Here is a 115,343-nt window from a genome sequence, read left to right as displayed (position 1 = left end):
ACGTCCACCATGGCATCACGCATTTTGATCCAGTCTTCTTCTGTGCCATTAAAGTTGATTTTACCTGTGGGTGCATTAATCACTTCATGGACTTTGGCACCACGGGTTGAGCGTAATACATGTGGTGTAACATGTGCGCCATGATTGGCTGTAATCGCGGTAGCTAAGGCCAATTGTAAAGGTGTTGCAATAAAGGCGCCCTGTCCAATACTGACTGAAATAGTTTCACCTCTGAGCCATTTACTCTTACGGGTTCGCATTTTCCATTCGGGGTTTGGATATAAACCTTCACTTTCACTTGGTAAGTCGACGCCAGTTTTAGCACCAAAACCGAATTGGCGCATCCAATCATTCATGCGCTCGATGCCCATTTGGTAGGCCAAAATATAAAAGTAGGTATCACATGAAATCGTAATTGATTTATGCATGTTGACACTGCCATGTCCGCTTTTTTTCCAGTCACGGAATTTATGTGAATCACCTGGTAAATGAAAATAACCTGGGTCGGAGATGGTGGTTCCCCAATCGACAGTTCCATAATGAATACCGCCTAAAGCTTCCATTGGTTTAATGGTAGAGCCTGGTGGGTAGGAACCTTGTAAGGCACGGTTATATAAGGGCTGATCGAGGTTGTCACGCAGTGCACTATAGTCGTCATGCCCAATGCCAGTTACAAACAAATTGGGGTTGAAGCTTGGACTTGAAACCAAAGCCAAAATTTCACCTGTACGCGGGTCTAAGGCCACAATCGCACCACGTCGTCCGGCAAGTTGTTCAGCGGCAACAGTTTGTAGACCGTAATCGAGTGATAAAAATAAATCATTACCACGTACGGATTCTTTGCGACCTAAATGACGTAAGACATTGCCGTGTGCATCGGCTTCAATCGATTCATAGCCAGGTGTGCCATGCAATAAATCTTCATAGGATTTTTCGACCCCAATTTTACCAATCAGGTTGGTTCCTGCATAAGCATCTTTGTCGATACTTTTTAATTCTTTATCATTAATACGGCCGACGTAGCCAATGACGTGTGCAAATAATTCACCATGCGGATAGAAACGCGTCATTTGCGTTTCAATATAAACACCTGGAAATTGATATTTGATTTCACTAAATTTAGCGATATCGGTTTCAGTTAAATTTAGTTTTAAGGTGACTCGCTCTGTTTTTTTGACGGTTTTCACACGGCTATTAAAACGTTCAACATCTTCAGGACTAAGATCTAAAACGGGGATCAAGCGCTTTAAAGTATCATCAATATCAGTAACATCTGCTTTACTAAGGGTTGCGGTAAAGACAGGGTAATTATCTGCTAATAAAATACCATTACGGTCATAAATATAACCACGTGCTGGTGGAATCGGTTGTAAGCGAATACGGTTTTTATCGGAAGCATTGCTAAACTCTTCATGATGCACGATTTGCAAATAGGCATACCGCGCAATCAAAATTGCTAAACAGAAAAAAACGAACGCGATTGCGAAAAATACTCGTCCACGAAAGATGCGCTTTTCTTGTTGAACGTTTTTAAGAGGAAACTGCTGCTTCATATTGGGCGACTTGATCGGCACGTGGTGAGAGTAAGTTGAAGCAAAAGATTTTACCTTAGAATTGCTTAAAGAACTAAAAAATTAATAGCAAGGCGGGTTTTTATCGGAACGTTTTGACATTTTAGACAGGAAAATTGTGTCCTGCTGTATATGAGTCAATTCGTATTTCTGTTAAAGTCCAGTGAAAAGGAATCATAAGCTTGATTAAAAAATAATAAGGGACTGCAGATTTAAAATGCAAAAATTTTTCCCTTAGTGTTATTTATATTGTTATAAATCAATCAAATGTTTAACTTGAGTGTGCTTAATTGAGACAGAATTTAAGGTTGGGAATATTTTAACTTTTAATGAGATCCACAATTGCTCGCCAAGAAAATTACTTTAAATGTAGATTGGATCGGTTCTTTAATTTTTGTGTATGATAAATTGAGTGGTTATTATAGTACTCAATATTATTTGAGTCGTTGGGGTTGTACAGCGTGCGCTCATAACAAGTGGTGTAGGAATTGCACAGTGCAATGCAGTTACGCTGCGGATTGCAACAGCAAGGACAGTAAAACCACGTACAATTCATCTATACTGTGCGTGTAGGTTTTTAAAAACTGTCATGTTAAATAATTCATACGACCGCCAATAGAAATAAATACGAGAGTCATGCATGTTTGAATACCTGAGTGGTTTGTGGCAAATCTTTTTGAGTCTACCCAGTTATCTTGGTGATTTGTGGCAAGTTTTTTTAAGACGACCTGACCACCTTGCAGTGCTAAGTATTATACCGGTTACGGCTTTTGTGACCTGGGCACATGTTTGGATGGCACTTAAAATGGTGTTTTACCCAATTAAATTTTGGGGATTTCATATTGGTCCACTGCCTATTGGTTGGCAAGGCATTGTTCCGCGTAAAGCAGGCCGAATTTCTGGGGTTATTACAGACAATACCTTGTCAAAATTAGGCTCATTACATGAATTCTTGGAAGCAATGGATCCAGATGACATGGCACGAATCATTGGTGAACAGGTTGGTTTTGAACTTGAACATCTGATTGATGAAGTGATGATGGAGCGCAATGCGGTTTTGTGGGAAAATCTACCTTATTCGATTAAACGCCGAATTTATGCACAAGCCCATAAGCAATTACCGGAAACCTTAAGAGAATTAGTGACCGAGCTGGTCATTAATGTTGAGTCTTTGGTCAACATGCGCGACATGGTGGTAAACCAAATGGAAGGCGACCGTCGTTTGATGGTACGTATGTTTTTGAAAGTTGGTCAAAAAGAGATTAATTTCATTTGGCATATCAGTGCACTGATCGGTATGATTTTCGGTATCTTCCAAATGATCGTTTGGTTTTTGGTGCCTTGGCATTGGACTGTTCCTTTTTGGGCGGCAATCTGGGGATTTCTCACCAACTGGATTGCGATTTGGATGGTCTTTAACCCGTTAGAACCGCACTATGTACGTTATTTCCAATTTTTTGAATTGACAAAAAATCATACTTTCCCTTGGGTTAAGCCTGTTATTCCGCGTATAGGTCGTTATAATATCCAAGGTGCGTTTATGAAGCGCCAAGAAGAAGTTTCTGATGTTTTTGCTAAAGTGGTCACTGAAGATTTGATCACCCTGAAATCAATTATGACTGAAATGATGTATGGTCCGAAAAAGGACAAAACACGTCGCATCATCAAACGTCATATTAATGAGATCATGGAAACACCTTTAGTACGGACCACATTACAATTGTCTTTGGGCTTAAAAGAATACGCAAAACTGAAGACGGACTTGATTGATCGGTCAATTGAAATTACGATGGTTCCTGTATGCGACCCGGCATTTAATGCGAGCCGTGCACAGAAAATCTTTCAAATGTTTAAAGATCGGATTCGCGAGTTGACGCCAGCTGAATTCCAAAATTTGCTCAGACCTGCTTTTCGGGAAGATGAATGGATTTTAATTTTGCTGGGCGGGGTCACTGGTTTTGTCGCGGGCTTAATACATTTATTTGTGGCTTTCTTATAACTGGATGCTTAAACAAGGTTGAATCTTGATTTGATCTTGAAGCGGTATCATACACATTGATTTAAATGAGGATGTTTTTTTATGCGCATTATTTTACTCGGACCACCTGGGGCAGGCAAAGGTACTCAGGCTCAGTTGATCTGTAAGCGCTACGATATCCCCCAAATTTCAACAGGTGATATGCTTCGTGCTGCAATTCGTGAAGGTAGTGAATTGGGTTTGAAAGCAAAAGCTGTGATGGAATCAGGTGGTTTAGTTTCTGATGAATTGATTATTGGTTTGGTCAAAGAACGCATAACTCAACCTGATTGTGTGAATGGCTGTATCTTTGATGGTTTCCCACGCACCATTCCTCAAGCGGAAGCTTTAGAAAATGTTGGGATTAATATCGACCATGTAATTGAAATTGCAGTGGCAGATGAAGAGATTGTGCAACGCCTTTCAGGTCGTCGTCAACATCCAGCATCTGGTCGTATTTATCATACGATCTATAATCCACCAAAAGTGGAAGGCAAAGATGATGAAACTGGTGAAGATTTGGTTCAACGCCCAGACGATCTTGAAGAAACGATTCGTAAACGTTTAGTTTCTTATCATACTGAAACTGAGCAATTGGTTGGTTTTTATCAAGGTCGTGCAGCAACCTCTGCTGACGCACCAAAATATAATAAACTTGATGGTTTACGCCCAATTGAAGACGTTCAAAAAGAACTTTTTTCAATACTTGGCTAAGTCCGAAGCTGTTATGATATAAAGCAGTTCGCTTTAATAAAAAAGAGTTCTAATATTGATTAGAGCTCTTTTTTTTCAACTTGATCAGTGAGATTATCTTTTGTCAAAAATCGCCATAATTGCTGTATTACTGTGTAGTTTAGTTGTGCTGTGCTATTTGATTTTTATCAGTTTCCGCTTGCTGCGTCGTGCTCAACAACAGGCTTTGCAAGAGAAAATTCAGCAGCAGCAATTGCGCCAGCAGCTAGCCAAAGAAAGTAAGGTGAATAATCAAGCACACCGTAAAGCTAAGCATAAATAAGCCAGCCCTTGCTCCCCAGATGCTGTACGCAAGACTTTGATCGCAATACCTACGTGGTAGCTTTCACAATTTTCATTGGGCGTGCAGCACCAAACTCAAAACGATCAGGCCACTGACAAACGTCAGACACCACACATTCATTGCATTTGGGTTTTCTTGCGATACAACAGTAGCGACCATGTAAGATCAGCCAGTGATGTGAGTCCAGCAGAAACTCCTTGGGAATGACCTTCATTAAACGATGTTCAACTTCAAGTACATTTTTACCAATGGCAAGGCCTGTACGATTACCCAAGCGGAAAATATGGGTGTCAACGGCCATAGCAGGTTGCCCAAAGGCGGTATTCAACACGACATTTGCAGTCTTACGACCAACGCCGGGCAGTGCTTCTAGATCTGCACGATTATCAGGTACTTGGCTGTGATGCTTATCGATTAAAATTTTACAGGTTTTAATGACATTTTCAGCTTTGGTATTATACAGCCCAATGGTTCTGATATAGCTTTTTAAGCCATCAACACCGAGTGCATAAATGGCTTCAGGGGTATTGGCGATTGGAAATAGCTTATCTGTCGCTTTATTGACACTCAAGTCCGTGGCTTGGGCCGATAGCGTAACGGCAACCAACAACTCAAATGGATTAGAAAAATTCAGTTCAGTTGTCGGATGTGGACGTTGCTCGCGCAGTCGTTCAAAAAAAGTCTGCACTTGTTTTTTGGTCATATTTTTAATTGCCATGACTCAAACTCCTTGTATTTCGGTGAGTTGTTTTTGTAAGTCGAGCAGCAATTGCAGTTTATTGGGGTCTGGGCGAACAGAGAGTTGTTTTTCTAGTTTTTTGATTTGAGTACGGAGCTTGGCTAAGGCAATGGTGGTCTGTGCATCTTGCGGTGCTGCGACGGGAACAACTGCTAGAGGTATATTTAGTGCTGGGGCTTCTGGGGTATTTTCACCAAATTGTGCGAACAGTGAAGCATCGATGGCAGCACGAACGACTGGACCTTTGCGGGTGGCGTTAAGTTTTTCTTCACGCTGGATATGGGCAAAGTAGCGTTCACGGAGATCTTCTTGCTCAAGCAATTGCATCGCTTCCGTTGGAAGAGCTTTGGCTTCTGGAACTAAATCAATGCAATCGACTGGACAAGGGGGAATGCATAATTCACAGCCCGTGCACAGATCCGTTAAAATACTGTGCATTAACTTACCACTGCCAATAATCGCATCGACCGGGCAGGCACTGATACATTTGGTGCAGCCAATACATTCATCTTCACGAATGATGGCTTTCATGCGCTGTGGTCGTCCATCGCTTTGGATCGGCCAAACACTCGGCTCTGCCATCAAGATCGGGCGCTTTAATAATGCAGCAAGCGCATCGGCAACCGGTTGACCACCTGGGACACATTTATTGGCAGTCTCACCGTCGACCATTGCTTTTGCATAAGGCAGGCATCCGTCACGATGACCGCACAAACCGCATTGGGTTTGAGGCAATAGCGCATCGACTTGCTGGATAAGTGTAATGTTTAAATTCATGGTTCAGAAAGCTATTGAGACAGTAAGCAGGAAAAAAAATTAAAGCAGCGCGCCATTTTAGCATAAAGTGCCTAGTGCTGTTGAGATTAGATTTCTAGATGTTGAACACTGAAATATGTCTAATACAATGCATAATATTGCGCTAAATTAATTGATTTATGCACTGTTTTGATTTGTCAGAACTGACCAAATAGACCATTTTTATGCTAATTTAAGATCTTGATTATACGAGTTATTTGAAAAAACATATTAAAATGTGTTGTAGATTGTTTACAAAAGATATTTAATACTTTTCGCCAAAACAAATCATTTTTTATGTTACATGACCGATTTTGTGTCACCTTCTGCTGAGGATAGTGCGTTGAAATATACTAGCTTAAATGACTTTTTAAATTACGTAAAAGCAAGAGACCCGAATCAACCTGAGTTTTTACAAGCGGTTGAAGAGGTAATGACCAGTATCTGGCCGTTTATTGAAAAGAATCCAGAGTATGCTGACCATGGATTGCTTGAACGTCTCGTTGAGCCTGAACGCGCTTTTCAATTTAGAGTGTCATGGGTCGATGACCAAGGGCAAACGCATGTGAATCGTGCTTTCCGTATCCAGTACAATTCTGCAATCGGACCTTATAAGGGTGGAATGCGTTTCCATCCTTCGGTTAATTTATCAATTTTGAAATTTTTGGGTTTTGAACAAACCTTCAAAAATGCCTTAACCACATTGCCTATGGGTGGCGGTAAAGGTGGATCAGATTTTAATCCTAAAGGTAAATCTGAAGGCGAAATTATGCGTTTCTGCCAATCCTTAATGCTTGAGCTTTATCGTCATTTAGGTTCAAACACCGATATTCCTGCGGGCGATATTGGTGTCGGTGGCCGTGAAGTTGGTTATATGGCTGGGATGATGAAAAAACTCAGCAACGATACTTCATGTGTATTCACAGGCAAAGGGATGTCTTTTGGTGGATCGCTTGCGCGCCCTGAAGCAACTGGCTTTGGTACTGTATATTTTGCTGAAGAAATGCTAAAAACCCGTAGTGAAAGCTTTAATGGCAAAGTTGTTGCGATCTCTGGTTCGGGTAATGTGGCACAGTTCGCTGCTGAAAAAGCAATTTTCTTAGGTGCTAAAGTAGTTTCACTTTCAGATTCAAACGGAACTGTGTATGTGAAAGATGGCTTTACTGATGAATTATTGCTTGAAGTAATGGACTTGAAAAATGTTCAACGTGGCCGTATTTCAGAATTTGCATCTAAACATGGATTCGAATACCTAGAAGGGCAACGTCCTTGGAGTATTCCATGTGATATCGCATTACCATGTGCAACACAAAATGAGTTGAATGGCGATGATGCTGCGCAATTGATTGCAAACGGTGTGCTCTGTGTTGCTGAAGGTGCCAATATGCCTTCAACCCTAGATGCTGTTGAAAATTTTGTAGAAGCTAAAATTTTGTATGCACCAGGTAAAGCATCAAATGCCGGTGGTGTTGCGACTTCTGGCTTGGAAATGTCACAAAATGCGATTCGTCTCGGTTGGACATTTGAAGAAGTTGATGAGCGTTTGCATGCGATCATGAAAGAAATTCACCGTAACTGTGTGAAATTTGGTACACAAGCAGACGGCACAATTAATTATGTTGATGGTGCAAATATTGCTGGTTTCGTGAAAGTTGCGGATGCGATGATTGCGCAAGGCGTTTACTAAGTTTTTTCGTAAAACTAAACGCACTAAAAAACCGATGCATTTGCATCGGTTTTTTATTAATCTTTATTTGAACATGCTTATTTTACAATTTCACTTTCAACAATCATATCTTGTACATAGGCATATTTAGATTGATCTGCTGCTGGGTTTTTAATTTCATAGCGTTTCACTCGAACAATTTGACGCTGTTTTGGCACATGGTTATAACCTTCAATGCCTGAGTAGAAATAAGTCCAGTCTTTATCAACCTGAGTTTTTAGACCCTTTTCATCATATTTAACTTCACGAACCTGTAAACAGGTTTGTGGTGCAACACCTGTACATGGTTTTGTTTCTGGTGCAATTTCTAAGAAAATGATTTCAGCTTGTGTTTGGTATTGTGCTTCAGGTGTCATTTTACCTTGAAATACAAATTTTTCACCTTTGGCATTCGATACCGTTAAAGTCGGATTTTCTGCTTCGGTGGTATTGAGGCTAAACGCGATATTACGTTTTTCGAAAATTGAGCTTGAAAGTTTTTCTTGGTTCATCAACTCTGGGCTACAAGCCTTCATAGTTGACATCAAGTTTCCAGTCACAAGTTGACCTTTATCGAGGTTCCAGGTGGTGCCTTGAGTGTTACAACCCGTTGCAATGCTTAATCGTTGATCTTGCTTAGCAAAGGTCAAGACGATTGGGGTTTGAGTCTCTGCAGGCTGATAAGACCATTGGTAGTCTGTCAACACTTGATCTGCATTTTGCTGTTGGATTACATTAACCACGGTATCCTTCACCATTTGAACATCGCTTGATTGACATGCTGCTAAAGCAAAAGGAAGAAGTGCAATTGCTAAGAATTTCATTTTCATTTCAAATATATACCCCATTTAAACTAAATCTATCTTAGTCGATTGTCTGCTTGAGAATATGTCGAAACTGAATTACTTTAGTGTTTAAATGTATTTGAATTGAAAAAATATTGTACATTTACAGCATTTTAGGTTAGTCAAAGCGATAAATATCCATACCCAATGATCCCATTGAAAAACTACTGTGCACAATACTAAAGCGCGGGCCTGTTCCCATTGCAAAAAATAAGGGCGCAAGATGCTCTAAACTTGGATGATTTTTATTGAGATAGGGCAATGTATTGAAATCGAGAACATCATCAAATTGACTGTTATTTAATTTGCTTACCACTGTATTTCTAAAAGTAGATGCCCAGATGGGTACGACTGCTTGATCTGCATTCCAGCTCAATTCACTTAAGTTATGGGTAATACTACCTGAGCCAATGATTAATATTTGTTGCTGGCGTAATGTTGCGAGGCATTGGCCAATGGCATACAGGGATTGTGCTGTACTGTGACGTGGAATGGAAATTTCAATTACGGGTATTTCAGCCGTTGGGTACATATGTACCAAAGGGGTCCAAACTCCGTGGTCACGCGGGCGAGTGCTGTTTGCATGTGCGCTAAGTTGAGCATCAGCAAACATACGCAAGATTTGTTCGGCAAGTTCTGGCTGTCCAGGGGCAGGGTAACGAATTTCATAGAGTTCTTGTGGGAAACCTCTGAAATCGTGCCAAGTTTCTGGACGCGCAGCTGTACTGACTTCAAGTGCATCACTTTCCCAGTGTGCTGACATCACCACAATCGCTTTAGGTTGTGGCAAGTTCAAGCTAAGACGTTCCAAAGCTGGACCCACTTGTTCTGGGTTAATCGCCAACATTGGGGAGCCATGGGAAATGAATAATCCCGGAAGTGTTTGTAATTGCATGTCTTATCTCTAAATAAAGCCGTTACAGTCATTCTGCAAGTAAAGTGGGGGTGAATAAAGCCAGTCAGCATCAACGTACTGTTTTAAAATTGCAACGCCTCGGCAAATGGTTTTAACCTGCGCGATGATAGGGATGATTATGATTAATGGTCATTGCTCTATAGAGTTGTTCAATCAACATGACGCGTACCAAGGGATGTGGCAGGGTCAGTTTAGAGAGCGACCAATGCCATGCAGCCGCTTGGCGAACTGCTTGACTGTGCCCATCAGGGCCACCAATTGCCAAGACAATATCACGACCCTCAAGCATCCAATCTTTCATCGTATCAGCTAGTTTTTCTGTGCTGAATTCGCGACCACCTACCTCTAGGGCAATCAGAATTTCATTCGGCTTGACTGCGCTTAAAATGGTTTCACCTTCGATTTGGCAATACTTTAAGATATCAGCTTCTGAATCATTTTTTCCGCGTTTTGCCATTGGAAGTTCGATGATTTGAGTTTGTACAAAAGGTTGAATACGTTTTAAATAATCTTCAACACCAGTGATAACCCAGTTTGGCATTTTTTGCCCAATGGTTAAAATACGAATTTTCATAATAAAATCGAATCAATAATTTTTGGCTATTATAGCTTTGATTAAGTTATAAGATGCGTTGATTTTTCCGTTTCACAGGATTGTAGAGAATATAAAATGCAAGCATTGTGCTTTGTTTTGGATTTGAAGAAATTCGAACAGTACTGGATGAAAATAGTCGGTATGGATGTTTGGCTTAGCGCATAAAAAAACGCAGTCTTAAAGTTGAATTAAGACTGCGAACAAGTGAAGATCAGTCTGGAGAATCTGGACTTCACTTTGAAAACTTTAAAAATAAAAAATCACTTACTATAAACATGGGGATTATTTTAAATTTTACAAGTCCTCAAAAAAATAAAGAGAGCCGAAGCTCTCTTTGATTAGATGATTCAGGTTTTAACGCTTAATGACGTGCCGCTTTGGTTGCGCCAACTGCTTTTACAATTGGAGCTTTCACCAATGGTTTGGGTTGTTCGATTAAAGCAACCTTCAAGATATCATCGATACTCTTGACGGCTTTAATTTCTAAGCCTTCTTTGACATTGTCTGGAATCTCAGCAAGGTCACGGACGTTTTCTTGTGGAATAAAGACCAACTTAATCCCACCACGATGTGCAGCAAGTAGTTTCTCTTTTAGTCCACCGATACGCATTGCACGGCCACTGAGATTGGTTTCACCTGTCATCGCAATATCTGGACGAATTGGAATCCCTGTAAACGCAGAAACCAAAGCCAACGTTAATGCCAAACCAGCTGAAGGACCATCTTTCGGTGTTGCACCTTCTGGTAAATGCACGTGTACATCTGTTGCAGCAAAACGTTCAGACTCAATACCCAGCTCATCTGCACGGGTACGAACCACGGTCATTGCAGCTTTGATGGATTCTTGCATGACATCACCTAAAGAACCGGTGGTAATGAAGGTGCCTTTACCTTTCATGGTTGCTGCTTCAATCGTGAGTAGTTCACCACCGACAGATGTCCAAGCCAAACCATTCACCCGGCCAACTTGCGCTTCATCTTCAGCCATACCGAAGTCAAATTTATGCACACCAAGATATTCAGGAAGATTCTCTGAAGTCACATCAACTTGCAAGTTTTTGGCTTTTTTGCTGACCGCTTCTTTTACCACTTTACGTGCAATTTTAGACAGTTCGCGTTCTAAACTACGTACACCGGCTTCACGGGTATAACGACGCACGATGTCACGAATTGCTTCTTCATGCACAGTCAGTTCTTTTGCTTTTAAACCATTATTTTTAATGGATTTAGGCACAAGGTAACGATCTGCAATATTGACTTTTTCATCTTCGGTATAACCCGGTAGACGAATCACTTCCATACGGTCAAGCAGTGCTTCAGGAATATTCATGCTATTTGCAGTACAAATAAACATGACTTCTGATAAGTCCAAATCAAGATCCAAGTAATGATCGTTGAACTTATTGTTTTGTGAAGGATCAAGTACTTCAAGCAAAGCTGAAGCTGGATCGCCACGATAATCCTGTGCCATCTTGTCAATTTCATCGAGCAAGAACAGCGGATTCTTAACACCGACTTTAGTCAGTGATTGCACAATTTTACCTGGCATCGCACCAATATAGGTACGGCGGTGACCACGAATCTCTGCTTCATCACGCACACCGCCTAAGGCCATGCGTACAAACTCGCGTCCAGTCGCTTTTGCAATAGACTCCCCAAGTGAGGTTTTACCCACCCCAGGAGGACCAACCAAACATAGAATCGGTCCACGTAGCTTTTTCACACGTGATTGCACTGCAAGGTATTCAACAATACGTTGTTTAACTTCGTCTAGACCATAATGATCTGCATCTAAAATCTCTTGCGCTTTTGGCAAGTTGATGCTGACTTTACTGGCGGTATTCCATGGCGTATCTAAAATAGCTTCTATATAGTTACGCACCACAGCAGCTTCACTTGAAGCCGGTTGCATTGCTTTAAGTTTACGGAATTCAGCTTCTGCTTTTTTTCGAACATGCTCAGGCAAATCAGCTTCTTGCAGACGTTTTTCAATTTCTGCAACGTCATCTTCTGCACCACCATTCATGTCAGAAAGTTCACGTTGAATCACTTTCATTTTTTCATTGAGAAAGTATTCGCGTTGATTTTTTTCCATTTGGCGTTTAACAGAATCATGCAAGGTTTGTTCAATTTGCTGTTCTTCTGACTGTTGCAATAAATACGTCATTAGCTCTTGTAAATGGGCTTCAAACGCATTGTGCTCTAAGAACTTTTGTTTAATATCAATGTTCAAAGGCACACGAGTCGCCACAAAAAACAGCAGTTGCAGCACATCTTCAATTTTATTGGCTGCAGCAATTAATTCACGTGCATTACGTAATTTCGCTTCAGCATATTGTGCAAATAAAGCACGTAATTCTTGGATGCGGGTATTCTGAGTTTCTTGATCAATCGTGACAACCATTGGGCTTAATTCATGCTCAGCCGTTAGGTAATCATTTTCATCAATGATTTTTTCCAACTTGGCGCGATATAAACCTTCAATTAAGACTTTAATGCAATTTTCGTCATTTTCATGATTTACAACTTGCACAATCTTGGCAATGGTTCCGTATTGATAAAGGTTGTCGTGGTCAATCTCTTCAGTTAAAGAATCTTTTTGAGCAACGACAAAGACGAGGTTATCGCTGTTCCGCGCTACATCAACCGCTTTAATCGATTTTTCACGACCAACAAAAAGCGCAATTTGCATATGCGGATAAACAACAACATCTCTTAACGCTAAGAGTGGGAGTACGCTTGGAACCTGTGGCTCTAAGGCTTTTTCATTCATAATTATTTCAGACATGGACACTCCTAATGAGTAACAGCTGTGTTGCTATATTTTTAATAGTGATGTGTATTTATAAAATTACAAGGGTTTTAGTCAACTTTATTATAAAAATAGCATATCAAGCTATGCTTGATTACGCTAAAGACATTGGGTAGAGCGTAAGTGGCGTTTAAATGAACGTATTTTGGAGGGACAGAGTAGTGCATCTAATGCTTGATCCCAACGCTGTGCCTGAAAGACTTCGGGAAAAAATTGAAAGTCATGGGCCAGCCCTAAACGGAATGGTTTTTGGGGAGCCGTTGCCAGAGTACGGTCATAAAAACCACCGCCCATGCCAAGACGCATTCCCACTGAATCACAAGCCAATAACGGCATAATCAGTAGATCAAGTTTCGAAACAGCAATTCCCCGATGCTGCATTGGTTCTAGCATGCCGAGCTTATGTCGTGAAAAGCGTTGAGCTTGATATTGATGCAAGCTGATGGGATGCCAAAGTAAGCGTTGGTTCATTGAGCAAATTTTAGGTAAATAGATTTTTTTCTTATGTTTTAAACAGTAGCTGATGATTTGCTGAGTTCGAATCTCACCAAAAGCATCTAAGTACAGTCCAATATGTTGCGCTTGCTGAAATGCTCGGAAGCGAATCAGTTGGCTAAGGCAGGCGCGTTCAGCTTGTTTTTGTTGAAAAACCGTTAGCTTTCGACGTTGCTGTCGAAGTTGCTTACGCTGTGAAGCGAGCGAAATAGGGTGGTCTGACATATTGAAATAAATCGCTCCAAAGGGATGTGGCAGATGATTTCTGCACTGAATACAAGATGTGTTTTCGCTAAAAATAATAGCATTTAATGGTCAATTCTGCTGCAAAGACGCTTAATAGTGGATGTGAATTTAATAATTAATCGCTTGTTCAATGTATTGCAACAATAGTTTGAGTGGTAATTTTAAGCAATTGTCTAACTTGTATTGCAAGTCGGGTTTTAATAGACAGTGAAGTCTGCATTAACAGTGGATTAAGCAATTTTTAGCGTTTTGATTGCCTATTAATTTGTAAATAAAAATATTTTAGACTGCGGACTTGTTTTATAAAAGTCATCCTATATTTCGCCTGAGCACATAATATCGCTGTGGCCATTTATAGGGCCGAGCCAGTGAAAGCAATAACAATCAAATGATTTGACAATAATCAATAAAAGCAATCCATTACATATGAGTCATCCCGTTAGTGATTATAAAGTTTAATTCATTATTTTTTCTTATTAATCGATGATTATTTTCAAATAATACCCTCGATAAATTGAAGTATAGTTCCGTCAATATATTAGAAGTGAATGCGCTGTTTCATAAAGTGTGCAAGGTGATTGTTATGCACATTGATATAAGCCAATTCAGTGGGGTTCATATTGAATTGAACTTAGTAACATTAGTCGATTGGAAATGTTCCTGAAATATAAAAGTTAGATGGGAATATATTCTTTAAGGATGGAGTCAAAATATGTGGGAATTGGGTGTAATTTTACTCTCTCTTGGGCTGTTGATGTATACCGCCTACAAAGGGTTTTCTGTAATACTCATGGCACCAATTTGTGCTTTGTTAGCTGTATTTCTAATTAATCCAGAAAATGTTTTGCCCTTTTATTCAGGCGTATTTATGCCGAAGATGGTGGGGTTTATTAAAGATTACTTCTTGGTGTTTTTGCTGGGTGCAATCTTTGGTAAAGTCGTTGAAATGTCAGGGATTGCTGAATCGATTGCAAAAACGATTGTCAATTTGATCGGTTCAAAAAATGCCATGTTAACCGTTGTGCTTTTGGGCGCAATTTTAACTTACAGCGGTGTGAGTTTATTTGTGGTGGTGTTTGCTGTTTATCCATTTGCAAACCAATTGTTTAGACAAGCCAATATTCCAAAGCGCTTGATTCCTGGAACAATCGCTCTAGGTGCATTTACTTTCACTATGGATGCCTTACCAGGTACACCGCAGATCCAAAATGTCATCCCAACGACATTTTTTGGAACCAATATTTATGCAGCACCAATGTTGGGGATTATTGGTGCAATATTCATTTTGGTTGCAGGTTTAAGCTATTTGGAATGGCGTCGTCGTGTTGCGGCTCGAAATGGTGATGGCTATGCATCTGGGGTGACGTTGACTGCGGCAGAGTTGCAACAATTGGATGCAGAAACTGACCCAACATCGAATGGTTCATTTGCACGCCAATTCTTGGCTTTTGTTCCGCTGATCTTGGTTGCCGTGACCAATAAATATTTATCGACAGCCATTAAAGAGTGGTACCCAAATGGCTTTGATTTTAATGCGATTGGGCTGGCTGCTTATAGTGTAGATGTCGCAAAAACCTCCGCGATTTGGGCTGTCGGTTTGGCTTTAATGGTCGGAATTTTAACGGCAATACTTTACGATTTTCGCCGTGTATATAACAACTTTAAAGAAGGCGTGAATGCCAGTATCAGTGGTTCTTTATTGGCTGTAATGAATACTGCGTCTGAATATGGTTTTGGGGCAATCATTGCAGCATTACCCGGCTTTGTGATTATTAGTCAGGCATTGGGACATACTTTTACGAATCCATTGGTGAATGGTGCGGTGACAACAACCGTCTTGGCAGGTGTAACCGGTTCTGCTTCAGGTGGGATGAGTATTGCCTTAAGTGCAATGGCTGAACAATATAATGCTGCGATTTTGACCATGGGGATTCCACCGGAAGTAATGCATCGTGTTGTATCTATGGCTTCAGGCGGGATGGATACCTTACCGCATAATGGTGCTGTGATTACTTTGCTTGCAGTTACAGGATTAACTCACAAGCAGTCTTATAAAGATATTTTCGCAATTACCCTGATAAAAACGATGGCTGTATTTATTGTGATTGCCGCATTTACTTGGTTTGGTATTGTTTAAAAAAGTCATTCTAAAATAGAAATATGGAGTAGATCATGAGTCAGATGCTGAAAAATAAAGTTGCATTTATTACCGGATCAGCCAGTGGGATTGGGCTTGAAATCGCCCGTAAATTTGCGCAGGAAGGTGCAAAAGTTGTTATTTCAGATATGAATAGCGACAAATGTGCAGAAACGGTAGCGCTATTCAAGCAGGAAGGCTTTGAAGCCTTGTCTGCGCCATGTGATGTGACGGATGAACAAGCCTATAAAGCGGCGATTGAATTGACACAGCAGACATTTGGGCGCCTAGATATTCTAATTAATAATGCAGGATTTCAGCATGTTGCGGCTATTGAGGATTTTCCAACAGAGATTTATCAAAAGTTATTGAATGTGATGTTGGTGGGTTCTTTTGTTGGTATCAAACATGTATTCCCAATCATGAAAGCGCAGCAGTTTGGCCGTGTGATTAATATGGCTTCAATTAACGGCTTGATTGGCTTTGCGGGTAAGGCAGGTTATAACAGTGCCAAGCATGGCGTAATTGGTTTAACCAAAGTGGCTGCTTTAGAGTGTGCGCGGGATGGTATTACCGTTAATGCTTTATGTCCAGGTTATGTTGATACGCCATTGGTACGTGGGCAAATTGCCGATTTAGCAAAAACTAGAAATGTTAGTGAAGCCAGTGCATTAGAAGATGTGATTTTAGCAATGGTGCCCCAGAAGCGTTTACTGAGCGTTGAAGAAATTGCGGACTACGCTATTTTCTTGGCAAGTGATAAGGCTGGTGGCGTAACTGGTCAAGCCGTGGTTATGGATGGCGGTTATACCGTTCAATAAGCTGCACTGAAATTGTATTGGCGATCAGTTGATACGATTAAAATCACATTATATCGAGTGAATTTCATATAAATAGGTGGCGTATGCCGCCTATTTATTTATCTAGATGAGGTAAGAAAATCAATCTATTTCACTGTGTCATAGGATTTATGTCATGAAACAAATTAAAAAAGTTGCCATTGTTGGCACAGGTGTGATTGGTGCCAGTTGGGCAGCATTCTACTTAAATAAAGGCTTTCAAGTGAATGCATTTGACCCTGCACCGGATGCAGAAGTCAATTTACGCAATAGAGTGCAAACTTATTTATTAGACTTAATTGAACTGGATCAAGCATGCGATAAAGATACAGTCGATCATGTTGCCGACACTTTAAAAAAATTGGTCTTTTTTAATAATTTAATTGATGCCGTTAAAGATGCTGACTTTATTCAAGAGAATGGTCCAGAACGAATTGATCTTAAGCAAGATTTATATGCACAAATCACACAAAATTGTCCAGAAGATACGATTGTTGCTTCAAGCTCATCTGGTTTGAAAATATCAGATATTCAAAATAATTGTCTGCACCCAGAGCGAATTGTACTCGGACATCCTTTTAATCCACCACATTTATTGCCACTGGTTGAAATTATTGGCGGTGAAAAAACCGATCAGCGCTATATCAAAGATGCTTTTGATTTTTATCAAAAATTAGGTAAAAAACCGATTTTGATCCATAAAGAAGTGAAAGGGCATGTGGCAAATCGGCTGCAATCTGCGATTTGGCGAGAAGCCTTTTATCTGGTTTCTGAAGGGGTCTGTAGTGCTGAAGATATTGATATTGCAATTAGCAATGGACCCGGTTTACGTTGGGCGATTTTTGGTCCCTATCTGAATATGCAATTGGCCAATCAACAGGGCTTTAAAGCTGCGATGCATCATTTAGGTGGACCAATGAGTGAATGGTGGGCGGATATGCATGCCTATACTTTATCTGAAGAAAAAATTGAGCTACTGAGTGAGGAAACTGAGAAATTTATAAGCAAGTTGGGCGATAAAGATCTGCAGTCACTACGTGATACAGCTTTGCTGGATATATTAAAAATGCGTAAAAAAATGGATCTTCCCTAAGATTATGTCGGTGTTGAATAAGTGGATCATTGCGCTAATGATCCACTCGAATAGACTAGAAATTATAAAACAGCAGAAGATTTAACATTTTATTGTTTTGATTATCATCACCAGTCGTGAGAGAGTTAGCTGAGCCGTTGATAAATGGATCATTTTTACCAATAATATATTCTGCTGCAACTGAAAACTGTTTCACATCCAATTGTGCACCGATGACATTTCGCGTCGAGTCTTTGTATGCTGCAACATTCTTTTTATAGAGCGAATAGGTGAGGTAAGGTGTTAAGCTATATCGACTATTTGGATCTTGATAGACATAGTTCAAGTCGACAGTATAAAAATCTGCGTTATTTGCAACATTATATGTGCTATCAAAAGAGCCAACGACTGAATAATCAGGATGTCGTGGATCTTTATTACTGACCTTATTTTTACCGCCAGTCAGACTCAGATTAAAGTCTTTATATTTTGCACGTGAAAAAAATGCCCAACTCTTACGATTCCCTGTCTCCGCATCGGTTTTATTATCGAGTTGCGAATGCCAATAGGACCCGCCTAAGCTTAATTTGAAATCTTCAATATTAAGTGGAATTTGTTGGTCAATACGTGCAATAAACATGTTCTTCTCTACCAACGAAGTATCAGCAGGATTGTTGGACTTCACAAAATTTGCGGTATATCTTGAAGAATCCTTACTATTACCAATATAGTTACCCGCATCACGTATAAAGTAAGCAAGATCAATTTTGGTGCTATCGGTAAGATTAGATTGAAAATTAAACCCTAGATTATGAACATCCTCGAGACCAGCATTGACTAAAATACCACCATACCAATTGGTTGACCAACCGCGACCAGGACCAAAAGGGATATCCTGAACACCAACCGTTAATTTATGATCTGAATTAAATTTATAGCCAATATTGGCATTCACTAATGTTGAAAAGTCACATAGGGTATCGAATTGATAGCATCGATACTCAAAATTGCCAAAGAAACGGTTAGCATCATATTTAATTGCGATTTTTGCAGCATCAAACTTGAGTTTATGATCATCATCTGAATAATCTTTATCTTGAATATTTGCCCTTAACCAACCAGAAAATGCCAGTTTTCCTAGATCAGAGTCTGCATTACCAATCGAAAGCTCTTTAGCAAATACAGGTGATGCTATAAATGTGGCAAGACATGCTCCTAAAAAAAATGTATTGCGTTTTATTTGATACATATTCATTGTCCTTAATACTTTGATTTGAGTAATAATCCTGATTACTTTTTTGCTCGCTTGGGTTTAGCCAGATAAATTGACAAATAGTTTTGAAAATTATTTGCTCTATACGCTTATTTTTAAGAGTAAATTTAAAAAGCATGCGTTCATATTCAACTAATTTTTTGAATAAAGCACGAGCAAGTTAATGATTTAACTAAGAAAATAAGTTGTAGTGGCATTCCCTTTTTTCTTTGAGTTTTCCAGCCTTCAAATAGAAAAACATCCTGTGTGATGAAAACTTGAATGCAATGAGTATGACTAGAGCAAAAGACGTAATACTCAATTGGCTTAGGCTTTGCCTGATCAAATAAAAGTGATCTAAGGTTCCGATATTTTTTATTGAATTGAAAAAGCATGCTGAGACCGAGAGTTCACGGTTCGAAAGAATGACATGGAGGCATAAAAGTAAAGGAGGTCATTACAGTAGGTATATTTAAATCAATTTCAAAGGTAATCGTTATTGGCACTTTACACTCATGCAATAAGGAGCAGGAGTTACTCCTTATGTGTTATTTATCAATATTTAACGGCAACTAAAGTTCTCAGCTTTTTCGCTATCACCTTGACCGTTGTAGCGTGCAATGCGTGGATAAGGGCACAGTGGACGAGTACGATCAACTGCCCAATCTGTAGGAAGTTCCGTATTTATTGCTCCACTTAAATTACCCACTCCACGTGCTGAGGCAATGGTCCACTGACTTTAAATCGTTAAAATCCGCAGAGTTTGAGTCTGCCATGTAATCCTCTATACTGCAGCACGCTTTTTAAATAATCTTTTCGATTTCCTCTCATTTATGTCTGAACTCACACAGTATTTTGCTCAGAATCAATTTTGTGTATTGGTTGAATACCTCACCTCGATTAAAGGACGGTTTCCAGTAAAAACTGAATTTGCAGGCTTTCCTGCCTGTATGACCTTGGCGGATCGGGTGCATACGGATGAGGATATTGCGCCCTTACACGCTTTAGCCTCCTATCCAGCACAGCCAGAGAAAGTGCTACATTTCTCTGGTAAAGGCCGAGATATTAAAGATTTTGAACGGTTTCTCGACCAGGCAGAACTTGCAGGGCAGTACAACTTATTATTAGTTACTGGTGATAAGCTTAAACAACATCAGTATGGTGATGCAGTCAACCCTCGCAGTCGTTACTTAGAATCTGTGAATGCGGTGATGGCAGCCAAGCAACGGCATAGCTTTGCAGTTGGCGTTGCATTAAATCCGTTTAAATATACGGAAGCAGAAAAAGACGCGCAGTATTTTAAGTTAGAGAAGAAGATTAAAGCGGGTGCTGATTTTATCATTACTCAGTTAGGTTTTGATTTATCAGCATTAAAACAGGCAAAAGCATTTTTGGCAGAACATCAATATCCACAGAAAATTTTGGCCTGTGTCATGCCACTAACCTTGCCGCGTGCCCAGTTTATGCTAAAGCAGCAAGTGGCAGGTATTGTGATCACAGCGCATATGTTGTCCATATTGACGCAAGAGCACAGTAATAATAAACATAATCAACGAGATAATTCATATCGGCGTTGTGCATTGCAGATTTTAATGTGCAAGCATCTTGGTTTTGCAGGTGTGCATCTGTCGGCATGTCATAAGCCTGAAGAACAAGCAAAATTGGCACAGTATATTGAACAATACCAGTCTATGGATTTGGGTGCCTGTGAAGCCTTATGGAATGAACTTTGGCAACTCAAATCAGAAACTGCATTTTATCCAGAAATTATTGATGCTGCTACCAGCGCATCGCAGTACCAAGTCATCAAACATCAACATTTGCAGCTGATGCACAAGCTTTTGTTTAATGCCAAATTGGCGCGTGGTGTGGGTGCCTTTGTATTCCGTGCACCGATTTGGAGTCAGAGCTTCACCAATAAGCTTTTGCTTAAACTTGAATATATCAGTAAGCATGCAATCGTTGGCTGTGAAACCTGTGGTCAATGTCGTTTGGCTGAAACTTTATATGTCTGTCCAGAAACTTGCCCGAAAGGGTTGGCCAATGGTCCTTGTGGAGGGACGACGCTAGATCGCTGTGAATTTGGTGATCGAGAATGCATTCATTCTGTCAAAGCACGCTTGGCCAAAGCGGTCAAACAAACGGATATTTTACAAACAGTATTGATACCCACTGTACCCATTGAAATACGTGGAAGTAGTTCATGGAAAAACTGGTATTTGGCGACACAGACGGATTAATTTTGAATAAGCTTTGATGCGAAAACTGAATAGTTTATTTATTAAATAATTTGGCAAGAAATTAATTGAAGCTGAATGAGCTTTTATCTTTTGTAATGATTCAGAATAAGATCACTCCAATGATGCCGCTGCATGTCATTACCCTTGAACCCTAAAGTTCAAGGTGGACGCGACGCATACTTGCTAGGTTTCCCACACAAGGCAGGCATACGCTCAAAATATGCAGAACGCAATCCTAAGATATAAATATCGGCTCAGGGGAATTTGACCCGCTGGCGAACATCCTAGAGTGATCTTAAGTATAACCAAACTCTGGTATTTGGCAAATGATATACGCTTTATTTAAATTAAAAGCACTGCATTATTGGTGTTATTTGCACAAAGAAAAAGCGGTTTAAACCACTTTTTCAACATCTTCCAATATGTCGCTTAATAAGCGTTCGCAGTGTGAATACTCTTGTAATGATTTGTTCATGGTCAGAACTTCTTGCATAAGTTCCAGTGCCACCATGAGAATCAACTTATTATGTTCAATATTGGGGGCTTTACGGCGAAAGTCGTGAAACTTCTCATTGAGTAGTTCTGCTGCGCGCTCTAAATCCGCTTTTTTACTTGAGGTGGTAGAAAGGCGAAAAGGCTGTTCGTTAATGCGTAATTCAACAATCACTTGCTCAGACATGATTAAGCTTCCTCATGATTTTCAGATGGGTGCGCAAGCTGTTGAATTTCTTGTGCATGATGATCTTGTTCAGTCCCTAGTACAGCCAATCGTTGGATAATGGCTTCTACTTTGGCTTTGGCATGATCATTTTTCTGAATTAAACGCTCTCGTTCTTTTTGTAAGTTTTGAATTTCTTGCTGCGCATGACGTTGTTCGCTTAACATCTTCTCTTTAAATAGGCGTAGTTCGTTACGCTCAGATAAAATTTCCTGAAAGCGATTCTTTAAATCAGTACAACTTTTCTCCAAACGGCTATAACGTTCTGCGAGTGCTGTTGCATCGACATTTAAGGTTTGGAATTGATTTTGAACATGACCAAGTTGTTCATTTAAGTTATCAACTTGATCTTGTGTCTGCGTTATCACACTGTTTTTCTGTGTGATTTGAGCATGCATTTGCTCATCACTGTCTACTTTTTCTTTCAACAGTAATTTATTTTCATCTTGGAAATGTTTTAACTGATTTTTTAAAACACCAAAATGCGTCTGTAAACGCTGTAGTTGTTCTAGCATAAGATGGTCGCACAGAGTAGCAATCAAAGGTAATATAACAAGAAGTATAGAGATTGGATAAACGAATGCAAGACGATATTTCAGGTTGGTTAGATTGGAACCAGAATTTCAGCGGTATTGATGAAATTTCAAGCCCTAGTGAGTTACATGGCCTGCTAACAGGTATAGTTTGTGTTACTGATGCGCCGACCCGCGATGAGTGGCTGCAAATTTTCTCCACGCTAAATGTGCCACCGATGCAAGAAGAAGCATTGGCGATGCTGACTGCAGAAGCAGAAGATGTATCACATGCGCTTGCAGAAGATGAATTAGATTATCTTCCAATGCTTCCAGATGATGAACATTTACTGGTTAAGCGCGTTGATGCTTTGGCCGATTGGTGTGCAGGTGTGGTGCTTGGGTTTGGTTTGGCATCAGGACATATTCGCAGTAATGAGCAAGAGTTAATCGAGCATTTACAAGATGTTGCTGCGGTTGAATTCGAAGAATCAGATGATGATGAAGAAGGTGAGATCAGCTATCAAGAACTGTATGAATTCGTACGTTTGATTCCGATTTCTTTGTCTTTGGGGCGAAAAAAAGTTCCTGTAAGTGAAAGCTCGTTGTTACATCATTTTCAGCAGAAAACACAGCGCAGCGAAGCCAAAAGTGATCAGATTGTAGAAATGTTTACCCCAGATCGACCAAGTTAAAGCGATTAAAATGGTGGTTTGGCGAGAGCGCTGAGCCACCATAGATTTAATTTTATCGGCATTTTTATCGAACTATTGGAATTAAAGCAGAATTATCATGAAATTAGCTCAAGTTGAGTTTCAGCAACGGCGTGACCGTTTAGCCAAAAGTATGGGGCCAAACAGTATTGCCATTATTTCGACTAGCCCAGTAGTGATGCGAAATCGTGACGCTGACTATAAATTCAGGGCAGACAGCAGCTTCTTTTATTTAACGGGTTTTGCAGAGCCCGAAGCCGTTGCAGTGATCGAAACTTTTGAGAGCGTTGCTGAATATAGCTACAGTTTATTCTGTCGCGAGCGAAATCGTGAAATGGAAATTTGGAATGGTTATCGTGCTGGAATTGATGGTGCGATTGATCAATATGAAGCTGATGAAGCTTATGCAATTGATTTACTTGATGAAGAAATCGTCGATAAGATACGGAATAAAAATAAATTATTTTACCGTGTGGGCGAAAGCGCCGATTTCGATGCACGTATTAGTGGGTGGTACACACAGGCTAAACAAAGCCGTGGGCAAAATGCACCTGCAATATTAATGCAGCTCGATCAAATTTTAGATGAAATGCGCCTATATAAATCCGAAGCTGAAATCGCATTGATGCAAATCGCTGCTGATATTAGTGCAGAGGCACATACCCGTGCAATGCAACAGGTACGTCCAGGTATGATGGAATATGCTTTGGAAGCAGAATTAAATTATGTCTTTGGAAAACAAGGTTGTGTGCCTGCTTATAACAGTATTGTTGGTGGTGGTGCCAATGCGTGTATTTTACATTACGTTGAAAATAATCAAGTATTAAAAGATGGTGATTTGGTCCTCATTGATGCTGCATGTGAATATCAATGTTATGCATCGGATATCACACGGACATTCCCTGTAAATGGCCGTTTTAATCCTGAACAAAAAGCACTGTATCAATTGATCTTAAATGCACAACTTGCGGCAATTGAGGCTGTGCAATTGGGACAACCTTTTAAACAGCCACATCATGTTGCTGTACGCATTTTGGTCGAAGGCTTATTGGCGCTCGGCATTATGCAAGGGGATCTCGAACAGATTCTTGCGACGGAAAGTTATACACAATTTTATATGCATGGAACTGGGCATTGGTTAGGTATGGATGTGCATGACGTTGGCGCGTACCAGACAGCCACAGGACAACGTTGTTATGAAGCTGGAATGGTTGTGACAATTGAACCAGGACTTTATATTGCGCCCGATGATGAAACGGTGGATGAAAAATGGCGTGGTATTGGTATTCGCATTGAAGATGATGTGCTTGTAACCACAACTGGACCACGGGTCTTAACTGCAAATGTTGTGAAGTCGATTGAGCAGATTGAGCAACTTATGGCAGAAGCACTGTAAAAATAGTCGATTTGTCGCAGAAATTTGCATAAATTCAGTAGTGGAGTGTTCTTTCAGTGGTTTTTGAGTTTCTCCTTTGATGAGAGAAACGTATTTTAAAATCAATACTGAAAGCGCTCAAGTGAAGTGAAACAACATTTTAAGTCTTTAAACGATGTAATCTTAATTGGGTGGCGGAGTAGAGAATATGCAGGAACATGTAATTATTGTTGGCGGTGGTATGGTCGGCCTGAGTCTTGCACTGATGTTGGCGAAAGTGAACATTGCGGTGAAGTTGATTGAGGCGATCAAATATCCAGATTATCGTTCAACCGAGCTTGCTCCTTACCACTCTAGTTTTGATGCGCGTAATACCGCTTTATCACGTCGAAGTGTGCAAATTTACCAAAGTTTAGGCTTATGGGATGCTTTACAACAACATGCGACCCCAATTTTAGAAGTTCATATTACTGAACAGGGCAGTTTTGGTAAGGCGCGTTTACTTGCAGATCAAGAAAAAGTCGAAAGTTTTGGGCAGGTGATTGAAAATGCATGGTTGGGTCGGGTACTGCTGACGGAAGTTCTCAAGCAGCCTTTGATTGAACTGATTGATGCTGCAAAGGTCACTTCACTGACACAAGATGAGCAACAGGTTTATCTGAACTTTGATAACCAGGCAGGAGAGACCCAGTCGCTACAAGCGAAGCTATTGATTGCTGCAGATGGTCGTGATTCATTCTGCCGCCAAGCTTTGGGGGTGGGGGTGGATGTGCATGATTATAATCAAGTTGCGATTGTGACTGCGGTTGAAACTTCTAAACCGCATCGTCAAGTGGGCTTTGAGCGTTTTAGTGCCTTAGGACCTTTGGCCTTGTTGCCATTGCCTGGTGATTATCGCCGTTCCGTGGTTTGGCCGGTAAAAACGGGGACAGAACACGAATGGTTGGGTGAAGAAAACGATCAACATTTCTTAGATGCCTTACAGGAAACTTATGGGGATCGTGCTGGTAAATTTATTAAAACGGGCCGACGTTTTAGTTTTCCATTGTCACAAGTTCTTGCTGATCGCCAAGCCGTAGGGCGTGTCGTGATTATGGGTAATGCCGCGCATACCATTCACCCCGTTGCTGGACAAGGTTTTAATCTGTGCTTACGTGATGCCGATGTGCTCTTGCGATTTATTGACGAACAACAGCAACAGCACAAAGACCTTGGTGATCCCAATATTCTAAAAGCCTATGAGCAAGCGCGCCTGAGTGATCAACGCCGTGTCATTAAATTCTGTGATGCAGTGGTACGCGGCTTTAGCCATACAAATCCTGCACTTAAACTTTTGCGAAATACTGGTTTGGTCGCATTTGATTTAATTCCTGGGGTAAAACCATTGATAGCAAGTTATGCCATGGGGCTAAAAGCATGAGTCAAATTTTAGATGTGGTGATTGTTGGCGGTGGTCTAGTCGGTGGGTTAACGGCTTTGTTGCTGCAACAAGGCGGTGTACAAGCCACTGTTTTAGATGCTGCACCGATTTTAGATCGTGAAAAAGTCCTTGCAACTGCCAACCCTCGTGTGCTCGCACTTAGCCAAGCCAGCATTCATTTGCTTAAAAGTAGTGGTGCTTGGGATTTAATGGCACGTCTCATGCCTTATAGCGGTATGCAAGTGTGGAATGTAAATGGTTATGGTGAAATCAACTTTGGCCAAGCCAGTGAAAATTGTCCCAGTGAAGCACAACGTTTAGGGGTAATGGCTGAGCCCAGCATTATCAATTTGGCAATCCAAGAAAAGATGTTGCAGGTTATTGATGATTATCGGACTTCAGTCAAAGTCGTGGCGATTGAACAACAGGTCAATACTTGGATGATCCGTTTGGCGGATGGCACTGAACTGCACACCAAGCTACTTATCGGTGCTGACGGTGCAAACTCTTTTGTGCGTGAACAGGCGATGATTGATCTTGATGTGTTGGATTATCAACAGGCTGGATTGACTTGTGCGATTCGAACGGCTGAACCTCATTTACATGTGGCGCGTCAAATATTCCATCCGACGGGGCCGTTGGCCTTTTTACCGATGGCCAGTTTAAATGATGAACAACAAGGCCATTGGTTGTCGATTGTGTGGACGTTACCGCAAGACTACGCAGATGAATATGCAGCTTTAGATGATGCGGATTTTTGTCAGTTACTGAGCCGAGAAAGCCACCTGATGCTTGGCACCGTACTTGAAGCAACACCACGTGCGGTATTCCCATTAAAAGCCCGTGCCGCTCAACACTATGTACGTCAAGGCTTAGCGTTAATTGGTGATGCAGCACATGTGATCCATCCATTGGCTGGTCAAGGTGTTAATATTGGTTGTCTGGATGCGGCATTATTATGTGATGCGTTATTGCATGATTTAAAACGTGGTGTTTGGGCCCATGAGCAGACCCTTATGCGCTATGAACATCGTCGTAAAGGTCAAAATGATGCCATGATGCATAGCATGTCTGCGATTGGTTGGCTGGAAACGCAGCAACTTTTCCCACTGGTTTGGGCGCGAAATTTCGGCTTAAAGCAGGTCGAACAGCAACCCATTTTAAAAGATGTCTTTATGTCTCGCGCCAACGGTTTATACGCTTTGGAAAACACGCGTTATGCAGCAGTATAAATGTGATGATGAAATTTGAACAAATTTTTAAACATTGTTACTTTTTTGGTTAAAATAAATACGATTTTGTTAAAATAGACTCTAGTCGAAAGCACAAGAGCTTGGTACATTTCTCGTTAAAACATGACCTGTATTTTGGTCAAAAGATGTCGTTGATGGGGAGTTTAAAATGACTGATGCAAATGATTACGATGAAAATGATGACGACGCTGTCGACGAGGATGAAGCACAAGCTGCAGAGAAGGGTGCGGCTGTAAGTGATGCAACTGTTACGGATACAGATCAAGCAGCCGCAGAAACGCTCACGGTGACCGCCAAAAATAAACAGCGCCAATCACTTGAAGATGAGCTTGCTCAATTCTTGGCAAGTGGTGGCAGAATCACAGAAGTTCCACCAGACGAATCTGCGTACGATTAAGAAAAAAGCATCACCTCGGTGATGCTTTTTTATGGCATATCTATTGCCATGATTTTGATTGAATTTGGACTTGGCTTTAGATTAATTTAAGTCTCTGTCTAGTTTGTCTTGCTCTTTTTCCGCAGTAAGCTCTAAAGCACGCTGATAAGCGATTTTCTTTTTCACCCCAGAAAGATCTGCGGCCAATTGTGAGGCTGCTTTAACAGAGAGATCTTCCAATAAGCGAGTTAACAGTTGGTCTAATTTTAACTGATCTAGATCGACCTCTTTGGCTGCACCACCAATCACTAAAACAATTTCACCTTTTTGCTGATTGTGATCGCGCTCAATCAAGCTGACCAGTTCTGCCAAAGTCATTTTTTTAATGGTTTCAAATGTCTTGGTAATTTCTCGTGCAAAACCTACAGGTCGGTCTGCACCAAAGACTTGTGCCATATCTTTAACACTCGCCAAAATACGATGCGGGGCTTCATAAAAAATCAGTGTCTGGGTTTCATCCTTGAGTTTTTCCAATTGGAGAAGGCGCTGTGATGACTTTGAGGGCAGAAAGCCTTCGAAACTAAAGCGATCACTGGGGAGGCCGACACTACTTAATGCGGCAATCGCAGCACATGCACCAGGCACAGGTGTGACACGAATTCCATGTTCCTGCGCAGCTCGAACCAGTTTAAAACCTGGATCACTAATCAGTGGGGTACCAGCATCACTGACCAATGCAATGTTTTCACCATTTTTAAGCCGACCAATCAATTGATCGATTACCATATTTTCATTGTGATCATGACATGCAGTTAATGGTGTTATAATGTTGAAATGTCTTAATAATTGTATTGATTGGCGTGTGTCTTCCGCCGCAATTACCGCCACAGATTTCAACACTTCTACTGCGCGGAAAGTCATATCATCCAAGTGGCCAATTGGGGTCGCGACGACAAATAACTGAGCACTCATAGGGATTCTCCATGCAAAAAAATAAGGTGTTGAATATATATCGGAAGGGACTGATATGTTTTGGGCTTTTAATCGGGGTTTCGACAGTGCAAGCCGAAGTGTTGGTTATTCTACCTGAAACTGGCGACTTGGCGAGAGCGGGTTTAAGTATTCGGCAAGGCATGCAGAGTGCAAATCAAATGGCTGGCGATAAAACCAGCTTAAAATTTATCAATGCCAATGACAATAACCTGGCAGCTTTATTAAAAAAGCATGTCAATAAAAAAACTGAAATGGTGATTGGGCCATTAGCACGACAAGATGTAGAACGATTGATTGAATATAATCCTAAGCTTCCTGTTTTGGCACTGAATGAAGTCGCACGAACCCATAAAAATGTATGGCAGTTTAGTTTATCCAAAGATGCGGATACCGAGGCACTGCTCAGGGAAATCGAAAAAGATAATTTGTCTACCCTCTATGTTTATCAGCAATCGGGTACTGAACAGACCTTTAATATGTTTGTAACCTCATTACAGCAGAAGTTTAAAGGTCAGATTGAACGCGTTGATCAGCTGCCTAAGAAAACAAGCAAAAAAAGTGGGATTTTATTATTAGGCGATAATTCGTGGATAAATACACTGAAAAAATTGCCAACAAAACATATTTATGCATCCGCTAAGGCGATTGCAGATAATCAGCCGATACCAGTTGGTCTAAAATTTTGTGACGTTCCTGCAATTTATGTTGCAAAATGGCCAGATGTTATGCAAGCCTATCAGCAAGATCCAACCTCAATGCCTTATCAACGCTTAATTGCATTTGGTGGAGATGCATGGGCCATGAGTCAGGTCATATTGTCAGAGCCTAAACTGAAGCATTTTAGTTTTTCTGGGCGAACTGGAGAAATTACAATGACAGATCAGCAAATTCAACGTACCCCGGCGTGTTTTATCAATACGAAAAAGGGTTTAGTGGTGTTGTAGATGGGGAAAATGGCAGAAACATCGTTAGGTGGTTGGGCTGAATGTACTGCACGGCAGTTACTCGAAGCGCACGATTTTCAGATTCTGTCACAAAATTTTCATAGCCGTTATGGGGAAATTGATCTGATTGCGGTACGTGATCATGATGTGGTTTTTGCAGAAGTCAAAGCCCGAGCAGCCACACAATTTGGTCATGCTTATGATGTGATTACACGTGCGAAACAACTGAAGATTATCAAAACAGCTTGGGTGTTTTTAGCGGAGAATCCGCAGTTACACTCATATTTCTTTCGTTTTGACGTCTTTTGTTTTGATTTTTATCGTAAATTTGCAAAAAACGTACAGTATGACTTTGCTAAATTTCCGTATGATCTGCAGTGGATAGAAAACGCATTTACTTTGGATACAGACTTGATTCGTCTGTGATTTATCTAAATGTATTGGTTTGAAAAAAATATAGATTTTTATAAATTATTTGAGGAGTAATCCTGAGTGTTAAAGCCGATTGTCATTACCATGCTATGTATTGCAAGTTTGTCTGGTTGTAGTTTTATCTCGGGTGGAACCGGAACAACACCAGTTGGGACCGATAGTGGCGTGCGCTCTTTAGGGCAAGTCTTTATCGATTCATCAATTGAACGGACTGCAAAAGTTAACCTCTATAAATTAGATTCACGTTTTAAACAATCTCGAGTCAATATTAATAGTTTTCACAGCAATGTTTTGTTAACTGGACAAGTGCCTGACGCACATTTAAAGCAGTTGGCAGAAGACAATTTACGCGCAATGAGTGATGTGAAAACTGTGCACAACTACATTACGATTGGCAATCAGATTGGTTATAGCACCATCATGCAAGATGGCACAGTGACCGCAAACACACGTGGTTTAGTCATGAAAGCGCCTGTTATTTCAGACAGTAAGGTTTCTCTGCATACTGAAGATGGTGTGTTGTATGTGATGGGGCGTTTAAATAACCCAGAAATTGTAGATTTAAATGATGTGCTGAAAAAAGTGGGGAATGTCACTAAAATTGTGACGTTAATCGACAATACTCAGCAGCAAAGTGCGGCAAACCAAAGTAATGTTTCTGCTCAGCCCTATAACAATGCTGGGGTGCAAACACCTGTTGCGGTTGATCCAAATGCATCAGGTTCAAATAATGTTCAACCCTAAACGTCAACAGTTACAGCGCTATCTCGGTCATACAGCCAAAAATCTGCAACAGCAACTTAAAGATTTTCGACTGTATGATCTCGGCAGTTATGCTTTAAACCGTTTTAGTTCACGTCAAGGTTATCACTTGACTGAGAATGTCGCGTATGGAACAGCAAACAAGCAGCAACTGGATCTGTATGTTTCAAAGTCAAAACGTTATCAACAGCGACCATTGGTGGTGTTTGTCTATGGCGGTGCTTGGTCACATGGTGATAAAAATACCTATCGTTTTGTTGGAGAAGCATTGACTCGATTTGGTTACGATGTTGCTGTGATTAATTATCATCATGCGCCACAACATAAGTTTCCAAGTTATGTCGATGATTTGGCTTTGGCGCTCGATTTTTTGGGCAGGCATCAGCAACAATATGCAGTGTCCACTGAAAATATTGCATTAATGGGGCATTCTGCCGGTGCCTTTAATGTGGCCTCGTTGCTGTACCATCCACGTGCAGTCGCATGTATGCAATTGCCATTTATTCGTGCAATTATTGGGATCGCGGGGCCATATCACTTTGATTATTTGGGTGATCAACTCGCACAAGATGCCTTTGATCAAAGTGTTCCTTATCAACAAGTGATGCCTTATTATTTTGTGAAAGAGAATTCGATCAAACATTATTTTTTTTTGGCTGAAAAAGATCAGATCGTCCAAGATAAAAATACTTTTGATTTACATGCAGAGTTACTCAGTGTGGGCAATCATAGTCATGTTGAGGTGATTCGCCGTACTGGGCATATTTCGATTATGGGAAGTTTTGCGAGTATTTTTAGTCGCTTTTTCCAGACCAGAACGCGGGTGATTCATGCCCTAGATGAAACCTTCAAAGATCAGCGCATGCATTAATCCGTGTAGTGATTAATGCATGGCCAAGCTGAAAAAGGGATTGCGACGGTACAGGCTGTAGATTTTAATCTGACATAGAGTGTTGATGAATAACATGTTGAATCATACGATGCGCAATACTGCCACTAAATGGAATTTCAGGCAGTTGATCAAATTTAAAGAATTGAGCATCACTGATTTCTTCTTCCTGTAATACAATATCACCCGATTCATATTCAGCTCTAAAGGCCAACATCAGATTGCTTGGAAAAGGCCACGGTTGGCTTGAAAGATATTGAATGTTTTTAACCTGTAGGCCAACTTCCTCAAGTGTCTCACGTTGTACAGCTTCTTCTAGCGTTTCTGCAACATCAACAAAACCTGCAATCAGACCATACATATTGGTATTGGTCTTTGCGTTTTTAGCCAACAGAATTTCATCTTTACCGCGGGTAATAATGGTAATTACGCAGGGCTGCACACGTGGATATTGATGGTAAGCACAGTCTGGGCAGACCATGGCATATTCGGTAGCGTGAATTTGTGTGGCATGACCACAATGACTACAGAACTTATGGTTACGACGCCATTCAAGTAGCTGTACAGCACGACTGGCTTGCTCAAATTGATTGGTAGACCATTGGCTAATCAGTTGTCGAATTGGCATAAGCTGATAGCCACTGGGAATTGCTTCTAAATCTCTTAAATCACGTGCAATAATTTGATCACCAACTTGCAGGGGAAGATCATCAACCAGCTTTTCAACTTGGGGTAATTGAAGATTAGAGTCCACTAAAAGTTGATTGTGATGGAAGATATAGGCAAGTGAGAGTTCAGACATGTTGGCGTTCGCTATTTGATGTTGGCTGTAGGGAGATGGTGCTACAACTGAATGTAATACAGCGCGATGCATTTGTAAAACCTTAGTCGAAACAGAGAGATCGACTGATGAAAACAAGCAGTTGCGCTGTATAAGTGGATTGCATTCAGGCCTTTGTATCGTCGAAGCCTATGTACGGTTTATTTGGCAAAGAGGCTTGGCTCACCATTTTTGTCTTGATAGTGCTGCATCCATTGCTGGTGTGCGGCCAACTCTTCTGCTGAAGGGAAAATGACCGGCAGTTGAGCTTCAAGATTATGTTGCTTGTCGAGCGTTTGCTGTTGATCCGTTTGTTCAGTCAGCGCATCAATGTCCAAAGAAACCTGACCACCAGTCATGGCCAAATACACATCTGCTAAGATTTCAGCATCGAGTAAGGCACCATGGAAAGTACGATCACGTTGCGGTACTTCATAGCGTCGCACTAAAGCATCCAGTGAGTTTTTTTGACCGGGATGTTTGCTTTTGGCCATCGCCAAGGTGTCAGTGACGCTACAGACTTCAGACAGGGCTGGATAGCCACAACGCTTGAACTCCATATTTAAGAAGTTCATATCGAAGCTGGCGTTATGCGCAATAATTTCACCGCCCTTTAAATATTCAAATAAGGTCGCGGCAATTTCGGCAAACTTGGGTTTATCGGCAAGAAACTCATCACTGATGCCGTGAATACGAAAAGAGTCACCGACCGGTGTTTCGCCATTGATATAAATATGGATGGAACTGCCGGTCAGTTTGCGATTCACCATTTCAATCGCGCCAACTTCGACAATACGGTCGGTATTTTGAAAATAGAAACCAGTGGTCTCTGTATCCAAAATAAACTGTCGTGGACCTTCGAGGTGTTTATTGGCAGGGGTAATAACAATCTGCGGATGTACTTCTGTTGGTGCCGTGGTGGTTAGGGCTACAGCAGTTGGCTGTTCAGCAGAAGTTATGAGCTTGTTGGAGCTGTTCTGTGCAGACTTGAGCAAGGGTGCATCTGCTTCTGGCACCTCTTCCATTTCCCCATCATCAGTGTCAGCAAAGTCGAGACCAAAAGGGTCGTTTAAGAGCCAGTCTGGTTCAGCTTTTTTTTTTGCTGTGCTATCGGTGATAGAGTCTGTATTGGTTTCAGTGGCTGTTGCTGGTTGAGCTGCGACAACCATATTATCGATGCTGGCTTGTATGGGTTCGCCGGCTTTTATTTGGGTGAGGGTTTGGTCTGCACCGCGGTTGGCCAATTGATCGGCCTTTTCATTGCCGGCATGTCCTGCGTGGCCTTTCACCCAGTTCCATTCGATGTCACGGTTTTGACAGACTAAATCCAATTCTTTCCAGAGGTCTGGGTTTTTAACATCTTTCCAGTTTTTCTTTTTCCAACCTTCAATCCATTCGGTAATACCACGTTTCACATAGGTCGAGTCTGTCCACAAAATCAGCTTGTCGGTCGGTGCACAAAACCGAATACCTTCAATGGCAGCGCGCAACTCCATGCGATTATTGGTGGTGTTCGCTTCACCACCACACAACTCATGCTTTTGATCTGGCGTGATCACGTAGGCGCCCCAACCCCCTAAACCAGGGTTACCACGGCAAGCACCATCGACATAAAGTGTGATTGTTTGAGACATAATTTGAACCAGTGAAATTAAATTTAGAGTTGAACATCAGGGTTGAAGAAATTATTGTATATGCAAATAGGGGATTTCAGCGATAATTCTCAATTATTTTTAATTTCTTGTAACATTTGTATGCGATTCGCATTCAATAGTAGACTTGCGTCAATGTGCCGCTTCTCTACAATGGCATATATAAAATAAATTTACGATTTGTGTTCCGGAACCTTGTATGTATAAACCAAGTACAGCTGTGTGGAAGCCTTCTGCATCTATAATATTTAAACTTTCAATAATTACATCAGCATTGGCAGCGCTCGGTCTTACTACAGGTTGTTCTACTACACCAACAGCTGGCGGTATGGCATCTGGACAGCAATCTGGCATGTTAGATGCCAATAGCTTGAATTCACTTGAAGATTTATTGTCAGCAACCGATATGCGTGCGGTTGAAGGCGATCGACTACAAATTTTAAAACACGGTGATGTGTGGAAGCGCATGACGGTTGGTTTTAAAATGGATGAAAGCAATCCCGATCCACGTATTGCAGCGCAGCGTGGTTGGTTTATTTCTAGACAGCCATATTTAGATCGACTCAGTGCACGTGCTTCACGTTATCTTTACCATACGGTAAAAGAGGCGGAGCGTCGTGGCTTACCAACAGAATTGGCTTTACTGCCTATTATTGAAAGCTCCTATGATCCAGCTGCGACCAGTAGTGCAGCAGCAGCAGGCATGTGGCAGTTTATTCCGAGTACTGGCCGTATTTATGGCCTAAGACAAAACAATCTTTATGATGGGCGTCGTGATGTTGTTGAATCAACACGTGCTGCTTATGAATTCTTAGGCAGTCTCTACAATCAGTTTGGTTCATGGGAATTGGCTTTGGCCGCCTATAATGCAGGGCCTGGCCGAATTCAACAGGCGATTAATCGTAACCAAGCGGCTGGACTACCTACAGATTATTGGTCATTAAAACTGCCTCAAGAAACCATGAGTTATGTACCACGGTTCTTGGCTGTGGCACAGATTATTAAAAGTCCGCAAAACTATGGGGTGAGTTTACCGCCTATTGCCAATCGGCCACATTTTAGAGAAGTCGCGGTTCCTGCTGGTGCACAACTCAACCAAATTGCCAGTATTACGGGCATGAGCCGAGCAGAATTATATGCATTAAACCCCGGCCATCGTGGTGAAGTGATTGATGCATTAAGTCCGCAACGGATTTTAATTCCAGCATATTTAAACCCTAATATTGATGCGCGTTTACGTGTGATTTCAGGTTCGGGTGAATTTTTGGCACTGAACACCGGCAATACCGCGAGTACAGTGACCACGACACCACAACCGGTGGCCAGTACCAGTGTGAGCAAAGTGATTACGCCTGTCGCTACCACGCCAACCTATACTGCCAGTAGTTCGGTAAAAGTACCGACACCCGTGACTCAAACAACGCTTAAAAACACCCCGCAAGGTTCAAATGCACTGGCGAGTTTTGCATCCAATGCAGACGTGCCCAGTGCGCCACGTATTCCTGTCGCAATTAATCAAGCTGCAAATATTAAACCTGTAAGTATTGAGCCACCCATTTCAGGCAAAGAGCGTGAGCAAATCCTTGCGGCTGTAAAAGCTGAAAATGGCAAAGAAACCGTACAGCAAATCTTGCAACCGCAAGCCACAGCTGCAGAAAAAGACGAAGTGGTCAAAGAAATTACTGCACTTGCACCGCAAGGGACGCAAGTGGTTGATCCATTGGATGGCAAAATCAAATTGACTGCGATTCAAACCAGTCAATCCGTTGCAGAACAGCAAGGTAAAGAAGTTACGGTTGGTTTCTCCTACCCGAAAGGCGTTGCTGAAAATACACCTGCAAACTCGGCTGAAGCGCGTTTAAACCAAGGAAAAAGCTTTGAAAGAACAGCGACAGATGACGTCATTGTGGTTCCGCCAAAGGGGAAGCGTAGCACCTATACAGTGGTTGCAGGCGATACTTTAGCGATTATTGCCACGAAAAATGGGGTGAATTGGCGCGATGTTGCCAATTGGAATCAGGTCAATCCAACCGGTACTTTATTTGTTGGCACGACTTTATATCTTTATGATGCGAAACCTGTAACAACCGATGCGCCTAGTCAGACCTCAAACTCTCAGAAAGTAGAAAAAACCACCAGTTATGTGGTGAAACCAAATGACAGCTTAACGGCTGTGGCTGAACAGTTTGGTTTATCCTTACAACAATTGGCGAATTATAATAATTTAAGTGTGAGTAGTAACTTACTGGTGGGGCAAAAACTGAGTTTGGTGGACAATCCCAATCGCAAACCGGTCATCGAAAATAGCAGTAAAGAACAAAAAACCACACAACGCACTGAAGTTAAACTGAAGACCAAGGTCTATACCGTCAAGCGTGGTGAGTTTTTAAATTTGATTGCCAATCGTTATGCCATGTCGAATCAGGAACTTGCTGATTTAACAGCGGGGTTATCCGCTGACAGCAGTTTATTGGTGGGACAAAAAATTAATGTGCCACTCAATGAAGTCAACACACAAAGTACAACTGCTAAGGCAGAAAAAGTCGAAATTGCTAAGCCAGAAATTACTTATAAGACAGAGAACTATAAAGTTCAACGCGGTGAAACCCTGTCGAGCATTGCTGCACAATCAAAAATAAGCCTGAATGCCTTGGCTGAACTCAATAAGTTTTCGCCAAACAAAGGTTTGTTGGTGGGACAAAGCATTAAAGTGCCAGCAGGGAGTATTACCCCTGAAAACTATACGGTACAGTCTGGAGATAGTTTAACGGTAATCGCGAATAAATATGATTTATCCGTGAGCAAACTGGCTGACCTCAATGGACTTAGCAGCAGTTCGGGCATACAAGTGGGACAGAAGTTAAAACTGACTGGTGAGGTGGTTGCACCTGCTGCCAAAACAGTAAAAACCAGTGCTAGTAAGACATCAAGCAAAAGCACTGAAAAATATGTGGTAAAAGCAGGAGAGTCTTTGACCTCACTTGCTGCTCGTTCTGGTGTGTCTGTGCAAGAGCTTGCAGAGATCAATGACTTGACTGCAAAAACCAGCTTACGCCGTGGACAGACCATTCAGCTACCCAAAACCACAGTGCAATATACGGTAAGAAGTGGTGATTCATTGATCCGCTTAGCCAGTAAATATGGTTTAGATACACAAGCTTTGGCTGAAATGAATGACATGAAGCCCAATGCAAGTCTTCGCATTGGTGAAGTGATTAAAGTACCAAACTTATAATCTCAAACGGTTTGGGTCACTGAAAAAGGAAACTTCATGCGTTTAGACCGATCTATTGTAAAAACGCTTGCTGGTGTGGCGGGCCTTATGGCCTGCACTATGGCGTGGTCTGTTATGCAGACTACGCCCTATATTGCGATGTATACCACACCACAATATACGCATTTAAACAGTATGCCCTATGCCAATCCCAATGCGCCTAAAGGTGGAATATTAACCCGCTCTGCTCGGGGAACTTTTGACAATTTAAATAGCATGAATGGTAAGGGCAGTTTTGCTGAGGGGGCTGACCTCTTATTTGATTCACTGATGAGCCGCTCATTGGATGAATCTGGAGTGATGTATCCGTTATTGGCTTCGAGCGTGGTGGTTGATCCTGCGCATGCCAATTTTATAATTTTCAATTTAAATCCCAAAGCACGATTTAGCGATGGCGCACCTGTCACTGCAGAAGATGTTAAATTTACCTTTGACACCTATAAAACCAAGTCTAATTATGGCTTGCAGGCTTATATTGCCGATTTAGATAAAACTGAAGTCTTGTCTAAATATCAGGTGAAAATGAGTTTTAAATCGAAAAGCAATACAGAGCTACCCAGCATTTTGGCGGAGTTGCCGATTTATTCAAAAGCGGATTGGAACAATAAAGATTTTAGCCGAATAACCATGCAGCCGATTTTGGGTTCAGGGCCATATTTAATTGATCGAATTGATGCTGGGCGCAGTATTACCTATAAACGTAATCCCAACTATTGGGCCAAAGATTTAGTAATCAATCGCGGGCGTTATAATTTTGATCAAATTAAATATGTATATTACCGCAGCATAGATACGGCATTTGAAGGCTTTAAGTCGGGGCAATATACGCTACATCAAGAAAACTCCACCCGGACTTGGGTGAATGGCTATAATTTTCCTGCCTTTAAAGCGGGCATGCTGCAAAAATATAAAATCCGACTGGAAAATCCGACTGCAACGCAGAGTTTTGTATTTAATCAACGCCGTGCACCGTTTAACGATATTCATTTTCGCCAAGCCTTGAGTTATGCCTACGATTTTGAATGGCTGAATAAAACCATGTTTTATGGTGAGTTAGCGCGTTTAGACAGTTACTTTCAAAATAGTGAATTGGCAGCAACGGGCAAACCCAGTGTTGAAGAATTAAAAATATTACAGCCTTATTTAAAGCGTTTAGATCCGTTGCAACGTCAAGGGGTATTGGCTGATTGGAAGTATCCCGTTTCGGATGGCAGTGGTTTTAATCGTGATGGTTTATTGAAAGCAAGACAGATATTACTCGATGCTGGCTATCACTATAAAAATGGGGAGTTGCTTGATCGGCAAGGCAAGCCGATACATATTGAATTTTTGATTCAACAAGAAAATTTGCAACGCACGATTATGCCGTTTGTACGCAATGCGAAAAAGCTCGGGATTAATATCAGCGTACGCTTGGTGGATATTCCGCAGTATTTAGAACGCACGCGACGTTATGATTTTGACATGACCAGTTTAGCGATGCCGCAGAGCCTAAGTCCGGGCAATGAACAAGCGCAAATGTGGGGTTCTAAGGCAGCAGATGAGATCGGCAATTATAATTATGCCGGGATTAAAAACCCAGTCATTGATGAAGTGGTTGAAAAAGTTATCCAAGCACCAAATCGTGAGCAGTTGGTGTTATATACGCGGGTTTTGGATCGCTTATTGCGTGCCGGTTATTATCAGCTGCTGACTTATAATAAAACCGATGTTTGGCTTGCCTATTGGAATATGTATCAACAGCCTTTGATTAAACCAAAGTTGAGTACAGGAATTGATTATTGGTGGATTGATTCTCAGAAATCACAAAAAGTTTCCCAGTATCTCGGTAAAAAATAAAACACGTAGAATGCGAATGCGCTCACAAGGAATATCGCTATGGGCACGTATATATTAAAAAGACTGTTGCTAATCATTCCGACATTATTTTTGATTTTATTGATTAATTTTGTGGTGGTGCAATTGGCACCTGGTGGACCGGTTGAGCAAACCATTCAACAAGCCGAAAGCTTTCAGGGCTTGCATGCGGAGGGTGGTGGAGAAACTGAATATCGGGGTGCGCGGGGACTCAGTCCTGAAATGGTCGAAAAAATTAAACAACAATACGGCTTTGATCGACCTGCCCCAGAACGCTTCTGGCTCATGCTAAAAGGTTATTTTCAATTAGATTTTGGCACCAGTTTTTTTAAAGATAAACCTGTCACGCAACTGCTGTGGGAAAAAATGCCAGTCACGATTTCTTTGGGGCTGTGGAGTACTTTGCTGATTTATTTGGTGGCGATTCCTTTAGGGATTCAAAAAGCCCGTCGCCATGGTCAAGTCTTTGATAAGGCAACTTCGCTGCTATTGGCTGTGGGGTATGCGGTACCAGCCTTTGTATTTGCGATTGTATTGATTGTTTTTTTTGCGGGTGGCTCTTATTGGCAATGGTTTCCACTGCAAGGCTTGGTCTCTGAAAATTTCCAAGATTTTAGTTTGTGGGGAAAAATCAAAGATTATTTTTGGCACATGACCTTGCCTTTATTGACCATTGTACTTGGTGGTTTTGCTGGGCTGAGTTATTTGACCAAATACTCATTTATGGAAGAGCTGAATAAACAATATGTGATTGCAGCACGTGCCAAAGGGCTGACCGAGAATAAAGTACTGTATGGCCATATTTTCCGAAATGCGATGTTAATCGTGATTGCTGGATTACCTGAGGCGCTGGTGGGTATTTTCTTTGTGGGTAATTTGTTTATTGAAATTATTTTCAACCTAGATGGAATTGGTTTATTGGGGTTTGAAGCAATTCAGCAGCGTGATTATCCTGTGATATTCGGTACATTATTTTTATTTACCTTATTGGGTTTGCTGCTGCGTTTAATCAGTGATGTGTTGTATCAGGTGATTGATCCACGAATTAACTTTGATGCGCGAGGAGTCGAATAATGTCTCCAATTATGCAAGCACGTTTGCAGCGCTTTAAACAAAACCGTTTGGGCTTTTATTGCCTGATTATTTTTGTCGTGATCTTCTGCCTTTCTTTAGTGGCTGAACTGGTCGCCAATGATCGTCCCATCTTGCTTAAATATAATCAGTCTTATTATTTCCCTATCTTTAAAGATTATCCAGAAACTGAATTTGGTGGGGTGTTTGAAACCACCGCCGATTATAAAGATCCCGTGGTACAACAACTGATTGATGATAAAGGTTGGGCCGTTTGGCCGATGATTCCATTTTCCTATGACACTCCAAACTATGCCTTAGATGTGCCGATGCCGTCACCACCGTCGAAGCAGAACTGGTTGGGGACGGATGATCAAGGCCGCGATGTATTGGCGCGAATTCTATATGGCTTACGCGTTTCGCTGATCTTTGGTTTAGCGCTGACATTTTTTGCCGCGGTTGTTGGGGTAATTGTTGGAGCGCTGCAAGGCTATTATGGCGGATGGGTCGATCTGCTCGGGCAGCGGGTTCTAGAGGTTTGGGGCGGTTTGCCAACGCTGTTTATGGTAATGATTTTGGTCAGCATGTTTAGCCCCAGCGTCTATTGGCTGTTTGTGATTATGCTGATCTTTGGTTGGCCTGCCTTGGTCGGCTTGGTACGTGCTGAGTTTTTACGTGCCCGTAATCTGGACTATGTTCGTGCCGCGCGTTGTCTGGGAGTTAAAGACAGCACTTTGATGTTTCGCCATATTTTGCCGAATGCCATGAGTTCGAGCTTATCACAACTCCCATTTATGCTGACAGCGAACATTACCGCACTAACTGCTTTGGATTATTTGGGGTATGGGCTGCCACCAGGTTCAGCTTCTTTAGGCGAGCTGTTGTTACAGGGTAAAAATAACTTGGATGCCCCGTGGCTCGCTCTTTCTGGCTTTTTTAGCTTGGCTTTGGTTTTATCCTTGCTAATTTATATTGGGGAGGCAACCCGTGATGCATTCGATCCAAGACATTAATCCGGTGCTCTATCTTGCGGTAAAACAGTTGAATATTGGCTTGCCGCAGCAAACGTTGCTTGAAGCACTGAGTTTTGATTTACATGCTGGCGAAACTATCGCGATTGTTGGGGAAAGTGGTTCAGGCAAGTCGATTAGTAGTTTGGCTTTACTTGGTTTATTGCCCAAAGAACTTAAAGTACAAGGACAGGCACATTTCAAGGGTCAAGACCTTTTGCGCTGCAATGAAGCGGAGTTAAGGCAAATTCGGGGTCGAAAAATTGCAATTATTTTTCAAGAACCGATGACCGCTTTAAATGCCTTACATCGGGTGGAAAAGATTTTAGCTGAATCTTTGCACTTAAATGGCTGTGCGCCCAAAGATATTAGGCAACGTAGCATTGAATTGCTCGAAGATGTTGGTCTACCACAGCCTGCTGACAAGCTCCGTCGTTATCCGCATGAGTTGTCGGGTGGGCAACGCCAACGGGTAATGATCGCAGCGGCCTTGGCATTGGAGCCAGATATTCTGATTGCTGATGAACCGACTACTGCACTCGATGTCACCTTACAAGCGCAAATTTTGGAACTGCTCAAGCAGTTACAACAGCAACGCAATATGGCGATGATTTTGATTAGCCATGATTTAAATTTGGTTGGACGTTATGCGGATCAAGTTGTGGTGATGAATCAAGGTCGAGTTGAAGAGCAGGGGGATGTCAAAGCGATTTTTACACAGCCGAAAACAGCCTATACCCGACATTTACTCAACCATGATTTTGGTCAGGCAGAAGCAGCTGTTGCCGATGCACCGGAAGTGCTGTCTTTGCAGCAATTGGCCGTTAAGTTCCCAATTAAGCAGGGCTTACTCAATCGGGTCATAGATTATGTCACTGCAATAGAACCACTGGATCTTCGCTTGCGGCAAGCGGAATCGATTGGAATTGTGGGGGAGAGTGGTTCGGGTAAAACTTCATTGGCGTTGGCGGTCGCGCGCTTGATTGCGAGTGATGGTCAGATTGTCTTGTTGGGACAAGATTTAAACCAATTGAATGAAAAGAAATTACGCCCATTGCGTCGTGAATTTCAAATGGTCTTTCAAGATCCCTTTGGCAGCTTAAATCCACGCATGAGTATTGCGCAGATTGTGGCTGAGGGCTTGGCATTGCAGTCGCTGAATCAGGAACAAATACAGTCACATATTGATCAAGCCTTATTACAGGTAGAGTTACCCGTTGAGTTTAAACAGCGCTATCCACATCAGTTGTCTGGTGGGCAACGCCAACGGGTTGCTTTGGCACGTGCTTTGATTTTACAACCGAAGTTATTGATTTTAGATGAACCTACCTCGGCCTTGGATCGAACCACACAACGGGCGATTGTCCAACTATTAAGACAACTCCAAGTCCAACATCAAATGAGTTATTTATTTATTAGTCATGACTTACAGGTGGTACGGGCGTTGTGCCATAAGGTGTTGGTGCTTCGGCATGCCCAAGTGATTGAGTTTCAAAACACGGAAGACTTATTTAAGCAGCCAATACAGGATTATACCCAGCAATTAATTCAAGCAAGCAAGTATGCGCAAATGCCTGAGTGATTGATTTAAGGTGATATTCAGGATCACTGTCTCGGTTTAAATACAGATGAGGCGATTTGACAAAGGTTATTGTCAAATCTACACTCAAATGAATTTGCACTCCGTTTTACACGATATCTGATTTCACACCAATGAGAGAAACTGGCCATGCTGCATCTTGCTCAAGCACGACAAATAAAAAACATCACATTTAAAAATCGTATTATTAAAGGGGCAATGAGTGAGGCCTTGGCCAATCGAGAAGGTCAGCCCAATGAATTGCATTTTGGTTTGTATGATGCGTGGGCCAAAGGCGGTTTAGGTTGTGCTATCAGCGGTAATGTGATGGTCGATTTTCGTGCCAAAAATGAACCTGGGGTGGTGGTGGTTGAAACTGAACGTGATTTAGCGCAACTCACACAGTGGGCCAATCTTGGTAAGGCACAGGGCATGGTGCAGTTGATTCAATTGTCACATCCAGGTCGCCAATGCCCGAAAGGCTTAAATAAAGAAACCGTTGCGCCTTCTGCTGTGCCATTTAGTCCAATGCTTGCCACTACCTTTGGTACACCGCGGGAACTGACTGAAGCTGAAATTTTAGATATTATTCAACGTTTTGCCGAATCTGCACGAATCTGTGAAAAGGCGGGTTTTGAGGGCGTACAGTTACATGGTGCGCATGGTTATTTGATCAGTCAGTTTTTATCCCCTTTGACCAATAAACGCCAAGATCAATGGGGCGGATCGATTGAAAATCGGATGCGTTTCTTACTTGAAATTTACCGTGCAGTCCGTGCGAAAACCACTGAAAACTTTATTGTTGCAGTGAAGTTGAACTCTGCCGATTTCCAACGTGGCGGCATAACTGAAGATGAAGTGGTCAGCGTCTTTCAGGCGATTGATGCTGAAGGCATTGATCTCATTGAAATCTCAGGTGGAACCTATGAAGCTCCTGCAATGGCTGGTGTAAAAGCGGATAAACGTAAACCAAGTAGCATTGCGCGTGAAGCCTATTTTCTTGATTTTGCCGATAATATTCGTAAACAAGTTGGTTGTCACTTAATGGTGACGGGTGGGTTTCGTACCGTTCAAGGCATGAATGCAGCACTCGACAGTGGTGCTTGTGATTTTATTGGATTGGCACGACCACTGGCGGTTGAAGTTGATTTAACTGATCGCTTGATTGCCGGGCAAGATGTCCGTTACGCAGTGAAGCCCATTAAAACCGGTATTCCTTTTGTCGATAAAATGGCGATCATGGAAATTATTTGGTATGCCGCGCAGTTCAAAGCGATTGCACAAGGCAAGCAACCGAACCCGAAGTTGTCACCGCTTAAAATATTCTTGGGCTATGCCAAGAGTAATGTTAAAGCCATGTTGCAAGGCCGCTTGAACTCACGTAAACAGGCTTAGACGAGCAATTAAATAACTTAAGTATTAAAATTTCGACCAGTCCCTCTTTGGAAAAGATGCGCCATATATGGCGCAAGGGGGGATTAAGGGCTTTGGGTAGGGCTATCAGTCTACGCGCTGAGATTTAAAGATGTGTTAGGCGCTAAATCGTCGAAAGAAATGACAGGCATAAAAAAACCTGAGACATATTGCTCAGGTTTTTTTGTGAGATAAGCTATCTCGAATTTGGCGACCCTACGGGGAGTCGAACCCCGGTTACCGCCGTGAAAGGGCGATGTCCTAGGCCTCTAGACGATAGGGTCGTATAGATGAGGCTAGTACCAACTGAAACAATAAATGGCGACCCTACGGGGAGTCGAACCCCGGTTACCGCCGTGAAAGGGCGATGTCCTAGGCCTCTAGACGATAGGGTCGTTTCAGAGGTGGTCGTATATTAGGGCGAATCTAAAAAACTGTCAAACGCTTTTAGCCAATTAAATTAAAAATATGAATTGAATGGTTGAAATTAAAACAATATCGAGCATGGGTGGTGAGGATTGATAAAAAATTATGCTTTTTTAACGATTTTCACAATATTTTTTATTACATTCGGATGTTGTAAATATCCCGTAATTTGATGTGGTTGATGGCTAAAGGTTTGAATCGCTTGATTGAGAATGGGGGGACTAAAATCGAAAGGTGGATTTGTGAGCGGAAATGCGGTCAAAAAATCTTCGGTTGAAAAAAAGTTTATCCAATCACCTTTGAGATTATTGGGTGCTGAAATTGGTTGGTAGATTTTTTCTTGTATGACGCGAAAGGCCAGTGGTGATCCAAGGCTGATGAAGCCATCGACATGGTATTGCGGATATTGATGTAAAAAGTTATAGGCAATCACTGAACCGAGTGAGTGCGCAACAATCAGATGGGTTTGGTTTGGGTCAAAACAGGCTTGGATACGCTGATGGACAGCTTGCATAAATTCGTTATCCGACAAATACAAATAAGTTTCCAACAGGAATTCATGAATTAAATGAGCGTGAATATTGGGGAAATGATCAAGGAGACTGGCTAAATCTTTAAACAGGTGATCTTTTAACAGCGCTGCATAGGCTGACAGGCGTGTGGGGAAATCGGGATGTGCTTGCTTTAAAAACTGTGGGAGCAGCGGTATGGCTGTTTGTGCTTTTGAATCAGTTTGATCGTTCAAAAGCCATTGCATCGGTGCATATAAATACAATTCAGCAGGATCGGGCGGAACTTGGGGTGCATGAGCCGAGAGTATTGCTGAGCGGGCTGGGCTGACTAGCTTCGGGCTTTGATAGCTCAGCAGCAAATCCGCATAATAAGCCATTTCAATGTCGAAATCCGTCGCAGACATCGGGATTTGAGCATAGTGTAGGCCTTGATTAAAAATATCGATCCAATGCTGTTTGAGGGCTGCTGCATTATAGTTTTGCTGGTTCATGCCATGTATAAATATAATTTTCATGGTTTTATAGGCTAATTTTATTTGTTTGAGTATAACCAAAAAAGAGCGACCTAAGTCGCTCTAAGTAAATCGCGCTGTATTTTGCTGCGCAACTAGGTCAACAAGCTGATGAATTTTTAAGATTTATTGCGATATAAAACATAGTGGCTGATATAGCAAGCTGCAATAAAGATCAAACAGCTAATAAAGCCTGGCAACATTTCAGGTTCGACTGCCATGCTTATACCGGTGATTCCACAAAAGATAAAGCCAAGAATCGGTACGATTGGGAACAGCGGAGCAACAAATTTGAGTTCTTCTTTACGATGACCAGCTTTGTACCATTGACGACGGAAATTGTACTGCGCTAAACAGATACTCATCCACACCACGACCATGGTAAATGCAGCGACCCCCAACAGATTTTTAAAGATAAATTCAGCGCCGAACTTCTCAGACAAGAGCCCAGGTAAACTTCCAATCATGGTCACCATGAGGGCAATAATTGGCGTGCCTGATTTACTCAACTTGGAGAAAACCTGTGGCAATTGTTTTTTGACTGAAAGTGAATACATCATGCGTGATGCGGCATATAAACCGGAGTTCGCTGCTGAAAGCAGTGCAGTAATAATTACAAAGCGGATAATGTCTTCAGCGTAAGGAATACCGATGTAAGAGAATACAGTCACAAAAGGACTATTACTGACTTCATCACTGTGCAAACCCGTTGCTTGATAAGGCAATAGAGCGCTGATCACAATAATGGTACCAACAAAGAAGATCAGTAAGCGCCAGATGGCCGCATTAATCGCTTTAGGCACGTTCTTGGCTGGATCTTGAGTCTCACCTGCGGCAACACCAATCAGTTCAGTACCTGAGAAGGCAAAGTTCACAATTAACATGGTGGCAAAAATAGGAAAGATGCCCTGAGGGAACCAGCCTTGTGCGGTTAGATTGCTAAACAGCGGTGCGGTTTCAGCGCCATTAAAAGACAGGAGACCGAAAATCGCCAATAGACCGAGTACGATAAAACTGATTACAGTAATTACTTTAACCAGCGATAACCAAAACTCAGATTCAGCAAATAAACGGGTTGAACTGACGTTTAAGGTAAAGACAATGCCCGCAAAGATAATGGTCCAAAGCCAAACGGAGACTTGTGGGAACCATTCCTGCATCAGCATTGCAGCGGCTGTAAATTCGGTGCCGAGGGTTGCTGTCCAAGTGAGCCAATACAGCCAAGTGATCATATAACCTGTGCCTGGTCCGATAAATCGGTTGGCATAACTTCCGAAAGAACCTGAATCAGGAAAATGTACTGCAAGTTCACCTAGGCAGAGCATGACCATGTAGGCAATTAAGCCACCTAGGATATAGGCGAGAATGGCACCGACTGGGCCAGTTTGATTGATTACTTCGCCTGAACCTAAAAATAGACCAGTACCAATTGCACCGCCCAACGAAATCATCACCAAATGACGACTGGTCATGGTGCGTTTTAAATGAGGAGTCTGTTCGGGAGGGGTGTGTGTAGGAGATTGCATGTCCGGTCTTAGTCCATTAAGGCGAAGCCGTTTATTTTAGTTAGAACATTAAATTCTGCAATGAACGAATGTTACTTAACGTAAAGTACAAAAGAAAATGGCGACCCTACGGGGAGTCGAACCCCGGTTACCGCCGTGAAAGGGCGATGTCCTAGGCCTCTAGACGATAGGGTCGTTTAGAAGTGACGCCATACTAGGTATTTTCAGCTTAAAAGTCAAAGGTAATTTATAGAAAAGCTTAATTTTTAAAACAGTTGTTTAATTTATGAGTCTAATTGTTAAAAGTATTCGAAAATTGTGATGTTTGGGGCTTGAAGTGATTGCGCTGGGTGGAAATGATCATGCAGTATTTCACATGTGATTTCATTGCTAAATCTGACCACGTTTTTATCCATTGGATCAAAAAAATTGACTGCACTTTCACCTAGATTGATGAGGTCGGCAGCCTAATCTTTGTGAGTGACACTTTTTTCAATGAACAGGATTGTTGTAATAAACTGACAGAAGATTGCGTAATTCAGCTTATGCTGCAAAATCGCAACACAAGCTTGGTCATTCTACTGTGTTAAAGCCTTAGTTTTTATGCTTACTGGCAGGGTGGTAAAGTTGATAGTAGCTAAGATAACAAGCCAACATGAAGACTAAGCAGCCGATAAAGCCGATTAACATTTCCGGATCAAATGCCATACTAATTGCGGTTATGCCGCAACAAACAAAACCTAAGATGGGTAGCACTGGATACCATGGGGTTTTAAATTTCAGTTCCGAAAGCAAATGGCCTTCTTTTTTCCATTGTCGTCTAAAGTTGAACTGACTTAAGCAGATACTCATCCAGACAATCACCATGGTAAAGGCGGCAACCCCCAGCAAGTTTTTAAAGATCACATCGGCACCAAACTGCTCAGACAATAAGCCGGGTAATCCACCAATCATGGTGACCAAGATTGCAATTACGGGAGTGCCCGATGCCGTTAGTTTGGAAAAGATCCGTGGCAATTGTTTTTGAATAGAGAGCGCCCACATCATGCGTGATGCTGCATATAAACCAGAGTTTGCCGTTGAAAGCAGTGCGGTAATAATCACAAAACGCATCAGGTCTTCAGCGTAGGGAATTCCAATAAAATTAAAGACGGTCACAAAGGGGCTGCTGCTTAAGCCATCGCCATGTCCTCCAACCATTCCAGCATCTTGATAAGGCAATAATGCACTGATCACAATAATGGTACCGACAAAGAAGATCATGAGGCGCCATACCGCAGCATGAATCGCTTTGGGGACATTCTTTTCGGGATTTTCAGTTTCTCCAGCAGCAATCCCAATCATTTCCGTGCCATTAAAGGCAAAATTGACGATCAACATGGTGGTGAAGAGTGGCAATAAGCCATTCGGTAGCCAAGATTGTGCGGTTAAATTGCTAAATAGCGGGGCGGAGTCATAGCCTTGAAAGGAGATTAAGCCAAAGATGGCGGCCAATCCCAGCGCAATAAAGATAATCACCGTGACGACTTTAATCATGGAGAGCCAAAACTCAGATTCCGCAAAAACACGGGTTGAGCTGAGGTTTGAAATCAACACAGCACTGGCAAAAATAAGGGTCCATATCCAAACCGATATTGTTGGAAACCATTCTTGCATTAAAAGTGCAGCGGCAGTGAATTCGGTACCCAATGTTGCAGACCAACCGAGCCAATACATCCATGACACCATATAGCCTGTGCCCGGTCCGATGTTTTTAGTCGCAAATGCCCCAAAAGAACCAGTAACCGGCTGGTTAACGGCAAGCTCACCCAAACAAAGCATCACCATATAGGCGATCAGTCCACCGACAATATAGGCCAACACCGCACCAAAGGGACCCGCCTGTGCAATGACTTGTCCGGAACCTAAGAATAGCCCAGTCCCGATCGCGCCACCAAGTGACAACATAATTAAATGTCGTTTGGTCATCGAGCGTTTAAGCGTAGTAGGTGCTTGATTAAGTTGATTTGATGTTGGGGAATCTGAATTTGAAGACATAACGAATGGTCAAAAACATTGAAAGCGCAGCAGTGTAATTGAAAGTGAGAAATTTCACAAAATTGCAAGACAGGAATGCGTTAAATAATAACTGTGGATGTTTGTTTTTTATGCGGTTAATCGAGGTTAAGCTGGAATTATGAGAAAAAACTGATGTGTTGGCTAAATTAAAATATGCAAATAAATAGATTAAATTTAAGTTCTAAAGTTGAATGGATATCGCGAAGCGATAGATCAAGGAGGAGAGGGTAAAGATAATCTAAAACGTGGTTTAGATTGTTTTTTCAAAGAGATACTCTTGAAAAAGAGATGGCGACCCTACGGGGAGTCGAACCCCGGTTACCGCCGTGAAAGGGCGATGTCCTAGGCCTCTAGACGATAGGGTCGTTAAGAGATGGCGGTATCTTAGGGATCCACCATCAATGTGTCAAGTACATGAGGCGTGAGTTTGTTCAAAATATGACAGAACAGTTCAGCCGTCTTTTGAGTATCGTACAAAGCGGAGTGTGCTTCTTTGCCGTTAAACTCGATGCCAGCTTGAATACAAGACTTGGCTAAAACCGTTTGCCCAAACATCACAGCACTTAAAGTGACTGTATCAAACACCGAAAAGCTATGAAATGGGTTTTGATTTTTAGTCGCTGTTCTGAGTACTGCAGCTCTTAAAAAGCCGAGGTCGAAATGCGCATTGTGACCCACCAAGATTGCATGGGTACATTGTTGTTGCTTACGCACTTCATTGATGGCTTTAAAAATGCGTTTCAGTGCAGTTTTTTCGTCTTCAGCCATGGCAACGCGCATCGGATTAAATGGATCAACCCCAATAAAATCAAGCGATCTACGGTCTAAATTTGCCCCTGGAAAAGGGTTAATATGCGCATGATGTGCTTGACCGGGCACAAAAGTACCGTGTTCATCGTAGACGATTGGAATGCATGCAATTTCTAATAAGGCATCAGTGTCTGCATTAAAACCTGCTGTTTCGACATCGACAACAACAGGTAAAAAACCGCGAAAACGTTGACCTATAACCGGTTGAACTTCTGTTGTCACACTTTTCTCCATGCAATCGTTTGGCCAGCATATAGTGGAATAATTTGCTGATCTTCCAAATAATCTAAGCGTTCTGGAATAACTTGCGCTTCTTTCACTAAGGTAATGGTATTGGTATTTCGTGCTAAGCCATAAAAGTCTGCACCAAAATGACTGGCAAAACCTTCGAGTCGCTCAATTTTTCCGACTTGATCAAAGGCTTGGGCATACAGCTCAATTGCAGTAGGAGCACTATAGCAACCAGCGCAACCGCAGGCATTCTCTTTGGCATTTTGCGCATGTGGCGCACTGTCTGTGCCTAGGAAAAATTTAGGATTTCCACTGGTAGCGACTTCAAGCAACGTTTGTTGGTGGCTTTGTCGTTTTAAGATAGGCAGACAATAAAAATGCGGTTTAATACCACCCACCAATAAGTCATTGCGATTAAACAATAAATGCTGCGGTGTAATGGTGGCAGCAACATTGCGATCATGCTCAAGCACAAAATGCGCAGCTTCACTGGTGGTGATATGTTCTAACACCAACTTTAATTTTGGAAATTGTTTAAGCAATGGCGACAATACATCATCTAAGAAACGTTTTTCACGATCAAAAATATCAATATGATTGCTGGTTACTTCACCGTGCAACAACAATGGAACTTGGTGTTCTTCCAGTTGTTCAATCACTGCATATACTTTACGGATATCGCTAACACCATTGTCTGAATTGGTGGTTGCACCAGCCGGGTAAAGTTTGATGGCATCGACAAATGCAGACGCTTTGATTTTACGGACTTCAGCAGGGGAAGTTTGATCGGTAAAATAAAGCACCATTCTTGGGTCAAAGCTGAGGTTTTCAGGGACATGAGCCAAGATGCGTTGTCGATAAGCCAGTGCATCTTCAACCGTTTTAACGGGTGGTAGCAGATTTGGCATGCAAATCGCACGCGCAAATTGTTGGGCTAAATCAGGCACTGTGCGTTGCAATGCAAGGCCGTCACGTAAATGAGCATGCCAATCATCTGGCTGAAGTAGCGTAATAGTATCCAAGGCGATTCAAACTAAAAATAAAATAGATAGTAAACGATTAAGCCCGAAAATGGTAACGAGGAAGATCGATTAAGAAAAAAATTAGTGAATAAAACGAGTTATTCAGATGTAAAACACGTTTTTAAGTCTAAAACTCAGTAAAAGTCAGCTCTTTTGCTAAATACCCATCTAAGGCTTTATGGGTAAGAAGCGCGTCACCAAGCTGCTTAGTCAAAGTCTGGCCTTGATCGAACAACTTGGGTTTGGCGGGGAGCGTTTTTCATTAAAACAGCGCTTTATTTAAATTTATTGACTGAGGTTATCGTTTGAGATCAGTCGCGCGACTGCGGCTCGTCGTATGTGGAATAAGCTCGATCAAATTGGTTCTAGGCCTTTAATAATATCGGTGAAGGCAGAGCCATTTAACCAAAAAGATTTTTTTAAGAATAATGTGGTCATAATACTTTCGGCATCATCGCTTTGTGGATTGCAAATCAAACCATAGCTATTGCCTAAGTTGGTATTGTTTTCGATCAGTTGAATAAAATAAGCATGTTGTTTGTCTGCGTAGCCAAGAATTGCATCACGTTGAGTGTTCATCTTTTATATCTCCATTTCAAAAAATATTTAAAATGCTAAACTTTAGAATGGTTAAATTTCATTAAGTACGATGATCAATATATTTGCGATGTTGCTGTGACTTTAAAGCCATTTAAGCTACTGATATAACAAATAATATATTGTATTTGTGATGCGAGCTTAGTTGGTGGTTAAATCAATATTTGACCGATAGGCTTATTGTTGATCAAAAAAAAACATTCGTCAACTTGAATTTGTAACTAATTCAAGTTAGATTAAATCAACGCTTTTAAATCATCTAGGTGGGCGAGCAATGTCAAAAAAAACTGAGTTTGAACATGGTGGTGTGAGAGCCAATGCAGGACGTAAATCAAAATTTAATGAAGAAACCAAGGTGATTCGGGTTCCTGCTTCACAGGTTTCTTTTATCAAAAATTGGTTACTGAATAATGTCAAAACAGGAAGTCAGTCAGATTTAAACAGTACAATTAAAGCCCAAATGGTACAAGCAAATAATGACAAGACCTACCAAATTCCATTGGCGACTGAACGTGTTGCAGCTGGCGCAGCTGCAACTGTGCAGGATCATATCGATCAAGCATTAGATTTAAATGAATATCTTATTCGAAATGAAAATTCGACCTTTATTGTCAAAGCCAACTCCTTGTCAATGCTTGATGCCGGTATTGATATTGATGATCCGCTGTTGGTTGATAAAAGCATCACTGCAAAGTCGGGAGATATCGTCATTGCCTTGATTGACAATGAATTTACGGTAAAACGTTTGATGATCGACAAACAAAGCAGTCCGCATAAGGTTTGGCTAAAAGCAGAAAATCCGGATTTTGAGAATATTTATATTCATGAAGGTCAAGAATTTGTGATTTGGGGCGTGGTGACATATAACTTGAAACCGATGCGCTGAACGCTATATTTCGTTTAAAGCATGATGCATTATATGAGCAGTGATGTGGTTAAACGGGTTAGCTGTGTCTTTGCTAACCCGACGCTTTCACTCGAGTCTTACTGCGTTGTGATTGCAGAACTTTGTCACCAAATAAATGCACTAACAAACTAAACATCACGATCAATGATCCGATCCATTGCCAATGGTTCAAATGTTCATTTAAGAAAATAAATGCAAAAATCAGGCTGACCACAGGCACCCAAAGCGACAGTGGACTAATTTTAGCGACGGGATATTTTGCCAATAAATAAACCCATAAGCTATAGCCGACAATAGTTGCAAAATAGCCAAGAAAAGCCGCGGCAACAACGCCGTGCCATGAAATTGTATTGAGATCAGCTTGGATGCCTTGCCAGCCTTGTTGTTGAAAGGCCAGTAATAGAAACCAAAATGGGGTAAGAATATTTCCCCAAATGATCAAGCCGATTGGACTGACTTGGCCGATTTTCTTCACGATAATATTACCGCAAGCCCAGGCCATTGCAGCACAGATAACCAAGATCAGACCCAACAGTGGAATTGCAGAATGCTGTTGCCCTAATGCAATAATTGACAGGCCAATGGCCGCAACAGCAATGGCTAACCACTGATTCCACTTCACCTGTTCTTTTAACAACAGACTGGCAATCAATACGGTAAAGAACGCTTGTGATTGGATCACCAATGCCACCAAAGAGGTTGGCATATTTGTGCTGATAGCACTAAACACAAAAGCAAATTGACCAAAATTACCGATTAGACCGTAGAGGAATAACCATTTCCATGCCACTTTGGGGATTTTAATCAAAAAAATTGCTGGGAAGAGCACCAATAGAAATCGGAAAAATCCAAGCATCATCGGGCTCATTTCACTGACCCCAACTTTCATGAAAAAGAAATTGATACCCCAAATAAAAATCACGGCAAAGGCTGCGAGCTTATCTTTAAATAGCATGAACACGTCCTGATGTATCGCACTTATAGTCTAAGCTAACTAACCGAAAAGTATAGGAATAGATTGGGTTTTTGAGGGTGAAGGACGCTTGAAATTGATGCTGCAAAGATCGCTTAGGGAGATTATCCAAAGGGATGTTTTTAAACGGTTAGATGACGATAAGATAATCGCGACTGATATTGAGTTGCCTATCGCATGAGGCGAAGGAAACATTGCACTTGAAATTTCTCACGAAAGTGAAGCTTGAATTCCAGAATAACCACAGTTCTTGGGTAAAGCAGCAACTGTTCGAGATTTTAAAATTGATCTTTTGAAAATAAATAAGGTTCAAATACTATACAGAAAACACTAAATACGTTTTACTCTATTTAGGCGCGTGGTGAGTATGTGAATGCCATCATTCTAGCTCAAAATAACAAATCATTAAACGGTGGTTTTATCTATTAGGCCATGCAAACTGGTTGTTTTTATAAATATAAGGAGACGTATATTGGGTTTTCTGTGATGCAGTTAAATTAAATAATAAAGAGAGATGTGTAATTTAAGATTATTGTTTTATTGGAATAACAATAGGTAAATTTATAAAAACAGGATGTTTATTTTACCGCTATTCGCAACATTCGCTGATCAAGTGGTATTTGCAGCATTTTAAGCAATGTATTAACAGACTTTGAATGATCTCTATCACTTGAAGCAGCACACGATTGTTCAAAAATCGAATTAAATCGCAGCAATAACACATGTGTTGCATGGGAAGAATGGACAGAACGATTTTAAAAAACAAAAAGGATTTAACCCATATGAAGAAAACAAAAATGGTCGTATTGGCTTGTGCAGTAATAGCACTCACAGGCTGTAATAACAGTAAGCAACCGAAGCAAGCAGGTCAGCCAAATCGTCCCGAATGCATTGCGCCTGCAAAACCAGGGGGCGGAATGGATATGACCTGTAAATTAATCCAAGCCGGCTTTAAAGATACCGCTGTGATTGCAGATCCAATTCGTGTGACTTACATGCCCGGTGGTGTTGGTGCAGTGGCTTACAATAAAATTGTCGGCAGTGATCCTGCCAATAATGATGCGATTATTGCTTTTTCGACAGGCTCTTTGTTGAATTTAGCCCAAGGGAAATTTGGCAATTTTACTGAAAAAGATGTGAAGTGGTTGTCTGGTGTTGCTGTGGATCATGGCTTAATTGCAGTACATCAGGACTCACCCTATAAGAATCTCAATGATCTGATGGTCGCACTCCAAGCGAATCCGCAAAAAGTTAGTTTTGGTGGTGGCGGTAGTGTTGGTGGCCAAGATTGGATGCAAGCTGCGATGCTTGGCAAAAAAGCCAAGATCAATCCAAAGGATATGAGTTATGTCGCCTTAGAAGGGGGAGGCGAAGTGCTTACGGCTTTGCTGGGGCAGCATATCCAAGTGGGGGTGAGTAATATCAGTGATGTGGGGTCTAATTTAGAAGCAGGAAAGATCCGTATTTTGGCTGTTTTCTCAGACAAGCGCTTAAAAGGGAAGTTTGCAAATTTACCGACTGCAAAAGAACAGGGTTATGACATTCAGTGGTCTGTGATCCGTGGTTTTTATATGGGACCCAAAGTGAGTCAAGCTGCTTATGATTGGTGGAAGGACTCATTTATTCGCATGATGAAAAATAATAAATTTAATGCATTACGAGAAAAACAAGGGGTTGAAGCATTTGATTTAACCGGTGATCAACTCAGCATCTATGTCTATAAACAAACTGAGCAAATGCGTCAGCTATCACAAGAATATCAATTGTTACATTGATTGTTTTCGAACCAAATTTATTCAATTAATTTATCAAATACAGCAAAGCTGCATGTTAGAAGTGGACGCTTTTGGCTTGCGTTTTGACTTGAGGAAAGATTATGAAATCTGAACGGATTCTAACGGCAATCATCTCACTGTGTACTTTTGTCTTGTTTATCTATGCATGTGGTTTTGACGCCACGATTTCTTATGATGTGGTTGGCCCAAAAGCGTTCCCCATTTTACTGATGGGTTTAATCTGTGCCAGTGCCTTATATCTCACCCTACGACCAACAGTGTTTTTTGAACGGATTGAATTGGGCTGGGATAAACCAATGGTGATCAAATTGGCTTTATGCGCCGTGGCAATGACGCTCTATGCTGCATTATTCGAATGGCTGGGTTTTATCATTGCCACCGCACTGATGACCATGATGCTTGGACGTTTATTTAATGGGAAAACCATCCCGACTGCAGTCACGGCATTATTGCTGAGTAGCACGATGTATTATTTATTTGACCAAGTTTTAGATGTGCAATTACCACAAGGATTATTGGGCTAAGGATGGCTGCTTTATGGACGTATTTAATTTTTTAATGGCGGGTTTTGGAGTTGCTTTACAGCCGCAGAATCTGCTGATTGCCTTGATTGGTGCATTTATTGGCACCATTGTCGGTTTATTACCGGGCTTAGGTCCAATTAATGGGGTCGCGATTTTATTGCCTTTTGCCTATGCCCTAGGTTTACCTGTAGAAAGCGCATTAATTTTATTGGCAGCCGTATATTTGGGGTGTGAATATGGTGGGCGTATTTCTGCGATTTTAATTAATGTGCCCGGTGATGCAGGGGCCATTATGACCACACTCGATGGTTATCCGCTGGCTAAACAAGGTAAGGCTGGCATTGCACTTTCACTGTCCTCTATCAGTTCATTTATTGGTAGTACGGTCGCTTTTATTGGAATCGTACTATTTGCACCGTTACTTGCCAATTGGGCGATTGCTTTTGGGCCTGCGGAATACTTTGCCTTAATGGTTTTTGCAATTGTCTGTTTAACGGGTTTGATCAGTACCCAACCTTTTAAAACCCTGATTATGGCCTTGCTGGGCCTAGCACTTTCGACGGTGGGCATGGATGCAATTACCGGAGTATATCGCTTTACTTTTGGTACAGTCGGTTTAAGTGATGGCATTGCATTTACCACAATCGTGATTGGCTTATTTAGCGTGAGTGAAGTTTTATTATTGTTGGAGCGAACCACAACGGGTCAAAAAGTTTTGGCGCAAGGTAAGCGCTCACTGTTTAATGTCAAAGAATTTTTAAGCACCTTTGTGGCGATACTTCGCAGTTCATTGGTGGGGTTCTTTGCTGGGATTTTACCGGGTGCTGGCGCAAGTGTGGCCAGTGCATTGGCCTATACCACTGAACGTAAAATCGCTGGTAAAAATGGCACGTTTGGACAAGGTGACTTACGTGGTTTAGCCGCGCCAGAAAGTGCCAATAATGCTGCTGCCTGTGGTTCATTCGTACCAATGCTGACTTTGGGAGTACCTGGTTCAGGGACCACCGCGGTGATGATGGGAGCATTGACACTGTATAATATTACGCCCGGTCCCCAGTTATTCACCGAGCAACCGATTTTAGTGTGGTCACTGATTGCCTCATTAATGGTGGGTAATATTATTTTATTAATATTGAATCTGCCTTTGGTGGGACTCTTTGCCAAACTGTTAAATGTACCGAACTATATTTTAATTCCTGCGATTGCTGCCGTGAGTTTTGTCGGTGTCTATGCAATTCACAGCACCACCTTCGATTTATTGTTGTGTATGGGCTTGGGCGTGGTTGGCTATATTTTACGTAAATTCGATTTTCCCTTGGCACCGTTAATTTTAGGTTTTGTGCTGGGTGAATTAATGGAGTCGAACTTACGTCGTGCCTTGTCGATTTCACATGGTGAGCTGGGTATTTTATGGCAAAGTAGCATCAGTATTTCTCTCTGGGGATTAAGCGTTTTATTATTAATTTTACCTATAGCGCGTAAATATCGATGGTTTAGCCGGTAAATAGAACAATAGGGAAATCACCGCTATTCCAGCTTGATTATTCCCACTCAATTCTTTTCTGTTTAATTATTCCACAGCCCAAATAAAAAGGCTTAATCCATTATAGATTAAGCCTTTTCACTTACTCAGCTGCTATTTGGAATAACTTAAACCGTCAAAGCTGCTGCTTGAGCACGTGCTGCATGTAGTTTTTTATAACTGTCGATCAGACGTAAATGACGGTCTAGCCCTTCAAGTTTCATACTGGTCGGAGTGAGACCATAGAAGCGCACGCTGCCATCAACCGAGCCCATCACCGCATCCATACGTTCATCGCTAAACATACGGCGGAAGTTAAACTCGAAATCATCCAATTCAAGTTCATCATCCAGCACCACTTCAAGCACCACATTCATGGCTTGATAGAACAGACCACGTTCAACGGTATTGGTGTTGTACTGCAAGAAAGTTTCGACTGATTCTTTGGCTTCTTCAAATTGCTTTAATGCCAGCTGAATCAACAGTTTTAATTCAAGAATGGTGAGCTGACCCCAAACGGTATTGTCATCAAATTCGATGCCGATTAAGGTGGTGATTTCGGTGTAATCATCCAGTTCACTTTCATCTAAGCGCTCGATTAAGGCTTCAAGTGCAGCATCATCTAAGCGATGTAAATTTAAGATATCGGAACGGAACGACAGTGCGATATTGGTATTGTCCCAAATCAAATCTTCAACCAAATAAATCTCAGAATAATCAGGCACCAAAATTCGACATGCAGTTGCACCTAAATGCTGATACACCGCCATATAGACTTCTTTGCCCATCTCTTCAAGAATGCCGAATAGAGCAGCGGCTTCTTCTGCATTGGAGTTTTCACCTTGACCAGAGAAATCCCATTCTACAAATTCAAAATCAGCTTTGGCACTAAAGAAATGCCAAGACACCACACCGCTCGAATCGATAAAGTGTTCAACGTAGTTATTCGGCTCAGTCACGGCATTGCTGCTAAACGTCGGCTGTGGCAAGTCATTTAAGCCTTCAAAACTACGACCTTGGAGTAATTCAGTCAAACTGCGTTCTAAGGCAACTTCAAAACTTGGATGTGCACCGAAAGATGCAAATACACCACCAGTACGTGGATTCATCAAGGTGACACACATCACCGGATATTGACCGCCAAGTGAAGCGTCTTTGACCAAGACTGGAAAGCCTTGTTCTTCAAGCGCTTGAATGCCTGCAACGATGCTTGGGTATTTGGCCAACACCTCTTGTGGGACATCAGGAAGGGTCATTTCACCTTGGATGATTTCACGTTTGACAGCGCGTTCAAAGATCTCAGACAAACACTGCACTTGTGCTTCTTCTAAGGTATTACCCGCACTCATCCCATTGCTGAGGAACAAGTTTTCGATCAGATTCGATGGGAAATACACCACTTCCTGGTCTGACTGGCGCACGTAGGGCAGTGAACAAATACCACGCTCAGTATTGCCTGAGTTGGTGTCATATAAATGCGTACCGAGTAGCTCGTCATCTGGATTATAAATTTCTAAGCAGTATTCATCGAGAATTTCAGTTGGCAGTTCGCCTTCAGGACCCGGCTTAAACCATTTTTCTTCTGGGTAATGGACAAAGTCAGCATTGGCAATTTCTTCACCCCAAAACTGATCGTTATAGAAGAAGTTACAGTTCAGACGCTCAATAAACTCACCTAAGGCAGAGGCTAGCGCACTCTCTTTGGTTGAACCTTTACCATTGGTAAAACACATTGGTGCTTGTGCATCACGCACATGTAACGACCAGACATTCGGCACAATATTACGCCATGACGCGATTTCAATCTTCATGCCGAGCTTGGCCATAATCGCAGACATATTGGCAATGGTTTGTTCGAGTGGCAGGTCTTTCCCTTGAATATAAGTATTGTTTTCAGAGGCGAGGCTTGGCATCAACAAAGCTTGTGCATCGGCATCAATACTTTCAACTGCTTCAATCACAAATTCAGGTCCCGTTTGCACCACTTTTTTGACAGTACAACGGTCAATCGAACGCAAGATGCCTTGGCGATCTTTGTCAGAAATATCAGCCGGTAATTCGATTTGAATTTTGAAAATTTGTTTATAGCGGTTTTCAGGATCTACAATGTTGTTTTGCGAAAGGCGAATATTTTCAGTTGGAATATCACGTGCTTGGCAATAAACCTTAACGAAATAAGCCGCGCATAAAGCGGATGACGCAAGAAAATAGTCAAATGGTCCCGGCGCGGAACCATCACCTTTATAACGAATCGGTTGATCGGCGATTACCGTGAAGTCATCGAACTTGGCTTCAAGTCGAAGGTTGTCGAGATAATTGACCTTGATTTCCATGCTGGCACCTTACAATTTTCGATGTGAAACCATGTTCACAGAAGATTTAATATATTGATATAAAACTAGAACTTGGAATGATAATTCCAAATATAAAAAGCGCTTGGTGATGGACTATTTTGCCTCTAAAAACACAACGAGCATCATCAAGCGCTTTCTCGTGCGTCATGTTACAGAAATTTGCTGTGGAATTGGGATTTTTTGCAGAAAATCAAGTGACATTCAAGCAGAAAAAATCGGATTATATACTTTGATTCGGAATTATGATTTTATTAAGCCGAGTTTAATAAAAGTACAGCATGTAAAAGCAAAAATAATAAATTTAAATAACAACTATAAAATACAGGAAGTAGCACAATGAAAGGCTTTGCGATTCATAATGCCCCAACCGATCATGGCGGCATCGTTCCGTCAACGCAGATGAGAAGTGCCCAACTGGGTAATTTATTTGTACGTGCAGGTGATGGGCACTTTTGCCCTAAATGTAAATGTTGGTCAACAGTCGTGAAAAGTCATGACCATATTATTTTTGATGACAAAGCCGTGGCTTATGTTGGCGATCAACTCACTTGCGGGGCAAAGATATTGCCACAGCAAAGTCATTTGGTGGGGGAGAGTGCGGGAGGGTCTGCTCTTTCTGCTGTATCGAATTTACAATCAACGAATACACAACAGAACCAAACAAATAGTTTGGTTGAGGAGGAGAAAGCTTGCCCACCACAGTGTGTAGTAGAAACCGTTAGTTTTGAGACCACTCCAGGACCGTATATTATTTCTATGGAAACCTGGGAAAAAATCTTAGAATTTGAAAAATATGAACCAAAACCTTATCAACCAGGTGACGATAATAGTGGTGTAACTATCGCAATTGGTTATGATTTGGGGCAGCAATCTGCATCACAAATAAAAAAGGATTTAGCACCTTTTTACACAGCGACTCAAATCCAAGAACTACTAAAAGCACAAGGTAAAAAAGGGGGAGCCGCTAAAGCGTTAATTCCTGTATTATCTAATATTACAATTACCAAAGATAAAGCATTACAACTAGCTACAGTATTGAAAACAAGATATGCCAATCAAGTGCTTTCTATTTATCCTGAAGTGTTAGAACTACATCCACATTGCCAAGGTGTTTTACTTTCACTTGTATTCAATAGAGGACCATCCTTAAAAGATCCCAAAACAGGACTGACTCGTGTGCACATGCGGCAAATTAAAGATGCCTTTAAATCAGGTAGCCCTGAAAAGATTCCTGATATTTTGAGAGATATGTCTAAACTATGGAATAAAACAGGGCCAAAGGGCAATAGTGGTGTAGGGAAACGTCGTAAAGAAGAAGCGGATATATTTGAAAAAGGGGTAAAATGTGATTGTTATAAATAACAAAATTTATTTATTGATTCTATTTTTTATATTTAGCAGTTCACCTGTATTTGCGGATACTGAATATCAAGTTAAATGCATTCCCAATAGTGTCGTATATAATGACATTTTGGGATGCTATATAGATGAGTTCAAAGCGGTGGATAAGGAGTTAAACATTATTTATAAGAAAAGAATTAATAATTTAAAGAAAGATAAAAAGGATAATCTTCAAAATTCACAACGAAATTGGATTAAGGTTAAGGAATCGTTGTGTGTTGTTGATGAAGCTAATTATGGGCGTGAGAGTCATTTTGATGCAATGCAATGTGAGATTGACATGACGAAGAAACGAATAGATTTTTTAAAAAACTTTAAATAACATTATCCTCTGAAAAAAATGACTCTACGGAATATCTAGTGGAATTTAATGATTCATAGATACTCCGTAAAACGGAATAAGGAGTGAGCCTGTAAATAACAGGGCTGAAAAAATCTTGAACACTCATCTACCCTTTCTAATCTCTATTTTAAATTTACTCGGCATACTCTTCATTTATATGGTTTGTTATTTGACAGGAAATAATCATTATGGCTTTGCGGTGGATCAGTTTTTTAGTATGTTATCTATAATTATATTTTTAATATCAATGGTTTGTTTTAATAAGAAGGCGATCTTGATAGCAGGGGTTGCCGTCCTTTTGAGCATTGCAATGAATATTTTTAATATTGGGATCAGTTATCAAAAATGGATTGAACGGGGACAACCCACTGTTTTTACGCAGTGAGCTTTCAAGACCACATCCGCCAACCAACATTTTTCACTTTAAACGTGGCATTGACCAAGCAGTTTAGGCACAATCAACTTAACTTAAAATTGTTGTCGCTTTCACGCTTTGGATAGACGCTCGTATGTCAAATAATAACTTCTCTCAAGTCGCTGCTTTCATTTGGTCAGTGGCCGATTTACTTCGTGGTGACTTTAAGCAATCGCAATATGGACGGGTAATTTTACCGTTTACGCTATTGCGTCGTTTAGAGTGTGTGCTTACGAGCAGCAAGGCTGCGGTATTGGCGGAACATGAACGAATTAAGCCAATGAATCTACCGGAAGAAGCCCAAGAAAAGTTCCTATTACGTGCGACCGATAACCTTACTTTTTTTAATACCTCGCCGATGGATCTTGCCAAGATGGGGCAAACAGACATCAAGGCCAACCTTAAAACCTATGTACAAAGTTTTTCACAGGATGCCCGTGAGATTTTTGAGCACTTTAAGTTTGATGAGTTTGTCGGTTCACTCGATGACGCTAACTTACTTTATAAAGTGGTACAGAAATTTGCCAACACCGACTTAAGCCCAGAAACTGTATCTAACCATGATATGGGTTTGGTATTTGAAGAGTTGATCCGTCGTTTTGCCGAGGGTTCAAATGAAACCGCAGGGGAACACTTTACCCCACGGGATATCGTGCGTCTGACCACCGCATTGGTATTTATGGAAGATGATGACGTCTTAACTCAAGCTGGGATTATCCGTACTATTTATGATCCGACGGCAGGGACGGGCGGGTTTTTATCGTCAGGTACAGAATATGTGCATGAGTTAAACCCCAATGCGCTGATGAGTGCCTTTGGTCAAGAGCTGAACCCAGAGTCTTATGCCATCTGTAAAGCCGATATGTTGATTAAAGGCCAAGCGGTTAGCCGTATTAAACTTGGCAACACCCTGTCGAATGACCAACTGGCAGGGGATCAATTTGACTATATGCTGTCTAACCCACCTTTTGGGGTGGACTGGAAAAAGATCGAACAAGATATTAAAACCGAACATCAGGTCAAAGGTTTTGATGGGCGTTTTGGTGCTGGCTTGCCACGGGTATCAGATGGTTCATTATTATTTTTAATGCACCTGATGAGTAAAATGCGTGACGTTGATAGTAATCAGCAGCAGGGCAGTCGGATTGGGATTATTTTAAATGGTTCGCCTTTGTTTACCGGCAGTGCAGGCAGTGGTGAAAGTGAAATCCGTCGCTACATTTTAGAGGCCGATTTACTCGAAGCGATTATCGCGCTGCCAAATGACATGTTTTATAACACTGGCATTGCGACTTATATTTGGGTGCTCAGTAATAAAAAACAGGCAGCACGCAAAGGCAAAGTACAGTTGATTGATGGTAGCCATTTATACGGCAAGATGCGTAAATCACTCGGCTCGAAGCGTAATGAGATGAGTGAAGAAGATATCAAAACTATTATTTGTAGTTTTGGTCAATTTGAAGCAGAGGATGCGCGCACGCTGGATAAATCTCTCGAAATAAAATCGAATCGTGGTCGTCAGTCTGCCAACCCTAAAACTGAAACTGCCAAAACCTTTGCCAGCAAAATTTTTAACAGTTATGAATTTGGTTATCGCCGTGTCAGCATTGAACGTCCATTACGTCTGTCGGCACAAATTACGGATGCTGCCGTAGCGGGATTACGTTTTGCACCGAAGCCCTTTAATGCGGTGATGCAAACGCTTTATGCGCAGTTTGCGACGACATGGACAGATGCAGCGACAGACCTCAGCTATGGCATATTCAACGCTGATCAACAGATTGAAATCCGTGCGCTGATTAAAGCCGAATATCCAGAGCTCAAAGAAAAAGACATTAAAGATCTGTTGGACAGTAAAATTTGGCTATTACAACGTAGTCTGATGCAAAAAGCCCAAGCCTTACAGGCGCAGATTGGCACCGCACAAAGTGATGATTTTAATACCTTTGATGAGACCCTTAAACAGGCCTTAAAAGCCACCGATATCAAGCTCGATGCCAAAGAGAAAAAACAATTGCTCGATGCCATCACGTGGAAAAACCCAGAAGCAGAGCCTGTGGTCAATAAAGTGGTCAAGGGCGAAGCAAAGCCGCTATATGGCCAGTTTAGTTATAAAGGCAAAGTGGTTGAGTTTGTGCAAGATGGTGATTTACGTGATGCGGAAAACATCGCACTCAACCCACAGGTGACCACCACTGAATTAATCGAGTCTTATTTTAAACGTGAAGTCCAACCGCATGTGGCGGATGCATGGATCAATGCCGATAAACGTGATGACAAAGATGGCGAGATTGGCATTGTCGGTTATGAGATTCCGTTTAACCGTCATTTCTATGTCTATCAACCGCCACGTGATTTGGCCGAGATTGATGCCGACCTCGATGCGGTAAGTGCCGAGATTATGCAATTGCTGCAAGAGGTGCATTCATAATGGTCGGGGCAGTGAGCAAGTATCAAAAGTATGCCGAGTATAAAGACTCAGGGGTAGCGTGGTTGGGTGAGATTCCGAGTAGTTGGGATTTAGTTCCAATTAAATATATCGCAATACTCAATCCCAAAAAATCAGGGCTTGGCTTACAAACAAAGTTGGGAAAGTGTAGTTTTATACCAATGGATAAATTGAAGTTGAACTCAATAGTCCTAGATGAAATGAGGAACATCGGAGAGGTTTTTGAAGGATATACGTATTTTGAGAACAATGATGTCTTAATGGCAAAAGTTACACCATGCTTTGAGAATAAAAATATCGCTATAGCAAAAGAATTAGTTAATGGAATTGGGTTTGGTTCATCTGAGATTTATGTTCTTCGCAGTAATCATTTAAGTAATAACAGATTTTTATATTATAGATTACAAGAAACAACTTTTATGGATATCGCTACAGCAGCGATGACAGGTGCAGGTGGATTAAAAAGAGTTCCGGCAGATATTATCAACTCCTATTCAATTGCAAAACCTGATATTCAAGAACAAATCCAAATCGCCGCTTTCCTCGACCATGAAACTGCAAAAATTGACAGCCTCATTGAAAAACAACAAAGCTTGATTGCGCTACTCAAAGAAAAACGTCAAGCGGTGATTAGCCATGCGGTGACCAAAGGGCTCAACCCTAATGCACCGATGAAAGATTCAGGTGTGGAATGGTTAGGGGAAGTCCCTGAGCATTGGGACGTTAGTAAATTAAAATGGAAAACATTTACTACAAGTGGCTCTACGCCTTCAACTTCGAAATATTCTTTATATTATGAAGATGGTGATATTCCATGGATTCGAACAACTGATTTAAATAATGGAATATTAGAGGAAACTCCAATAAGTATAACTAAGAGAGCAGTTGCTGAAACAGCATGTTCAGTCTTACCTAAAAAAAGTATATTAATTGCAATGTATGGCGGTGCAGGTTCTATTGGTAAGCATGCACTCTTAGAGTTTGAATCAACAATTAATCAAGCTGTATGCGGTATTTTACCAAACAGTAATTTTCACCCTGAGTTTTTACACAGGTTTTATGAGTTTTATCGACCATTTTGGATGATTGAAGCAGCAGGAACAAGAAAAGATCCTAATATTGGGCAAGATCAGGTCAAAGAAAGCAAAGTTGTAATTCCTGCCGCTGAAGAACAAAAAGCAATTTCAAATTATATTATCGAAATGCAAAATAATTTTGATTCTTTAACATCTAAAGCCGAATCCGCTATCGCCCTGATGCAAGAACGCCGTACTGCCTTAATCTCCGCTGCGGTGACTGGAAAAATTGATGTACGTGATTGGCAAGCGCCAGCCCAAACTGAGCCAAACTTGGAGTGCAGCGCATGAGCTTTGACGTGACCCGCGAATTGAATTTCCAACGCGATATTATCCAGAAAATGCTCGCCCAAGGCTGGCAGCTTGGCAGTGGTGTCGGCTATGACCGTGAAAATGCACTCTATACCGCAGACCTACTGAGCTTTATTCAAAGCAGCCAAGCAGATGAATGGAAAAAGTTTTGTCAGACCTATCCGAATGATTCGGAACGGCATTTTATTGAAGCCCTCGTGGTGCAACTCGCAAAAGCCAGTATCAATGCCACCGATTCAGCCTCACGCAGTTATGGCACTTTGGGCGTGCTGCGGCATGGCCTAACCATCCGTAATGCACGTTTTAAGTTGTGCCAATTTAAACCTGAGCACAACCTTAATGCCGATACTTTGGCGCGTTATCAACAAAATATTTGTCGGGTGGTGCCCGAACTGGTGTATAGCCCCTATGCCAATAAAGCTGAGTTAGAAACCACAGGTAAGCAAGCCAAAAAATGGCGGATTGACTTGGTGCTGTTTATCAATGGCTTACCTGTATCGACCCTAGAGCTTAAATCTGAATTTAAGCAAACGGTGAGCGATGCGATTCTGCAATACAAAAAGACTCGGCTAGCCAAAGACCCCGCCACCAATAAGCCAGAACCCTTGCTGATGTTTAAACGCGGTGCTTTGGTGCATTTTGCGGTGAGTCAGTATGAAGTGTTTATGACCACGCATTTGGCCGGTGACAGTACTTATTTTCTGCCGTTTAACCAAGGCACTGCGGATGGCGGTGCAGGCAACGCTCTCCCTGCCGATCAAAGCCGTTATGCCACCGATTATTTGTGGAATGAGGTACTCAGCCCAGCCAATTTACTCAATATTATCGGGCGTTTTGTCCATCTGAATATTGATGAAAAAGAAGATGCTGAAGGGCGTAAATACAAAAAAGAAAGCCTGATTTTTCCACGTTACCATCAGTGGGATGTGGTGACCAAGCTGATTCAAGATGCCAAAGACCGCGGCACAGGGCATAAATACCTGATTCAGCACAGTGCAGGTTCGGGTAAATCCAATTCGATTGCATGGACAGCGCATCAACTTTCCAGTTTGTATGATGAATTGGGCAATAAGCAATTTGATTCGGTGATTGTAGTGACCGATCGCACCATCTTAGATGCGCAGTTACAAGACACCATTTATCAGTTTGAACATGCCGATGGCGTGGTTGGACGAATTAATAATAATGAGGGTGGTGGCTCCAAGTCGGAAAAACTGGCCAGTTCCTTAGAAAAATCGCAACCGATTATTATTGTGACCATTCAGACCTTTCCCTTTGTGCTGAAGGCAATTGAAAATAGTATCGTGCTGAAGCAGCGTCGCTATGCGGTGATTGCCGATGAAGCGCATTCCTCACAAAGTGGTTCAACCGCAAATAAGCTCAAAGAAGTGCTGATGACAGAGGGCTACGACGAAGATGTGATGCTGTCGAGCGAAGACATTTTAGATGCAGCTTTGGCTTCACGCCGTGCCAATCCCAATGTCAGTTATTATGCTTTTACCGCGACACCCAAGGCCAAAACCTTAGAGCTGTTTGGACAATGCCCAGATCCATCCATGCCACCATCCAAAGACAATATTCCGCAAGCCTATCATGTCTATTCAATGCGCCAAGCCATTGAAGAAGGCTTTATTTTAGATGTGCTAAAAAACTACACCAACTATAACGTGGCTTATAAGCTGACCCAAAAAATTGCCAGCCAAGACCCTACCGTCGATGCCAAAAAAGGCAAGATTAAAGTCAATCAATGGGTGCGTTTGCACGACCATAATATTTCACAAAAAGTGAAAGTGATTATTGAGCATTTTAAAAAGCACATCATGGGTTTATTGGGTGGTCAAGCCAAAGCCATGGTGGTGACCAGTTCACGTAAAGAAGCGGTGCGTTATAAATTGGCACTGGACAAATATGTGGCTGAGCAAGGTTATCAGTCAATACAGGCAATGGTGGCATTTTCAGGTGAAGTTGAATTTAACGATACCGATCCCAACAGCGGTCATTTGATCGGGCAAAAGTTCACTGAACAGAATATGAATCCCAACCTCAAAGGCCGTGAAATGCGTAAGGCATTTGACAGTGATGACTATCAAATCATGTTGGTGGCCAATAAATTCCAAACCGGGTTTGACCAACCGAAATTGTGTGCCATGTACGTCGATAAAAAACTGGGTGGGGTAGAGTGCGTACAAACCTTATCTCGTCTAAATCGTACTTATCCGGGCAAGGCCGAGTCGGGCACTTTTGTATTAGATTTCTTTAATGAACCTGCCGATATTTTAGAATCGTTCCAGCCCTATTATCAAACGGCTGAACTGGCTGATGTAACTGATCCAGATAAAGTTTTTGAGTTATCAAATAAGCTGAGAAGTAATGGGATATTCCGCTGGTCTGAGGTTGAGCAATTCGCAGAGGCATTTTATAGCCGCAGTAAATCCAATGCGGTCTTGGCCAATATCTGCAAACCTGCAATCGAACGCTGGAATGTACGTTATCGCCAAGCCAGTCAGGACGATCAGAAAAGTAAAGCAATGCTGGAGCGTTGTAAGCAAACAGGCGATGCCGTCCTGATTGGCAATGCAGAAAAAGATTGTGCTGAAGCCAAAAAAGCCAAAGATGCCTTGGAAATCTTTAAAAAAGACTTAGGCACGTTTATCCGTTTTTATGAATTTATGTCGCAGATTGTTGACTATGATGATAGAGACTTGGAAAAACTCAGCCTATTTGCGCGTAGCCTACGCAATATGTTGAAAGAAAACCATAATCCAGATGAAGAGATTGACCTCAGTAATATTGAGATGAGCCATTATCGCTTGTCTAAATTGCGTCAGATTGATATCCAATTACAGGCCAATAGTGGGCAACCGCTAGAGCCAGGTAATGATCTGGGCAGTGGTGCAGGTAAGGATAAAAAGGAAACCTTTATTTCCAGTATTTTGCAGCGTCTAAATGAGTTGTTTATAACGGAAAAACTGACCGACCAAGACCTGATTAATTATGCGCATACTGTGATGGACAAAGTCGTAGAGGACAGCAATGTGGTATCGCAAGTCAGCAATAACACCCGCGAGCAAGCCATGTTAGGGCATTTTCCACGTGCTATTGATGATGCGATTATGGGCAGTCATGAAGCCCATCAAGACCTGATGATGCAGTTGCTCTCCGATCCGATGAAGAAGCAGCAATTTGATAGCCTGATCTATGAAATGGTGAGAAATAAATTGCAGCTCGTGGTGAGATAGCCGTGATTTATTGACTACGTCTGTGGCTCCCTCTCCAACGGGAGAGGGGGCAAGCTTTGCAATTAAAAGATAGGAAAAACAATGGGGCATAATGTTGATATTGCGGCTTTGAAACAAGTTGATGTTCAAGTGCTGAGCTTTAATGCGTTACTCGCGTCAGGTGCTAAGCTAGCATTAGATAATTATCAAAGACCCTATGTTTGGACGCAGGAAAAAATACACCAGTTACTTGATGATTTAAATGAGTTTCATCATAAAAGTGATCAATCGATCTATTACTTGGGAAGCTTGTTATTACATCGTACAGTTGACGGTATGTTTGTGATTGATGGACAACAACGGCTGAGTTCATTGGCAGTCCTCTATTATTCCCTAAAGGGAAAACTCCCTGAAAATTTAGCATTTCATTATCGATCACCAATATCTGTAAAAAACTTAAGAATTGCCCAACAGATTATCCAACAAGCTAAACCTGATTTTAATCAGGAAATTTTTGATAAATTACAATTTACAGTGATTGTTGTTGATCGTGAAGATTTGGCGTTTACCTTTTTTGATACGCAAAATAATCGAGGTGTCCCGCTCAATGCCACTGACCTATTAAAAGCCTATCACTTAAGAGCCATTCGTAATGATGTGCCTGAACAGGGTGAAGCATTGCAAATGCAGTGTGCAAAACGCTGGGAGGATGTACAGCTTGGTGGTGGAAAATCGGAGGAAGGTGTAAAAAAAGATTTTGCTCCCGAGCTTTTTCATACCTATTTATGGCGTGCTCGTCATTGGATCGGTCAAAACGACAATCAATATGAACGTCATGACTTAATACTGGAAAGCTTCCAACATCAGAGTATTCAGCCACTCAAGATAGATGAAGTCCCGCTTTACGCTGGGCGTAGTAATACTTTTGCACGAACGCTGAGTTTAGATACCAATAATGAATATCGCTTAACACTCAATCCAGTCGCGATCAGTGAAAACCCAATTTTATTACCTTTTGAATTACGTCAGCCTATTCATAAAGGTGTTGGTTTTTTTCTCTATGCACAAAAATATGCAGCATTGCTGAATGAACTATTTTACTCAGATCGACCATCTAAACCCTTAATGCAATTTAGAGTGTTTTATCAACAAGTTGTACAGGCCAATTCCTATTATCTACGTGAATTATTTAAATTGGCTGCACTGATGTATTACGATCAGTTTGCCGAGTTTCGGCTGCTAGAATTTTCCCAACGCCTAGAGCTTGTATTTGGTGCAATACGCTTAGATAAGAAATATATTTTTCAACAAGCACAACTCAAATATTTAAAAGAAAGCCAGTTGAACATATTCAATGTGATTAATTCGAGTTATCGCCCAGATGAAGTTATGCAATATTTGAAAAAAGATCGGGTATTGTTGGCCTCATACCACAGAATTACTGTCGAACAGCAGAAAGAAGACGTGAAAATTATTTGTAATAAAGGGGTTCAAGGCCGCTATTTAGCAGCATTATTTAATTATTATGATTTAGATGATTTACCTAAAAGCACAGATTATTGGGATCAGCAGATTAAATTGAAGAATAAGGATTTGGCCGATGTATGAATCGAATTTAATCACCATCCAAGATATTATTCGTGATAAACAAATTTTTAATATCCCAATGTATCAACGTTTATATGTCTGGGGGGCTGATCAGATTAAGATTCTTCTTGATGATTTGGTCGAGGCTTGTAACGACAATAAAGATGTTTTTTATTTGGGCGGTACACTGGTTATTCAGCAAACAGGTCAGAATGCACAACCTGTACTTGATCTTATTGATGGTCAACAACGATTTACCACGCTATGGCTGATCAGTATTGCGATGCAACGCTTAATTAAACAACGTGCAAAAGGTGAGGTTAATCATTTAGATGCTTATCGCTGTTTAAAAGACAATGATAAGCAGATTTCTCGCATTCAGTTTGCCATTCGGCCAGAAGTCACTGAGTTTTTTGAAATACTTTTGAATGATGGTGAACCAACAAATACAGCGAAAGCACATAACTTAAGTCAGGCCATCCAAGAAATTAACGGCTATTTTAATGCATTAACAAATATCTGTTTAACGCAGTTGAGTCGGTATATTTTAGAAAGCGTTCAGCTTGTACTGACTAAAGTTCCTGTGCAGACGGATTTAAATAAATTATTTGAAGTGATTAATAACCGTGGGATTCAACTACAACATCATGAGATTTTAAAGGCACGTTTACTTGCAAAGATACAAGATAATGCAGAGCGTGAAGTTTATGGGCAGATGTGGGATGCCTGTTCTTATATGACTGATTATGTAGAGCGAAATTTAAGAGCAACTACAGGGATAAAGCTCACGGCTTTATTTAATCAGGGGCATGTAGATCAGCAAGATTTAGCCAAACCAGAAAAAGTACTGGCTGCTTTAAAGCAATTATATAAAGAAAAGAAAACGGTTGAATTGAATTTAAATAGTATTCTTTCTGAACACGGTCCATTTGCTGAAGTTGCCGATGTTAATAATGACGTGGATATGAACGAGGTCGGTGAAACAGATCGGGTACGTAGTATTATCACTTTTCCAATGTTACTCCAACATGTACTACGAATTTTTCTTGTTCGTCACAAACGGCCTGATATTCAAAAAATCCTAGATAAGGATTTATTAAGTATTTTTAATATGTATTGGCTCAAGAACGACAACAATAAGTTAGAACATGAGTCAGAAGTGAAATCATTTATTGAGATACTTTGGGCTTGTCGGTATCAATTTGATTTACATGTGATTAAGTGGATTATTGCCACTGATGGTGAGGAAGAATGCCATGCAATTCGTGGCTTAAGAATGAATGAAAGTAAGGGCTACCAACGTGTAGTTCGAGAAAGTCATAATCAGAATAGCGCATTTGCCATGTTACAAAGCATGTTATATCACTCTCAGCAATTGACTACACATTATTGGTTAACACCATTATTGAAATTCTTGTTGGACTACGGCAGCGAAAATGTACAAATTTATTTGAAGTTTCTTGATAACTACTTGTTGTGTACTCAGCGTGAAGAATCTTTAATCGAGCGTACTCGAAAATTCTTGGAGAAGACATGGGATCACAATGGTAATTTGCAAGATATGCAATCTATCCTAGAGCAAAATCAAGGCGTTAGTTTTTCTCATTATTGGTTCTATAAGCTTGAATATATCTTGTGGGAAAAGAGTAAAGATAGAGGCACAGCATGGCAAGCATACCGCATGACCGCCAAGAACTCAGTTGAACATGTATCTCCGCAATCCCCTAAACAAGCAGATCCAAATCAAGTCACGACTGAATTCTTAGATTCTTTTGGTAATTTGGGCTTGGTATCGCGCAGTCTAAATTCAGAATTTAGTAATAATACTTTTAGAGTCAAGCGTGAGAAGTTTATCGAAAAGATGCTAATTAAAATAGAATCATTTAAGTTGGCTCTAATTTATAACAATACACAATGGTCAGATGATTTGGCTCAGAAGCATTGCCAAGAGATGATTATAGAATATGAGGAATATTTTAAAGCGGTGGATATACAAGTATCTGAAGTACGACAAGGCTGTAGTGGCTGAAATTTTTATGTAAAATTGAAATTTAACCCCAACAAAAAAAGGCCTAACCCATACAGGTTAAGCTTTTAAGTTATTGAATTAAATTACTTATATTTAATCTATGGTGCGCTCTGCGGGACTCGAACCCACGTCGGTCGCTTAGGAGGCAACTGCTCTATCCAGTTAAGCTAAGGGCGCAACAGTCGAGATTATAGTATTAAAATTAAACTTTACAAACAAATGTTTAGCTTTAAAAATCAACGCAATCAAGCAAACTCCCGATAAAGTGACCTGAGTGAGACTTTAACGGGAGCTTGGTGAATTACTCGAGGTCTTTAATATCCTTGACGTCTTTAGGATTTAAATAATCATAGAACACAATCATGAGCGTGATCCAGAATGGAATCATAATCACCGACTCTTTAAAGCCTTGAGTCCACATGATATAGAGCACCACGGCGATAAAACCCAACACCAAATAGTTGCTGTACGGATACCAAAGTGCAGGGTATTTGGTGGTTTTATTTTGGATGATCATGGCACGCTTAAATTTCAAATGTGTCCAGCTAATCATGGCCCAGTTCAACACCAGCGCACCGACGACGACATAGATTAAATGGCTCAGCGCATCTTCAGGCACTTTATAGTTGAGAATCACACAGCCAAAAATCAGGATGGCTGAGAACAACACTGCAGGAATTGGCACACCTTGTTTATTCACTTTAGCAAATATTTTAGGGGCATTGCCTTGTTTGGCCAGACCGAACAACATACGACTATTGGCATACATGCCACTGTTATATACAGATAGCGCAGCGGTTAAAATAATAAAGTTGACCAAATGAGCAGCCCAACCAATTCCGATCATGCCAAAGACCATCACAAATGGACTTTGATCGAGGCTACCGAGTTGCAGTTGATTCCAAGGCACCAATGATAAAAGAATGGTCATTGCACCAACGTAGAAAATTAAAATACGTGGTACCACTTGGTTAATGGCTTTGGGGATGGTCTTTTCAGGATCTTTGGCTTCAGCCGCGGCCATTCCAACCAGTTCAATACCACCATAACCAAACATCAAAAAGGCCAGCATATAAAATAGACTGTCATAACCGTTCGGGAAGAAGCCACCTTGCGACCATAAGTTGCTAAATGATGCGGTTGAATCAGGGCCAGCCATCATGAGCAGGTAAATACCAAAGACAATCATGGCAATAATGGCGGAGACTTTAATAATCGATAGCCAGAATTCAGATTCGCCATAGAAGCGTACATTGGCTAAATTCACAACCGTGACAAGGACGAAGAAGAACAGCACAGACATCCACGGTTCAATATGTGGCCACCAATAATGGACATATTTGGCGACGGCGGTGAGCTCGGTCATTGCCACCAAAATATACAGCATCCAATAGTTCCAGCCGGTCAAGAAGCCGGGGAACTTACCCCAGTACTTATTGGCAAAATGGCTGAAAGAACCAGCAACCGGTTCATGCACGATCATCTCGCCTAAGTGTCGCATGAACAGAAAAACGATAAATCCACCAATGGCATAGCCTAAAATAATGGAGGGGCCCGCTTGTTGGATCACGTGCCCAGAGCCTAAAAATAAGCCTGTACCAATTGCACCACCCATGGCGATCAATTGAATATGCCGATTTTTTAGACCGCGTTGTAATTTTGTTGATTCGTTACTCAAGGTCTTTAACTCAAAAGGGGAAGTATAAAAACAGGATTGTAATAGATTGATCACACTTCGCCTAGAGAGATTCCTGTTGAAAAACTGAACTTTATGGAAATCTAAATAGAGAACTTACTAAAGTCATAATTTTAGTAAGGTTTTAAATAAGTCAACATTGTGATGCAGGATTCGTGGTTTTTGCATTCAGATGCTTTTTAGACTAAGGTCATGAAGATTATATTTAGCCAGAAAAAAAGGCTATGATATTGACTTGTAACATCTTTCAAAACATCACAACAACATAAAAGGATCGTGATCATGAGCTTTGCTGCACAAATAAAAATTCCTGCAACCTATATGCGTGGGGGAACCAGCAAGGGGGTCTTCTTTAAATTAGATGATTTACCTGAAGTTGCACAAGTGGCAGGTGAGGCACGAGATCGTATTCTGTTACGGGTGATTGGCAGTCCAGATCCTTATGGAAAACAAACCGATGGTATGGGGGGAGCTACCTCAAGTACCAGTAAAACGGTGATTTTGAGTAAAAGTCATCAAGCTGAACATGATGTGGATTATTTGTTTGGTCAAGTTGCTATCGACAAAGCCTTTGTTGATTGGAGTGGTAACTGCGGTAATTTAACTGCAGCGGTTGGTTCTTTTGCGATTAGCCAAGGTTTGGTGGATGCATCCCGTATTCCAGAAAATGGCATTTGCACTGTACGTATTTGGCAGGTCAATATTCAAAAAACCATCATTGCACATGTGCCAATCACCAATGGTCAAGTTCAAGAAACCGGTGATTTTGAATTGGATGGCGTAACTTTCCCAGCAGCAGAAGTACAGATTGAATTTTTAGATCCTGCTGATGATGGTGAAGATGGCGGTGCGATGTTCCCGACAGGTAATGTTGTCGATACCCTTGAAGTACCAGAAGTCGGTACTTTCCAAGCCACTTTAATTAATGCCGGCATTCCAACCATTTTCATTCAAGCTGACGCATTGGGTTATAACGGGACTGAGTTACAAGACGACATTAATAACGACACTGCGGCCCTAGAACGTTTTGAAAAAATTCGTGCTTATGGTGCTTTGAAAATGGGTCTAATTCAAGATGTCAGCGAAGCAGCCAGTCGTCAACATACCCCCAAAGTGGCCTTTGTGGCAGCAGCGCAAGCCTATACCGCATCCAGTGGTAAAGCCATTGCTGTCGATGATATTGATGTGTTGGTACGTGCCTTGTCGATGGGTAAATTACACCATGCCATGATGGGCACAGCTGCGGTTGCGATTGGTGCTGCGGCGGCAGTTCCCAATACCTTGGTCAATTTGGCTGCGGGTGGTGGGCAAAAAGCAGCAGTGCGTTTTGGCCATCCTTCAGGAACGTTACGTGTGGGCGCAGAAGCGAAGCTTGAAAATGGTCAATGGCAAGTGAAAAAAGCCTTGATGAGCCGCAGTGCTCGTGTATTGATGGAAGGTTGGGTACGCATTCCAGGTGATTCTTTCTAAGCAGTGGAATGAGGGAGAGGTGCTGACTGGTATTAAGGCTGGGAGGGATTGCTTTTGAGCTAAATCCTTTGCAGTGCAATGCCAAAGCCATCAGCACTTTTACTTTAATCTTGAGGTTGCACCGTACAACGATATAACTAGAAATACCAAGCTGGGTTGAAGCCTAAGCCCGATTGATGCAAATACGTTGATTCAGATTGCAAAAGGGTGCTGCCAAATTGATCAGTAATTGCCTTTGATTTGGTATAAACTCGCAGACACTGCTGTAAATGGACGTTCCATTGCATGCTGTTATTTTGATTGACTTAACAATTTTCTATTACTTGTTTTTGGACTGAGTTGCCAACATAAATTCGAGGCGAATGTGACCATACTTCTCAATTTGAATGCAGAAGTTCTGCAACAAGCACAACAGCAAATCCAACAGGATCTGCAAGTGGCTTTAGATGGTTTTTCTCTTCCTGAGCCGTTAAAAGCGGCAGTACATCATACTGTGATGCTGGGTGGTAAGCGGGTGCGTCCTGCGCTTTGTTACGCAACGGCACAGTTGAAAGCCAATCACCCCAATTATGCAGCGGTGCGTCGTGCTGCGGTTGCAATTGAGTTAATCCATTGCTACTCATTGGCGCATGATGATTTACCGTGCATGGACAACGACTTACTACGCCGTGGTCAACCAACTTGTCATGTGGCTTATGGTGAAGATACTGCATTGTTGGCAGGTGATATTTTGCAATCGATGGCTTTTGAAATTTTAGGCAGTCGCCTATTTGATCAAATGCACAGTGTACCTGCAGCAATTGTGCTCAAACAAATGCAGTTACTTGCAACCGCCAGCTCAAAAATGGTCTGTGGCCAAGTTCTCGATTTACAAGCAGAAGGCCGTCGTGTTGATCAAGCACATCTTGAAGAAATTCATCGCAATAAGACCGGTGCTTTAATTCAGGCTGCGATCATGATGGCAGCGGTCACGATCTTTGAAACCGGTGATCCAGCAATTGTGCAACTGCGTAATTTTGGTTTAGCCATCGGTCTTGCATTCCAAGTTCAAGATGATATTTTGGACATTACTGCAGAAACAGCAGTTTTAGGCAAAACAGCAGGCAAAGATCAACAAGTTGAAAAATCAACTTATCCTGCTTTGATGGGACTTGAACAAGCGCAGCAATATGCCCAGCAATTGCATGATCAAGCTTTTAGCGCCTTGGCCTATTTTGAAACAGGGGCGGAGCAATTACATCAAGTTTCTCAGTTTCTCTTGGAACGACAAAGTTAATTTTATTCGATCACATTTGTTAGACCTAAAAATAGCCGCGATTGCGGCTATTTTTTTGCTGTTCTCTTTATGCGGATCTCTTTATGGAGATCGGGCACACTTAATGCAAATCCGCAGTAATTTTCTGCAAAATTTGTAGAACCACATCAAATTCACTTTGTAATGGGGTGCTTTTGCGGGTAATTAAGGCGAGCACACGCGTTGGCGCATTTTGAATCGGCTTAATAATCAGTTGTTCATTGTTCTTCAGCATGCTGGTGTGTGTGGCAATTTCTGGCAGCAGGGTGAAGCCTAAGTTGGCACTGACCATTTCAACCAATGTTGGCAATGAGCTGGCTTTTAAGCGGTGATCATTTTTGCGTTCATCAATTGGGCAAGCACTTAAAGTGTGATCGCGCAGGCAATGACCTTCTTCAAGCAACATCAAATGTGCCAAATCTAAGTCTTCTAAGCTTTGCGCTTGTATCGATTTTTTATCGTCGATATTACACACCAAATATAAGTTTTCTTTTGCAACTTCAGCTACTTTTAAGCCACGGGTATCAAAAGGCAGTGCCAGCATAATCATATCAAGCTGACCATGCTCCAAGCGCTCTACGATTTTGTCACTTTGCGCTTCGTGTAGGTGGAGCTGAATTTTTGGCAGTTGTAGATGCACTTCTTCTAACAGTCGTGACAGAATAAAAGGTGCAATGGTTGGAATGATGCCCAGATGCAGATCGCCAGTGAGTGGTTCACTCATTTCACGGCTGAGGCGCATCAGGTCTTGTGCATCTGCAAGCAGAACACGAGCACGTCCAACAACTTGCTCACCCAACGGTGTTAGGCGCACATTTTGTCGATCACGTTCAACAAGTACGCCACCCAATAAACGTTCGAGTTCCATGATCCCACCAGACAAAGTCGATTGGGTGACAAATGAACGACGCGCAGCCTCGGTAAAATGGAGGGTTTCAGACAGTGTCACCAAATATGACAGCTGTCTTAGGGAAGGTAATGCAGCCATAGTGTCCTAGTGTTCAAGATTTAAAATGATGTGCAAATAAACTGCTAAGTTCAGGAATAAAGTGCGGTGGCATATCATGTCCCATGCCTTCAATTAATTCAAACTTAGCACCAGGAATCGCTTTTGCAACGGCCCGACCATGACTTGGCGGGAGTAAGCGGTCGCGAGCGCCATGTACCACTAAAGTGGTCGCATGAATCGTTTTGTCTAACTTCAACAATGAACCGCTACATAATATGGCTAAAAAGTGTTGAAGTACACCCGCAGGGTAGTAACTTCTGCGATATAGTTTGCGTGCTGTTTGTATTGTATCGACTTGATTAACATAGCCAGGCGAACCAATGATATTAAATACTTTTAAAGAGTGATTCACAATAGCATTTTCATCGCGAGATGTTGGTTTAGCCAATAGCCCAGCAAGCTGTTTGGGGAAGGGAGGCATCAGAAAAGGTTGATTGTTACTGGTGAAAAGTAATCCTAGCTTTCCAATCTTATCTGGATGCTTCGCTGCCAAAATCTGTGCAATCATGCCGCCCATAGAGGCACCAAGAATATGGGGTTTGTCCAAGCCTAAGCGATCAATCAGCAGGACGGTATCTTCCGCCATGTCAAACAGCGTATAGGCTGCTCCCTGATTTTTTAGACCCAAACTAAAACGGCCCATCAGCTTATAGGTATTGAGACGCTGAGTATGCTCACGGACTTTGGAGGAGAGACCAATATCGCGATTATCAAAACGAATAACTCGAAAGCCTTGATCAATCAGCATCTTACAAAAGAAATCAGGCCAGAATAACAACTGAGCACCTAAGCCCATAATCAACAGAATGCAGGGATCCTCAGGCTTGCCACCAATTTCAACATGCAGTTGAATCCCATTGCCTAAATCAACTTTGGTTTCTTGCATAAAGTGGGTATAAGGCGAAGCATGAAATTGTAATATGCTATTCATTTTGATCATCCTGAAAAAAGGATCTTTACCAAGAACATCCCCATAAAGTCACGCTTAAACCGCAATGGGGATTAAATCGGGTACCAATTTGGTTAAGACTAAGCGTTGTTTTGCTGCGGTTGCACCCAGCAGTACAAAGCCTCTTAGCGTACCATCTGTGTCAATGGCTTTGGACAGCATACCATCTTCAAAGCTTTCCGTTTCCCAAGTAACATCCACATGGGGAGGTACAGGTAGAATCGTTAATGGGGCAGCTGGGGTTTTCACAGCCACTGGCATTGCAGGATAGTGTACTGCAGTTTGCTCGCCATTTAAGGTTTTTGCCAAAGCCCGTGCTTGTTGCATCAGCGGCATAACATAAGGCAGTAACATACCGTGTACTTCGGCACAATCTCCGAGTGCATACACATCCGGCTGATTGGTCTCAAGCAATGGATTGGTTAAAATACCACGGCTCACTTCAATATTTGCGCTTTGTGTTAGGCTGAGATCAGGTTGCAGACCAATGGCAGAGAGCACAATGTCTGCGGTTAGGCTGTCGCCATTGGCTAAGCGAATTTGGTAGCCATCTTGACCTTGTTGGTTAATCTGCGCAACAGTGGTATTTAAAATAAATTGAATGCCTGTTTTTTCAAGACCTAGTTTAAAGGCATTGGCCACATGTTCTGGCAATAAACGACCTAAGGGTTGCGCTGCAAAGTCAATTAGAGTGACTTGGTGAGCGGTATTTTGTAGGTCATTGGCAAATTCACAGCCGATCAAACCGGCACCTAAAATTACCACACGTTTTTTATCGCTACGACTCAAGGTTTCGCGAAAGGTACGATAGTCATTGAGTGAGTTCACCACATGAATATCATCACGACCATTACCGTCAATTGGCAAACGAATTGGATTTGCGCCAACGGCTAAAATCAGTTTTGAATAATGCAGGCTTTGTTGTTGCTGGTCTTTAGAGAGAATAAGTTGATGTTCTTCGACTTTAATTTGTTCAACGCGCGTATGTGTTTCAATGCGCATGTTCAGTTGCAAACGCATTTTTTCTGCATCCGCTAAAGCGATTTGATCGGGATGCTTATTGCCAACCAGCGCATTGGAGAGGGTGGGTTTGGCATAATTAACCGCATCATCAGCACTAATCATAATTAATGCTTGCTCAGGATTGAGTTTACGAAATTCACGTGCGAGAGTGTATCCCGCCATGCCTGAGCCAACAATAATGATCGGTTGCATAATTTTCTCCAATTATTTGATCAATGTTCTATTGCTTAAGTCCATAAAAAAAGACCATGTCAACATGGCCTTTTTGGGATTAGATTTCTACCATTTCAAAATCTGCTTTTGACACGCCACAATCAGGGCAAGTCCAATCCTCTGGGATATCTTCCCATAACGTGCCTGCAACGATGCCATCTAATGGCCAACCTTCAGCTTCGTCATAAATCCAACCACAAACGATGCACTGATACTTCTTCATTTGACTCTCCAAAATCTGACAGGTGGGGCTGATGTTGTCAGACAGAATTCATTATTTTGCATGATATTCACATGAATTGCTGAATTTTGTTGTGCCGTTCAATTGGGTGCAACACAGCCTATTCATATTGATTGAAATTGTTACGCAGTTCGAATAGCAATGTAAAGCGAAAAAAGGAGTTTAACGTATTGAATTAGAAGCTGAATGGCCAGATTGATCAAAACCCATGTTGATTGGGCAAATGACCAGATTATTTTAAATAAATAGCATCTGTTTTCGCCTCGCGGATTAATTCGCACATGCATATTCAACCGGTTGACTCACCTGAAAAGCGGTTGGGCGACCATCGATATTATTGGAAAAGAATTTGACTCGTTGAAGATCTGTTGATAGGCGTTTTAAAAATTCTTGATCAGCAATGTTAGGGCTAATGCGATACGCTTGATAATCACCTTCAGCGGTGACAGTCAGATTTAGCGTGAGTAGGACTTTACGCTGGTTTTGATTAATCAAGGGAGAAGCTAATTCGCCATCAGCGATAGTCGCTTTACACAATTGTAAGATGTAGGCTTTCGTACTTTTAAAATTTGGCATACGTTTATAGCCGATTCTATTGACGAAGTGAATGTTGATATAGAAACGATCTGTATGCTGCAAAGGCCAGATCGTTTTTTTTTCGGTTTCGGTTGTCGTTTTTAGCGTTAATAACAGCTTATGTTGCGCCACGAGTTGATCATAGCGTATGGTTTTGGCGAGATTAATGGCGCGCTGATTGAGTTGTTCAGACTGAGTGTTGGGATTCAATAGTTTAACTCGAACCTGTGAGGTCTGCGGATCAGGTTGCAGTTCAAACTTCCAAATATAGTCTTGAGTCACTAAATTGGTTGACTCAACAATTCGATTTAATTGATAGATTGGGGATGGATCTTGAGCTGAATTTGCCATGTTTTCTGCAGCAACAGCAGAATATGAAAGACAGAGGATTGCTGTCAAAAATAGGGCTTTGCACATTTTGAAATAGAAATTATTAAACATATTCATTCTTGTAGCTGGCTAAAGTGTTTAAAGGCATACGCATTATTGGCTGAGTCTGCTATGCTATACAACTTCTTTTTTAACTGACTACCGAGGCTGAAATGACGCAACATAACGCTCAATCGACTTCTGAACAACCTATTTCCGAAAACGATTTAATTGCACAGCGTCATGCCAAGCTTAAACAAATACAAGAACAAGCAACTGAAAAGGGCGTCAGTCCTTGGCCAAACCATTTTAAACGCAAGCATTATGCAGAAGATTTACAAACTCAATTTGCAGAACAAACCAAGGCGCAAATTGATGAAGCAGAACATGTTTATGTTGCCGTTGCTGGCCGTGTAATGCTCAATCGCGGTTCATTTGTGGTGATTCAAGACATGACTGGACGTATTCAGCTCTATGTTGACCGCAAAGGACTGCCTGCTGATGTTCTCGCAAGCATTAAATCTTTGGATCTGGGCGATATTATTGCCATTCAAGGTTATATCAGTCGTTCAGGCAAAGGCGACTTGTATGTGCATATTCAAGAATTTGAATTATTGACCAAATCATTACGCCCATTACCAGATAAATTCCACGGTTTAAACGACACCGAAGTTCGCTATCGTCAGCGTTATTTAGATTTAATCGTGAATGATGAATCGCGCAAAGCTTTTGAAATTCGTGCCAAAGTTGTTTCTGGTATCCGTAATTACTTGAGCAATGAACGCTTTATGGAAGTTGAAACCCCAATGATGCATGTCATTCCGGGGGGGGCTTCAGCGCGTCCATTTGAAACGCATCATAATGCCTTAGATATGACATTATATTTGCGTATTGCGCCTGAGCTGTATTTGAAGCGCTTGGTGATTGGTGGTTTTGAACGAGTATTTGAAATCAACCGCAGCTTCCGTAATGAAGGGGTATCTACCCGTCATAACCCAGAATTCACCATGATTGAGTTCTATCAAGCCTATGCGGATTACAAAGATTTAATGGCTTTGACTGAAAAAATGTTAGAGAAACTCGCCGTTGATATCTTGGGCTCAACCGATGTGCCTTATCAAGGTGAAGTGTTTAGTTTTAAAGGCCCGTTCAAGAAAATTTCAATGTTCGATTCGATCTTGGAAAACAATCCAAGTTTGACTGCTGAAAATGTTGCGGATCGTGAGTTCTTGGCCAAGTTTGCCAAAGAAACTTTAAAACAAGAGGTGAAACCAGGCTTTGGCTTAGGTCGTTTACAAACCATCGTATTTGAAGAAACGGTTGAAACACAATTACGTCAACCGACATTCATTACGGAGTATCCGGCAGAAACATCACCATTGGCACGCCGTAACGATGATAATCCGCATATTACAGATCGTTTTGAGTTTTTCATTGGTGGTCGTGAATTGGCAAATGGTTTCTCTGAGTTAAATGATCCGATTGATCAAGCAGAGCGTTTCCAAGCACAAGTGGCTGAGAAAGATGCAGGCGATGATGAAGCAATGCATTATGATGCTGATTATGTTGAAGCGCTAGAATATGGTCTTCCACCAACAGCAGGTGAGGGGATCGGTATTGACCGTCTCGTCATGTTATTTGCAGATGCTGCGAGTATTCGTGATGTAATTTTATTCCCACATATGCGTCCAAAAGAAATCTAAGTGGTTCAAATATCTAAAAATGGCCTCTTTTGAGGTCATTTTTTATATTTAATTAAATACATATGTTTTTTATTTAGTAAATACCAACAGCACTGTTAGTTGTATTAATTGTTAAAATATAAAATATATTCGTTTCTATGTTGAATAAAATTGTTAAAAAAACTATCGTGGTGCAGATAAATATGTTTGAGAATTAAATAAGCAATGTTTTTTAAAAAATCACTCTGCGCCACCCTGTTGGCGACTGTGGCTTTACCGGTTTTTGCTCAGGGTTTAGTCCTCAATGATAATAATTTACGCACTGATTTAAATTGGTTAAATCAACAAGGTGTGATTCAGATTAGTACTTCGACTTGGCCTTTGAGTGGTGATGAAATTCAGCGTGCGTTGTCTCAAGCAAAGGTCTCTAATACGACACAGCAGAAAGTGATCGCATCAGTTCAGCAAGCACTCAACAATGACAATGAAATGTTGAAACTCGGTGCTTTTGCGTCGACAGACAAGCAGAATATTCCGCAGAATTTTGCAGACAAAGAAAAAGCCCGTTATGTCGGCTTCTTAGAAGGCAATGCTGGCGGTGAAAGTTGGGATGCAAAATTACGTGTCAATGCTGAAAGTGAGCAGCGTATACACGACGACAGTCATGTCAATTTCGATGGTTCTTATATTGCCGGAAAAGCTTGGAATCAATGGATTATTGCTGGGCAAATACCGACTTGGTGGGGTCCTGGTCATGATGGCAGCTTAATTCGTGGTGATGCCAGCCGTTCAGTTGTAGGCGTAACCATGCAGCGCGCAGAGCAAAAAGCATTTGAAAGCAAATGGCTCTCTTGGGCTGGTCCATGGCAATACCAACTTTATGCTGGTCGCCTCAAGCAATATAATGCGATTCCAGGGGCACAAATTATTGGTATGCGTCTGACTGCACAACCACTTCCATATTTGGAGTTGGGTGCATCACGTGTGATTCAAATGGCCGGAAAAGGTCAGCCACATAGTGGTAAAGCTTATTGGAATGCGATTATAGGAAATGACAACGGCTGTGATACGGCTGAATGTACGGGGGTAAATAACCCAGGTAATCAGTTAGGTGGTTTTGATGCACGTTTAAATTTACAGCCTTTAATCAATGCGCCGGTGAGTCTTTATGGACAAATGATTGGTGAAGATGAGGCGGGTGCACTGCCAGCTAAATATATGTATCAAGCTGGGGTAGACTATTCTTCGAGTTTTAACAATATGCCGTTCCAGTTGTATACCGAATGGTCGGATACTCGAACCAACGGTGAAGTCAGAGGTATTAGTTATACCCATCATATTTATAAAGATGGTTATTATCAGCAAGGTTTTCCGTTAGGGCATGCCATGGGCGGAGACGGACAAATGTATGCGCTTGGCGGTGATATTCGTGTTGATCAAATGAATCGCTTCAATGGTCGTATATTGTATGCAAACGTCAATCAGTCCAATGTGATCGTCAATAAAGCCTTCCCTGAAGAAGATAAGATTAAAGCCTTGGATTTGACTTGGACACACTATCTCAAACCATCCATTCCATTAAAGCTGAATGCTTGGGTGAGTGATTCGGATAAACATGGTAATGACACCGGTGGATCAATTGGAATTGAAATTCCATTGGATAAGCACTTGTTTTAAGCATTTGATGAAGACGTGAAAAGAGCCTAAATAGGCTCTTTTTTATTTGATATTTAAATCAATGTGGGGCTGAGTTATATACAGATTAAGAATATCAATATAATAAAACAAGCAATAACCAACAGGTCTAAATCACTATAATGAATAAATATTTTTACAAGTGTAATAACACGATTATTTGCGTTGGTGCTGTCGATGTCGATTAATGAGGAAAGACTTACTCATCTAAAACAGCTTGAAGCTGAGAGTATTCATATTATCCGTGAAGTAGCTGCAGAATTTGAAAATCCAGTCATGTTATATTCGATTGGTAAAGATTCTGCTGTGATGTTACACCTTGCTTTAAAAGCATTTTATCCTGCAAAACTCCCTTTTCCATTGCTTCATGTCGATACTGGCTGGAAGTTTAAGGAAATGATTGAGTTCCGTGATCAAATGGCCAAAACTCATGGCTTTGATTTGATCGTACATCAAAATAAAGAAGGCCGTGAAGCGGGTATCAATCCCTTTGATCATGGCAGTTCTAAATATACTGACATCATGAAAACCCAAGGTTTAAAGCAAGCCTTAAACAAATATGGCTTTGATGCTGCATTTGGTGGGGCACGCCGTGATGAAGAAAAATCACGTGCTAAAGAACGTGTTTATTCGTTCCGTGATGCACAACATCGTTGGGATCCCAAGAACCAACGTCCTGAGCTTTGGAACTTATATAACGGTAAGGTGAACACTGGGGAAAGTATTCGTGTATTCCCATTGTCAAACTGGACTGAGCTTGATATTTGGCAATATATTTATTTGGAAAATATTCCTTTAGTGCCTTTATATTTTGCCGCTGAGCGCCCAGTGGTTGAGCGCAGTGGCACGTTAATTATGGCCGATGATGCGCGTATGCGTTTCAAAGCAGGTGAAGTTCCACAAATGAAATCGGTACGTTTCCGTACCCTCGGTTGTTATCCATTGACTGGTGCAGTTGAGTCGGAAGCAGCAACTTTACCTGAGATTATTCAAGAGATGCTGTTGGCCACGAGCTCCGAGCGCCAAGGTCGTATGATTGACCATGATGAAGCTGGCTCAATGGAAAAGAAAAAGCAAGAAGGCTATTTCTAGTCTCTAACCATTAACAACGCATTTTTAGTATTTCAGTATTTGTGGAGTTTGAGCAATGTCTCATCAGTCAGACTTAATCGGTCAGGATATTTTGTCCTACCTCAAACAGCATGAGCAAAAAGACTTATTGCGCTTTCTAACCTGCGGTAATGTCGACGATGGTAAAAGTACCCTAATCGGGCGCTTGTTATATGATTCAAAATTAATTTATGAAGATCAATTACAAGCGGTAACCCGTGACAGCAAAAAAGTCGGAACTACAGGCGATGCACCTGATTTGGCTTTGTTGGTTGATGGCTTACAAGCAGAACGTGAGCAAGGGATCACTATTGATGTGGCTTATCGCTATTTTTCAACGGAAAAGCGTAAGTTTATTATTGCCGATACCCCAGGGCATGAACAATATACCCGTAATATGGCGACAGGTGCTTCGACTGCAGACCTCGCAATTATTTTGATTGATGCACGTTATGGCGTACAGACTCAAACCCGTCGCCATACCTTTATCGCCAGCCTACTTGGGATTGAGACCATTGTGGTTGCCATCAATAAAATGGATTTGGTCGAGTTTTCTGAAGCACGCTTTAATGAAATTCAGCAAGAATATGATGCCTTTGTGAGTCAGCTCGGTGAGCGTCGACCAGCTAATATCTTATTTGCACCGATTTCAGCATTGAATGGCGATAACGTAGTTAATCCATCTGCACATACGCCTTGGTATCAAGGTCAGACCTTGATGCAAATTTTGGAAACGGTTGAAATCCGCCGTGATTCGAGTACGCGTCAATTCCGTTTCCCTGTGCAATATGTCAATCGTCCAAACCTCGATTTCCGTGGTTTTGCTGGGACGATTGCTTTGGGCCAAGTTCGTGTAGGTGATGAAATCGTTGCTTTACCATCGGGTAGAACATCGACGGTCAAAGAAATCGTGACCTATGATGGCAACTTAACACATGCCATTGCTGGGCAAGCCGTGACTTTGACCTTAAACGATGAAATTGATATTTCACGTGGCAATATGTTGGTCAAGGTCGGTGAGCAACCGCAGTTATCGCGTCGTGCACGTGCCAGTGTGGTTTGGATGAATGATCATCCATTGGTATTGGGCAAGCTGTATAACATCAAAATTGGTACACAAACGGTACCTGCGAAAGTTTCTGAAATTCACTATCGCGTTAATGTGAATACGCTTGAGCATAGCCAAGTCGATCAACTTGATCTCAATGCAATTGCCTCTGTCACGGTCGAGTTTGACGCACCAGTGATGTTTGATCGTTACCAAGACAGTCGTTACACCGGTTCATTTATCTTTATTGACCGTTTGAGCAACGTGACGGTTGGTGCAGGTATGGTTGATGCCGCTGTGGAATGGACCGCAGATCATAAAAAGATTTCTGCCGAAGATCGTGCTGCGCGTTTAGGCCAAAAACCTGCTGCTGTGCAAATACCAGCTGCATTACTGGAACAGGCACAGGTCTTAGAGAGCATCCTGCTCCAAGAAGGAATTGTTGCCATTGCTAAAGCAGATTTTACGGCTGAGCAAGTGGCCTTACTTCGCGAAACAGGGCTGTTGGTGTTGACCAGTCTCGAACAAGGGACGGATGTCAGCTTTGACAGTACGACACTTGAAACCTTGGTTGAACAGTTAGTGAAATTGGTACGCTTATAATATTTCGCTAAAGTTGAAATAAAAAAACCGACACTGAACCCCATAAGTTGGACACAACTTATGGGGTTTTTATTGTGCGGATAAAATAACGCCAATTCGATTAAATAGTAAGCATTTGATTTAGTTTGATATTTTAAAAAAATGACCTCCTTGTAGAATCTGGCGTTCTATAGGGGGAATTATGAAAAAAATATTATTTTTTATGGGCTTATGCCTTGCGTTAAATGTGGATGCCAAACCAAATAGTGAAAATGACAGCGCAATTAAGAAAACAATTATTGCAGCATCTATTGCAAGCTATCCAGGCAATTGCGCATGCCCATACAATTCGGCTTCAAATGGCAGCCGTTGTGGTAAGCGTAGTGCCTACAACCGAGCTGGGGGACATGCACCGCTTTGTTATCCACAAGATGTCACAGCACAGATGATTAAATCATATAAAGCAAGTCGTTAGAAAAGACCGAGGCAGTGAAGGTCGGTTAATCTTATTGAGTGAGATAGCGATTTGGCGTAGTTCAGATGATGCAAACCGAATGATTAAAACACAAGTAAAGTGAATTTAAATTGACTTGATTCTTTGAGTTGTTATAGCTTGGATGGATAGAGAACAAATTAATAATAACAAGGCTGACGCAGTTGATACTCAAGGATATGATCCAATGAAAATCGCTATTCTACAGGCGCAAAGTCATTCAGGTGATTATGCGGGAAATATCAAGAAACTCTATCAGTATGCAGAACAAGCCAAAGCCAATGGCGCAGCATTGCTAATAAGCCCAGAGATGTTTTTATCAGGCTATGTACTGAAAGAAGCGATGCAGCACATGGCCAAGCACTTTCCTTTGCCACAGTTGCAGCACATGGCACGTGAGTTAGGTATTGCCATGATTATTGGTGGTCCAAGACCAGTCAAACATGGTGTGATGAATAGTGCTTATTTTATTGATGATCATGGCAATTTATTGAATCATTACGATAAAACTCATTTATTTGGTGAGTTAGATCGGCAGCAGTTTGTCAAAGGCGAACGTGCTGTGGTGATAACCGAATATCAACAAATAAAAATTGCCATGCTAATCTGCTATGACGTTGAATTTCCTGAAACAGTACGCGCTGCAGCAGGTGCAGGCGCGCATTTGATTGCAGTCCCAACGGCTCAAATGCAACCCTATAGTTTTGTGAATACTACCCTGATACCGACCCGTGCTTGGGAAAATCAAGTCTATGTTGCTTATGCCAATCAAGTCGGAACCGAAGCTGATTATCACTATGTCGGGCTGAGTTGTGTGGCTTCTCCACAAGGCAAACTTGTGGTGCAGGCTTCGATTTATCAAGAACAACTGCTATTTGCAGATATTTCATCGGTGATGGTAGAAAAGGCGCAGATGTTTAACCCCTATTTGAGCGATATACGCACCGATTTATTTTAAAGCAGCTTGTCGGTATAGGCTTTGGATCTGAAAAAGCAAATTTGGTTGCTCATATCGATCATAAGCATCTTGTTGAAAATGGTCTAAGTTGCGATACTCGTTCACAGTTCAATCATGATTTAAAATAAACAAGGAATGAAAAATGCCACAACACAGCAGCATGCGACAGATCATTATTACTGAGGCGGGTGGTCCAGAAAAACTTGCCATTGAGCAGACTGAAATTCCAACCCCGCAAGCCGATGAGGTCTTGGTCAAAGTACATGCCTTTGGTTTAAATCGTCCAGATATTCTACAGCGTCAAGGCTTATATCCTATGCCAGAAGGGGTTACACCGGTTCCTGGACTAGAAGTTGCTGGTGAAGTTGTGGCGGTGGGCACAGCGGTTGCTTCTTATCGTATTGGGGACAAAGTTTGTGGCTTAACCAATGGCGGTGGTTATGCTGAATATTGTGTGGTGCCTGAAACTCAAGTACTGCCTATTCCAGAGAATGTCAGTTTTGTACAAGCTGCCGCTATTCCAGAAACCTTTTTTACCGTCTGGGCCAACGTATTCCAAATGGGCCGTGCCAAAGCCGGTGAAACGGTATTGGTACATGGTGGAAGCAGTGGCATTGGTACGACTGCACTGATGTTGTGTCAGGCATTCGGAATCAAAACATTTACGACAGTTGGTACCGATGACAAAGTCGCAGCCATTGCTTCTCTGAGCCATGTAATCAACTATAAAACCCAAGATTTTGAAGCAGTTATTCAAAAAGAAACTGAGCAGCAGGGTGTTGATGTCATTTTAGATATGGTGGGAGCGCCGTATTTAGCGGCCAATTTAAATTTGTTGCGTAGAGATGGTCGTTTGGTTTATATCGCTTTCTTAGGCGGTGCAAAAGCCAAAGAGGTGAAATTAGGGCAAATTATGATGAAGCGTCTAACCATTACCGGTTCGACCATGCGCGCACGTAATACCGCTGAAAAAGCATTGATTGCCAAAGAGCTACAGCAACAAGTATTGCCGTTATGGGAAAAAGGCGAATGCTTACCGATGATTTATAAAACTTTTAAGTTTGATCAAATCCAAGATGCGCATATTGCGATGGATATTGGCGATCATGTCGGTAAAATTGTGGTTGAAGTGATCTAATATCGATCCAATTCAACGCGGGCAATGCTCCGCGTTGATGGTTTTTCTGACAAAGCTTGTTTCAGTGACTGAAACAGGCTTTGTCTTTTAAAATCCTTCGAGTACCATCTTCCCAATACTCTGGCCTGTTTCGATCAGGCTATGTGCCTGTTGAATATTTTCGGCATTGATGCGGCCCAAATGTTTGTTCATGGTGGTTTTGATTTTCCCTTCATCCACCAGGGTTGCCACTTTATTTAAAATCACAGCTTGTTCGTGCATATCTGCGGTTTGAAAAACTGAGCGGGTAAACATCGACTCCCAATGAATTGAGACTGATTTTGCCTTAAAGGGCATAATCGAAAAATGTTCTGGATCATCAATTAAACCCACGCGGCCTTGTGGGGCAATCAGTTGTGCGATCTCAGCTAAATGTTGATCGGTACCAGTAATTGAGAAAATATAAGAGGGTAGATCAAGACCAAGTTGCTGCATTTGTGGAACAAGCGGCTGACTATGATCGAGTATCTGATCTGCCCCGATTTGTTGTAACCATTGCGTGGATGTTGGGCGTGAAGCAGTGGCAATCACGGTTAAATCAGTTAAGGCTTTTAACAACTGCACGGCAATGGAACCCACACCACCAGCAGCGCCAATTACCAGAATATTGCGACTTTGACCGGCAACGAGATCTTGAACTTTGAGCCGTTCAAACAACATTTCAAATGCTGTAATTGAAGTCAGTGGCAGTGCCGCAGCTTCTGCATCAGTTAAGGATTGCGGTTTATGTCCAACAATCCGTTCATCAACCAATTGAAATTCAGCATAAGAACCATCGCGGTTTAAGGTTCCAGCATAAAATACCTGATCACCTATCTTAAAGTTTGTTACTTTCTCACCTATAGCAACCACCTGTCCAACAGCATCACGACCCAAGATTTTCCATGCGGTATTGCTTTCAGCTGTGCGTTGGCGGGCTTTGATGTCAATCGGATTGATTGAAATTGCGTTCACGGCAACCAAGAGGTCATGGCCTGTTGCAATTGGTGTTGCTTGTTCGACCATCTTAAAAATATTTGTTTCATCAATAGGATATGGTTTTTGGTAAGCGATGGTTTGCATATTATTGTCCTTAAGGCAATCGTAGTTATCTTCAATGATATTTGACCAATCTGCCTAATTATTTTGGCGATGATCAGCGAAAACGCTGCTCCGATTGTATGCTGTTTCGACCAAGCAATTAAAGGCTCAATCGCAGTGGATAAACCTTAGTTCATTGCGAATTTGCAAGAAATAGCCATGATGAACTAAGTTTTTACAGCACTTTTATGCGACAATTATGTTTTATATTTTCTATTAGGTCGGTCATGCAAGATCAAACCCCTGCAGCATTAAGCAATATTGAAATTTTAGACATCTTACGATCCATGAAAGATGATGTACTCAATGCTGAAGCCAATGACATTATTCGTGAGGGGGGGAAAGCAGGCCGTCAAGAAGCACATAAACAAGCATTGGTTGCATTACAACAAAGCTTTGAATCAAAATTTATTGAAGCAGTTAGCTTGGCGTTGCATTTAAATAGTACGCAAAGCAAAAAGATTCGTTATAAAAAAGACCGTATTCGTATCTTGAAAGCCAAAGGTGTCGATTATATGGCCATTGATGGTGTTGAAACCTCACAAGTTCTTGCACAGGTTGCTCAAGCAATCGAAATTGAAGACGGTGTGGTGACCCATGATTTGCATAACATCTTCCCATTTTGGAAAGAAGGTTGGCCGATGGTGCAGTTTGATAATGCTTATAAAATCCTTGAAGATGATATCAATATTCACTATCAAGCGACTTTAGATGTACTGCTCAAGTTATATGGTGGTTAATTCGTAGCTGCCGATCATCATTCGCACAGCAATAAAAAAAGGCTTTGTTCATCCCAATGGGAGAGCAAAGCCTTTTTAATGTTGAGTTCTAAATGCTTGAGTAGAGTGGAAAAACACCAGAGATAAGAGAGATCGCCAACATCACTAAACAGGTGATAATCGCCCATTTAATCGTAAATTTTTGATGGTCGGCAAATTCAATTCCAGCCAAGCCACAGAGTAAATAGGTTGAGGGAACCAGTGGGGAGAGTAAGTGTACAGGTTGTCCCACAATCGAAGCACGTGCCATTTCAACGGGGCTAACGCCATAATGGGCAGCTGCTTCGGAAAGTACCGGTAATACGCCATAATAGAACGCATCATTCGACATGAAAAAGGTCAGCGGCATACTCATAACAGCTGTAATTGGTGCTAAAAATGGTCCCATACTGTGTGGAATAATGGCAATTAATTCTTTGGACATGGCTTCAACCATGCCTGTACCCGATAAAATGCCTGTAAAAATTCCCGCCGCAAAAATGATTCCGACTACGGCCAAGGCGCTACCAGAGTGATTGGCAATCAGTTGCTTTTGCATGTCTAAATCACGATAGTTAACCACCAGTGCGATACATAAAGCGATCATAAACAGGATTGGGAGCGGTAGCACACCCATGATCAAACAAATCATAAGAACTAGCGTTAAGCTGCCATTAAACCATCTTAAATGTGAACGATTAGCTTCAGGATCTTTAGAGATTTGAATGTCATCCGCATGTTTGATATCGAGTTCTATGATGCCGATACGGTTACGTTCAAACCGACCATACATATAAGCCAAAAAGAATAACCACGCGATTGCAAAAAGCATGGGAATAATCATTGGCACAAAAACTTGGCTAGGATCAACCTTTAAGGCACTGGCAGCCCGTGCCGTTGGCCCGCCCCAAGGGGTGAGATTCATAATTCCACTGCTAAGCATCATCAAGCCAGCCATAATCAGTGGACTCATGCCTAGACGACGATACAGCGGTAGCATCGCTGCAACACAGATCATATACGTGGTTGAGCCATCCCCATCCATCGACACAATTAGCGTGAGGAATACCGTGCCAAGGGTCACTTTAAGTGGATCACCTTTTACTTTTTTTAAGATCCATTTCACAGAGGGGTCAAACAGGCCCGTATCGATCATGATGGCAAAGTAAAGAATGGCGAAGAGTAACATGATGCCCGTTGGCGCGAGTTTCTTGATGCCATCAAGCATCATTTCACCCAAACCGCTGAGTTGAATATGACTTAAACTTTCAAAATAAAAACCAAGCACATAGGCCAAAAGTGCAAATATAATTGGAATTAAAGTCAGTGCAATAAGGGCACTTAAGCGTTTAGACATGATCAGATACATGAAGCAGCAAATCATGCTGATGCCAATAAAGGTCAGCATAGTTCATTCCTTTGAAATATATAATGGTTATTTTCTTTACAACGGATAGTTTAGGTTTTAGACAATCTAGAAAGTTAAAGTAATTAAAAGTAAAACAATTTTGGAAGATGACCTAGATTGTCATTCCTTTCAATAACGAAGAATGCTAGCAATTTGTTTAATTAAACTCAACAATCTAAAAGAAATATTAATTTGGACTTCATTTTTTTAAAAAATAATCTTTAAAATTATTGGTTTATAAGTCATTTTTTTAATGATTGTTTTTGATCATCTTGCAAGATTTAGGTATAAATTGTTCAAAACTACAGCAGACTTAAAACACATTAAAATTAGTTTTTTGAATGACTTAGAGAGCTTTAAATGTTGCTCTTTGCTCAAAGACTAGGCAGGTTTTCTGGTTTAATGAGGCACTAAAAAATCTAGCCGTATCTGCCGTTTATTTCGAATCTAAATGGAAATCATATCGCCTAAGTAGGCGATATGATTATAAATTACTCTTCTTCAGGCTTTTCTTCAGCGAGTTGTTCAAGTAAACGGGTCACCAGCAGTTGATCAATTCGATAGTTATCGACATCGACCACTTCAAATTTATAACCTGCGAAAATGACGGTATCTGCTGGGCGTGGAATTTTACGCAACTGGAACATCATAAAACCAGCTAGCGTTTCATAATTATCGTTGTCTGGCATAGAGTCAATGGCAAGTGCATGCATCATATCTTCAATTGGTGTACTGCCATCAATGAGCCATGAATTGGCATCACGCTGAATAATCTGCTGTTCTTCTTCCATTGGCGTGACCCAGTCACCCATCACAGTAATCATAATGTCAGAGAGGGTGATGACCCCGACCACCAATGCGTATTCATTGATGACAACCGCAAACTTTTCTTTACTAGAACGAAAACGGTCAAGTACTTCAGATAAAGTTAAGGCATCAGGAATAGTGAGTACATTACGAATGGTGGATTCATTTAGCTGATTAAATTTTTGATTATTTAAAATACGAACTAAAATATCTTTGGCATCAATATAGCCGATGACGTTGTCAATATTGTCATTACAAACTAAGAATTTAGAAAATGGGTATTCGGCCAGTTTTTGTCGAATACTTTCTTCAGGCTCATTCAGCGTGAAAAAAACTACATTTTCACGTGGTGTCATACTGGAAGGAACATTACGTTCTTCAAGTTCAAACACATTACCAATGAAATGATGCTCTTGTTTTTGTAGAACACCTGATTGAGCACCAGCATTTACAATGGCAGAGATATCATCAAAGGTTAAGCTGTCATCACGTTTGGTATTGACTTTAAATAATCTAAAAATCGAGTTTGCAATCAGATTGATAATCCACGCCAAAGGCTTGCAAATCTTAATGAAGACCAGAATGGCGTTAACGACTTTAATAGCCAGTTTTTCTGGGAAAATCATGGCCAAACGTTTTGGCATTAAATCGGCAAATAAGATAAATAACGTGGTTACTGTGAGGAATGACAAACTGAAGCCGATGCTGTCTGCCCATTTCCCTTGATAGAACTCAAGGACCAGATTATTAAAGTAGGGACGTAATGAAGATTCACCAACAATACCGCCTAAAATAGCGACGGCATTCACCCCAATTTGTGTGGAAGCGAAAAAGTCCGCAGAGTTTTCCTGCATGATGATGACTTTCGCTGCGCGCTCATCTCCGGCCTCGGCCAGAAGTTTTAATTTTATTTTGCGTGATCCAGCAATGGCGATTTCAGATAAAGATAAGAAAAATGAGCAGAGTACCAAAAAAATAAGCACCATAATGCTTTGAAATATATCCATACCTCACCTGTTATTTATGAAATTCGCTAGCGATCACATTTGTTGAAAATGTAGCAGTTAGATAATCTTGTGTATATTGAATTGGGTTAAACCAAATAAAAAATTATCAAATCATTAAATATATTTTTTATACAGATGCGCATTATGAAAATTATATTTAAAGATCAGCCACAAGTAACTGTGGCTGAAATATTAGCATAATCTTTAACTTAGTAAAAAGTATGTGGTGGTTGAGTAGTGCTGTTATTTAACAAATATGCACGGTTTTCTTCTTCGATAATTTGTCTGGCGACATACAAAATCAATTGGCGCAACCAGCGATGTGCAGGATGATGGTGAAGCAATGGGCACCATGCCATTTTTAATTCAAATTCTGGAATATAAAATGGCGGGTCTTTTAATATCAGGTTTTGATTTTTGGCTTGTAAACGCGCGATACGGCTTGGTAAAGTTGCAATTAAATCAACATTTGCTGCCAACAGGCCAGGCATTTGATAGTGGCGTGTGAAAACAGAAATTTTACGTTTTTGTCCAATACGATCCAAAGCTTGATCAATCCAACCAAGACCGGCTTGTTTTTCTGGGTTTACCCCAAAGCCAACGCCCATACCCGTTTTGGATACCCAAATATGTTGTGCATCTAAATAGCTTTTTAAGTTTAAACCAACAGCAGCTGGGTGTTTGTCATTGAGTAAGCAAGAAAAACTATCACGCCAAACCAAGACTTGATGGAAGCTTTGTGGAATTTCATTAAAGCGGTTAATTGCAAGATCGACTTTACCTTGTTCCATGTCACGATAGGACACATCACTTGGCGTCAGAAAATCGAGAACCACATTGGGTGCTTCAGAGCGTAATGCTTTGACTAAGCGGGGCACCAAGGTTGCTTCTGCATAATCCGAGGTCATAATCCGGAACACGCGGTTGCTGGTATAGGGACGAAATTCGGTGCGCGGCTCTAAAATCATGGAAAGATCAGAAAGGGCATCACGAATACGAGGTTGTAATTCTAAAGCACGTTCGGTCGGCGTCATGCCTTCAGAAGAGCGGATTAGAAGTGGATCATTAAATAAGTTACGTAGACGACGTAAGATATTACTCATTGCAGGTTGGGTAACTCCCAATTGTTCTGCGGCACGGGTAACATTTTTTTCACGTAATAACACATCAAGGTAAATTAAAAGGTTTAGATCGACCCGCTCCAGATTCATAAAATAAATACCGACAATAAACGCATGAAATCACTTTGAATTATGCCATAACTAAAGCACTTTGTGTGAAAGCATCAGGAAAAAACATAGGGAGACCTAAACCACCGTCAATACAAGGATGCAGACCGATGCCGAACATCTTGAGGAATAGCAGAATGCGCATTCATTGCTGTAAATAGCAACAATAAGGTCGATTTCCAAGAAGAAAATAGAGTTTTTAAATTTTTGGTCAATTTTCAGTAAATTTAAATGTAGTGATGATGATTGATTAAATATTAATAGATGGTCTAATTTTAATTTAATTATATTTTTGATTTATATAAAGTTATTTTAATATTGTTGGTTATTTTTACTGAGCTGAAACTGTCTTTTTTTGGCATTGCTTGGGCACTTTTTAGGAGGTTATGCGTATTATAATACGACTTTGATCTATACATTTTTTAAATAAATAGTGAAGATATCGTTACGGCACTGGATTAATTTTCTGCTGCCCACTAAGCTGTGTTCAGAACAACGAAATGATCTAAATCTAAGCAGTTGTTATTGACAAGATTTAGTTCTTTGACTGATGAACTCCTAAACATAGACAGGAACATATCATGACTACTTATCAAACAGCGATTGATGCAATCCGCGAATTAAAAGCAAAATTTGGCAACACTTGGCGCGATATTAGCCCAGAAGATGCTGCGCGTATGCAACTTCAAAATCAATTTAAAACTGGTTTAGACATCGCTAAATATACGGCTGCAATTATGCGTCGTGATATGGCTGAATATGATGCTGACTCAAGCAAATACACCCAATCACTTGGCTGCTGGCACGGTTTTATCGCTCAGCAAAAAATGATTGCGAACAAAAAATATTTCGGTACGACTGATAAACGTTATATCTACCTTTCTGGTTGGATGGTTGCAGCACTTCGTTCAGAATTTGGTCCATTACCTGACCAATCTATGCACGAAAAAACGTCTGTACCTGCATTGATCGAAGAAATCTATACCTTCTTACGTCAGGCTGATGCAAAAGAATTAAATGATTTGTTCCGTGCGCTTAAAAAAGCGAACGAAGCAGGTGATACTGCTCAAGCAGCTGAAATCACAAATCAAATTGATAACTTCCAAACTCACGTTGTGCCAATTATTGCGGACATCGATGCTGGTTTTGGTAACGACGAAGCGACTTACTTACTTGCACGTAAAATGATTGAAGCAGGTGCTTGCGCACTTCAAATCGAAAACCAAGTATCTGACGCGAAACAATGTGGTCACCAAGCTGGTAAAGTAACTGTTCCACATGAAGACTTTATCTCTAAGATTCACGCACTTCGTTATGCATTCTTAGAAATGGGCGTTGATGACGGTATTATCGTTGCACGTACTGACTCTGAAGGCGCTGACTTAACGCAAAAAATCCCAGTAGTTAAAGAGCCAGGTGATATCGCTTCTCAATATATCAGCTACTTAGAAACGACTGAAATTGATATTGCTGATGCTCAAGAAGATGAAATATTGATCAAACGTGATGGTAAATTACATCGTCCTAAGCGTTTAGCTTCTGGTTTGTATCAGTTCCGCGCGAACACTCAAATTGACCGTGTTGTTCTTGACTGCGTATCTAGCTTACAGAATGGTGCTGACTTACTTTGGATCGAAACTGCGACGCCAAACGTAGATGAAATTGCACACATGGTTAACCGTGTAAAAGAATCAGTTCCAAATGCGAAGCTTGTGTATAACAACAGCCCATCATTCAACTGGACGCTTAACTTCCGTCAACAAGCTTATGATCGCTATGTTGCTGAAGGTAAAGATGTTTCTGCTTATGACCGTGCTAAGTTAATGAGCGCTGAGTATGACGAAACTGAATTAGCAAAAGATGCTGATGAGAAAGTTCGTACATTCCAAGCAGATGCTGCACGTGAAGCGGGTGTGTTCCATCACTTGATTACACTTCCGACTTACCACACTGCTGCGCTTTCTACGCATGAACTTGCGAAAGGTTACTTCGGTGATCAAGGTATGCTTGCTTATGTTGCTGGCGTACAACGTAAAGAAATCCGTGAAGGGATCGCTTGTGTTAAACACCAAGCAATGGCAGGTTCGGATATCGGTGATGATCACAAAGAAATCTTTGCTGGTGACAACGCGCTTAAAGCAGGCGATGATGCTAAAAATACAATGAACCAATTTGGTGGTTAATTCCCCAACTGATTCAACACTGGTTTATCGCTAGTGTGTATAAATAACCCGCTCATTTGAGCGGGTTATTTGCTTTGTGGGTTGGCAGCGAACTAAATTCATTTCAAGAAATTGATTTGAATCTGTTCATTTAAATATTGATGTTAGTTCAGTTGTTTTTTCAAGACATACAGCTCAGCACTTGGGCCTGTAATTTTATTGCCATCAATATCAAGTGCAAACAGTTGATTCTCCGCAACAAAATATTTACGTGCATCACCCGCCTTATCTAAAGTAATGATCTGACCTTGCTTATCAAAATTAAATTTACCTTGAGAGACGATTGGCTTATTGGCATCTTTAGCACCAAGGTATTTTTCTGAAATTACATAACCTTGATCAGGTGCAAGCGTGATGATGGTTTCAATTCCCTCACAGTCTGCGCAAGGTAGGATTGCTTTATATTGACCATCCCAATCCAGACTGGTCTGCGCATTATCGCCAGTTGCAATATTCTCTGATATTTCGGTTGTTTGACTAATCGCGATTGCTTCGCTGCTCACAATTTCTGAAGCCGGTGTTTCTGCTGTTGCGGCAGGGGCGGATTGATTGGATTTAGAACATGCAATAAGTGCAAGACTGCTCAAGGAAATAGCCAGTAGTGTTTTTTTCATGCGTTTTGCTCCACAAGTACGTTTTTATAAGTTGACTACGATAGCAACTTTTAACATAAGTTTTGATTGAGTTAGGTGAATAAATGCTTAATAAGCAATCTTTTAAGTTTACATACTTTTGAATTTAGTCATGGAAGGTTGTTTATTGGGTTTAAGAATGAATGGGGAAATAAGTAGAAAAGGGCGCATGATATAAAGCCGGATGATCTTATATCATGCTGAATAGGGCTTAGCCTTGTCTTGCTTTAAAGCGTGGATTGGATTTGCAGATGACATAAAGTTTGCCACGACGTTTTACAATCTGACAGTCACCACGTAGTTTTGCACTTTTAAGAGAGGAAACAACTTTCATTGAAATTTACACCTAATTGTAATGTTATAGTATTACATATTTAGTGCAATCAAGAAAACAAGAATATCGATTTTATTTAAGTTAATAACGATTGAATAGGGGAGAACATCAAGGGAGTGAAGCATAAACGTAGATTTGCTCTAGCGTAGCAAACGATAGAGCAAATACGGGGGGAATTATGGCTGTGATTTTGGTTTTAAGCTTTGGGTAAAGCCATTGATATCACCACCTTGAATACCAAGCTCATTCATTAAGCTATCAATCAATGGGGCTTGTGAGCGATAGCGAAGTGCACTGTTCACGACTTGATCAGACAAGGCGACTTGACCTTGCTCGCCACCTTCACCAGCAGCGACCATACCGCTATGTCCACCAAGTCCATTGACTTGGAGAATTTTAATATCATCAATATTCTCCATTGGCTTGACACTTTCACGGATAATTTCTGGCAAATATTTAATCAATGCTAAGCGAATCTGCATTTCAACTTGTTCAGAAGACAACAGGTTATTTGCTTCATTGACTGCACGTGTCCCTTCAGCATCAACCTGATATTGTTTTTCTTGTGCTTGTGCAAGCAGAATTTTGGCATCAGCCTCACCACGCGCTTTTAGGCGCACTTTTTCAGCTTCAGCTTCTGCATTAATACGAATGGCATCGGCTTCATCAACAGCCGCTTTTTTACCAGCTTCAGCAGCAACAGTGATCGCAATTGCATCTTTTTCAGCGGCTTGTTTTGCTGCAACCAAATCAACTGCTTTGGCACGTTCAGCGCGTTGTGTTTCACGTACTGTAAGTACTTCTTCTTCGGCTTTTACTGCTTGGGCACGTGCTTGATCTGCCAAGGCTTTGGCTTCAGATTCAGCACGTGATTTTTCAGCAATCGCAATCGCACGATCTTGCTCAGCCAATTCAATGGTTTTCTTTTGTTCAACTTGGGCTTTTTGAATTAACTGCGCTTTGAGAATGTTTTCATTTTCAACATCACGTGCAGAACCAATACGTTTCAGTTCGACTTCACGTTCGGCTGCAATTTGAGCTTCTTCTGCTTCACGTTTTTTGGCTGCTTCTTGAGAAGCAATTTCTGAAAGTTGTTCAGCACGACGGATAGAGATTTCACGTTCTTGCTGGAGTTTGGCGTACTCTTCTTCACGTAGAATTTGTAGACGTGCTTGTTCTGTTTGCAAGTTTTTTGTTTTAATTGCTAAATCAGCATCTTGTTCAATATCGTTACGTTTTTTGCGGCGATCTTCGATGGTCTCTGTCAGTTTGGTTAAGCCTTCAGCATCAAACGCATTTTGCGGATTAAAATATTCAAAACCCGTTTGATCGAGGCCTGTTAATGATACGGTTTCAAGCTCTAAACCATTTTTAAACAAATCTTCAGATACAACTTGTTGAACTTTTTGAACGAAATCAACGCGTTTCTCATGTAGTTCTTCCATTGCCATCTCAGCAGCAACTGAACGCAGTGAATCGACAAATTTCCCTTCAACCAAATCTTTAAGCTCTTGGGGTGACATGGTCTTTTGACCAAGTGTTTGTGCGGCAGTCGCGATTGATTCAGCTGTTGGTTTAACCCGAACATAGAACTCAGCCATCACATCAACGCGCATGCGGTCACGCGTAATCAGCGCTTGATCTGCGGCACGTTTTACCTCTAAACGTAAGGTATTCATATTGACCGGAATAACTTCATGTAAAACAGGTAGAACGATTGCACCACCACCAAGAATGACTTTTTCGCCACCAAAACCGGTACGAACAAAAGAAACCTCTTTGCTTGAACGCTTATAAAGTCGGGCAACAATGACCCCAATAATAACCAATGCAGTTAAAATAATTCCTGCAAAGACAATAATTTGATAAAAGGATTCACTCATCATCGTTATCTCTTGTTTGATTTAAATAGAATGTGTAATGGCTTTAAAACCATTTTTGGTTTGTTGGGTCAAAATCACTTCTTGTCCCAGTGAGAAAGTTGTATCAATTTCGGGTTCAACTAAAATATAGTGGATTTGGCCAAATTGATCTTTTACTTTGGCTTGTGCTGGGTAGTCCTGTTTGGCTTCACCCAATATAATCAAGGCTGTACGGCCAATTAGCGCTTCACTATAAATCGCAGTAGTTTCATCTTTAGGTAAAATCCGAGAAATAATTGCTGCGGAGAGACGTACCAGAGGCATGCATGCAATCAAACAAGCAGGCGCGATTAACCACAATGGCAAATAAAATTGAGTAAAATTGAAAAAAATAATTTGCGTGATAAAACCAGTGAGTGAATAAACTGTTAAAAATATCACCAGCCAAACCAACATTGGAATGCGACCCAAATAAAGCCAATCTAGAAAGGTCAAAAATAAATTACTCCCTTCTAGGTCTGCTTCAACTCCTTGTATTTCATGTAGTTGATCTGGAACAAATTGCTCCATCAAGCCTTGTGAACTTGAACCGATCAAGAGCAGTAAGCATTCGATCAATCCGAATAAAAGCATTAAGCTTAGGCTGATACTAAAAATAAGGTTGGATGGTTCAAGAAATAATTCCCACAACATCATAAGTACTCGACCAAATGGTTATCGATTAAAAAATAATAATTAGTTAAAAATAATAAATACGAGATTAATTTAAATAGAGGTGAGTTCAACAAGAAATTATCGCATAAAGTTTAATGATTGTACCTTTTTTATGCAAATTTTTAAATATTTAGATGTTAAAAATCAATTGGTTAAGTTGACTGTATTTTATGCGATATCGAAGGAGAATAGTAGGACCATCATAATCAGAAATTGGTCTTTGTTTGTATTGCCTGCTGAGTACTGTTGTTTAAGAAATGCTTTATGATTTAAATGGAAAAACAATTACTTGTAATAGAGCCTAGATTTCGATATAAAAGGTTGTTGTCCGAATTTTAGGCAAAAAAATACGCAATGATTGGGGTGATCATTGCGTAGAACAACGAACCTGCTTTCACAGTTTCGGTTAAGGTGGTTGTTATTTGATTCGGGGGAATCAACAACAATTCTTAGATAATAGCAATTGTGTTCTTTTATTCATTGGTATTCACGTAATCAAGTGTTAATTCACGTTAATCTATGTCGTTTAAATAAACATGTTATTTGATTAAATATAAAAAAGACCTTAAATATTAAGGTCTTTTTTAATTCATTTAGTAAAATCTGTGTAACTTAGAAGTGGAAAACACCTAATCCAGTTTTTACTTCATCGAGTGTTTGCTGTGTAATATCACGGCATTTCTCTGTACCTGTACGCAAAATATCCATGATGTAGTCTGGATCTTTCGCGAGTTCGATACGGCGTTCACGAATCGGCTCGATCAGTTCTTTGAGGACTGTTTCAAGACGTTTTTTAACCGTACCATCACCAAGTCCACCACGGCGATAATGTTCTTTTAACTCAGCAACTTCATCTTTATTTGGATCAAATGCATCTAAGTAGGTAAATACAATATTGCCTTCAACTTGACCAGGATCTTCGACTCTTAAATGATTCGGATCGGTATACATGGCATTCACTGCTTTTTTGATGTCTTTATCCGTTGCATCTAACACAATGGTGTTACCAAGTGATTTTGACATTTTCGCTTTACCATCAAAACCAGGTAGGCGACTCATGTTTGAAAGCAAGGCTTTGCATTCAGGAATGAGATCATGGCCAATTTGACGATTGATACGGCGAACCATTTCATTGGTTTGTTCAATCATCGGAATCTGATCTTCACCGACAGGCACAACTGTCGCTTTAAACGCTGTAATATCTGCGGCTTGAGCAATTGGGTAGCATAGGAAGCCAGCAGGAATATCGCGCTCAAAACCACGGAGTTGAATTTCAGCTTTAATGGTTGGGTTACGTTCTAGTCGTGCCACGCTCACAAAGTTCAAATACAACATCGTCAATTCATTTAATGCCGGTAAGCTAGATTGAACGCAGATTGTGGTTTTGGTTGGATCAATTCCAACAGCCAAATAATCCGTAGCGACTTCAATAATGTTGCGACGAACTTTTTCAAAATTATCCGCATTATCAGTGAATGCTTGCGCATCAGCCAATAAAAGGTGTTGATGATGTGAATCTTGTAAGCCAACACGTGAGCGCAATGAACCGACAAAATGTCCGAGATGTAGCTGACCAGTTGGGCGGTCACCTGTCAAAATGATCGGGCGTGAATCTTGATTACTCATTCGTTTTTCCAATATTTACGAGGTCGTTTGACGACACTGTTTTGATAACTGGACATATTGTACGGTATTATTTTTTTTTATGTCAGTGAGAAAGTTGCTATACATGCCATGCAATTGAAAAAAATAAGCCAATAATACTGCTCGCATGCTGTGCGCTGTGTGACAAGAAATTTATGCTGTGTCGATGAATATAGTTGTAGTACCATTGATTTTGCATTATTAATCAAAATTTTGCATCCACGTAAAATAACATAAGCACAAGTAAATAAGCATAAGAGGAGAGGCCAATGCGTTGGAAAGGTCGTCGTGAAAGTGAAAATGTCGAAGATCGTCGTGGTGGCGGAAAGGTCGGAGGAATTAGTATTCTTGGGCTGGTTGTGGCCTTTATTGCATGGAAATTCTTTGATGTTGACCCGCAGCAGGCGTATCAAGCCACACAACAAATCACGCAGCAAGCCCAATCCAACACTGCTACAGAATTACAGCAGCCCACAGCAGAACAGCAACAGGATGCTGCTTTTGTGGCGACAATATTGGCAGACACCGAAGATATCTGGAGCACAATTTTCAAAACCAATGGTGAGCAATATCGTCAACCTAAGTTGGTGATGTTTAATGGTCGAGTCGATTCTGCATGTGGTGCGGCAGTCTCGGCAGTCGGGCCATTTTATTGCCCAGCAGATCAAAAAATTTATATCGATACTCAGTTCTTTAGAGAAATGCATCAACAACTGGGCATTGCTGCGGATCGGCAGCCTTCCGAGCGGATCAACAGTAATCAAGCTGGTGATTTTGCTCAAGCCTATGTGCTTGCACATGAAGTCGGACATCATGTGCAAAATATAATGGGGATCTCATCTCAGGTTCAAAAAGCACGTAGCAAAGCCAATCAAGTACAAAGTAACCAACTGTCAGTGCGTTTAGAGTTGCAAGCGGATTGCTTTGCAGGAGTCTGGGCGCATCATAATCAGAATCGAACCCAGTTCTTACAGCAGGGCGATATTGAGGTGGCTATGGATGCGGCTGAGAAAATTGGGGATGATTATTTACAGAAACGTGCGACCGGTCAGGTGGTGCCAGATAGTTTTACTCATGGTAAAAGTGCACAGCGGATGCAGTGGTTCAAAACGGGCTTAGACACTGGAGAAATTACGCGTTGCGATACATTTAGCAGCGCAATTTAAATTCACTATTTGGTTTTTTGTGTAAAAACGATAAGTTTTACAGAAATTCCTCTTTTTTTTTGTAAAATAAGTTCGATTTCAGTGGCATGCTTCTAATACAGTCTTTAGAAATTTAATTGCCGTTTTATTTTTAGCAAAAAGTCGTATTAGGATTCACATGGGTAATTATTTCCTTCTTCAGGTATTCACCGTCGTTTTTTCATTATCCATTGCCACCACCATTTTTAATAAACGCATCTTGGGTTTTCCTCAAGCGATTGGTGTTCCCATTGTTTCTGCGATTTTGGTCTTTATATTGCAATGGGGGGCAAGCTTACTCAACGGCAATGAGTTTATTAGCATCAATATTCATAATATTGAAGAAGCGGTTCGTAAAATTGATTTTTATGACTTCTTGGTGAATGGGGTGATCTGTTTTATTTTAACCTCATCGGCATTGAAGTTTAGGGTTTCCGATTTAAGAGTTTATTGGAAGCCAATTGGAATATTGGCCACGATCGCCTTATTACTCTGTGCTATGTTTTTTGCTGGGTTGATTTTTGGATTCCAATATTTAATTGGTAATCCTGTACCAATTTTAGTGCTCTTACTTTTGGGGTCCGCACTGGGTGCGACTGATCCGATTGGGGTGAAAGGAGTATTGAGTTCGGTACGTGCGCCACATCACTTGATTGTTAAATTAGAGGGTGAATCCTTATTTAATGATGCCATGTGTATTGCAGTATTTATGACACTACTCAATGTTTTAGAGGGTGAGCATTTTAGTTTAGTTGCGACCTTACAGACATTTTTATATGAAATCGTTGTGGCTGTGATGATTGGCTGGGCCTTTGGTCTGGGGATATTACGCCTATTACGTGGTAAACATGAGATGGAATCCTTAATATTAACCACCGCGTTATTAGCATGTGGTTCTTATTTGGTGGCATTGTTTGCACATGCTTCGGCACCAATTGCTTGTGTGATTGGTGGTTTGATTGTCGGGAATAAGTGGAAAGAGATTCTTGCTGAACGAGAGATTCGAGAGATAAATCATTTCTGGCATACCGTTGAGGGGATTATTAACTCTTTTCTGTTTACCTTAATTGGCTTGGAAATCTTTATTTTAGACCTCAGCAGTAGCCTTATTCTTGGCGGTATATTCGCTTTCTTTGCACTGCATTTATCTCGTTTTGCAGCCAATTTCCTTTCTTTTGCTTTTTTTCCGTGGTTTCGTAAAAAGAGCTATAACGGCAGTTTAGTTATTTTATCTTGGGGTGGGGTACGCGGTGGTATTTCGTTGGCTTTAATTTTGGCAGTCGCCAATATCCCAGAGTTGCGTAAATATAGCAGTATCCTGATTGGTTATACCTTTATCAGCGTATTACTTTCAGGTGTCGTATGTGGCTTGGGTTTACCTGCGGTTATGAATGCTTTTTATTATAATCCGAATGAAGAAAAACGTGGCTTTAAGGGATGGTATCAACGGCTATGCCATAAAATGAATCGCAAGGGTTATCAATATATCGTGGGTGAAGATGCAAATGGTAATGAAACCATTACCATTTATAAACCAGAATTAATTGTCGATCAGAAAACAGCAGATGGAATTGCCACAGTACATCGTCCAGATAAAGCACATGAAGTGAAGCATTTGGAAAACCCAGATAATTTCTAAACTGATTCGATCAAATGTTTAGCGTTTAGCTGGGGGTTTTAATGAGCAGTTATGTTGGTAGACAACAATACTTGACCATCATTTAAAGAGAAGCAAGATCAGGTGCAGCATGTCAGTAGAGAATGAATCAGACCGACAAGTGCTCGGACAGATGATTATTGCGGTAGTAATGGCGATTCCTTTGGGTAAAGTCGCCAGTTATGGGCAGGTGGCCAAAATGGCAGGTTTGCCTAGACATGCACGTTTAGTAGGGCGACTACTTTCCCAATTGGATGAACAGACTGAAGTACCATGGCACCGCGTGATTAATGCACAGGGCAAAATTAGCCTCAGCAAAGAAACTGAGCAGGGCGAAAATATCCAACAGATTAAGCTGATGCAAGAAGGGGTTGTGGTTTTAAATGGTAAAGTCAATATGAAAATTTATGCTTGGTTGGCGTAGTTTTTATTTTAAGGCACTGATGTTTTGAATCGAGATAAGCAGAATATCCCCATCACGGCCGCGGCAGTGTTGGGGATGATGGAATTTATTTCGCTTTTACAACCAGTACAGGAACTTCAAGCTCACTGAGCAGGCTTTGTGCAACACTACCAAGAATCAATTTTTTAATCCCACTGCGACCATGTGAACTCATTACAACCAAGTCCACATTGAGCTCTTTTACTGCTTTCGCAATCGTTAAAGGAATGCTTTCACCTTCAAGTAAACGGGTTTCTGGTTCAACGCCCTCTGCTTGAAATTTTTCTTTGGCTTTATCAATATTTTCTTGAATAAAACTACGAGCACGTTGAATCAGTTCGTTATTATGCCCATAAGTAACATAATCAGCAGCGATATAAGGGTCAAGTGTCATCACCTGAACCAAAGTGATTTTGGCATTAAAAATTTTTACAAGTTCTACAGCCTGTTGAATGACGGCTAAAGAGGTATCTGAACCATCAACTGGAACAAGAATATGCTGGTAAGCCATGAGAAATTCTCCTTATTGTAATGACTAATCAAACGAAGCTGGATGTGCAAGTGAGCGATATAACTAAAGCCCTACGCTTGATCATAGCCTGTTTAAACTATTTATAAAACCTAGTAAATTCATATGGATAAAGTCTAGAGAGTTTCCTCAAACCGGATCTGCACATTTCTTATAAAACAAGTTTTTTTATTTACTTTGTACATTCACGAGCTCAAGATATAGCTGTACTTTCCCCATATTGTCTAACCATAACATGAAAACAATATCCAAATACCACATAAGTATTATTTAATTTGCCCTGATTGTGGGGTGTTTGACTTGGAAAAATAGACAAGTGAATCGATTACTTGCAATCAAGATTGATTAAGCAGGATGGGGCAGTTTTTGTGCGCAGCGACAAGTTGCTTGTTACAGGACAAATGCTTATTCTTGGCGGAATTCTACCGAAGATCAGCGCTATTCTTGGTTCTATAGATTGTTAGATTGAAGCTGTACATACTCAAGCAAAGCATCAATATCATCACTTTGCAGGACTTCACGCATCGCTAAGATTTGCTTTTCATTGAGATCGTATAGCTTCAGCGCGAGTAGTTTTTCAATTTGCTCAATAGGGAAGCGATATTTAATCAATTGTGCCGGCGTACCGCCAACAATCGCATACGCTGGTACATCTTTAGTCACCACACTGCCTGTTGCAATCACACAGCCTTCGCCAAGTTTCACACCTTGCATAACCATGGCACGGCTGCCAATCCAACAACCATCTGCAATGATCGTATCACCTGCTGGCACAAAACTACGTGTATCAAAAGGAAAGGTCGAGAGCCAGTCTGGACGATGCAGTTGATTTCCCCCCATCATAATCACGCATTCAGCACCGAAACAAACAAAATTGCCGATGTGTAATTGATCAATCGGTTTGTCAGGCGTTGAAGGTTTTTCATGTAAATAACGAACTACACAACGTTCAAAGCCTTGATCCCAATACGCGCTGTAATAGCTATAGTTACCACGGATATGAATATTGGGGTTTTTTACGGTTTTCGAAATAAACTCAAATTCACACCAGTGCTTTACCGGAGATTGGATGGAATCATTCATAGAGTGGGAGGCGCTATACAAAGAAGTGGGGCAATAAAAAGGGCTGATCAATCAGCCCTTAGCATATTAGATATATTCTATTTTTACAATTTCGTATTCGACTTGGCCTTGAGGAGTGGTGATTTTCGCTTCATCTCCTTCATTACGACCAAGTAAACCACGTGCAATTGGAGAGTTGACTGAGATTTTATTAATTTTAAAGTCTGCTTCGTCATCGCCTACAATTTTATAGGTTTTCTGTTCTTCAGTATCTAAGTTTTCAATGGTTACGGTAACCCCAAAAACCACACGGCCATTTTTCTCAAGATCATTAATGTCAATCACTTGAGCAGCACCTAGCTTACCTTCGATGTCTTGAATTCGACCTTCGCAGAAACCTTGCTGTTCACGTGCAGCATGATATTCCGCATTTTCTTTTAAATCCCCGTGTTCACGTGCTTCGGCAATCGCCTGAATAATACGTGGACGAACAACAGATTTAAGTTGTTGTAATTCTTGCTCTAAGGCGAGTTTGCCTTGTGGCGTCATAGGATAACGTTGCATTGTTGTCCCTCACATTATATTGAAAATATAGGTTTATAAAAATGAAAAAATCCCGCCACCGATCAAGTGGCGGGATTGATCGGTAACGAATTAATCTACTGTTTTTAAATCTTGCAAACGATAAACATCCATAGGTAACTGAATTTTTAATGCTTGACAAACAGCATCAGCACCGTTGAGCGTGGTGGTGTAATACACTTTCGCTTGGAGTGCTGAACGACGGATTGAGAATGAATCCTGCTGAGCTTGCTTACCTTCGGTCGTATTGATAATGAAGTGAATCTCGCCATTTTTCAAGCGGTCAACGATATTAGGACGACCTTCAGTAACTTTATTTACACGTTCACAGTCAATACCCGCATCTTTAAGGACGTCGTAAGTACCACCAGTGGCAATGACTTTAAAGCCAAGTTCAATCAGTTGTTTGGCGATGCCTACAGCACGTTGTTTGTCTGAATCACGTACTGAAATGAAAGCATGTTTGATTTCACCTTCAGTAGGAATACCAGGCAAACGATCGTTTGAACCAAGCACCGCTTTGTAGAATGCTTCGCCAAAGGTTTTACCCACACCCATGACTTCGCCAGTCGACTTCATTTCAGGCCCAAGCACAGGATCAACGCCTGGGAATTTATTGAATGGGAAGACGGCTTCTTTCACAGAGAAATGTGTAGGAATAATTTCTTTGGTAAATCCTTGAGATTCAAGTGATTGACCAGCCATACAACGTGCAGCAACTTTTGCTAATGACTCGCCGATACATTTCGAAACGAAAGGTACGGTACGAGAAGCGCGAGGGTTAACTTCTAGAATATAGACGTCTTCACCTTTGACTGCAAACTGTACGTTCATCAAGCCAATCACGCCAAGTTCTTTGGCCATTGCGACAGTTTGACGACGCATTTCGTCTTGGATTTCATTCGAAAGCGAGTAAGGCGGAATTGAACATGCTGAGTCACCTGAGTGAATACCAGCTTGTTCAATATGCTGCATGATGCCACCAATCACAACATCTTTACCATCAGAAACACAGTCAACGTCAACTTCGATCGCGTCATCTAAGAAGCGGTCGAGTAGGACAGGTGCTTCATTTGAAGCTTGTACTGCATCACGTAAATAGCGTTTAAGCTCTTCATCGTTATACACGATTTCCATCGCACGGCCACCCAATACATAAGATGGGCGTACAACCAATGGATAACCAACTTTTGAAGCTTCTGCCATACCTTCTTCAGCAGATTTTACAATGCTGTTGTTCGGTTGACGAAGTTGTAAACGTTGAATCATTTGTTGGAAACGTTCGCGGTCTTCAGCGCGGTCAATGGCGTCAGGCGATGTCCCGATAATTGGTGCACCGGCTTCTTCTAAAGCACGTGCCAATTTTAATGGGGTTTGACCACCGTACTGTACGATGATGCCTTTCGGTTTTTCGATACGTACAATTTCAAGTACATCTTCAAGCGTGATCGGTTCGAAATACAAGCGATCTGAAGTGTCATAGTCTGTTGAAACTGTTTCAGGGTTACAGTTGACCATAATGGTTTCATAACCATCTTCACGCATTGCCAAAGCAGCATGTACACAGCAATAATCAAATTCAATGCCTTGACCGATACGGTTAGGACCACCACCGATCACCATGATTTTGTCTTTGCTTGATGGATTCGCTTCACATTCTTCATCGTAAGTCGAATACATATACGCAGTATCAGATTCAAACTCAGCAGCACAAGTGTCTACACGTTTATAAACTGGATAAACGCCTAAGCTCCAACGATGCTTACGGAATTGTTTCTGTGAAATACCCATCAAATCAGCGATGCGTAAATCAGACAAGCCTTTACGTTTAAATGAACGGATATTGTCCGCATTTAAATCGCCAAAGCCTAAGTTCTTGATTTGATCTTCAGTTTTGATGATGTCTTCAATTTGAATCAGGAACCAACGGTCAATGTTGGTTGCAGCAAAGACTTCATCTAAAGTGAAACCATGACGGAATGCATCGGCAACATACCAGATACGTTCTGGGCCTGGTACTTTCAATTCTTGAAGGATTTTATCTTTCGCGCCTTTGCTACCAACTTCAATTTGTTCATCAAAGCCAGAAACACCAACTTCAAGACCACGTAATGCTTTTTGAACCGATTCTTGGAAGTTACGGCCAATTGCCATCACTTCACCTACAGATTTCATCTGTGTGGTTAAGATTGCTTCAGCTTGTGGGAATTTCTCGAAGTTAAAGCGAGGAATTTTGGTAACGACATAGTCAATAGATGGTTCAAATGATGCTGGGGTTACACCGCCAGTAATATCATTTTTCAATTCATCAAGGGTATAACCCACTGCAAGTTTTGCAGCAACTTTTGCGATAGGGAAACCTGTCGCTTTAGATGCAAGTGCAGATGAACGCGATACACGTGGGTTCATCTCAATCACGACCATACGGCCAGTGTTTGGACAAATACCAAATTGTACGTTTGAGCCGCCTGTTTCTACACCAATTTCACGAAGCACTGCTAAAGAGGCATTACGTAACAGTTGGAATTCTTTGTCGGTTAGGGTTTGTGCAGGAGCAACTGTAATCGAGTCACCGGTGTGCACGCCCATTGGGTCAAAGTTTTCAATGGTACAGACAATGATACAGTTGTCGTTTTTGTCACGAACAACTTCCATCTCATATTCTTTCCAACCAATTAATGATTCATCAATAAGCAGTTGGTGCGTTGGAGATAAATCAAAACCGCGTTCACAAATTTCGATGAACTCATCGCGGTTGTAAGCGATACCACCACCTGAACCACCCATTGTGAATGATGGACGAATAATAGATGGGAAGCCAAGTTTCGCTTGGATCTCAAATGCTTCTTCCATGTTGCTTGCAACAGCAGCACGTGGGCATTCTAGGCCGATACGACGCATTGCATCGTCAAATAATTTGCGGTCTTCAGCCATTTCGATGGCATCTTTAGACGCACCAATTAATTCGACATTGTATTTTTCTAGAATACCTTGTTCATCAAGTGCAAGTGCGCAGTTCAGTGCGGTTTGACCACCCATGGTTGGGAGCAATGCATCTGGACGTTCTTTTTCAATGATTTGTGCAACAGTTTGCCAAGTAATCGGTTCGATATAGGTGGCATCTGCCATGGTCGGGTCAGTCATGATGGTGGCTGGATTAGAGTTCACCAAAATAACGCGATAACCTTCTTCACGCAGTGCTTTACACGCTTGCGCACCTGAATAGTCAAACTCACATGCTTGACCAATCACAATTGGTCCCGCACCAATAATTAAGATGCTTTTTATGTCTGTACGTTTAGCCATGATCGCTTCCTTAATTACTTCTTAGCTGCTTCGATAAGTTCGATGAAATGATCGAACAATGGGGCACAGTCATGTGGACCAGGACTTGCTTCAGGGTGACCTTGGAAGCTGAACGCAGGTTTGTCTGTACGATGAATACCTTGTAAGGTGCCATCGAAAAGCGATTTATGCGTTACTTTTAAGTTTGCAGGTAAGTTTTCTGCATCTACAGCAAAACCATGGTTTTGCGAAGTAATCATTACGATCCCTGTTTCGATATTCTGTACAGGATGGTTTGCACCGTGGTGACCATGATTCATTTTGATGGTTTTAGCACCTGAAGCCAAAGCTAATATTTGATGTCCCAAGCAAATCCCAAATACAGGTAGATTGGTCGTATCAATGATCGTTTTTACGGCTTCAATGGCGTAATCACAGGCTGCTGGATCACCAGGGCCATTTGATAAAAATACACCATCTGGATTTAGTTCTAATACTTTTGCCGCTGGGGTTTCTGCAGGAACGACGGTGAGTTTGCAACCGCGATCTGCAAGCATACGTAGGATGTTGGTTTTGACACCATAATCGTATGCAACGACGTGGAATTTGGTTTCTGGTTGGCTAAAACCTTGCCCCAAAGTCCAAGAGCCTTCAGACCATTCAAAGCCTGTCGGATCGCAACATTCTTTGGCAAGATCTAAACCATTTAGACCACCAAAAGCACGTGCTTTTTCTAAAGCGTCTTGTTCGGTAATATTGTCACCGGCAAGAATACAGGCATTTTGCGCACCTTTGGCACGTAAAATACGTGTGAGTTTACGCGTATCAATATCGGCAATTGCGACCACATTGTGCTGAACTAAATATTCGGCCAATGATTGGGTTGATCGGAAGTTGCTGTGTAATAAAGGAAGGTCGCGGATGATTAAGCCGTTTGCCCAGACTTTATGAATACGACCTGATTCAACATCTTCTTCATTACAACCCGTATTACCAATATGGGGGTAAGTTAAAGTGACAAGTTGTTGTGCATAACTTGGATCAGTCAAAATTTCTTGGTAGCCAGTCATGGCTGTATTAAAAACGACTTCACCAGTCGTACTACCCTGTGCGCCAATAGAAGTACCTTTAAAGATAGTTCCATCTGCGAGGGCTAAAATCGCGGGGGTGCTCAAACCAAAGCTCCTGAACTAAAAACCACAAAATGAGGCTGTAAAAAAGCGAGAAGACGAAAAAAAAGGAAGGTTACAAATTAAACCAACCCTCCTTATGTCTGCTCGCTTGAACTTAACACTGCATTATACGCACCATCATATTGAAAGTCTATTTAGTTTTAGGAATTAAGTCAGATAAATAGCAGCTGTTTAGACTTAAGCCCGTTTTAATCGGTGTGTTTGTAAAATGTAAGTAGGTCGTTTTGTCCGACAAAACCACTACAAAAAGCACTTAAATCAGCTAGGCTAAACCTTCATGCGATAACGATAGGATAAGGCCATGACGACACAACAAAAAACAACTGAAGTTAAAAAAACACCCAAGGTCAGTGCAGTGGTTAGCACTGAAAAGCTTGAGCATACGGAAAGTCCGACGGCTCAAGTCGTTGAAACGGGAACATTGAAAGTTGAAGAGACGACTGTGACGGCTGAAGAGGTCAGCTTGAATACACGAAATTTACAGGAGCAACTCACCCAGTTTAAGCAAGAGCTTGTCAGTCGACTCGAAACACTCAAAGTTCAAATTTCATCGTCACAACAAGACTTTAAAGCACTTGGTGCAACTGTTAAGGCTGAAGTAAGCTCACTGATTGAAGATTTAACCAAATTGGGCAGTGGTGTGAAGACCGATGTCACTGTGATTTCAACTAAGCATAAAGCACAAATTTCGGAGAGCTTTAAACGCTCTAAAGCCCATACTTTTGAGATATGGAGTAAAGTAAAACAGTAAGGTTGGCACAAGATCGATTTAAAAAAAAGTGAGACAAGTCTCACTTTTTTTGTTGCGTTATCTGGTCAAACAAGAATGTTGTTTTAGAAAGATTGTAGCCAATCATGTTTGTTGTGGAAATCTGGAAGAGCACCACTGTGTTGCATCGCAAAATAATGCGTCTGTTTATTTGTTTGAATTACAGCAGTCAATCCAACAAATAAGTCCGTCCACCGCAGTTGATGTTCGCTCATAAACATCGTCAGATCTACGCTTGCGCTTAAACCGAAGTGTGTCTTTTTGAGTTGAACTAAATCAATATCATGACTTGGGAGGGGAGGGATTTGCTCAGGGTAGCGGTACTCATCAAATTGATAAGCCTGCCATGCTTGAGAGGGTGAAAGATTAATCTCGCGATAATAATCTTGATTTTTAACACCAAG

Annotated in this window: 92 protein-coding genes, 5 tRNA genes, 1 other RNA gene and 2 pseudogenes (2 of these 100 running past the window's edge); 50 read left to right on the top strand and 50 right to left on the bottom strand. The window is 41.3% G+C overall.

All coding sequences use genetic code 11. The annotated features are described in order from the left end of the window. Nucleotides 1-1,553 carry the 5' portion of a penicillin-binding protein 2 gene (mrdA, locus tag FD716_RS13010; RefSeq protein ID WP_139852735.1) on the bottom strand. 448 nt of this gene lie to the left of the window's left edge, so 1,553 of the gene's 2,001 nt are visible here — the first part of the coding sequence; its start codon is at nt 1,551-1,553; the stop codon falls past the left edge of the window. Between the two features lie 658 nt (nt 1,554-2,211). Between mrdA and FD716_RS13005 the strand changes: the two genes are divergently transcribed. The 3 genes from FD716_RS13005 (at nt 2,212) to FD716_RS12995 (ending at nt 4,603) form a co-directional block, all read left to right on the top strand. Beyond that, the gene (locus FD716_RS13005) at nt 2,212-3,570 is read left to right on the top strand and encodes a hypothetical protein (protein WP_139852734.1); all 1,359 of its coding nucleotides are present in this window, start codon (nt 2,212-2,214) and stop codon (nt 3,568-3,570) included. 81 nt (nt 3,571-3,651) lie between these two features. Next, nucleotides 3,652-4,302, top strand: coding sequence for an adenylate kinase (gene adk, locus FD716_RS13000; protein ID WP_139852733.1), 651 nt, complete (start codon nt 3,652-3,654; stop codon nt 4,300-4,302). Between the two features lie 100 nt (nt 4,303-4,402). After that, nucleotides 4,403-4,603, top strand: coding sequence for a hypothetical protein (locus FD716_RS12995; protein ID WP_139852732.1), 201 nt, complete (start codon nt 4,403-4,405; stop codon nt 4,601-4,603). Nucleotides 4,604-4,652: 49 nt separating this feature from the next. Here the strand turns inward: FD716_RS12995 and nth are convergent, their stop codons facing one another. Both nth and FD716_RS12985 read right to left on the bottom strand, forming a co-directional pair. Then, nucleotides 4,653-5,342, bottom strand: a complete 690-nt coding sequence (gene nth / locus FD716_RS12990) for an endonuclease III (protein WP_139852731.1) — start codon at nt 5,340-5,342, stop codon at nt 4,653-4,655. A 3-nt stretch (nt 5,343-5,345) separates the two neighbouring features. Continuing rightward, nucleotides 5,346-6,140 (bottom strand): RnfABCDGE type electron transport complex subunit B, encoded by a 795-nt coding sequence (locus tag FD716_RS12985; protein WP_139852730.1) that lies wholly within the window; start codon nt 6,138-6,140, stop codon nt 5,346-5,348. A gap of 322 nt (nt 6,141-6,462) precedes the next feature. Between FD716_RS12985 and gdhA the strand changes: the two genes are divergently transcribed. Continuing rightward, the gene (gdhA, locus tag FD716_RS12980) at nt 6,463-7,845 is read left to right on the top strand and encodes an NADP-specific glutamate dehydrogenase (protein WP_171477042.1); all 1,383 of its coding nucleotides are present in this window, start codon (nt 6,463-6,465) and stop codon (nt 7,843-7,845) included. Nucleotides 7,846-7,922: 77 nt separating this feature from the next. On the opposite strand, the gene FD716_RS12975 is transcribed toward gdhA, so the two are convergent. The 5 genes from FD716_RS12975 to FD716_RS12955 form a co-directional block, all read right to left on the bottom strand. Continuing rightward, nucleotides 7,923-8,693 carry a DUF4377 domain-containing protein gene (locus FD716_RS12975; protein WP_139852728.1) on the bottom strand — a complete coding sequence of 257 codons (771 nt, stop codon included), beginning with the start codon at nt 8,691-8,693 and terminating at the stop codon, nt 7,923-7,925. 133 nt (nt 8,694-8,826) lie between these two features. Next, nucleotides 8,827-9,603 carry a dioxygenase family protein gene (locus tag FD716_RS12970; RefSeq protein ID WP_139852727.1) on the bottom strand — a complete coding sequence of 259 codons (777 nt, stop codon included), beginning with the start codon at nt 9,601-9,603 and terminating at the stop codon, nt 8,827-8,829. Between the two features lie 112 nt (nt 9,604-9,715). Beyond that, a complete protein-coding gene (gene rlmH, locus FD716_RS12965) occupies nt 9,716-10,198 on the bottom strand; it encodes a 23S rRNA (pseudouridine(1915)-N(3))-methyltransferase RlmH (protein ID WP_139852726.1) in 483 nt (160 codons plus the stop codon). Between the two features lie 382 nt (nt 10,199-10,580). Further along, nucleotides 10,581-13,007 (bottom strand): endopeptidase La, encoded by a 2,427-nt coding sequence (gene lon / locus FD716_RS12960; RefSeq protein ID WP_139852725.1) that lies wholly within the window; start codon nt 13,005-13,007, stop codon nt 10,581-10,583. Nucleotides 13,008-13,130: 123 nt separating this feature from the next. Continuing rightward, entirely contained in the window at nt 13,131-13,751 is a 621-nt protein-coding gene (locus tag FD716_RS12955) for a 5-formyltetrahydrofolate cyclo-ligase (protein WP_139852724.1), read from the bottom strand. Between the two features lie 733 nt (nt 13,752-14,484). Between FD716_RS12955 and FD716_RS12950 the strand changes: the two genes are divergently transcribed. The 3 genes from FD716_RS12950 (at nt 14,485) to FD716_RS12940 (ending at nt 17,841) form a co-directional block, all read left to right on the top strand. Beyond that, on the top strand, nt 14,485-15,909 hold the full coding sequence (locus FD716_RS12950; RefSeq protein ID WP_139852723.1) for a GntP family permease: 1,425 nt from the start codon (nt 14,485-14,487) through the stop codon (nt 15,907-15,909). Nucleotides 15,910-15,944: 35 nt separating this feature from the next. Continuing rightward, nucleotides 15,945-16,730 carry a 3-hydroxybutyrate dehydrogenase gene (locus FD716_RS12945; RefSeq protein WP_139852722.1) on the top strand — a complete coding sequence of 262 codons (786 nt, stop codon included), beginning with the start codon at nt 15,945-15,947 and terminating at the stop codon, nt 16,728-16,730. Nucleotides 16,731-16,884: 154 nt separating this feature from the next. Further along, nucleotides 16,885-17,841: a 3-hydroxyacyl-CoA dehydrogenase NAD-binding domain-containing protein gene (locus tag FD716_RS12940; protein ID WP_139852721.1), complete on the top strand. Its 957-nt coding sequence runs from the start codon at nt 16,885-16,887 to the stop codon at nt 17,839-17,841. Between the two features lie 55 nt (nt 17,842-17,896). Here FD716_RS12940 and FD716_RS12935 read toward each other — a convergent pair whose 3' ends face one another. Further along, nucleotides 17,897-19,069, bottom strand: a complete 1,173-nt coding sequence (locus tag FD716_RS12935; protein WP_139852720.1) for a TonB-dependent receptor — start codon at nt 19,067-19,069, stop codon at nt 17,897-17,899. Between the two features lie 565 nt (nt 19,070-19,634). Next, nucleotides 19,635-19,799, bottom strand: a pseudogene (locus FD716_RS12930) (tannase/feruloyl esterase family alpha/beta hydrolase); the annotation flags it as partial. A 106-nt stretch (nt 19,800-19,905) separates the two neighbouring features. Between FD716_RS12930 and FD716_RS12925 the strand changes: the two are divergent. Beyond that, nucleotides 19,906-21,312 (top strand): methylenetetrahydrofolate reductase C-terminal domain-containing protein, encoded by a 1,407-nt coding sequence (locus FD716_RS12925; protein WP_139852718.1) that lies wholly within the window; start codon nt 19,906-19,908, stop codon nt 21,310-21,312. Nucleotides 21,313-21,421: 109 nt separating this feature from the next. Here the strand turns inward: FD716_RS12925 and ssrS are convergent. From ssrS to FD716_RS12910, 3 genes are all read right to left on the bottom strand, one after another. Continuing rightward, a non-coding RNA gene (ssrS, locus tag FD716_RS12920) (6S RNA) lies at nt 21,422-21,606 on the bottom strand. Between the two features lie 100 nt (nt 21,607-21,706). Continuing rightward, a complete protein-coding gene (locus FD716_RS12915) occupies nt 21,707-21,991 on the bottom strand; it encodes a cell division protein ZapA (RefSeq protein WP_139852717.1) in 285 nt (94 codons plus the stop codon). Nucleotides 21,992-21,993: 2 nt separating this feature from the next. Further along, nucleotides 21,994-22,545: a hypothetical protein gene (locus tag FD716_RS12910; RefSeq protein ID WP_139852716.1), complete on the bottom strand. Its 552-nt coding sequence runs from the start codon at nt 22,543-22,545 to the stop codon at nt 21,994-21,996. A 65-nt stretch (nt 22,546-22,610) separates the two neighbouring features. Between FD716_RS12910 and FD716_RS12905 the strand changes: the two genes are divergently transcribed. From FD716_RS12905 to FD716_RS12885, 5 genes are all read left to right on the top strand, one after another. Beyond that, entirely contained in the window at nt 22,611-23,237 is a 627-nt protein-coding gene (locus tag FD716_RS12905; RefSeq protein ID WP_139852715.1) for a UPF0149 family protein, read from the top strand. Between the two features lie 97 nt (nt 23,238-23,334). Next, nucleotides 23,335-24,651: a Xaa-Pro aminopeptidase gene (gene pepP, locus FD716_RS12900; RefSeq protein WP_139852714.1), complete on the top strand. Its 1,317-nt coding sequence runs from the start codon at nt 23,335-23,337 to the stop codon at nt 24,649-24,651. Nucleotides 24,652-24,838: 187 nt separating this feature from the next. Next, nucleotides 24,839-26,050: a 2-octaprenyl-6-methoxyphenyl hydroxylase gene (gene ubiH / locus FD716_RS12895; RefSeq protein WP_139852713.1), complete on the top strand. Its 1,212-nt coding sequence runs from the start codon at nt 24,839-24,841 to the stop codon at nt 26,048-26,050. Further along, nucleotides 26,047-27,282, top strand: a complete 1,236-nt coding sequence (locus tag FD716_RS12890) for an FAD-dependent monooxygenase (RefSeq protein ID WP_139852712.1) — start codon at nt 26,047-26,049, stop codon at nt 27,280-27,282. The genes ubiH and FD716_RS12890 overlap by 4 nt, the downstream gene beginning before the upstream one ends. A 169-nt stretch (nt 27,283-27,451) precedes the next feature. Continuing rightward, nucleotides 27,452-27,700 (top strand): hypothetical protein, encoded by a 249-nt coding sequence (locus tag FD716_RS12885; protein WP_139852711.1) that lies wholly within the window; start codon nt 27,452-27,454, stop codon nt 27,698-27,700. Between the two features lie 81 nt (nt 27,701-27,781). Here FD716_RS12885 and rsmI read toward each other — a convergent pair whose 3' ends face one another. Further along, entirely contained in the window at nt 27,782-28,651 is an 870-nt protein-coding gene (gene rsmI / locus FD716_RS12880; protein ID WP_139852710.1) for a 16S rRNA (cytidine(1402)-2'-O)-methyltransferase, read from the bottom strand. 11 nt (nt 28,652-28,662) lie between these two features. On the opposite strand from rsmI, the gene FD716_RS12875 reads away from it, so the two are divergent. The 4 genes from FD716_RS12875 (at nt 28,663) to FD716_RS12860 (ending at nt 31,681) form a co-directional block, all read left to right on the top strand. Then, a complete protein-coding gene (locus FD716_RS12875) occupies nt 28,663-29,616 on the top strand; it encodes a penicillin-binding protein activator (protein WP_139852709.1) in 954 nt (317 codons plus the stop codon). Nucleotides 29,617-29,625: 9 nt separating this feature from the next. Then, complete coding sequence (locus tag FD716_RS12870) at nt 29,626-30,042, top strand: YraN family protein (RefSeq protein WP_171477102.1); 417 nt, start codon at nt 29,626-29,628, stop codon at nt 30,040-30,042. 66 nt (nt 30,043-30,108) lie between these two features. Continuing rightward, the gene (locus tag FD716_RS12865; RefSeq protein ID WP_139852707.1) at nt 30,109-30,792 is read left to right on the top strand and encodes a BON domain-containing protein; all 684 of its coding nucleotides are present in this window, start codon (nt 30,109-30,111) and stop codon (nt 30,790-30,792) included. Further along, entirely contained in the window at nt 30,779-31,681 is a 903-nt protein-coding gene (locus FD716_RS12860) for an alpha/beta hydrolase (RefSeq protein WP_139852706.1), read from the top strand. Before FD716_RS12865 ends, FD716_RS12860 begins: the two co-directional genes overlap by 14 nt. A gap of 64 nt (nt 31,682-31,745) precedes the next feature. On the opposite strand, the gene nudC is transcribed toward FD716_RS12860, so the two are convergent. Further along, nucleotides 31,746-32,501 (bottom strand): NAD(+) diphosphatase, encoded by a 756-nt coding sequence (gene nudC, locus FD716_RS12855; protein ID WP_139853684.1) that lies wholly within the window; start codon nt 32,499-32,501, stop codon nt 31,746-31,748. Nucleotides 32,502-32,680: 179 nt separating this feature from the next. Further along, the gene (dnaQ, locus tag FD716_RS12850) at nt 32,681-34,153 is read right to left on the bottom strand and encodes a DNA polymerase III subunit epsilon (RefSeq protein ID WP_139852705.1); all 1,473 of its coding nucleotides are present in this window, start codon (nt 34,151-34,153) and stop codon (nt 32,681-32,683) included. Nucleotides 34,154-34,370: 217 nt separating this feature from the next. Between dnaQ and FD716_RS12845 the strand changes: the two genes are divergently transcribed. The 6 genes from FD716_RS12845 (at nt 34,371) to FD716_RS12820 (ending at nt 44,357) form a co-directional block, all read left to right on the top strand. Next, nucleotides 34,371-37,406 (top strand): LysM peptidoglycan-binding domain-containing protein, encoded by a 3,036-nt coding sequence (locus FD716_RS12845; RefSeq protein ID WP_139852704.1) that lies wholly within the window; start codon nt 34,371-34,373, stop codon nt 37,404-37,406. Nucleotides 37,407-37,442: 36 nt separating this feature from the next. Next, a complete protein-coding gene (locus FD716_RS12840) occupies nt 37,443-39,284 on the top strand; it encodes an extracellular solute-binding protein (protein WP_139852703.1) in 1,842 nt (613 codons plus the stop codon). A 39-nt stretch (nt 39,285-39,323) separates the two neighbouring features. Continuing rightward, nucleotides 39,324-40,376: a microcin C ABC transporter permease YejB gene (locus tag FD716_RS12835; RefSeq protein WP_139852702.1), complete on the top strand. Its 1,053-nt coding sequence runs from the start codon at nt 39,324-39,326 to the stop codon at nt 40,374-40,376. Further along, the gene (locus FD716_RS12830) at nt 40,376-41,386 is read left to right on the top strand and encodes an ABC transporter permease (RefSeq protein WP_139852701.1); all 1,011 of its coding nucleotides are present in this window, start codon (nt 40,376-40,378) and stop codon (nt 41,384-41,386) included. Before FD716_RS12835 ends, FD716_RS12830 begins: the two co-directional genes overlap by 1 nt. Further along, nucleotides 41,364-42,965 carry an ABC transporter ATP-binding protein gene (locus FD716_RS12825; RefSeq protein WP_139853683.1) on the top strand — a complete coding sequence of 534 codons (1,602 nt, stop codon included), beginning with the start codon at nt 41,364-41,366 and terminating at the stop codon, nt 42,963-42,965. The genes FD716_RS12830 and FD716_RS12825 overlap by 23 nt, the downstream gene beginning before the upstream one ends. 147 nt (nt 42,966-43,112) lie before the next feature. Then, nucleotides 43,113-44,357 carry an NADH:flavin oxidoreductase/NADH oxidase family protein gene (locus tag FD716_RS12820; protein ID WP_139852700.1) on the top strand — a complete coding sequence of 415 codons (1,245 nt, stop codon included), beginning with the start codon at nt 43,113-43,115 and terminating at the stop codon, nt 44,355-44,357. Between the two features lie 226 nt (nt 44,358-44,583). On the opposite strand, the gene FD716_RS12815 is transcribed toward FD716_RS12820, so the two are convergent. The 10 genes from FD716_RS12815 to FD716_RS12770 all read right to left on the bottom strand — a co-directional run bounded on the left by FD716_RS12815 (nt 44,584) and on the right by FD716_RS12770 (nt 52,030). Further along, nucleotides 44,584-44,659: transfer RNA gene (locus FD716_RS12815), tRNA-Glu, on the bottom strand. A 35-nt stretch (nt 44,660-44,694) separates the two neighbouring features. Further along, nucleotides 44,695-44,770: transfer RNA gene (locus FD716_RS12810), tRNA-Glu, on the bottom strand. Between the two features lie 134 nt (nt 44,771-44,904). Continuing rightward, on the bottom strand, nt 44,905-45,828 hold the full coding sequence (locus FD716_RS12805; RefSeq protein ID WP_139852699.1) for an alpha/beta fold hydrolase domain-containing protein: 924 nt from the start codon (nt 45,826-45,828) through the stop codon (nt 44,905-44,907). A gap of 116 nt (nt 45,829-45,944) precedes the next feature. After that, complete coding sequence (locus tag FD716_RS12800) at nt 45,945-47,351, bottom strand: amino acid permease (RefSeq protein WP_139852698.1); 1,407 nt, start codon at nt 47,349-47,351, stop codon at nt 45,945-45,947. Between the two features lie 98 nt (nt 47,352-47,449). After that, nucleotides 47,450-47,525, bottom strand: a tRNA-Glu gene (locus tag FD716_RS12795). Nucleotides 47,526-47,924: 399 nt separating this feature from the next. Beyond that, nucleotides 47,925-49,367, bottom strand: a complete 1,443-nt coding sequence (locus tag FD716_RS12790) for an amino acid permease (RefSeq protein ID WP_139852697.1) — start codon at nt 49,365-49,367, stop codon at nt 47,925-47,927. A gap of 310 nt (nt 49,368-49,677) precedes the next feature. Then, nucleotides 49,678-49,753: transfer RNA gene (locus tag FD716_RS12785), tRNA-Glu, on the bottom strand. Nucleotides 49,754-49,772: 19 nt separating this feature from the next. Then, the gene (gene rnt / locus FD716_RS12780; protein ID WP_139852696.1) at nt 49,773-50,432 is read right to left on the bottom strand and encodes a ribonuclease T; all 660 of its coding nucleotides are present in this window, start codon (nt 50,430-50,432) and stop codon (nt 49,773-49,775) included. After that, nucleotides 50,417-51,451 (bottom strand): dihydroorotase, encoded by a 1,035-nt coding sequence (pyrC, locus tag FD716_RS12775; RefSeq protein WP_139852695.1) that lies wholly within the window; start codon nt 51,449-51,451, stop codon nt 50,417-50,419. The genes rnt and pyrC overlap by 16 nt, the downstream gene beginning before the upstream one ends. Before the next feature lie 354 nt (nt 51,452-51,805). After that, nucleotides 51,806-52,030 (bottom strand): hypothetical protein, encoded by a 225-nt coding sequence (locus FD716_RS12770; RefSeq protein ID WP_139852694.1) that lies wholly within the window; start codon nt 52,028-52,030, stop codon nt 51,806-51,808. A gap of 292 nt (nt 52,031-52,322) precedes the next feature. On the opposite strand from FD716_RS12770, the gene FD716_RS12765 reads away from it, so the two are divergent. Then, a complete protein-coding gene (locus tag FD716_RS12765; RefSeq protein WP_139852693.1) occupies nt 52,323-52,934 on the top strand; it encodes a LexA family protein in 612 nt (203 codons plus the stop codon). A gap of 73 nt (nt 52,935-53,007) precedes the next feature. On the opposite strand, the gene FD716_RS12760 is transcribed toward FD716_RS12765, so the two are convergent. Beyond that, nucleotides 53,008-53,910 carry an EamA family transporter gene (locus tag FD716_RS12760; RefSeq protein ID WP_139852692.1) on the bottom strand — a complete coding sequence of 301 codons (903 nt, stop codon included), beginning with the start codon at nt 53,908-53,910 and terminating at the stop codon, nt 53,008-53,010. An 815-nt stretch (nt 53,911-54,725) separates the two neighbouring features. Here FD716_RS12760 and FD716_RS12755 point away from each other — a divergent pair. From FD716_RS12755 to FD716_RS12745, 3 genes are all read left to right on the top strand, one after another. After that, nucleotides 54,726-55,703 carry a tripartite tricarboxylate transporter substrate binding protein gene (locus FD716_RS12755; RefSeq protein ID WP_407641933.1) on the top strand — a complete coding sequence of 326 codons (978 nt, stop codon included), beginning with the start codon at nt 54,726-54,728 and terminating at the stop codon, nt 55,701-55,703. A gap of 101 nt (nt 55,704-55,804) precedes the next feature. Continuing rightward, entirely contained in the window at nt 55,805-56,248 is a 444-nt protein-coding gene (locus FD716_RS12750) for a tripartite tricarboxylate transporter TctB family protein (protein WP_139852690.1), read from the top strand. A gap of 13 nt (nt 56,249-56,261) precedes the next feature. Continuing rightward, complete coding sequence (locus FD716_RS12745; RefSeq protein WP_139852689.1) at nt 56,262-57,752, top strand: tripartite tricarboxylate transporter permease; 1,491 nt, start codon at nt 56,262-56,264, stop codon at nt 57,750-57,752. 146 nt (nt 57,753-57,898) lie between these two features. On the opposite strand, the gene FD716_RS12740 is transcribed toward FD716_RS12745, so the two are convergent. Continuing rightward, nucleotides 57,899-60,103 (bottom strand): OsmC domain/YcaO domain-containing protein, encoded by a 2,205-nt coding sequence (locus tag FD716_RS12740; RefSeq protein WP_139852688.1) that lies wholly within the window; start codon nt 60,101-60,103, stop codon nt 57,899-57,901. 109 nt (nt 60,104-60,212) lie between these two features. Between FD716_RS12740 and FD716_RS12735 the strand changes: the two genes are divergently transcribed. The 8 genes and pseudogenes from FD716_RS12735 (at nt 60,213) to FD716_RS12700 (ending at nt 72,954) form a co-directional block, all read left to right on the top strand. After that, nucleotides 60,213-60,464 (top strand): hypothetical protein, encoded by a 252-nt coding sequence (locus FD716_RS12735; RefSeq protein WP_139852687.1) that lies wholly within the window; start codon nt 60,213-60,215, stop codon nt 60,462-60,464. Then, a pseudogene (locus tag FD716_RS18980) lies at nt 60,461-60,793 on the top strand (PAAR domain-containing protein); the annotation flags it as partial. The gene FD716_RS12735 and the pseudogene FD716_RS18980, both read left to right, overlap by 4 nt. A gap of 676 nt (nt 60,794-61,469) precedes the next feature. After that, nucleotides 61,470-61,847, top strand: coding sequence for a lysozyme inhibitor LprI family protein (locus FD716_RS12725; protein ID WP_139852685.1), 378 nt, complete (start codon nt 61,470-61,472; stop codon nt 61,845-61,847). 530 nt (nt 61,848-62,377) lie between these two features. After that, the gene (locus FD716_RS12720) at nt 62,378-64,714 is read left to right on the top strand and encodes a type I restriction-modification system subunit M (protein ID WP_139852684.1); all 2,337 of its coding nucleotides are present in this window, start codon (nt 62,378-62,380) and stop codon (nt 64,712-64,714) included. An 11-nt stretch (nt 64,715-64,725) separates the two neighbouring features. Beyond that, the gene (locus FD716_RS12715) at nt 64,726-66,099 is read left to right on the top strand and encodes a restriction endonuclease subunit S (protein WP_215895466.1); all 1,374 of its coding nucleotides are present in this window, start codon (nt 64,726-64,728) and stop codon (nt 66,097-66,099) included. Beyond that, entirely contained in the window at nt 66,096-69,359 is a 3,264-nt protein-coding gene (locus FD716_RS12710) for a type I restriction endonuclease subunit R (RefSeq protein ID WP_139852682.1), read from the top strand. The genes FD716_RS12715 and FD716_RS12710 overlap by 4 nt, the downstream gene beginning before the upstream one ends. 81 nt (nt 69,360-69,440) lie before the next feature. Then, nucleotides 69,441-70,946 carry a DUF262 domain-containing protein gene (locus tag FD716_RS12705; protein WP_139852681.1) on the top strand — a complete coding sequence of 502 codons (1,506 nt, stop codon included), beginning with the start codon at nt 69,441-69,443 and terminating at the stop codon, nt 70,944-70,946. Further along, nucleotides 70,939-72,954, top strand: coding sequence for a DUF262 domain-containing protein (locus tag FD716_RS12700; RefSeq protein ID WP_139852680.1), 2,016 nt, complete (start codon nt 70,939-70,941; stop codon nt 72,952-72,954). Before FD716_RS12705 ends, FD716_RS12700 begins: the two co-directional genes overlap by 8 nt. A gap of 101 nt (nt 72,955-73,055) precedes the next feature. On the opposite strand, the gene FD716_RS12695 is transcribed toward FD716_RS12700, so the two are convergent. Both FD716_RS12695 and FD716_RS12690 read right to left on the bottom strand, forming a co-directional pair. Then, nucleotides 73,056-73,131: transfer RNA gene (locus FD716_RS12695), tRNA-Arg, on the bottom strand. A gap of 124 nt (nt 73,132-73,255) precedes the next feature. Next, the gene (locus FD716_RS12690) at nt 73,256-74,632 is read right to left on the bottom strand and encodes an amino acid permease (RefSeq protein WP_139852679.1); all 1,377 of its coding nucleotides are present in this window, start codon (nt 74,630-74,632) and stop codon (nt 73,256-73,258) included. 300 nt (nt 74,633-74,932) lie between these two features. Between FD716_RS12690 and prpF the strand changes: the two genes are divergently transcribed. After that, nucleotides 74,933-76,120, top strand: a complete 1,188-nt coding sequence (gene prpF, locus FD716_RS12685; protein WP_139852678.1) for a 2-methylaconitate cis-trans isomerase PrpF — start codon at nt 74,933-74,935, stop codon at nt 76,118-76,120. A gap of 364 nt (nt 76,121-76,484) precedes the next feature. Then, nucleotides 76,485-77,396 carry a polyprenyl synthetase family protein gene (locus FD716_RS12680; RefSeq protein ID WP_139852677.1) on the top strand — a complete coding sequence of 304 codons (912 nt, stop codon included), beginning with the start codon at nt 76,485-76,487 and terminating at the stop codon, nt 77,394-77,396. A 100-nt stretch (nt 77,397-77,496) separates the two neighbouring features. Here FD716_RS12680 and oxyR read toward each other — a convergent pair whose 3' ends face one another. The 5 genes from oxyR to FD716_RS12655 form a co-directional block, all read right to left on the bottom strand. Then, on the bottom strand, nt 77,497-78,402 hold the full coding sequence (oxyR, locus tag FD716_RS12675) for a LysR family transcriptional regulator OxyR (RefSeq protein ID WP_139852676.1): 906 nt from the start codon (nt 78,400-78,402) through the stop codon (nt 77,497-77,499). A 13-nt stretch (nt 78,403-78,415) separates the two neighbouring features. Next, a complete protein-coding gene (locus tag FD716_RS12670) occupies nt 78,416-79,354 on the bottom strand; it encodes an alpha/beta fold hydrolase (RefSeq protein WP_139852675.1) in 939 nt (312 codons plus the stop codon). Between the two features lie 54 nt (nt 79,355-79,408). Beyond that, nucleotides 79,409-80,587, bottom strand: coding sequence for an NAD(P)/FAD-dependent oxidoreductase (locus FD716_RS12665; RefSeq protein ID WP_139852674.1), 1,179 nt, complete (start codon nt 80,585-80,587; stop codon nt 79,409-79,411). Nucleotides 80,588-80,666: 79 nt separating this feature from the next. After that, nucleotides 80,667-80,831, bottom strand: coding sequence for a rubredoxin RubA (rubA, locus tag FD716_RS12660; protein ID WP_139852673.1), 165 nt, complete (start codon nt 80,829-80,831; stop codon nt 80,667-80,669). 288 nt (nt 80,832-81,119) lie between these two features. Further along, nucleotides 81,120-81,776, bottom strand: a complete 657-nt coding sequence (locus FD716_RS12655) for a hypothetical protein (RefSeq protein WP_139852672.1) — start codon at nt 81,774-81,776, stop codon at nt 81,120-81,122. A 191-nt stretch (nt 81,777-81,967) separates the two neighbouring features. On the opposite strand from FD716_RS12655, the gene lysS reads away from it, so the two are divergent. From lysS to FD716_RS12620, 7 genes are all read left to right on the top strand, one after another. Further along, complete coding sequence (lysS, locus tag FD716_RS12650; protein ID WP_139852671.1) at nt 81,968-83,497, top strand: lysine--tRNA ligase; 1,530 nt, start codon at nt 81,968-81,970, stop codon at nt 83,495-83,497. Between the two features lie 204 nt (nt 83,498-83,701). Then, nucleotides 83,702-85,153, top strand: a complete 1,452-nt coding sequence (locus FD716_RS12645; protein WP_139852670.1) for a capsule assembly Wzi family protein — start codon at nt 83,702-83,704, stop codon at nt 85,151-85,153. Between the two features lie 201 nt (nt 85,154-85,354). Continuing rightward, nucleotides 85,355-86,263 carry a sulfate adenylyltransferase subunit CysD gene (gene cysD, locus FD716_RS12640; RefSeq protein WP_171477100.1) on the top strand — a complete coding sequence of 303 codons (909 nt, stop codon included), beginning with the start codon at nt 85,355-85,357 and terminating at the stop codon, nt 86,261-86,263. A 55-nt stretch (nt 86,264-86,318) separates the two neighbouring features. Next, nucleotides 86,319-87,932: a sulfate adenylyltransferase subunit CysN gene (gene cysN / locus FD716_RS12635; RefSeq protein WP_139852668.1), complete on the top strand. Its 1,614-nt coding sequence runs from the start codon at nt 86,319-86,321 to the stop codon at nt 87,930-87,932. Nucleotides 87,933-88,113: 181 nt separating this feature from the next. Further along, nucleotides 88,114-88,386, top strand: coding sequence for a hypothetical protein (locus FD716_RS12630; RefSeq protein ID WP_139852667.1), 273 nt, complete (start codon nt 88,114-88,116; stop codon nt 88,384-88,386). Between the two features lie 205 nt (nt 88,387-88,591). Next, complete coding sequence (locus tag FD716_RS12625) at nt 88,592-89,362, top strand: carbon-nitrogen hydrolase family protein (RefSeq protein ID WP_171477041.1); 771 nt, start codon at nt 88,592-88,594, stop codon at nt 89,360-89,362. 142 nt (nt 89,363-89,504) lie between these two features. Next, nucleotides 89,505-90,500 carry an NAD(P)H-quinone oxidoreductase gene (locus FD716_RS12620; protein WP_139852665.1) on the top strand — a complete coding sequence of 332 codons (996 nt, stop codon included), beginning with the start codon at nt 89,505-89,507 and terminating at the stop codon, nt 90,498-90,500. A gap of 87 nt (nt 90,501-90,587) precedes the next feature. Here the strand turns inward: FD716_RS12620 and FD716_RS12615 are convergent, their stop codons facing one another. Beyond that, entirely contained in the window at nt 90,588-91,601 is a 1,014-nt protein-coding gene (locus FD716_RS12615; RefSeq protein ID WP_139852664.1) for a zinc-binding alcohol dehydrogenase family protein, read from the bottom strand. A 245-nt stretch (nt 91,602-91,846) separates the two neighbouring features. Between FD716_RS12615 and FD716_RS12610 the strand changes: the two genes are divergently transcribed. Further along, nucleotides 91,847-92,359, top strand: a complete 513-nt coding sequence (locus FD716_RS12610; protein ID WP_139852663.1) for a hypothetical protein — start codon at nt 91,847-91,849, stop codon at nt 92,357-92,359. An 88-nt stretch (nt 92,360-92,447) separates the two neighbouring features. Here the strand turns inward: FD716_RS12610 and FD716_RS12605 are convergent, their stop codons facing one another. From FD716_RS12605 to FD716_RS12595, 3 genes are all read right to left on the bottom strand, one after another. Further along, entirely contained in the window at nt 92,448-93,785 is a 1,338-nt protein-coding gene (locus FD716_RS12605) for a CitMHS family transporter (protein ID WP_139852662.1), read from the bottom strand. 491 nt (nt 93,786-94,276) lie between these two features. After that, complete coding sequence (locus tag FD716_RS12600; RefSeq protein WP_139852661.1) at nt 94,277-95,599, bottom strand: hemolysin family protein; 1,323 nt, start codon at nt 95,597-95,599, stop codon at nt 94,277-94,279. A gap of 209 nt (nt 95,600-95,808) precedes the next feature. Continuing rightward, nucleotides 95,809-96,810 carry a LysR family transcriptional regulator gene (locus FD716_RS12595; protein ID WP_139852660.1) on the bottom strand — a complete coding sequence of 334 codons (1,002 nt, stop codon included), beginning with the start codon at nt 96,808-96,810 and terminating at the stop codon, nt 95,809-95,811. A 599-nt stretch (nt 96,811-97,409) separates the two neighbouring features. Here FD716_RS12595 and FD716_RS12590 point away from each other — a divergent pair. Next, complete coding sequence (locus FD716_RS12590) at nt 97,410-99,011, top strand: isocitrate lyase (RefSeq protein WP_139852659.1); 1,602 nt, start codon at nt 97,410-97,412, stop codon at nt 99,009-99,011. Nucleotides 99,012-99,154: 143 nt separating this feature from the next. On the opposite strand, the gene FD716_RS12585 is transcribed toward FD716_RS12590, so the two are convergent. The 5 genes from FD716_RS12585 to trpS form a co-directional block, all read right to left on the bottom strand. Beyond that, complete coding sequence (locus FD716_RS12585) at nt 99,155-99,664, bottom strand: copper resistance protein NlpE (protein ID WP_139852658.1); 510 nt, start codon at nt 99,662-99,664, stop codon at nt 99,155-99,157. Between the two features lie 229 nt (nt 99,665-99,893). Then, nucleotides 99,894-100,016: a type B 50S ribosomal protein L36 gene (gene ykgO, locus FD716_RS12580; RefSeq protein WP_139852657.1), complete on the bottom strand. Its 123-nt coding sequence runs from the start codon at nt 100,014-100,016 to the stop codon at nt 99,894-99,896. A gap of 176 nt (nt 100,017-100,192) precedes the next feature. Then, complete coding sequence (locus FD716_RS12575) at nt 100,193-101,902, bottom strand: flotillin family protein (protein ID WP_139852656.1); 1,710 nt, start codon at nt 101,900-101,902, stop codon at nt 100,193-100,195. A gap of 18 nt (nt 101,903-101,920) precedes the next feature. Next, the gene (locus FD716_RS12570) at nt 101,921-102,571 is read right to left on the bottom strand and encodes a YqiJ family protein (protein WP_139853682.1); all 651 of its coding nucleotides are present in this window, start codon (nt 102,569-102,571) and stop codon (nt 101,921-101,923) included. A gap of 633 nt (nt 102,572-103,204) precedes the next feature. Further along, entirely contained in the window at nt 103,205-104,218 is a 1,014-nt protein-coding gene (gene trpS, locus FD716_RS12565) for a tryptophan--tRNA ligase (RefSeq protein ID WP_139852655.1), read from the bottom strand. A gap of 287 nt (nt 104,219-104,505) precedes the next feature. Here trpS and ypfJ point away from each other — a divergent pair, with 287 nt between their 5' ends. The 3 genes from ypfJ (at nt 104,506) to FD716_RS12550 (ending at nt 107,501) form a co-directional block, all read left to right on the top strand. Continuing rightward, nucleotides 104,506-105,402, top strand: a complete 897-nt coding sequence (ypfJ, locus tag FD716_RS12560) for a KPN_02809 family neutral zinc metallopeptidase (RefSeq protein ID WP_139852654.1) — start codon at nt 104,506-104,508, stop codon at nt 105,400-105,402. Nucleotides 105,403-105,559: 157 nt separating this feature from the next. Further along, entirely contained in the window at nt 105,560-107,059 is a 1,500-nt protein-coding gene (locus tag FD716_RS12555) for a cation:proton antiporter (protein WP_139852653.1), read from the top strand. 109 nt (nt 107,060-107,168) lie between these two features. Beyond that, nucleotides 107,169-107,501: an MGMT family protein gene (locus FD716_RS12550; RefSeq protein WP_139852652.1), complete on the top strand. Its 333-nt coding sequence runs from the start codon at nt 107,169-107,171 to the stop codon at nt 107,499-107,501. 85 nt (nt 107,502-107,586) lie between these two features. On the opposite strand, the gene FD716_RS12545 is transcribed toward FD716_RS12550, so the two are convergent. From FD716_RS12545 to carA, 5 genes are all read right to left on the bottom strand, one after another. After that, a complete protein-coding gene (locus tag FD716_RS12545) occupies nt 107,587-108,030 on the bottom strand; it encodes a universal stress protein (RefSeq protein WP_139852651.1) in 444 nt (147 codons plus the stop codon). Between the two features lie 468 nt (nt 108,031-108,498). After that, nucleotides 108,499-109,131 (bottom strand): CatB-related O-acetyltransferase, encoded by a 633-nt coding sequence (locus FD716_RS12540; RefSeq protein ID WP_139852650.1) that lies wholly within the window; start codon nt 109,129-109,131, stop codon nt 108,499-108,501. Nucleotides 109,132-109,197: 66 nt separating this feature from the next. Then, nucleotides 109,198-109,674: a transcription elongation factor GreA gene (gene greA / locus FD716_RS12535; protein ID WP_139852649.1), complete on the bottom strand. Its 477-nt coding sequence runs from the start codon at nt 109,672-109,674 to the stop codon at nt 109,198-109,200. Between the two features lie 90 nt (nt 109,675-109,764). After that, nucleotides 109,765-112,998 (bottom strand): carbamoyl-phosphate synthase large subunit, encoded by a 3,234-nt coding sequence (carB, locus tag FD716_RS12530; RefSeq protein WP_139852648.1) that lies wholly within the window; start codon nt 112,996-112,998, stop codon nt 109,765-109,767. A 14-nt stretch (nt 112,999-113,012) separates the two neighbouring features. Further along, a complete protein-coding gene (carA, locus tag FD716_RS12525) occupies nt 113,013-114,152 on the bottom strand; it encodes a glutamine-hydrolyzing carbamoyl-phosphate synthase small subunit (protein WP_139852647.1) in 1,140 nt (379 codons plus the stop codon). Nucleotides 114,153-114,471: 319 nt separating this feature from the next. Here carA and FD716_RS12520 point away from each other — a divergent pair, with 319 nt between their 5' ends. Further along, on the top strand, nt 114,472-114,921 hold the full coding sequence (locus FD716_RS12520) for a hypothetical protein (RefSeq protein ID WP_139852646.1): 450 nt from the start codon (nt 114,472-114,474) through the stop codon (nt 114,919-114,921). Nucleotides 114,922-115,004: 83 nt separating this feature from the next. Here FD716_RS12520 and FD716_RS12515 read toward each other — a convergent pair whose 3' ends face one another. Beyond that, nucleotides 115,005-115,343, bottom strand: partial view of a DOMON-like domain-containing protein gene (locus tag FD716_RS12515; RefSeq protein ID WP_139852645.1) — the 3' portion only. It continues 201 nt past the right edge of the window; the window shows 339 of its 540 coding nt (coding positions 202-540); its start codon lies beyond the right edge, outside the window — the gene reads right to left on this strand; the stop codon is at nt 115,005-115,007.

Source organism: Acinetobacter pullicarnis (assembly GCF_006352475.1).
Taxonomy (GTDB): Bacteria; Pseudomonadota; Gammaproteobacteria; order Pseudomonadales; family Moraxellaceae; genus Acinetobacter; species Acinetobacter pullicarnis.
The sequence above is the reverse complement of the archived record's forward strand: the minus strand, read 5'-3'. Positions and strand labels throughout refer to the sequence as shown.

What these genes read in the sequence shown, in the direction of transcription:
- FD716_RS12555 (WP_139852653.1), top strand. Translation starts at nt 105,560, where the DNA reads ATGGGTAATTATTTCCTTCTTCAGGTATTCACCGTCGTTTTTTCATTA.
- prpF (WP_139852678.1), top strand. Translation starts at nt 74,933, where the DNA reads ATGAGCTTTGCTGCACAAATAAAAATTCCTGCAACCTATATGCGTGGG.
- FD716_RS12710 (WP_139852682.1), top strand. Translation starts at nt 66,096, where the DNA reads ATGAGCTTTGACGTGACCCGCGAATTGAATTTCCAACGCGATATTATC.
- FD716_RS12750 (WP_139852690.1), top strand. Translation starts at nt 55,805, where the DNA reads ATGAAATCTGAACGGATTCTAACGGCAATCATCTCACTGTGTACTTTT.
- FD716_RS12840 (WP_139852703.1), top strand. Translation starts at nt 37,443, where the DNA reads ATGCGTTTAGACCGATCTATTGTAAAAACGCTTGCTGGTGTGGCGGGC.
- FD716_RS12770 (WP_139852694.1), bottom strand. Translation starts at nt 52,030, where the DNA reads ATGAACACTCAACGTGATGCAATTCTTGGCTACGCAGACAAACAACAT.
- dnaQ (WP_139852705.1), bottom strand. Translation starts at nt 34,153, where the DNA reads ATGTCTCAAACAATCACACTTTATGTCGATGGTGCTTGCCGTGGTAAC.
- nth (WP_139852731.1), bottom strand. Translation starts at nt 5,342, where the DNA reads ATGGCAATTAAAAATATGACCAAAAAACAAGTGCAGACTTTTTTTGAA.
- FD716_RS12870 (WP_171477102.1), top strand. Translation starts at nt 29,626, where the DNA reads ATGGCAGAAACATCGTTAGGTGGTTGGGCTGAATGTACTGCACGGCAG.
- FD716_RS12655 (WP_139852672.1), bottom strand. Translation starts at nt 81,776, where the DNA reads ATGGCAAATTCAGCTCAAGATCCATCCCCAATCTATCAATTAAATCGA.
- FD716_RS12545 (WP_139852651.1), bottom strand. Translation starts at nt 108,030, where the DNA reads ATGGCTTACCAGCATATTCTTGTTCCAGTTGATGGTTCAGATACCTCT.
- FD716_RS12835 (WP_139852702.1), top strand. Translation starts at nt 39,324, where the DNA reads ATGGGCACGTATATATTAAAAAGACTGTTGCTAATCATTCCGACATTA.
- pepP (WP_139852714.1), top strand. Translation starts at nt 23,335, where the DNA reads ATGAAATTAGCTCAAGTTGAGTTTCAGCAACGGCGTGACCGTTTAGCC.
- FD716_RS12885 (WP_139852711.1), top strand. Translation starts at nt 27,452, where the DNA reads ATGACTGATGCAAATGATTACGATGAAAATGATGACGACGCTGTCGAC.
- FD716_RS12765 (WP_139852693.1), top strand. Translation starts at nt 52,323, where the DNA reads ATGTCAAAAAAAACTGAGTTTGAACATGGTGGTGTGAGAGCCAATGCA.
- FD716_RS12890 (WP_139852712.1), top strand. Translation starts at nt 26,047, where the DNA reads ATGAGTCAAATTTTAGATGTGGTGATTGTTGGCGGTGGTCTAGTCGGT.
- FD716_RS12550 (WP_139852652.1), top strand. Translation starts at nt 107,169, where the DNA reads ATGTCAGTAGAGAATGAATCAGACCGACAAGTGCTCGGACAGATGATT.
- gdhA (WP_171477042.1), top strand. Translation starts at nt 6,463, where the DNA reads ATGACCGATTTTGTGTCACCTTCTGCTGAGGATAGTGCGTTGAAATAT.
- FD716_RS12950 (WP_139852723.1), top strand. Translation starts at nt 14,485, where the DNA reads ATGTGGGAATTGGGTGTAATTTTACTCTCTCTTGGGCTGTTGATGTAT.
- FD716_RS12625 (WP_171477041.1), top strand. Translation starts at nt 88,592, where the DNA reads ATGAAAATCGCTATTCTACAGGCGCAAAGTCATTCAGGTGATTATGCG.
- FD716_RS12910 (WP_139852716.1), bottom strand. Translation starts at nt 22,545, where the DNA reads ATGCTAGAACAACTACAGCGTTTACAGACGCATTTTGGTGTTTTAAAA.
- FD716_RS12645 (WP_139852670.1), top strand. Translation starts at nt 83,702, where the DNA reads ATGTTTTTTAAAAAATCACTCTGCGCCACCCTGTTGGCGACTGTGGCT.
- FD716_RS12520 (WP_139852646.1), top strand. Translation starts at nt 114,472, where the DNA reads ATGACGACACAACAAAAAACAACTGAAGTTAAAAAAACACCCAAGGTC.
- FD716_RS12935 (WP_139852720.1), bottom strand. Translation starts at nt 19,069, where the DNA reads ATGTATCAAATAAAACGCAATACATTTTTTTTAGGAGCATGTCTTGCC.
- FD716_RS12615 (WP_139852664.1), bottom strand. Translation starts at nt 91,601, where the DNA reads ATGCAAACCATCGCTTACCAAAAACCATATCCTATTGATGAAACAAAT.
- FD716_RS12760 (WP_139852692.1), bottom strand. Translation starts at nt 53,910, where the DNA reads ATGCTATTTAAAGATAAGCTCGCAGCCTTTGCCGTGATTTTTATTTGG.
- FD716_RS12670 (WP_139852675.1), bottom strand. Translation starts at nt 79,354, where the DNA reads ATGAATAGCATATTACAATTTCATGCTTCGCCTTATACCCACTTTATG.
- ykgO (WP_139852657.1), bottom strand. Translation starts at nt 100,016, where the DNA reads ATGAAAGTTGTTTCCTCTCTTAAAAGTGCAAAACTACGTGGTGACTGT.
- carB (WP_139852648.1), bottom strand. Translation starts at nt 112,998, where the DNA reads ATGGCTAAACGTACAGACATAAAAAGCATCTTAATTATTGGTGCGGGA.
- FD716_RS12700 (WP_139852680.1), top strand. Translation starts at nt 70,939, where the DNA reads ATGTATGAATCGAATTTAATCACCATCCAAGATATTATTCGTGATAAA.
- ubiH (WP_139852713.1), top strand. Translation starts at nt 24,839, where the DNA reads ATGCAGGAACATGTAATTATTGTTGGCGGTGGTATGGTCGGCCTGAGT.
- FD716_RS12665 (WP_139852674.1), bottom strand. Translation starts at nt 80,587, where the DNA reads ATGCAACCGATCATTATTGTTGGCTCAGGCATGGCGGGATACACTCTC.
- FD716_RS12915 (WP_139852717.1), bottom strand. Translation starts at nt 21,991, where the DNA reads ATGTCTGAGCAAGTGATTGTTGAATTACGCATTAACGAACAGCCTTTT.
- FD716_RS12585 (WP_139852658.1), bottom strand. Translation starts at nt 99,664, where the DNA reads ATGAAAAAAACACTACTGGCTATTTCCTTGAGCAGTCTTGCACTTATT.
- FD716_RS12720 (WP_139852684.1), top strand. Translation starts at nt 62,378, where the DNA reads ATGTCAAATAATAACTTCTCTCAAGTCGCTGCTTTCATTTGGTCAGTG.
- FD716_RS12905 (WP_139852715.1), top strand. Translation starts at nt 22,611, where the DNA reads ATGCAAGACGATATTTCAGGTTGGTTAGATTGGAACCAGAATTTCAGC.
- adk (WP_139852733.1), top strand. Translation starts at nt 3,652, where the DNA reads ATGCGCATTATTTTACTCGGACCACCTGGGGCAGGCAAAGGTACTCAG.
- rsmI (WP_139852710.1), bottom strand. Translation starts at nt 28,651, where the DNA reads ATGAGTGCTCAGTTATTTGTCGTCGCGACCCCAATTGGCCACTTGGAT.
- FD716_RS12630 (WP_139852667.1), top strand. Translation starts at nt 88,114, where the DNA reads ATGAAAAAAATATTATTTTTTATGGGCTTATGCCTTGCGTTAAATGTG.
- FD716_RS12985 (WP_139852730.1), bottom strand. Translation starts at nt 6,140, where the DNA reads ATGAATTTAAACATTACACTTATCCAGCAAGTCGATGCGCTATTGCCT.
- FD716_RS12805 (WP_139852699.1), bottom strand. Translation starts at nt 45,828, where the DNA reads ATGAAAATTATATTTATACATGGCATGAACCAGCAAAACTATAATGCA.
- FD716_RS12705 (WP_139852681.1), top strand. Translation starts at nt 69,441, where the DNA reads ATGGGGCATAATGTTGATATTGCGGCTTTGAAACAAGTTGATGTTCAA.
- FD716_RS12595 (WP_139852660.1), bottom strand. Translation starts at nt 96,810, where the DNA reads ATGAATCTGGAGCGGGTCGATCTAAACCTTTTAATTTACCTTGATGTG.
- oxyR (WP_139852676.1), bottom strand. Translation starts at nt 78,402, where the DNA reads ATGGCTGCATTACCTTCCCTAAGACAGCTGTCATATTTGGTGACACTG.
- rlmH (WP_139852726.1), bottom strand. Translation starts at nt 10,198, where the DNA reads ATGAAAATTCGTATTTTAACCATTGGGCAAAAAATGCCAAACTGGGTT.
- FD716_RS12820 (WP_139852700.1), top strand. Translation starts at nt 43,113, where the DNA reads ATGCTGCATCTTGCTCAAGCACGACAAATAAAAAACATCACATTTAAA.
- nudC (WP_139853684.1), bottom strand. Translation starts at nt 32,501, where the DNA reads ATGTCTGAACTCTCACTTGCCTATATCTTCCATCACAATCAACTTTTA.
- FD716_RS12610 (WP_139852663.1), top strand. Translation starts at nt 91,847, where the DNA reads ATGCAAGATCAAACCCCTGCAGCATTAAGCAATATTGAAATTTTAGAC.
- FD716_RS12975 (WP_139852728.1), bottom strand. Translation starts at nt 8,693, where the DNA reads ATGAAAATGAAATTCTTAGCAATTGCACTTCTTCCTTTTGCTTTAGCA.
- FD716_RS12620 (WP_139852665.1), top strand. Translation starts at nt 89,505, where the DNA reads ATGCCACAACACAGCAGCATGCGACAGATCATTATTACTGAGGCGGGT.
- FD716_RS12590 (WP_139852659.1), top strand. Translation starts at nt 97,410, where the DNA reads ATGACTACTTATCAAACAGCGATTGATGCAATCCGCGAATTAAAAGCA.
- trpS (WP_139852655.1), bottom strand. Translation starts at nt 104,218, where the DNA reads ATGAGTAATCAAGATTCACGCCCGATCATTTTGACAGGTGACCGCCCA.
- FD716_RS12925 (WP_139852718.1), top strand. Translation starts at nt 19,906, where the DNA reads ATGTCTGAACTCACACAGTATTTTGCTCAGAATCAATTTTGTGTATTG.
- rubA (WP_139852673.1), bottom strand. Translation starts at nt 80,831, where the DNA reads ATGAAGAAGTATCAGTGCATCGTTTGTGGTTGGATTTATGACGAAGCT.
- FD716_RS12955 (WP_139852724.1), bottom strand. Translation starts at nt 13,751, where the DNA reads ATGTCAGACCACCCTATTTCGCTCGCTTCACAGCGTAAGCAACTTCGA.
- lysS (WP_139852671.1), top strand. Translation starts at nt 81,968, where the DNA reads ATGACGCAACATAACGCTCAATCGACTTCTGAACAACCTATTTCCGAA.
- FD716_RS12755 (WP_407641933.1), top strand. Translation starts at nt 54,726, where the DNA reads ATGGTCGTATTGGCTTGTGCAGTAATAGCACTCACAGGCTGTAATAAC.
- FD716_RS12600 (WP_139852661.1), bottom strand. Translation starts at nt 95,599, where the DNA reads ATGGATATATTTCAAAGCATTATGGTGCTTATTTTTTTGGTACTCTGC.
- FD716_RS12945 (WP_139852722.1), top strand. Translation starts at nt 15,945, where the DNA reads ATGAGTCAGATGCTGAAAAATAAAGTTGCATTTATTACCGGATCAGCC.
- FD716_RS12875 (WP_139852709.1), top strand. Translation starts at nt 28,663, where the DNA reads ATGCAAAAAAATAAGGTGTTGAATATATATCGGAAGGGACTGATATGT.
- FD716_RS12940 (WP_139852721.1), top strand. Translation starts at nt 16,885, where the DNA reads ATGAAACAAATTAAAAAAGTTGCCATTGTTGGCACAGGTGTGATTGGT.
- FD716_RS12740 (WP_139852688.1), bottom strand. Translation starts at nt 60,103, where the DNA reads ATGGAAATCAAGGTCAATTATCTCGACAACCTTCGACTTGAAGCCAAG.
- FD716_RS12570 (WP_139853682.1), bottom strand. Translation starts at nt 102,571, where the DNA reads ATGTTGTGGGAATTATTTCTTGAACCATCCAACCTTATTTTTAGTATC.
- FD716_RS12745 (WP_139852689.1), top strand. Translation starts at nt 56,262, where the DNA reads ATGGACGTATTTAATTTTTTAATGGCGGGTTTTGGAGTTGCTTTACAG.
- FD716_RS12830 (WP_139852701.1), top strand. Translation starts at nt 40,376, where the DNA reads ATGTCTCCAATTATGCAAGCACGTTTGCAGCGCTTTAAACAAAACCGT.
- FD716_RS12575 (WP_139852656.1), bottom strand. Translation starts at nt 101,902, where the DNA reads ATGATGAGTGAATCCTTTTATCAAATTATTGTCTTTGCAGGAATTATT.
- cysN (WP_139852668.1), top strand. Translation starts at nt 86,319, where the DNA reads ATGTCTCATCAGTCAGACTTAATCGGTCAGGATATTTTGTCCTACCTC.
- FD716_RS12860 (WP_139852706.1), top strand. Translation starts at nt 30,779, where the DNA reads ATGTTCAACCCTAAACGTCAACAGTTACAGCGCTATCTCGGTCATACA.
- FD716_RS12540 (WP_139852650.1), bottom strand. Translation starts at nt 109,131, where the DNA reads ATGAATGATTCCATCCAATCTCCGGTAAAGCACTGGTGTGAATTTGAG.
- lon (WP_139852725.1), bottom strand. Translation starts at nt 13,007, where the DNA reads ATGTCTGAAATAATTATGAATGAAAAAGCCTTAGAGCCACAGGTTCCA.
- ypfJ (WP_139852654.1), top strand. Translation starts at nt 104,506, where the DNA reads ATGCGTTGGAAAGGTCGTCGTGAAAGTGAAAATGTCGAAGATCGTCGT.
- FD716_RS12800 (WP_139852698.1), bottom strand. Translation starts at nt 47,351, where the DNA reads ATGCAATCTCCTACACACACCCCTCCCGAACAGACTCCTCATTTAAAA.
- FD716_RS12825 (WP_139853683.1), top strand. Translation starts at nt 41,364, where the DNA reads ATGCATTCGATCCAAGACATTAATCCGGTGCTCTATCTTGCGGTAAAA.
- FD716_RS12845 (WP_139852704.1), top strand. Translation starts at nt 34,371, where the DNA reads ATGTATAAACCAAGTACAGCTGTGTGGAAGCCTTCTGCATCTATAATA.
- FD716_RS12605 (WP_139852662.1), bottom strand. Translation starts at nt 93,785, where the DNA reads ATGCTGACCTTTATTGGCATCAGCATGATTTGCTGCTTCATGTATCTG.
- FD716_RS12970 (WP_139852727.1), bottom strand. Translation starts at nt 9,603, where the DNA reads ATGCAATTACAAACACTTCCGGGATTATTCATTTCCCATGGCTCCCCA.
- FD716_RS13005 (WP_139852734.1), top strand. Translation starts at nt 2,212, where the DNA reads ATGTTTGAATACCTGAGTGGTTTGTGGCAAATCTTTTTGAGTCTACCC.
- greA (WP_139852649.1), bottom strand. Translation starts at nt 109,674, where the DNA reads ATGCAACGTTATCCTATGACGCCACAAGGCAAACTCGCCTTAGAGCAA.
- rnt (WP_139852696.1), bottom strand. Translation starts at nt 50,432, where the DNA reads ATGGAGAAAAGTGTGACAACAGAAGTTCAACCGGTTATAGGTCAACGT.
- FD716_RS12735 (WP_139852687.1), top strand. Translation starts at nt 60,213, where the DNA reads ATGGACTATTTTGCCTCTAAAAACACAACGAGCATCATCAAGCGCTTT.
- FD716_RS12790 (WP_139852697.1), bottom strand. Translation starts at nt 49,367, where the DNA reads ATGTCTTCAAATTCAGATTCCCCAACATCAAATCAACTTAATCAAGCA.